The organism is Streptomyces sp. NPDC111520, from assembly GCF_055635295.1.
Genome location: NZ_JBVKBW010000002.1, coordinates 635,551 through 718,608, shown reverse-complemented (window position 1 = coordinate 718,608; position 83,058 = coordinate 635,551). Strand labels below are relative to the sequence as shown.

General features: G+C 73.3%; 73 protein-coding genes and 1 tRNA gene. 23 read left to right on the top strand and 51 right to left on the bottom strand.

Annotation, left to right across the window (positions count from 1 at the left end; translation table 11 throughout):
• Positions 1 to 130 precede the first annotated feature (130 nt).
• Positions 131 to 685 carry a GtrA family protein gene (locus ACZ7MY_RS07395; protein ID WP_499600252.1) on the bottom strand — a complete coding sequence of 185 codons (555 nt, stop codon included), beginning with the start codon at positions 683 to 685 and terminating at the stop codon, positions 131 to 133.
• Positions 686 to 791: 106 nt separating this feature from the next.
• On the opposite strand from ACZ7MY_RS07395, the gene ACZ7MY_RS07390 reads away from it, so the two are divergent.
• From ACZ7MY_RS07390 to ACZ7MY_RS07380, 3 genes are read left to right on the top strand one after another with little or no spacing between them, the layout of a single operon-like run.
• Positions 792 to 1,931 carry a 5-(carboxyamino)imidazole ribonucleotide synthase gene (locus ACZ7MY_RS07390; protein WP_499600251.1) on the top strand — a complete coding sequence of 380 codons (1,140 nt, stop codon included), beginning with the start codon at positions 792 to 794 and terminating at the stop codon, positions 1,929 to 1,931.
• 32 nt (positions 1,932 to 1,963) lie between these two features.
• The gene (gene purE / locus ACZ7MY_RS07385; protein WP_499600295.1) at positions 1,964 to 2,467 is read left to right on the top strand and encodes a 5-(carboxyamino)imidazole ribonucleotide mutase; all 504 of its coding nucleotides are present in this window, start codon (positions 1,964 to 1,966) and stop codon (positions 2,465 to 2,467) included.
• 3 nt (positions 2,468 to 2,470) lie between these two features.
• Positions 2,471 to 3,655 carry a dipeptidase gene (locus ACZ7MY_RS07380; protein ID WP_499600250.1) on the top strand — a complete coding sequence of 395 codons (1,185 nt, stop codon included), beginning with the start codon at positions 2,471 to 2,473 and terminating at the stop codon, positions 3,653 to 3,655.
• 44 nt (positions 3,656 to 3,699) lie between these two features.
• Here the strand turns inward: ACZ7MY_RS07380 and ACZ7MY_RS07375 are convergent, their stop codons facing one another.
• From ACZ7MY_RS07375 to ACZ7MY_RS07345, 7 genes are all read right to left on the bottom strand, one after another.
• Complete coding sequence (locus tag ACZ7MY_RS07375; protein ID WP_499600294.1) at positions 3,700 to 4,971, bottom strand: hypothetical protein; 1,272 nt, start codon at positions 4,969 to 4,971, stop codon at positions 3,700 to 3,702.
• A gap of 44 nt (positions 4,972 to 5,015) precedes the next feature.
• Positions 5,016 to 6,011: a hypothetical protein gene (locus ACZ7MY_RS07370; protein WP_499600249.1), complete on the bottom strand. Its 996-nt coding sequence runs from the start codon at positions 6,009 to 6,011 to the stop codon at positions 5,016 to 5,018.
• 5 nt (positions 6,012 to 6,016) lie between these two features.
• The gene (locus ACZ7MY_RS07365; protein ID WP_499600248.1) at positions 6,017 to 7,171 is read right to left on the bottom strand and encodes a DUF916 domain-containing protein; all 1,155 of its coding nucleotides are present in this window, start codon (positions 7,169 to 7,171) and stop codon (positions 6,017 to 6,019) included.
• 69 nt (positions 7,172 to 7,240) lie between these two features.
• Complete coding sequence (locus ACZ7MY_RS07360; protein WP_499600247.1) at positions 7,241 to 8,566, bottom strand: WxL domain-containing protein; 1,326 nt, start codon at positions 8,564 to 8,566, stop codon at positions 7,241 to 7,243.
• Between the two features lie 116 nt (positions 8,567 to 8,682).
• On the bottom strand, positions 8,683 to 9,387 hold the full coding sequence (locus tag ACZ7MY_RS07355) for an LPXTG cell wall anchor domain-containing protein (RefSeq protein WP_499600246.1): 705 nt from the start codon (positions 9,385 to 9,387) through the stop codon (positions 8,683 to 8,685).
• Between the two features lie 91 nt (positions 9,388 to 9,478).
• The gene (locus tag ACZ7MY_RS07350; RefSeq protein WP_499600245.1) at positions 9,479 to 9,979 is read right to left on the bottom strand and encodes an ATP-binding protein; all 501 of its coding nucleotides are present in this window, start codon (positions 9,977 to 9,979) and stop codon (positions 9,479 to 9,481) included.
• A gap of 141 nt (positions 9,980 to 10,120) precedes the next feature.
• Positions 10,121 to 10,489, bottom strand: a complete 369-nt coding sequence (locus ACZ7MY_RS07345) for an STAS domain-containing protein (protein ID WP_499600244.1) — start codon at positions 10,487 to 10,489, stop codon at positions 10,121 to 10,123.
• Between the two features lie 195 nt (positions 10,490 to 10,684).
• On the opposite strand from ACZ7MY_RS07345, the gene ACZ7MY_RS07340 reads away from it, so the two are divergent.
• The gene (locus ACZ7MY_RS07340) at positions 10,685 to 11,569 is read left to right on the top strand and encodes an RNA polymerase sigma factor SigF (RefSeq protein ID WP_499600243.1); all 885 of its coding nucleotides are present in this window, start codon (positions 10,685 to 10,687) and stop codon (positions 11,567 to 11,569) included.
• A 49-nt stretch (positions 11,570 to 11,618) separates the two neighbouring features.
• Here ACZ7MY_RS07340 and ACZ7MY_RS07335 read toward each other — a convergent pair whose 3' ends face one another.
• The 5 genes from ACZ7MY_RS07335 to hutU form a co-directional block, all read right to left on the bottom strand.
• Complete coding sequence (locus tag ACZ7MY_RS07335; RefSeq protein WP_499600242.1) at positions 11,619 to 11,858, bottom strand: hypothetical protein; 240 nt, start codon at positions 11,856 to 11,858, stop codon at positions 11,619 to 11,621.
• Between the two features lie 66 nt (positions 11,859 to 11,924).
• The gene (gene hutI, locus ACZ7MY_RS07330) at positions 11,925 to 13,097 is read right to left on the bottom strand and encodes an imidazolonepropionase (RefSeq protein ID WP_499600241.1); all 1,173 of its coding nucleotides are present in this window, start codon (positions 13,095 to 13,097) and stop codon (positions 11,925 to 11,927) included.
• Positions 13,094 to 14,452, bottom strand: coding sequence for a formimidoylglutamate deiminase (locus tag ACZ7MY_RS07325; RefSeq protein ID WP_499600293.1), 1,359 nt, complete (start codon positions 14,450 to 14,452; stop codon positions 13,094 to 13,096). Before ACZ7MY_RS07325 ends, hutI begins: the two co-directional genes overlap by 4 nt.
• Entirely contained in the window at positions 14,449 to 15,657 is a 1,209-nt protein-coding gene (locus ACZ7MY_RS07320) for an allantoate amidohydrolase (protein WP_499600240.1), read from the bottom strand. Before ACZ7MY_RS07320 ends, ACZ7MY_RS07325 begins: the two co-directional genes overlap by 4 nt.
• Positions 15,654 to 17,348, bottom strand: coding sequence for a urocanate hydratase (hutU, locus tag ACZ7MY_RS07315; protein WP_499600239.1), 1,695 nt, complete (start codon positions 17,346 to 17,348; stop codon positions 15,654 to 15,656). Before hutU ends, ACZ7MY_RS07320 begins: the two co-directional genes overlap by 4 nt.
• 496 nt (positions 17,349 to 17,844) lie before the next feature.
• Here hutU and ACZ7MY_RS07310 point away from each other — a divergent pair, with 496 nt between their 5' ends.
• Positions 17,845 to 19,134: a type III PLP-dependent enzyme domain-containing protein gene (locus tag ACZ7MY_RS07310; protein WP_499600238.1), complete on the top strand. Its 1,290-nt coding sequence runs from the start codon at positions 17,845 to 17,847 to the stop codon at positions 19,132 to 19,134.
• A 51-nt stretch (positions 19,135 to 19,185) separates the two neighbouring features.
• On the opposite strand, the gene ACZ7MY_RS07305 is transcribed toward ACZ7MY_RS07310, so the two are convergent.
• Positions 19,186 to 19,764: a hypothetical protein gene (locus ACZ7MY_RS07305; RefSeq protein ID WP_499600237.1), complete on the bottom strand. Its 579-nt coding sequence runs from the start codon at positions 19,762 to 19,764 to the stop codon at positions 19,186 to 19,188.
• Between the two features lie 160 nt (positions 19,765 to 19,924).
• Between ACZ7MY_RS07305 and ACZ7MY_RS07300 the strand changes: the two genes are divergently transcribed.
• The 3 genes from ACZ7MY_RS07300 (at position 19,925) to ACZ7MY_RS07290 (ending at position 22,782) form a co-directional block, all read left to right on the top strand.
• Positions 19,925 to 20,134, top strand: coding sequence for a ferredoxin (locus tag ACZ7MY_RS07300; RefSeq protein ID WP_089222253.1), 210 nt, complete (start codon positions 19,925 to 19,927; stop codon positions 20,132 to 20,134).
• Positions 20,124 to 21,488, top strand: a complete 1,365-nt coding sequence (locus tag ACZ7MY_RS07295) for an NAD(P)/FAD-dependent oxidoreductase (RefSeq protein WP_499600235.1) — start codon at positions 20,124 to 20,126, stop codon at positions 21,486 to 21,488. The genes ACZ7MY_RS07300 and ACZ7MY_RS07295 overlap by 11 nt, the downstream gene beginning before the upstream one ends.
• 73 nt (positions 21,489 to 21,561) lie before the next feature.
• Positions 21,562 to 22,782 (top strand): cytochrome P450, encoded by a 1,221-nt coding sequence (locus ACZ7MY_RS07290; RefSeq protein WP_499600234.1) that lies wholly within the window; start codon positions 21,562 to 21,564, stop codon positions 22,780 to 22,782.
• A 63-nt stretch (positions 22,783 to 22,845) separates the two neighbouring features.
• On the opposite strand, the gene ACZ7MY_RS07285 is transcribed toward ACZ7MY_RS07290, so the two are convergent.
• Both ACZ7MY_RS07285 and ACZ7MY_RS07280 read right to left on the bottom strand, forming a co-directional pair.
• Positions 22,846 to 23,721, bottom strand: coding sequence for a MurR/RpiR family transcriptional regulator (locus tag ACZ7MY_RS07285; protein ID WP_499600232.1), 876 nt, complete (start codon positions 23,719 to 23,721; stop codon positions 22,846 to 22,848).
• A 75-nt stretch (positions 23,722 to 23,796) separates the two neighbouring features.
• Positions 23,797 to 25,149: an acyl-CoA synthetase gene (locus ACZ7MY_RS07280; protein WP_499600231.1), complete on the bottom strand. Its 1,353-nt coding sequence runs from the start codon at positions 25,147 to 25,149 to the stop codon at positions 23,797 to 23,799.
• An 85-nt stretch (positions 25,150 to 25,234) separates the two neighbouring features.
• Here ACZ7MY_RS07280 and ACZ7MY_RS07275 point away from each other — a divergent pair, with 85 nt between their 5' ends.
• On the top strand, positions 25,235 to 25,681 hold the full coding sequence (locus ACZ7MY_RS07275) for a hypothetical protein (protein ID WP_499600230.1): 447 nt from the start codon (positions 25,235 to 25,237) through the stop codon (positions 25,679 to 25,681).
• A 401-nt stretch (positions 25,682 to 26,082) separates the two neighbouring features.
• Here ACZ7MY_RS07275 and ACZ7MY_RS07270 read toward each other — a convergent pair whose 3' ends face one another.
• Entirely contained in the window at positions 26,083 to 26,904 is an 822-nt protein-coding gene (locus ACZ7MY_RS07270) for an inositol monophosphatase family protein (RefSeq protein WP_499600229.1), read from the bottom strand.
• A gap of 388 nt (positions 26,905 to 27,292) precedes the next feature.
• On the bottom strand, positions 27,293 to 28,678 hold the full coding sequence (locus ACZ7MY_RS07265; RefSeq protein WP_499600292.1) for a cystathionine beta-synthase: 1,386 nt from the start codon (positions 28,676 to 28,678) through the stop codon (positions 27,293 to 27,295).
• A 201-nt stretch (positions 28,679 to 28,879) separates the two neighbouring features.
• Between ACZ7MY_RS07265 and ACZ7MY_RS07260 the strand changes: the two genes are divergently transcribed.
• Together ACZ7MY_RS07260 and ACZ7MY_RS07255 are read left to right on the top strand one after the other, a co-directional pair.
• Positions 28,880 to 29,716 carry a helix-turn-helix transcriptional regulator gene (locus ACZ7MY_RS07260; RefSeq protein ID WP_499600228.1) on the top strand — a complete coding sequence of 279 codons (837 nt, stop codon included), beginning with the start codon at positions 28,880 to 28,882 and terminating at the stop codon, positions 29,714 to 29,716.
• A gap of 116 nt (positions 29,717 to 29,832) precedes the next feature.
• Positions 29,833 to 30,855, top strand: a complete 1,023-nt coding sequence (locus ACZ7MY_RS07255) for an SGNH/GDSL hydrolase family protein (RefSeq protein WP_499600291.1) — start codon at positions 29,833 to 29,835, stop codon at positions 30,853 to 30,855.
• Positions 30,856 to 31,509: 654 nt separating this feature from the next.
• Here the strand turns inward: ACZ7MY_RS07255 and ACZ7MY_RS07250 are convergent.
• Together ACZ7MY_RS07250 and ACZ7MY_RS07245 are read right to left on the bottom strand one after the other, a co-directional pair.
• Positions 31,510 to 31,926, bottom strand: a complete 417-nt coding sequence (locus ACZ7MY_RS07250) for a VOC family protein (RefSeq protein WP_499600227.1) — start codon at positions 31,924 to 31,926, stop codon at positions 31,510 to 31,512.
• 10 nt (positions 31,927 to 31,936) lie between these two features.
• Complete coding sequence (locus tag ACZ7MY_RS07245) at positions 31,937 to 32,356, bottom strand: helix-turn-helix transcriptional regulator (RefSeq protein WP_499600226.1); 420 nt, start codon at positions 32,354 to 32,356, stop codon at positions 31,937 to 31,939.
• Positions 32,357 to 32,531: 175 nt separating this feature from the next.
• Here ACZ7MY_RS07245 and ACZ7MY_RS07240 point away from each other — a divergent pair, with 175 nt between their 5' ends.
• Positions 32,532 to 33,752 (top strand): acetyl-CoA C-acetyltransferase, encoded by a 1,221-nt coding sequence (locus tag ACZ7MY_RS07240; RefSeq protein ID WP_499600225.1) that lies wholly within the window; start codon positions 32,532 to 32,534, stop codon positions 33,750 to 33,752.
• A 253-nt stretch (positions 33,753 to 34,005) separates the two neighbouring features.
• Positions 34,006 to 34,818, top strand: coding sequence for a hypothetical protein (locus tag ACZ7MY_RS07235; protein ID WP_499600224.1), 813 nt, complete (start codon positions 34,006 to 34,008; stop codon positions 34,816 to 34,818).
• 8 nt (positions 34,819 to 34,826) lie between these two features.
• Here the strand turns inward: ACZ7MY_RS07235 and ACZ7MY_RS07230 are convergent, their stop codons facing one another.
• Positions 34,827 to 35,150, bottom strand: coding sequence for a hypothetical protein (locus tag ACZ7MY_RS07230; protein ID WP_499600223.1), 324 nt, complete (start codon positions 35,148 to 35,150; stop codon positions 34,827 to 34,829).
• A gap of 106 nt (positions 35,151 to 35,256) precedes the next feature.
• Between ACZ7MY_RS07230 and ACZ7MY_RS07225 the strand changes: the two genes are divergently transcribed.
• Entirely contained in the window at positions 35,257 to 35,487 is a 231-nt protein-coding gene (locus ACZ7MY_RS07225) for a DUF4287 domain-containing protein (protein WP_499600222.1), read from the top strand.
• Positions 35,488 to 35,572: 85 nt separating this feature from the next.
• On the opposite strand, the gene ACZ7MY_RS07220 is transcribed toward ACZ7MY_RS07225, so the two are convergent.
• The 6 genes from ACZ7MY_RS07220 to ACZ7MY_RS07195 form a co-directional block, all read right to left on the bottom strand.
• The gene (locus ACZ7MY_RS07220) at positions 35,573 to 36,433 is read right to left on the bottom strand and encodes a Bax inhibitor-1/YccA family protein (RefSeq protein WP_499600221.1); all 861 of its coding nucleotides are present in this window, start codon (positions 36,431 to 36,433) and stop codon (positions 35,573 to 35,575) included.
• Positions 36,434 to 36,653: 220 nt separating this feature from the next.
• On the bottom strand, positions 36,654 to 37,949 hold the full coding sequence (locus ACZ7MY_RS07215; RefSeq protein WP_499600220.1) for an alkaline phosphatase: 1,296 nt from the start codon (positions 37,947 to 37,949) through the stop codon (positions 36,654 to 36,656).
• A 286-nt stretch (positions 37,950 to 38,235) separates the two neighbouring features.
• Entirely contained in the window at positions 38,236 to 39,747 is a 1,512-nt protein-coding gene (locus tag ACZ7MY_RS07210; protein WP_499600219.1) for a metallophosphoesterase family protein, read from the bottom strand.
• Between the two features lie 54 nt (positions 39,748 to 39,801).
• A complete protein-coding gene (locus tag ACZ7MY_RS07205) occupies positions 39,802 to 40,197 on the bottom strand; it encodes a VOC family protein (RefSeq protein WP_499600218.1) in 396 nt (131 codons plus the stop codon).
• Positions 40,198 to 40,250: 53 nt separating this feature from the next.
• A complete protein-coding gene (locus ACZ7MY_RS07200; protein ID WP_499600217.1) occupies positions 40,251 to 40,829 on the bottom strand; it encodes a DUF6461 domain-containing protein in 579 nt (192 codons plus the stop codon).
• A 122-nt stretch (positions 40,830 to 40,951) separates the two neighbouring features.
• A tRNA-Leu gene (locus ACZ7MY_RS07195) sits at positions 40,952 to 41,037 on the bottom strand.
• A gap of 363 nt (positions 41,038 to 41,400) precedes the next feature.
• Here ACZ7MY_RS07195 and ACZ7MY_RS07190 point away from each other — a divergent pair.
• Both ACZ7MY_RS07190 and ACZ7MY_RS07185 read left to right on the top strand, forming a co-directional pair.
• Complete coding sequence (locus tag ACZ7MY_RS07190) at positions 41,401 to 42,171, top strand: ABC transporter ATP-binding protein (protein WP_499600216.1); 771 nt, start codon at positions 41,401 to 41,403, stop codon at positions 42,169 to 42,171.
• Positions 42,172 to 42,216: 45 nt separating this feature from the next.
• Positions 42,217 to 44,718 (top strand): ABC transporter permease, encoded by a 2,502-nt coding sequence (locus tag ACZ7MY_RS07185; RefSeq protein ID WP_499600215.1) that lies wholly within the window; start codon positions 42,217 to 42,219, stop codon positions 44,716 to 44,718.
• 58 nt (positions 44,719 to 44,776) lie between these two features.
• Here the strand turns inward: ACZ7MY_RS07185 and ACZ7MY_RS07180 are convergent, their stop codons facing one another.
• From ACZ7MY_RS07180 to ACZ7MY_RS07110, 15 genes are all read right to left on the bottom strand, one after another.
• On the bottom strand, positions 44,777 to 46,102 hold the full coding sequence (locus ACZ7MY_RS07180; RefSeq protein ID WP_499600214.1) for a class I SAM-dependent methyltransferase: 1,326 nt from the start codon (positions 46,100 to 46,102) through the stop codon (positions 44,777 to 44,779).
• A gap of 197 nt (positions 46,103 to 46,299) precedes the next feature.
• Positions 46,300 to 47,667, bottom strand: a complete 1,368-nt coding sequence (locus tag ACZ7MY_RS07175; protein ID WP_499600213.1) for an NAD(P)/FAD-dependent oxidoreductase — start codon at positions 47,665 to 47,667, stop codon at positions 46,300 to 46,302.
• Between the two features lie 364 nt (positions 47,668 to 48,031).
• Complete coding sequence (locus ACZ7MY_RS07170) at positions 48,032 to 48,973, bottom strand: Ppx/GppA phosphatase family protein (protein ID WP_499600212.1); 942 nt, start codon at positions 48,971 to 48,973, stop codon at positions 48,032 to 48,034.
• Positions 48,970 to 49,518 (bottom strand): DUF501 domain-containing protein, encoded by a 549-nt coding sequence (locus tag ACZ7MY_RS07165; RefSeq protein ID WP_499600211.1) that lies wholly within the window; start codon positions 49,516 to 49,518, stop codon positions 48,970 to 48,972. Before ACZ7MY_RS07165 ends, ACZ7MY_RS07170 begins: the two co-directional genes overlap by 4 nt.
• Positions 49,519 to 49,547: 29 nt before the next feature.
• A complete protein-coding gene (locus ACZ7MY_RS07160) occupies positions 49,548 to 50,045 on the bottom strand; it encodes an FtsB family cell division protein (RefSeq protein ID WP_499600210.1) in 498 nt (165 codons plus the stop codon).
• An 82-nt stretch (positions 50,046 to 50,127) separates the two neighbouring features.
• Positions 50,128 to 51,408: a phosphopyruvate hydratase gene (gene eno / locus ACZ7MY_RS07155; protein WP_499600209.1), complete on the bottom strand. Its 1,281-nt coding sequence runs from the start codon at positions 51,406 to 51,408 to the stop codon at positions 50,128 to 50,130.
• Between the two features lie 180 nt (positions 51,409 to 51,588).
• Entirely contained in the window at positions 51,589 to 52,584 is a 996-nt protein-coding gene (locus ACZ7MY_RS07150; protein ID WP_499600208.1) for a transglycosylase family protein, read from the bottom strand.
• A gap of 116 nt (positions 52,585 to 52,700) precedes the next feature.
• Positions 52,701 to 53,966: a cytochrome P450 family protein gene (locus ACZ7MY_RS07145; RefSeq protein WP_499600207.1), complete on the bottom strand. Its 1,266-nt coding sequence runs from the start codon at positions 53,964 to 53,966 to the stop codon at positions 52,701 to 52,703.
• Complete coding sequence (locus ACZ7MY_RS07140; RefSeq protein WP_499600206.1) at positions 53,959 to 54,660, bottom strand: endonuclease V; 702 nt, start codon at positions 54,658 to 54,660, stop codon at positions 53,959 to 53,961. Before ACZ7MY_RS07140 ends, ACZ7MY_RS07145 begins: the two co-directional genes overlap by 8 nt.
• A 162-nt stretch (positions 54,661 to 54,822) precedes the next feature.
• Positions 54,823 to 55,395 (bottom strand): DUF6479 family protein, encoded by a 573-nt coding sequence (locus ACZ7MY_RS07135; protein WP_499600205.1) that lies wholly within the window; start codon positions 55,393 to 55,395, stop codon positions 54,823 to 54,825.
• A gap of 79 nt (positions 55,396 to 55,474) precedes the next feature.
• On the bottom strand, positions 55,475 to 56,455 hold the full coding sequence (locus tag ACZ7MY_RS07130) for a nucleoside triphosphate pyrophosphohydrolase (RefSeq protein ID WP_499600204.1): 981 nt from the start codon (positions 56,453 to 56,455) through the stop codon (positions 55,475 to 55,477).
• 89 nt (positions 56,456 to 56,544) lie between these two features.
• Complete coding sequence (locus ACZ7MY_RS07125; RefSeq protein WP_499600203.1) at positions 56,545 to 57,186, bottom strand: SurA N-terminal domain-containing protein; 642 nt, start codon at positions 57,184 to 57,186, stop codon at positions 56,545 to 56,547.
• 130 nt (positions 57,187 to 57,316) lie between these two features.
• Positions 57,317 to 58,231: a GmrSD restriction endonuclease domain-containing protein gene (locus tag ACZ7MY_RS07120; RefSeq protein WP_499600202.1), complete on the bottom strand. Its 915-nt coding sequence runs from the start codon at positions 58,229 to 58,231 to the stop codon at positions 57,317 to 57,319.
• A 59-nt stretch (positions 58,232 to 58,290) separates the two neighbouring features.
• Entirely contained in the window at positions 58,291 to 59,022 is a 732-nt protein-coding gene (locus ACZ7MY_RS07115) for a DUF6585 family protein (RefSeq protein ID WP_499600201.1), read from the bottom strand.
• Positions 59,023 to 59,145: 123 nt separating this feature from the next.
• Positions 59,146 to 59,886, bottom strand: coding sequence for a hypothetical protein (locus ACZ7MY_RS07110; protein WP_499600200.1), 741 nt, complete (start codon positions 59,884 to 59,886; stop codon positions 59,146 to 59,148).
• Between the two features lie 220 nt (positions 59,887 to 60,106).
• Between ACZ7MY_RS07110 and ACZ7MY_RS07105 the strand changes: the two genes are divergently transcribed.
• The 3 genes from ACZ7MY_RS07105 to ACZ7MY_RS07095 all read left to right on the top strand — a co-directional run bounded on the left by ACZ7MY_RS07105 (position 60,107) and on the right by ACZ7MY_RS07095 (position 64,346).
• Positions 60,107 to 62,152, top strand: coding sequence for an N-6 DNA methylase (locus tag ACZ7MY_RS07105; RefSeq protein ID WP_499600199.1), 2,046 nt, complete (start codon positions 60,107 to 60,109; stop codon positions 62,150 to 62,152).
• A gap of 98 nt (positions 62,153 to 62,250) precedes the next feature.
• Complete coding sequence (locus ACZ7MY_RS07100; protein ID WP_499600198.1) at positions 62,251 to 62,820, top strand: hypothetical protein; 570 nt, start codon at positions 62,251 to 62,253, stop codon at positions 62,818 to 62,820.
• Complete coding sequence (locus ACZ7MY_RS07095) at positions 62,817 to 64,346, top strand: protein kinase domain-containing protein (RefSeq protein WP_499600197.1); 1,530 nt, start codon at positions 62,817 to 62,819, stop codon at positions 64,344 to 64,346. The genes ACZ7MY_RS07100 and ACZ7MY_RS07095 overlap by 4 nt, the downstream gene beginning before the upstream one ends.
• A 67-nt stretch (positions 64,347 to 64,413) precedes the next feature.
• Here ACZ7MY_RS07095 and ACZ7MY_RS07090 read toward each other — a convergent pair whose 3' ends face one another.
• The gene (locus tag ACZ7MY_RS07090) at positions 64,414 to 65,805 is read right to left on the bottom strand and encodes a polysialyltransferase family glycosyltransferase (protein WP_499600290.1); all 1,392 of its coding nucleotides are present in this window, start codon (positions 65,803 to 65,805) and stop codon (positions 64,414 to 64,416) included.
• A 2-nt stretch (positions 65,806 to 65,807) separates the two neighbouring features.
• Positions 65,808 to 66,776 (bottom strand): glycosyltransferase family 2 protein, encoded by a 969-nt coding sequence (locus ACZ7MY_RS07085; protein ID WP_499600196.1) that lies wholly within the window; start codon positions 66,774 to 66,776, stop codon positions 65,808 to 65,810.
• A gap of 383 nt (positions 66,777 to 67,159) precedes the next feature.
• On the opposite strand from ACZ7MY_RS07085, the gene ACZ7MY_RS07080 reads away from it, so the two are divergent.
• Together ACZ7MY_RS07080 and ACZ7MY_RS07075 are read left to right on the top strand one after the other, a co-directional pair.
• Positions 67,160 to 68,629, top strand: a complete 1,470-nt coding sequence (locus tag ACZ7MY_RS07080) for a glycosyltransferase family 29 protein (protein ID WP_499600195.1) — start codon at positions 67,160 to 67,162, stop codon at positions 68,627 to 68,629.
• The gene (locus ACZ7MY_RS07075; protein WP_499600194.1) at positions 68,626 to 70,944 is read left to right on the top strand and encodes a glycosyltransferase; all 2,319 of its coding nucleotides are present in this window, start codon (positions 68,626 to 68,628) and stop codon (positions 70,942 to 70,944) included. Before ACZ7MY_RS07080 ends, ACZ7MY_RS07075 begins: the two co-directional genes overlap by 4 nt.
• A gap of 122 nt (positions 70,945 to 71,066) precedes the next feature.
• On the opposite strand, the gene ACZ7MY_RS07070 is transcribed toward ACZ7MY_RS07075, so the two are convergent.
• From ACZ7MY_RS07070 to ACZ7MY_RS07050, 5 genes are all read right to left on the bottom strand, one after another.
• The gene (locus ACZ7MY_RS07070) at positions 71,067 to 72,182 is read right to left on the bottom strand and encodes an acyltransferase (RefSeq protein WP_499600289.1); all 1,116 of its coding nucleotides are present in this window, start codon (positions 72,180 to 72,182) and stop codon (positions 71,067 to 71,069) included.
• Between the two features lie 6 nt (positions 72,183 to 72,188).
• On the bottom strand, positions 72,189 to 72,638 hold the full coding sequence (locus ACZ7MY_RS07065) for a hypothetical protein (protein WP_499600193.1): 450 nt from the start codon (positions 72,636 to 72,638) through the stop codon (positions 72,189 to 72,191).
• A gap of 136 nt (positions 72,639 to 72,774) precedes the next feature.
• A complete protein-coding gene (locus tag ACZ7MY_RS07060; RefSeq protein WP_499600192.1) occupies positions 72,775 to 73,668 on the bottom strand; it encodes a hypothetical protein in 894 nt (297 codons plus the stop codon).
• Positions 73,665 to 74,474 carry a VTC domain-containing protein gene (locus ACZ7MY_RS07055; RefSeq protein WP_499600191.1) on the bottom strand — a complete coding sequence of 270 codons (810 nt, stop codon included), beginning with the start codon at positions 74,472 to 74,474 and terminating at the stop codon, positions 73,665 to 73,667. The genes ACZ7MY_RS07060 and ACZ7MY_RS07055 overlap by 4 nt, the downstream gene beginning before the upstream one ends.
• Positions 74,471 to 75,118 (bottom strand): DUF4956 domain-containing protein, encoded by a 648-nt coding sequence (locus ACZ7MY_RS07050; RefSeq protein WP_499600190.1) that lies wholly within the window; start codon positions 75,116 to 75,118, stop codon positions 74,471 to 74,473. The genes ACZ7MY_RS07055 and ACZ7MY_RS07050 overlap by 4 nt, the downstream gene beginning before the upstream one ends.
• 593 nt (positions 75,119 to 75,711) lie before the next feature.
• Here ACZ7MY_RS07050 and ACZ7MY_RS07045 point away from each other — a divergent pair.
• Positions 75,712 to 76,797: an acyltransferase gene (locus tag ACZ7MY_RS07045; protein ID WP_499600189.1), complete on the top strand. Its 1,086-nt coding sequence runs from the start codon at positions 75,712 to 75,714 to the stop codon at positions 76,795 to 76,797.
• A gap of 94 nt (positions 76,798 to 76,891) precedes the next feature.
• On the opposite strand, the gene mfd is transcribed toward ACZ7MY_RS07045, so the two are convergent.
• Positions 76,892 to 80,431, bottom strand: a complete 3,540-nt coding sequence (gene mfd / locus ACZ7MY_RS07040) for a transcription-repair coupling factor (protein ID WP_499600188.1) — start codon at positions 80,429 to 80,431, stop codon at positions 76,892 to 76,894.
• 481 nt (positions 80,432 to 80,912) lie between these two features.
• Here mfd and ACZ7MY_RS07035 point away from each other — a divergent pair, with 481 nt between their 5' ends.
• Complete coding sequence (locus tag ACZ7MY_RS07035) at positions 80,913 to 81,593, top strand: maleylpyruvate isomerase N-terminal domain-containing protein (RefSeq protein ID WP_499600187.1); 681 nt, start codon at positions 80,913 to 80,915, stop codon at positions 81,591 to 81,593.
• Positions 81,594 to 81,918: 325 nt separating this feature from the next.
• On the opposite strand, the gene ACZ7MY_RS07030 is transcribed toward ACZ7MY_RS07035, so the two are convergent.
• Positions 81,919 to 82,737 carry a hypothetical protein gene (locus ACZ7MY_RS07030; RefSeq protein ID WP_499600186.1) on the bottom strand — a complete coding sequence of 273 codons (819 nt, stop codon included), beginning with the start codon at positions 82,735 to 82,737 and terminating at the stop codon, positions 81,919 to 81,921.
• Positions 82,738 to 83,058: the final 321 nt, after the last annotated feature.

The window sequence follows — 83,058 nt, the reverse complement described above, 5'->3', positions numbered from 1 at the left end:
CCTCCACACCTACAACCACCACCGCTGCCACACCGCACTCGGAGGCAAGCCCCCGATCAGCCGCGTCAACAACGCTGCGGGTCAATACAGCTAGGGCGTGCAGCGGACCGCGCGGGGTCCCGGTGGGGCCTCAGCGGGCGGAAGAGCGCGCGCCGGGGGCGCCGGTCCGGGCGCCGGGGGTCTCGTTCCCCTTCGCGACCAGGAACGATTCTGCTTGGTGCACCGTCTCGCGGACGGGCAGCGCCTTGAACACCCAGCTGCGGTACGACCAGAAACGGAACAGCGTCGCCACGCCGATGCCGATGAACTTGAAGACGTTGCTCTGCAGCGGGCTGTCCCAGCCGAAGGCGTAGGTCGCCGTGTAGAGCACGCCGTTCTCGATCACCAGGCCCACCGCGCTGAACACCAGGAACAGGGTCAGCTCGCGGGTGCGGCCGGACTTGTCGCGGTCACGGTAGGTGAAGTAGCGGAAGCCCACGTAGTTGAAGGCGATCGCGACGACGGTCGCGATGATGCTGGCCCGCACCACCTGGAGGTCCGTGGTGTGCCGGACGAGGTTGAAGACCCCGATGTTGACCAGGACCCCCGCCCCGCCGACCGCGCCGAACTTGGCGATCTCGCGGGACATCACCGTCAGCCGGTCCCGCAGTCCTGTGCGGGTGGCGGACCCGGTCGCACCGTCCATGTGATCGTTCGGCCCCGTCTGTGTCTGGTCAGTGACCCTCATGCTAACCGGGGCCCCCGGGGGACGGCGGTCGGTGCGCCATTCGTACCCCGATATCCTGGTGACTGTGACATTCCCCGTAGTCGGCATGATCGGCGGCGGCCAGCTCGCCCGTATGACCCACGAGGCGGGCATTCCGCTCGGCATCAGGTTCAAGCTCCTCAGCGACACGCCCGTGGACTCCGCGGCCCTCGTCGCCGGTGAGGTCGTGGTGGGCGACTACCGCGACCTCGACACGTTGCGCGCGTTCGCCGCCGGCTGCGACGTGATCACCTTCGACCACGAGCACGTGCCCACCGAGCACCTGCGGGCGCTGGAGGCCGACGGCATCGCCGTCCGCCCCGGGCCCGACGCGCTGGTGCACGCCCAGGACAAGGGCGTGATGCGCGCGCGGCTCGACTCCATCGGCGTGCCCTGCCCGCGGCACCGCATCGTCGCCGACCCGGCGGACGTGACGCGCTTCGCCGAGGAGGGCGGGGGGTACCCCGTCGTGCTCAAGACGGTGCGCGGCGGCTACGACGGCAAGGGCGTGTGGGTCGTCCGCGACGAGGCCGGCGCCGCCGAGCCGTTCCGGGCGGGCGTTCCGGTGCTGGCCGAGGAGAAGGTCGACTTCGTACGGGAACTGGCGGCGAACGTCGTGCGCTCCCCGCACGGCCAGGCGGTCGCCTACCCGGTGGTGGAGTCCATCCAGGTCGACGGCGTGTGCGACACGGTCATCGCCCCGGCGCCCGAGCTGCCGGAGGCCCGCTCCTCCGAGGCCCAGCGGCTCGCCCTGACCATCGCCAAGGAGCTGGGCGTGGTGGGCCACCTCGCGGTGGAGCTCTTCGAGACCCGCGACGGCCGGATCCTCGTCAACGAGCTGGCCATGCGCCCGCACAACAGCGGCCACTGGACCCAGGACGGCGCCATAACCTCGCAGTTCGCCAACCACCTGCGCGCGGTCCTGGACCTGCCGCTGGGCGATCCGCGCCCGCGCCAGCCGTGGACGGTGATGGCGAACGTCCTCGGCGGCGACTACCCCGACATGTACGCGGCGTACCTGCACTGCATGGCGCGGGACCCGCAGCTGAAGATCCACATGTACGGCAAGGACGTGAAGCCCGGCCGCAAGGTGGGCCATGTCAACACCTACGGCGACGACCTGGCCGAGGTGCGCGAGCGCGCCCGGCACGCCGCCGACTACCTGCGAGGGACGATCCAAGAGTGAGCAATCCCGCTGGGCCGCTGGTCGGCATCGTGATGGGTTCCGACTCCGACTGGCCGGTCATGGAGGCCGCAGCCCAGGCGCTGGACGAGTTCGAGGTGCCGTACGAGGTCGACGTCGTCTCCGCGCACCGCATGCCGCGCGAGATGGTCGCGTACGGCGAGCAGGCCGCGGAGCGCGGCCTGAAGGCGGTCATCGCGGGTGCCGGCGGCGCCGCGCACCTGCCCGGGATGCTGGCGTCGGTGACGCCGCTGCCGGTGATCGGGGTGCCCGTGCCGCTGAAGTACCTGGACGGCATGGACTCGCTGCTCTCCATCGTGCAGATGCCCGCAGGCGTCCCGGTCGCCACCGTCTCGGTGGCCGGCGCGCGCAACGCGGGCCTGCTGGCGGTGCGCATGCTCGCCGCGCACGACGCCGAACTGCTGGAGCGCATGCGGCACTTCCAGGACGAGCTGAACCAGCAGGCCACCGAGAAGGGCAAGCGCCTGCGTGCCAAGGTGGAGGGGTCGGCCGGCTTCGGTTTCGGAGGGAAGAAGTAGTCCATGGACCTGCTCGCGCGCGCACAGGAGCTGCTCACCGCCCACCCCGTGGTGGACGGCCACAACGACCTCCCGTGGCGGTTGCGCGAGCAGGTCCGCTACGACCTCGACCGGCGTGACATCGCCGGCGACCAGTCCGCCCACCTGCACACCGACATCCCGCGGCTGCGGGCCGGCGGCGTCGGGGCGCAGTTCTGGTCGGTGTACGTCCGCAGCGACCTCGCCGGGGGCGACGCGGTCGTCGCCGTCCTGGAGCAGATCGACTGCGTGCTGCGCCTGGTCGACCGTCACCCCGACGCCCTGCGGCTCGCGGTGACGGCGGACGACATGGAGGCCGCCCGCGCCGAGGGGCGCATCGCCTCCCTCATGGGCGCCGAGGGCGGCCACAGCATCGCCAACTCCCTCGGTGTGCTGCGGATGCTGTACACGCTGGGCGTGCGCTACATGACGCTCACCCACAACGACACCATCGACTGGGCGGACTCGGCCACGGACGAGGCGCGGCACGGCGGACTGACCGCCTTCGGCGAGGAGGTCGTCCGCGAGATGAACCGCCTCGGCATGCTGGTCGACCTCTCCCACGTCTCCCCCGGCACGATGCGGGCGGCGCTGCGGGTCAGCGAGGCCCCGGTGCTGTTCTCGCACTCCTCCTCGCGCGCCGTCTGCGACCACGTCCGCAACGTCCCGGACGACGTCCTCGAGCAGTTGCCCCGCAACGGGGGCGTCGCGATGGCGACCTTCGTGCCGCAGTTCGTCCTGCCGGCCGCCGCCGGGTGGATCGTCGGCGCGAACGAGAACATGGAGGCCCACGGCCTGCACCCGCTCGACCAGTCCCCGGAGGCCCTGGCCGTCCAGGAGGCCTACGCGGCCGAGCACCCCCGGCCGCTCGCGGACATCGGCACCGTGGCGGACCACCTGGACCACATGCGCGAGGTCGCCGGCGTCGACCACCTCGGCCTCGGCGGCGACTACGACGGGGTCGCCCACCTCCCCGAGGGGCTGGGCGACGTCTCGGGCTACCCGCGGCTGTTCGCCGAACTCCTGCGCCGCGGCTGGTCCGAGGACGACCTCGGCAAGCTCGCGTGGCGCAACGCGGTCCGGGTGCTGCGCGACGCCGGGTCGGTGGCGGCGGGGCTCGCCGGCAAGCGCGGCCCCTCCACCGCCTCCATCGAGGACCTGGACGGCTGAGCGTCCGGTGACCGCCCCCGGCCCGGCGTACGCGCGCCGCCGGGTCAGCGGCGCAGGCGGCTCCACGGGGTGAAGGTGAAGACCGCACCGCCGAGGAGGAGCACCGTCTCGGCGACGAGGGCGAGGGCGTGCAGGACGGCCCGGTCGGACGAACCGGTGGCTGCGAGGCCGCCGGAGGTGGTGCCCGTGCCGCCGGACGTGCCCGACGTGCCCGACGACCCGCCGGAGCCGCCGGTGATGCCGCCCTCCTGGCCGGTGACGTCCAGGGTCAGTGAGACCCCGGGGTCCTCGGTGGGGGTGCAGGTCGTGGTGGTGCCCAGGGCCTCTACGGTCAGCACGCCCGGGGTGAGGGTGGCCCGCCCGTCGTGGGCGGGTGTGTAGGTGCCGGTGAGGTCGGGGATCTCGATGGGGTCGCCGGCCTTGATGGGGTCCTTGTTGGTGGGGCCCTCGACGGCGACCTCGCCCTGGTCGGCGCCGCCGACCACGACCTTCATGGAGGGCTTGACGGAGTCGGCGGGTATGTCGGCCGGGCTGTCCATCACGGACTTCCCGAAGTGGACGACGAGGTCGTAGGCGCCGCCCTTCTCCTCGGCGTCGATCCGCACCGGCGAGACCGCGCTCTTGTCGCCGATCGGGGTCTTGCAGGCGTAGGAGACGTCGACCTCCTCGCCGGTGTGGGAGGTTCCGCCGGTGGAGGTGCCGCTGGGCGTGGTGGTCGGGGTCGTGGTGGGCGTCGTGGTGGGGGTCGTGGTGGGCGTCGTGGTGGGGGTGCCGCTCGGGGTGGTCGTGGGGGTGGTCGTCGGGGTGCCGGAGCCGCCGCCGTCCGCGGTCACCTTGATCGTCACGGCGACGGGGACGTCCTCGGTGGGCACGCAGGTGGTGTCCGTGGAGAAGGCGTTGATCGCGTAGCCGCCGGGGGTGAGCGTCACGTCGCCGGGTGCGGTGAGCTTGAGCGTGCCCTTCATGTCGGAGAGCTTCATCTCGCTGTTCTTGGGGATCGACGGGTTCTCGCGCGGTCCCTCGACGGCGAGCGTGCCGTTCTGGGCGCCGGCGACGGTGACCTCGCCGGAGGGCTTGACGCTGTTCGCGGGGAGGTCGATCAGGTCCGGGTTCTTGGAGGCGGCCTGGGTGAACTTCCAGACCACCTCGACCTCGTCGCCCACCGCGGCGGTGGCGGGCGCGGTGACGTCGGCCTTGGTGGTGCCGTCGACCTTGGGCAGGCCGGACGCCGCGGGCGGGGTGCACTCGGTGGCGTACGCGACCTCGGCGGCCGCCGCCGGGAGGGCCGCGGCGAGGACGCCCGCACCGCTGAGCATCAGGGCGAGGCCGACGGCGGTGGCGGCCCGGGATCGTCGGTTGGTCACGAGGGGTTCCTTTCGTGGCGGTGGGCGGTGCCGTCCGCCCTGGGGCGGCCCTCAGCGGTGCGGTGCTGCGGCTGGTGGTCGTGGGTGAACCACGGCAGGACGGGTGCGTAGCCGGGCGGCGGGCCCGCCGGGCCGGGGGCACGCGGGCGGACCCGGTCGACGACGGCCATGCCGAGCCGGAAGAGCGCGGCGGGCACGACGAGGCAGAGCAGGAGCCAGAAGAGGGTCACGCCCCAGGGGCGCGGGACGTCCCAGCCCTCGCTGACCAGGACCCTTCCCCCGTGCTCCAGGGTCACGGTGTAGTCGCCGTGGGCCCCGGCCGCCAGCTCCACGGGCAGTTCGACCCGGGCCTTCGCGCCGGGCCGTACGGTGCCGCGCCAGGTGCGCTCCTCCCACTGCGGGCCGAAGAGCCCGTGCGAGGTGCCGACCCGGAAGACGGGGTCCTCCACCGGGCCCGAGCCCAGGTTGCCGACGGTGAGCACCAGGCGCCGGCCGGGCGGCGCGCCGAACCAGGTGAGCAGGCCGCTCGAACCGTCGAGCCGGGCGGTGAGCACGGCGAGCCGGCCGGTGCCGGTCCGCTCGGGCAGCGGGGCGGTGGGGTGGCCGGCGACCACGAAGGGCGCGTCCACCACGGTGTGCGCGCCGGTGACGGTGGCGACGTGGACGACGCAGGGACAGGGCTCGGGCGGCTCCGCCACGGGCATCGCCCGGCGGAAGGCACCACGGGCGTCGGTGGTGACGGCCCGGCCGTACGCGTTGGCGCAGGAGTTGGTGCCGCCGATCGCGTTCTGGCCGCAGATCAGCAGCGTCAGAAGGGTGCCGGGCCGCCAGCCGGTCCCCCGTACGGTGATGTCGCCTCCGACGCCTGCCTCCCCGGGGGCGACGGTCACCGCCGGGCCGGGGGCCGCCGCAGCGGGGACGGGGACGTTCACGAGGAGCAGCGCGAGCAGGCAGAGGGCTGCCGCCGGGATGCGGTGGGTGGGCCGTCGCATGGGCCTCACGCCGTCCTGCCGCCGACGGTCGCGCCCGTCGCGCCGGGGTCGTCGGGTCCGCCGCCCGCGCGGGCAGCGAGGTCGGTGCCGCCGGGCGGATACGGGTGCTCCCGCGCCGCCGGGTCCGGCTTCCCCGCACGGCGCCGCCTGCGGATCCGCACCAGCAGGAGGACCAGGCCCCCGAGGAGGGCCAGGGCGAGGCCCACCGCCGCCCAGGGCACGGCCAGGAACGAGGCGTGGCCGGTCTCGTCGACGTCGCCGCGTACGGCGGTGACGCGCAGCCGCACGCCGACCCGGTCGAACCCGGGGGCGTCCGCCCAGGGCTCGGTGAGTTCGACGCGCTGGCCGGGCAGCAGTTCCAGGGGCAGGGTGCGCGCCGGGCGGTCCAGCAGGGTGCGGCCGAACAGGCCGCGCGCGGTGACGGCGAGCCGGGGGGTGAGCGAGACGTTTCCCCGGTTCACGAGGGTGTAGCGGATCGTGGCGCGGCTGTCGCCGGTGCCGGGGAGGAGCGGGCCGCGGTGGTCGACGCCGACGTCCTCCACGGACAGGGCGGCGAGGCCGGGTCCCGCGACGCGCAGGTAGACGCGGGCCCCGACGGCCCTGCGGACACCGACCCGCACGTCGCCCGGGGCGGTGCCGACGCGGGTGTCGAGGGCGACGACCGCGCCGGGGTGGTCGCCGGGCGAGGCGTCGGCGGGGACGGTGACGGTGAAGGGGACGTCGGCGCGGGTGCGGGCCGGGACGGTGATGCTGCCGCGGGCCAGCCGTATCCAGGAGCCGACGTCGGTGTTCCTCTCGTCGGCGCCGCGCACGGCGAAGCCGCCGTCGCGCGGGGTGTTGTAGGCGTCGGCGCCGTAGAGCCGGAAGGTCATGGGCTCGCCGGAGAGGTTGGAGACGGAGACCTTGTCCCGGAGCGTGGTGCCGGGGTCGGCCTCCAGGGTGAAGAAGGGCCGTTCCTGGGCGGTGGGGCTGCGGTCCTCCGCCCCGGCGGCCGGGGCCGGGAAGACCGACCAGCGGCCGTTGTCCGCGGCCAGGGCGGCGGGGGCGGACACCGTGCCGAGGCCGAGGAGGACGGACAGCACGCCGAGCACGGACAGGACGGCCGGGAGCGCGCCGGACACCGTGGCTGCGGCCCCGGCTGCGGCCCTGGCTCTGGTCATGGCGGCGCTCCCTCGCGGTCCGGTGGTGGGCCGGCCGGGACCGGCCCACCCGAGCTATCTGACTGTGCGTCAGGTGAGCGTGAGGGTCAAGACTCCGGAGTAGCTTCCCGTGGCGGAGTACGCGGGCACGTCCAGCGACAGCCCCGCGTCCACGGCGAACTCACCGCCGGTGAGGGGCGCGTCGGGCGCCGAGGCCAGCGTCGCTCCCGCGCCGCCCACGGTGCCGGCGGAGCCCGCCGCACAGGTGCTGGGGCTGCCGGACGCCGCGACGCACACGGGCTGCCAGCTGAGCCGGTCGGCGCCGATGAGCGCACCCCCGGGCCCCTTGAAGTCGGTGACCTTGCCGGTGAGCGACCAGCCGGTGTTCCCGCCGCGGAAGTCCTTGACGGTCACGGTCCGCAGCGCACCGGTGGAGGGGCCGCCCTCGCCGAAGTCGACGGGGGTCATCTCGACGGTGTCCCCGGCCTGGGTCATCGACAGCGTCCCCGCCTTCACCGAGGTGGTGAGCTTCTGGCTGCCGGGTGGCGGCGGGGTGGTGTCGATGACGGTGTACGCCACCGGCCCGGCGGCGGTCGCCGGGTCGTACCCGCCGCCCTCGAAGGCGACGATGCCGGTGGTGTCGAGGTCGCTGACGGTCAGCGCCGCGCTGAAGGCGCCGGAGCCGTCGGCGGTGATGGAGGTGAACTCGCCGGTGGCGGCCGCGCCTTGGACGCCGGCGACGGTCACGGTGGCGTCGGCGGTGAAGCCGGTGCCCGTGACCGCGACCTCGGCCCCGATCGGCCCGGAGGCGGAACCGAGCGCGATGTGGCGGCCGTTGGGCACGCTCACGGTGAGGGTCTCGGCGACGGGGGCGGGCGGGTCGAGCACGGTGCAGGGGGTGTCGGCCGAGATGCCGTAGTCGGAGTGCACGTTGTAGTCGCCCGGGGTCAGGGTGATCTGACCGGGCGCGGTGACCGTGAAGGTGCCGGTGATGGTGAAGTCCGGGAACTGGGCACCGGCCGGGATGACCGGGTTCTCCTTGGGGCCGACGAGGGTGAGCTCCTGCGTCTGCGCACCGCCGAGCCTCACCTTGACGGTCGGGGTGATCTGGTCCTCGGGGATGGGGAGGTTGAAGGAGCTGGTGTTGGCCATCGGGCCGTCCAGCACGTAGGTGACGGTGACCGTGTCGCCGACCTGCGGTGTCGTGTCGCTGACCGAGATGCCGGCGACGGTCGGCCCGTCGAACGGCGGGATGCCGGAGATGCCGGGCGGTACGCAGTGCACCTGGAAGGTGGAGGTCGCCGCGGCGACGGGCCCCGAAAGGAGGGTCCCGCCGCCCAGCACGAGGGCGAGCGCCCCGAGGACGGCGGCAGACCTCCGTCTCCATAAGGCGCCTTTTCGAGGAATGGCGATCATTTTGCACCTCTTGATCACTTTTCTGGCACAGAGTCCCTTTCTGCACCGACGACGGACATTGACGTCCGGCGATCAAGAGAAGTCAATGCGAAAGCCTGACCGAATTTGACGGATCGTCAGATTCTGTGCCCCGGACGGCGGGTCAGCCACAGCACCCCTGCCGCACCCACGAGCAGGACGGTTCCGCCGAGGGTGCCGAGGGCGACCGCGCCGTCCTCGGGTCCGGTCTGCGGCAGGGACTCGCCGCCGGAACTCCCGGACCCGCCCGAGCCCCCCGACGCGGAGCCGCCCTTGGAGCCGCCCGCCGCCGTGACGTCGAGGGTCAGCGAGGGCCCCGGGGCGTTCCCCGGGGTGCAGGTCGTCGTCGTGCCGAGGGCCTTGATGGTGAGCACCCCCGCGGTGAAGGTGACCTTGCCGCTCCCGCGCGGGACATAGGTGCCCGACAGGTCGTTGATCTTGATCGGGGTGTTGGCGGGCACGGTCTCGGCGTTCGCCGGGCCCGAGACCTTGAGCGACCCGCGGTCGGCCCCGCCCACGGTGATCAGGGCGCTCGGGTTCATGGCGCCCTTCCCCAGGTCGACGGGGCTGGAGGACACGCCCTTGCGGAAGGACATCACGATCCGGTAGCCGGACCCCGACCTGGCGGCGGTGATGTCGATGGGCGAGACGGCGCTCTTGTCGCCGATCGGGGTCTTGCAGTCGTACGTGACGTCCACGACCTTCGCGTACGCGGCCGGGGCGGCGCCGAGGACGACCGCCGCCGCGACGGCGACGACGGCCGGCACCGCGGCCGCCGCCGCTTTGCGCTTGGGGAGCGACACCGGATGTCTCCCTTCCCCCAGAAGTTACTGACGATCCATCAGATGTGGCGCGACAGTACGCCCGTGGGGGAAAGAGGGGAAGGGATGCGGCTCAGGCGGGGGCCGCGACCTCGGCCCAGACCGTCTTGCCCGGCCGGCCGTCGGCGTGGCGCACGACCCCCCAGTCCAGGCAGAGCCGCTGCACTATGAACATCCCGTGCCCGCCGGGCCGTCCGGCCCGGTGCGGGGTGCGCGGGGAGGGGCTGCCGGAGCCGCCGTCGGCGACCTCCAGCCGCAGCGCCTTCGCGTGCCGGAACAGCCGGAGCTCCTCCGGGCCGCCCGCGTGCAGGCAGGCGTTGGTCACCAGCTCGGACACCACCAGCAGGACGTCCTCGGCAGCCGCGCGGCGGTCCGCGGTGTCAGCCGGCAGCCAGCCCCAGTCGTGGAGGGCCTGGCGCGTGAAGTCACGGGCGCTGGGCACCACGCCGGCCACGTCGGTGAGCGACAGCCGACGTGCCTCGCCATCCTGTCGGGCCTGACCGCGCGTCGGCTCTGCCGCACCGCCCGGGTCCGGGCCGCGGTCGTCGGCCGCAGGGGGCCGGGTGGTGCTCATCAGCGCCTCCACTCACCGATGTCCGCCAGTGTCCGAAGTGATCCCCAGGTCTCTCCTGCCCGGGCCGCTCCCGTGAACACCTCCGGACGTGGACGAAACAGGGCGTGCCGCGGCACCCCCCGTGGGGGCCGCCGCGGAGGGTCACTCCTCGAGTGCGTCGTCCAGGGTGTCGTGGACGATGAACACGGCCTCGGCGCCGGTGATGGCGAAGACCTTGGCCACGGCCGGCTTCATGCCGGCCAGATGGACCGCACCGCCCGCCGCCTCGGCCTTCAGCCGGGTGCCGAGCAGGACGTTGAGGCCCGTGGAGTCGCAGAACTCCAGATGCGTGCAGTCGACCACGAGGGTGCCGAAGCCGTCCTCGATCAGGGTGTCGAGCGGTTCGCGCAGCAGGTCGGCGGTGTGGTGGTCGAGCTCACCCGCCGGCGCCACGACCGCCTTCGTGCCGTAGCGCTGCACGGAAACGTGCAGCCGGTCACGCCCGGCCGTGTCGACCATCTCGCGGTCCATGCACACTCCTCCCGGACGACTCGGCGATCCGCACCTCGCACCCTACGCGCTTCCTGACCTGGGTGGTAGTCGCTCCGGCGGTCCGGAGATCGATGTCCGCCGGGTTGCAATATCCCCGCCGGACGGGGTAGGCGTTGAGTGTGGGCTGAATTTCACGCTCCGCTTGCCCTGCCGCCGCACCCGAGGGAGGAGAGCATGGCATCCCGGCTCGACGCGCACGACGCGTCGGCGACCACCGAGGCCGGCGTCCACGAGGAACACGGAACACCGGAGGGCCTGGAGGACCTCCCGGAGATCCCGCCCTTCGACGAAGTGGGCCCGGTGGACGCACGGGCCCTGTCCAAGACGCTCTTCCAGCGACTGGAGACGCTGGAGGAGGGCACCCATGAGTACAGCTACGTGCGGAACACCCTGGTCGAGCTCAACCTGGCCCTGGTGAAGTTCGCCGCCTCCCGGTTCCGCTCCCGCAGCGAGCCGGTCGAGGACATCATCCAGGTGGGCACGATCGGCCTGATCAAGGCCATCGACCGCTTCGAGCTGAGCCGCGGGGTCGAGTTCCCCACCTTCGCCATGCCGACCATCATCGGCGAGATCAAGCGCTTCTTCCGCGACACCTCCTGGTCCGTGCGGGTCCCGCGGCGGCTGCAGGAGCTGCGGCTGGACCTGGCCAAGGCGGGTGACGAGCTCGCGCAGCAGCTGGACCGCGCGCCGACCGTCGGCGAGCTGGCCGACCGGCTGCAGATCAGCGAGGCCGAGGTCGTGGAGGGCATGAGCGCGAGCAACGCCTACACCGCGAGCTCGCTGGACGCCCAGCCCGAGGAGGACGACTCCGAGGGCGCGCTCGCCGACCGCATCGGGTACGAGGACCACGGTCTGGAGGGGATCGAGTACGTGGAGTCCCTCAAGCCGCTGATCGCCGAGCTCTCGGCGCGCGACCGGCAGATCCTCTCGTTGCGCTTCGTGGGCAACATGACGCAGTCCGAGATCGGCGCCGAGCTGGGCATCTCCCAGATGCACGTGTCGCGGCTGCTCAGCCGTACCCTCGGGCGTCTGCGGCGGGGCCTGCTCGTGGAGGAGTGACCCGCCTCCCTCCCCCCGGAACGGCGCGACGGGCCCGGTGAGAGTTCTCTCACCGGGCCCGTCGCGTGCTCAGGACGAGCAGGCGGGGGAAGGCTGTGTACGCGATGTCGGCGCCGCCGGTGATCGTCTCGGACGCCGTCCCGCCCGGCGCGACCGAGGACGGCGCCGGCACGACCCGACCGAGCGGCCGGGCCCCGTCACCGGCGCCGGAGGCCGGTGCCGCCGTGACGCACGGGGCCGTGCCGAAGGGGGCCGTGGCTGCCAGGGACAGCAGGGCCCCGGTCAGCACCCGTCGACGTCTCCATCCCGAACGTCCACCACCGGTGCGGCCGCGTCCGCCCGCGCCTGGCCGGGGTCAGAGCGATGCACGCACCCCGCGCCGCCATACGGCGGACACCAGCGGCACACCGGGCCGGTAGGCGAGGTGGACGTGCGACGGGGCGTCCAGCACGACCGCGTCGGCCCGCGCGCCGGGGGCGAGCCGTCCGACGTCGTCCCGGCGCAGCGCCTGCGCGCCGCCCAGGGTCGCGGCCCGCACGGCCTCGTCGGGGGTCATCCCCATGTCCCGCACGGCGACGGCCACGCAGAAGGGCATCGAGCTGGTGAAGGAGGAGCCGGGGTTGCAGTCCGTGGACAGCGCGACCGTCGCGCCCGCGTCGATCAGCCGCCGCGCGTCGGGGTAGACGGCGCGGGTGGAGAACTCGGCGCCGGGCAGCAGCGTGGCCACCGTGCGGCTGTTCGCGAGCGCGTCCACGTCGGCGTCCGTGAGGTGGGTGCAGTGGTCGGCGGAGGCCGCGTCCAGCTCCACGGCGAGCTGCACGCCCGGGCCGTGGCCGAGCTGGTTGGCGTGCACCCGTGGGACCAGGCCGCGGGCGGCGCCGGCGGTGAGGACGGCACGCGCCTGGTCGCCGTCGAAGGCACCGCGCTCGCAGAAGACGTCGACCCAACGGGCGTACGGGGCGCAGGCGTCGAGCATGGGGCCGGTCACCAGGTCGACGTAGCCGGCCGGGTCGTCGGCGTACTCGGGGGCCACGATGTGCGCGCCGAGGAAGGTCACCTCGTCGGCGTGGTCGCCCGCGATGCGCAGGGCGCGGGCCTCGTCGTGCGGGGTGAGGCCGTAGCCGGACTTGGTCTCGATGGTGGTCGTGCCCTGGCGCAGGGCCTCGGCGACGTAGCGGGCGACGTTGGCGTGCAGTTCCTCGTCGCTCGCCGCGCGGGTGGCGGCGACGGTGGTGCGGATGCCGCCCGCCGTGTACGCCCGGCCGGACATGCGGGCGTTGAACTCCTGGGTGCGGTCCCCGGCGAAGACCAGGTGCGAGTGGGAGTCGACGAAGCCGGGGACGACCGCCCGTCCGGCCGCGTCGTACGACTCGTCCGCGGCGGGCGCCGCCGTACGGGGGCCGACCCAGGCCACGTGCTCGCCGTCGATGACGACGGCGGCGTCCTCCAGCAGCCCGAGCGGGCCCTCCCCGAGCGCCGGGTCGTTGGTGACCAGGCTGCCGATGTTGGTGATGACGCTGCTGCTCATGACGGGTTTCCTTCGGCGGCAGGGACGGCGGAGATCGCGGCGGTCAGTGCGGCCCCGACGTCATGGACGAGCTGGTGCACGCCGTCGCGGACGACGTGACGGCCGCCGACCACCGTGTGGCGGACGTCGGCCCCGGTGGCCGCGAAGACGGCGGTCTCGGCGCCGAGCCGGGCGGGGGGTCCGGCGGTGCGCGGGCTGTCCAGCGCGATCGTGGTGAAGTCGGCGAGCGCGCCCGCCTCCAGCCGCCCGGCGTCGTCCCAGCCGAGTGAGGCGTGGCCGTCGGCGGTGGCGGCACGCAGCAGCTGGGCGGCGGTCCAGTGGCCGCGGGTGCGGCTGCGCAGCCGCTCGTCCAGCTCCATGGCCCGCGCCTCCTCGAACAGGTCGATCACGGCGTGGCTGTCGCTGCCGAGGCTGAGCGGGCTGCCCGCCCGCTGCACCCGGCCGGCCGGGCCGATGCCGTCGGCGAGGTCCCGTTCGGTGGTGGGGCACATGCACACCGTGGTGCCGGAGCCGCCGAGCAGCGCGACGTCCTCGTCGGTGAGGTGGGTGGCGTGCACGGCCGAGGTGCGCGGGCCGAGCACGCCGTGGTCGGCGAGCAGCCGGGTGGGGGTGACGCCGTACGCCGCCTGGCAGGCCTCGTTCTCGGCGGGCTGCTCGGACAGGTGGACGTGCAGCGGCGCCTGGCGCTCCTCGCCCCAGCGCACGACGGTCGCCAGCTGGTCCGCCGGGACCGCGCGCACCGAGTGGACGGCCGCACCGATCCGCGCGTGCGGCCGGTCGGTGAGGGCGGAGGCACGCTCGGCCCAGGCCTCGGCGTCGCCGTCGCTGAAGCGCAGCTGGTGCGGTTCGGGGGCGGCGCCGAAGCCGGAGGAGAGGTAGACGGTGTCGAGCAGGGTGATCCGGATGCCCGCCTCGGCGGCGGCGGCGATCAGCGCCTCGCCCATGGCGTTGGGCTCCTCGTAGGGGCCGCCGCCGGGCCGGTGGTGGACGTAGTGGAACTCGCCGACGCAGGTGATGCCGGCCAGCGCCATCTCCGCGTACGTGGCGCGGGCGAGGTCGAAGTAGGTCTGCGGGGTCAGCGCGGCCGCCACCCGGTACATGACCTCGCGCCACGTCCAGAAGGTGCCGCTGCCCTGCTGCACGGTGCCGCGCAGCGCCCGGTGGAAGGCGTGGCTGTGGGCGTTGGCCAGGCCCGGCAGGGTGAGCCCGCGCAGCGTCACCGCCCCGACGGGCGGCGCGGCGGCCCCGGTGCGCACGGCGGCGATCCGGCCGTCGGCGGCGGTGTCGAGGACCACGCCCCGCTCGACGCGGCCGCCCGTCCACGCGTACTCGGCCCAGTAGCTCTGCGGCGTCAGCGACACGCCAGGCCCTCCAGTACGTCGGCGAGTGCGGTCACCCCGGCCAGGCAGTCGTCCTCGGTGGCCGTCTCGGCCGGGGAGTGCGAGACCCCGGTGGGGTTCCGTACGAACAGCATGGCGGTCGGGACGGCCTCGGAGAGGATGCCGGCGTCGTGTCCCGCCCCGGTCGGCAGCACGGGCGCGTTCCCGAGCAGCTTGACCAGCTCGTCGCGCAGGCCGTGCGCGAACTCCACGACCGGGGTGAACGACTCCCGTGTGACCTGCACCCGGACGCCGTCGCGCGCGCCCCGCTCGACCGCGGCGCGCTCGATCTCGCCCACCACCTCGGCCAGGGTGGCCTCGTCGGCGGCGCGCGAGTCCAGCCAGCCGCGTACGAGGGAGGCGATGGCGTTGACGCCGTTGGGCTCCACGCCGACCTTGCCGAAGGTGGCCAGCGCCCCGGCGAGCCGGGCCTTCTTACGGGCGGCCAGCACGGTGTTGGCGTAGGTCAGCATCGGGTCGCGGCGGTCCTCCAGGCGGGTGGTGCCCGCGTGGTTGGCCTCGCCGTGGAAGTCGAACCGCCAGCGGCCGTGCGGCCAGATGGCGGAGGCGACGCCGACCGCGTGCGGGGTGTCGGCGAGGAAACGGCCCTGCTCGACGTGGAGCTCGACGAACGCGCCGATGCGGGCGAGCCGTTCGGGGTCCGGGCCGATCGACTCGGGGTCGTGGCCGGCGCGTTCCATGGCCTGGGCGAGGGTGACGCCGTCGCCGTCGCGCAGGGTGTGGGCCTTGTCGGGGGTGAGCTGTCCGGCGGTCAGCCGGGAGCCGACGCAGGCCAGCCCGAAGCGGGCGCCCTCCTCGTCGCCGAAGTTGACGACCGCCAGGGGCCTTGCGGGGGCGGCACCACGGGCGCGCAGCTCGTCCAGCGCCGCGAAGGACGACACGACGCCCAGCGGCCCGTCGAAGGCGCCGCCGTCCGGCACCGAGTCCAGGTGCGAACCGGTGACGACGGCGTCCCCCGCGGCGGGGTCGCCCAGCCAGGCCCACTGGTTGCCGTTGCGGTCCAGCTCGTAGGCCAGGCCCCGGCTCTCGGCCTGCGCCCGGAACCAGGCGCGGCAGTCGGAGTCCGCGCCGGTCCAGGCGTAGCGGCGGTAGCCGCCGGAGCCGGAGTCGCGGCCGATCGGCCGCAACTCCGTCCACATCTCGTGGAACGAGGAGGTCACGCCTCCCCGCCTTCCGCGCCCTCGCCGCCCTCGCGCATGGGCACGCGCACGCCGCGCTCGGCGGCGACCTCCTCGGCGCGCTCGTACCCGGCGTCGACGTGCCGGATGACGCCCATGCCGGGGTCGTTGGTGAGCACGCGGCGGATCTTCTCGCCCGCCAGCTTGGTGCCGTCGGCGACGGTGACCTGGCCGGCGTGGATCGAGCGGCCGATGCCGACGCCGCCGCCGTGGTGGATGGAGACCCAGGAGGCGCCGGAGGCGACGTTGACCATGGCGTTGAGCAGCGGCCAGTCGGCGATGGCGTCGGAGCCGTCGAGCATGGCCTCGGTCTCGCGGTACGGGGAGGCCACCGAGCCCGCGTCGAGGTGGTCGCGGCCGATGACCACCGGGGCGGCCAGGGTGCCGTCGGCGACCATCTCGTTGAAGCGCTCACCGGCCTTGTCGCGCTCGCCGTAGCCGAGCCAGCAGATGCGGGCGGGCAGGCCCTGGAAGTGGACGCGCTCGCCGGCCATCTTGATCCAGCGGGCCAGCGACTCGTTCTCCGGGAAGAGCTCCAGGATCGCCTTGTCGGTCTTGGCGATGTCGGCCGGGTCGCCGGACAGCGCCGCCCAGCGGAAGGGGCCCTTGCCCTCGCAGAACAGCGGGCGGATGTAGGCCGGGACGAAGCCGGGGAAGGCGAACGCGCGCTCGTAGCCCGCGAGCTGGGCCTCGCCGCGGATGGAGTTGCCGTAGTCGAAGACCTCGGCGCCGGCGTCCATGAAGCCGACCATGGCCTCGACGTGCTTGGCCATCGCCTCGCGCGCCCGCTGGGTGAACTCGGCGGGCTTCTCGGCCGCGTAGGAGGTCATGTCCGCGAAGTCGACGCCGATCGGCAGGTACGCCAGCGGGTCGTGGGCGGAGGTCTGGTCGGTGACGATGTCGATGGGCGCGTCCATCGCCAGCAGCTGCGGCACCAGTTCGGCGGCGTTGCCCAGCACGCCGATGCTGAGCGGCTTGCGCTGGTCGCGGGCCTCGGTGGCCAGGGCGAGGGCGTGCTCCAGGGAGTCGGCCTTCACGTCCAGGTAGCGGTGCTCGATGCGGCGCTCGATGGCGCGGGGGTCGACGTCGATGCAGATCGCGACGCCGCCGTTCATGGTGACGGCGAGCGGCTGGGCGCCGCCCATGCCGCCGAGACCGGCGGTGAGGGTGATGGTGCCGGCCAGGCTGCCGCCGAACTTCTTCTCGGCGACGGCGGCGAAGGTCTCGTAGGTGCCCTGGAGGATGCCCTGGGTGCCGATGTAGATCCACGAACCGGCCGTCATCTGGCCGTACATGGTCAGGCCCAGCGCCTCCAGGCGGCGGAACTCCTCCCAGGTGGCCCAGTCGCCGACGAGGTTGGAGTTGGCGATGAGCACGCGCGGCGCCCACTCGTGGGTCTGCATCACGCCGACCGGGCGGCCGGACTGGACGAGCATCGTCTCGTCCTGCTTGAGGCCCTGGAGGGTGCGCACCATCGCGTCGAACGACCGCCAGTCACGGGCGGCCTTGCCGGTGCCGCCGTAGACGACGAGCTTCTCGGGGTGCTCGGCGACCTCGGGGTCGAGGTTGTTCTGCAGCATCCGCAGCGCGGCTTCCTGCTGCCACCCCTGGGCGGTGAGCGCGCTGCCGCGCGGTGCGCGTACGGTCCTCGGTCCGGCACCGGTTCCGGTCATGCCCCTGCCTCCTCGTGACTGGATTGAGTCATTCACATCCTGGTCTGCTGAATAGCACTAGTCAACCGGGCCGTCGTACCTCCGCGACGCCCCGCCGCCCTCGCCGCCCCGATGTGCCGCTGGACGCGTCCCCCTTCCCGGCCCGCTCGTACCCGCCGGCCCCGCACGACGGCACCCAGCGGCCACGGGACGCGCGGGCGGCGCCCAGCACGGCCCGGAGCCCGCCGCCACCGGGGCGAGCAGCGCGAGGCCGCCCGGCCGCAGGCAATGCCCTGAACGGTGTTCGGGCCTGCTGGGACCCAGGCCGGGCCAGCCGGCCACCCCGCGGGCGGCCTCCGGCACCCGCGGCACGCGCAGGCCGGTACCGGACCGACCTGGACGGATCCGGCGCCCGCGAGGGACGCCGCGCACGGCTCGTAGGCCGCGACCGGCACCACCGTCGCGGGCGGACGCGGGGAGCCTGCCCGTCGCGGTCCCGGGCTGACACGATGGCGGTATGACCGAGGAACCGGCGGCACGACGGGGACGGGCACTGCGCGCGGCGGTCGAACAGGGGCTGGTCGGCCCGGACAGACCCGTGGTCGGACTGCTCGACCTGGACGGGGTCCGGGCGGCCGCCGCCGAACTGCGGGCGGCCTTCGCGACGCCCGGGGTGGAGGTCACGCACACCTTCGCGGTCAAGGCGGCCTCCCTGGTGCCGGTGCTGCGGCTGCTGTCCGAGGAGGGCATCGGCGCGGAGGTCGCCAGCCCCGGCGAGCTGGCCCTGGCCCGGGCCGCGGGCGTACCCGCCGGGAGGATCGTGCTGGACTCCCCCGCCAAGACGCCGGACGAGCTGCGGGAGGCGCTCGCCCTCGGCATCGCCCTCAACGCCGACAACCCGCAGGAACTGGCCCGCCTGGACCGGCTCGTACCCCCCGGCACCACCGGCGCCCCGCTGGGCCTGCGGGTCAACCCCCAGGTCGGCGCGGGCAGCATCGGGGCGATGAGCACGGCCACCGCCACGTCGAAGTTCGGCGTCGCCCTGCGCGACGAGGGCGCCGCGGACTGGGTGGTCCGCGCCTACCTCGACCGGCCCTGGCTCACCCGGCTGCACACCCACACCGGGTCGCAGGGAGTGCCCCTGGAGCTGATGGCGGCCGGTGTGCGCGCCGCGTACGAGCTCGCGGAGCGGATCAACACGGCGGCCGGGCGCCGGCAGGTGACCACCCTCGACATCGGCGGCGGTCTGCCGGTCAACTTCGCCTCCGACGAGGTCCGGCCCGGTTTCCGCGCCTACGCCGACGCGCTCCGCGCCGCCGTGCCCGGGCTCTTCGACGGGCGGTACGCGCTGGTCACGGAGTTCGGGCGGTCACTGGTGGCCAAGCAGGGCACGATCCTGGCGCGCGTGGAGTACACCAAGTCCGCCGGGGGCCGCGCGATCGCCGTGACGCACGCCGGCGCCCAGGTCGCCACGCGCACCGTCTTCGCGCCCGGCGCCTGGCCGCTGCGGGTGCTGGCCCTCGATCCGCGGGGCCGCCCCAAGGACGGCGCCCCGGTCGTCCAGGACGTGGCCGGGCCGTGCTGCTTCGCGGGCGACCTCGTCGCGACGGCGCGCGAACTGCCGCTGCTCGCGGAGGGCGACCTCGTGGCGCTGCCCGACACGGGGGCGTACTACTTCTCGACGCACTTCGCGTACAACTCGCTGCCCCGCCCCGCCGTCCACGGCTACTCCGGGCCCGACCCGGACTTCCGCACCCTGCGCCGCGCCCAGACCATCGAGGACCTCGTACGGGAGAGCGGCGGCTGAACCGGCCGGGCCCCGGCACGACCGGCCCGCCCCGGCCGTCACCCGGACGGCTCAGTGGGCCGCCGCGGCCCGGCGGCGCGACGATCCGCCCGGACCGGCGTCGCCCGCGACCGGCCCGGTGGCCTCGTACCGCGGGACGGACGGGGCGGCGGGACCGCGTCCCGCGTGCTCGGGCCGGACCCACAGCAGCGTCTCGTGCGCCCGCTCCCAGCGTCCGAGCCATACGGCCTTGGCCCACAGCCCCGCCCCGGCACCGGCCAGCAGCATCCCCGCCGCCGCGGGCGCGGCGACGCCAGAGGCGACGGCCACCGCGAACGCCCCGAGCAGCCACCAGCGCCGGGCCCGGGCCCAGGCGCGCGCGGTGACCCGGCGGTCCTGCAGGAAGGCGCCCCGGGGCGCGCGCTCGGCCGCCTCCGCGAGGGCCGTGTACCGTCGCCGCCGCACCAGGAAGGCCACCACCGCGGCGACCACGAAGAGCGCGGCCCCGCCCAGCACCCCGATCCGGCGGCCGGTCAGTCCGGGCACGAACACCCCGACGCCCGCCGCCACGAGGCCCAGCCACCACAGCCGGCGCGCCGGTACCCGCACCAGGACCGCCACCCGCGCCAGCGCATACGCTCCCCGCACCATCGCTGCCTCCTCCACGGCTCGTTCCGAGTGTGCTGGGGAGGGAGGTTACTCACGGAACATCAAGATTCCGTGAGAAAGGACCCGGGACGGCACCGCATGCGGCCCCCGGGGCGCGGTGCTACCACTGAGAGCAGGGGCCAGAGGGGCTGGAGTGGTGCGTATGAACATCGTGGTTGACCTCAATCGCTGCCAGGCCTACGCGCAGTGCGCGTTCCTCGCTCCCGAGGTCTTCGAACTGCACGGCGAGGAGGCGCTGCTGTACGTCCCGGCCGTCCCGGAGGACCAGCAGGAGCGCGTCCACCGGGCCGCGGTGGCGTGCCCGGTGCAGGCCATCCTCGTGGGCGGGGCGGCTGGTGCCGATGTCCGATGAGCTGCGCGACGGGCGCATCGTCGTCGTCGGCGCGTCCCTGGCCGGTCTGCGGGCCGCCGAGACGCTGCGCGACGAGGGGTTCGAGGGCTCGCTGACCCTGGTGGGCGACGAACCCCACCCGCCGTACGACCGGCCGCCGCTGTCCAAGCAGGTGCTGCTCGGCCGGGTGCCGGCGACGGGGACCGGGCTCCCCGCGCGCCGCCCGGTGGACGCGCGGTGGAAACTGGGCGTCGCCGCGACGGGCGTGGACGGGGCCGGCAAGCGGGTCTTCCTCGCGAACGGCGAGGAACTGCCGTACGACCGCCTGCTGATCGCCACCGGCACCCGTGCCCGTCCCTGGCCGAACCCCGCCGAGGCCGCGCTGGACGGGGTGTTCGCGCTGCGGACCAGCGACGACGCGGCCGGGCTCGCGGAACGGCTGGACGCGGGGCCCCGGCGCGTGCTGGTGATCGGCGCCGGGTTCACCGGATCGGAGATCGCCTCCGCCTGCCGGGAGCGGGACATCCCGGTGACCGTGGTGGAGCGCGGTCCCGCGCCCCTGGTGGGCGCGCTCGGCGGGACGCTCGGCGCGGTCGCCGCGGAGATGCACCACAGGCACGGGGTGGACCTCCGCTGCGGGGTGCAGGTCACCTCTCTGGAGGGTGATGGCCGGCTGACCGGCGCCCGGCTCTCCGACGGGAGCACCGTCGAGGCGGACGTGGCGGTGGTGGCCCTCGGCGCCGTGCGCAACACCGAGTGGCTGGCCGATTCGGGCCTGGCCGCGGGCCCGCGCGGCGTGACCTGCGACGCCGGCTGCCGCGCCTTCAACATGTACGGCATCGTCACCGACGACGTGTTCGTCGCCGGCGACGTGGCCCGTTTCCCGCACCCGCTCTTCGGCTACCAGTTGATCGCCCTGGAGCACTGGGGCAACGCGGTCGCGCAGGCCGAGGTCGCGGCCCACAACATGGTCAGCGCGGGGCCGTTCCGGCGGCCGCACCTGGCGGTGCCGACCTTCTGGTCCAGCCAGTTCGGCCACAACATCAAGTCGGTGGGCGTGCCCACCTACTCCGACCAGGTCGTCGTCGCCCAGGGCTCGCTGCGCGAGGCGCGGCTGGTCGTCGTCTACGGCTACAAGGGCCGCATCACCGCCGCGGTGTCGGTGAACCGGGCCAAGTGGCTGGACTACTACCAGAACCTGATCGAGACGGCCGCGCCGTTCCCGCCCGAGCCCGGGGCCGCCGACCGGACCGCCCCGATGATCCCCCTGCCGTCCGACGTGCCCGACCCCGCGGTGCTCTCGCACGGCCCGACGGTCGCCCTCACCGGTCATTTGCCGGACCGGCGCCTGACCCTGGTGCGGCCCGCCGGCTGAGGCCGCCGCCCACCGCCTGGCCGACGGGCCGTGGCAGGACGCCGCGGCCCACGACGACGAGGAGCCCCCGCGCATGGCTGCGGACACGCTGTTCCGGAGGATCACCGACTACGCCAGCCGGCCCGATCCGTACCCGCTCTACGCCGAACTCCGCGAGAGCAAGGTGGCGCCGCAGGACGACGGCAGTTACCTCGTCGGTACGTACCACGAGATCACGGCCCTGCTCCACGACCCGCGGATCAGCTCCGACCGGCGCCACCGCAGCGATCCGGAGGAGGTCCGGCTGGCCGGCGAGCTGGCGCCGTCCTTCATCGGCCTCGACGACCCCGAGCACGACCGGCTCCGCCGCACCACGATGCGGCCCTTCGGCCCGCCGCACACCCCCGGCCGGGTCGACGCCATGCACGGTGAGATCGTCCGCATCGCCGACGGACTCGTCGCCGGGCTCCGCGGCAAGGAGCGCATCGACGTCGTCGACGACTTCGCCTACCCGCTCCCCGTCACCGTGATCTGCCGCCTGCTGGGGGTGCCCCGGGAGGACGAGCCGAAGTTCCGCGGCTGGTCCGACGCTATCGTCGGCGGGCTGGACCTCAACCCCGACGAGGACCCCACCGAGCGCACGCAGGCGGCCACCGAGGCCCGCCGGGCGATGGGGGTCTACCTGGGCGGGCTGGCCGAGGAGCGGCGCGGCAAGCCCTCCGACGACCTGCTGTCGGCCTTCGTCAACGACCAGGACCCGGCCGGCGGGCTGAACCGGATCGAGCTGATGGTGACCTCGGTGCTGCTGCTCGTCGCCGGGCACGAGACCACCGTCAACCTCATCACCAACGGCATGCTCACCCTGCTGCGCCGGCCCGACCAGCTGGAGCTGCTGCGCGGCGAACCGGCCCTGATGCCGCGGGCGGTGGAGGAACTGCTGCGCTTCGAACCGCCCGTGCAGATGCTGCCCCAGCGCACCCCGCTGGTCGACGTCGAGATCGCCGGGGTCACCGTGCCCAAGGGGGCGCCCCTGGTCCTGGTGCTCGCCTCCGGCAGCCGCGATCCGCGGCGGTTCCACGACCCCGACCGGTTCGACCCGCGGCGCACGGACAACCAGCACCTGGGCTTCGGCAGCGGCGTGCACAGCTGCTTCGGGGCGCCGCTCGCCCGGCTGGAGGCGCAGATCGCCCTCACGGCCCTGCTGCGCGACCTGGACGGCCTGCGGCTGGTGGACGACCCGCCGCCCTACCGGCGCAGCCCGGTGCTGCGCGGTCCCCGCCACCTCCTCGTCGAGCACGACGGGACGGGCGCCTGACCGCAGTCCGTCACCGGGGCCGGGGACGGGCCGGGGGCGGGCCGGGGGCGGGCCGGGGACGGGTCACTCCACGAACAGGCCCTGCGCCGCGGCCTTGGTGTCGAACTCCTCCAGCCGCGCCTGCGCGTCCGGCAGCCCGTCGCACATGGCCTCCAGCAGGACCCGCCCGAGCAGCATCGGCGCGCACGCCGTGTCGAAGGCGAGCCCCGTGCCGACGGCCGCCGGGAGGAGGACGTCGGAGTGGGCGGCGACCGGCGCGAAGGCGCTGTCGGCGACGGTGACGACGGTGAGCCCGGCGGAGCGGGCGTACTCCAGGGCCTCGACCACCTCGCGCGGGTGCCGGGGCAGCGCGAAGCACAGCAGGGCGCTCGCCCCGGCCCGCACGGCCGCGTCGACGCGGTCGGCGAGCATGCTGCCGCCCTCGTCGAGGAGCCGGACGTCGGGGTGCACCTTGGCCGCGAAGTAGCCGAAGCCCCTGGCCTGGGCGGCCGCGGCGCGCAGGCCCAGCACGGGCAGCGGCCGGGACGCGGCGAGCAGGGCGCCCGCGCGGGCGACGGGCGCCGGGTCGGCGAGCAGCGCGGCCAGGTGCCGCAGGTTCTCGATCTCGGCCTGCACGGCTTCCTGGTACTCGTTGTACGTGTCGCCGGCCGGCCGGCCCGGGGGCACCGCGGCGGGGGCGACCTCGCGCAGGTGGCGGCGGAGCGCGGGGTAGCCGTCGAAGCCGAGCGCGACCGCGAAGCGGGTCACGGAGGGCTGGCTGACCCCGGCCAGTTCGGCGACCTCGACGCTGGACAGGAACGGCGCGTCGGCGGCCCGCCGCACGAGGCAGTGGGCGATGCGGCGCTGGGTGGGCGTGAGCCGGTGCGCTTCGAACAGCTTCACCAGGCGCGCCGACGCGCTGTCGGTCCCGTCGGCCGCGGTGGCGTTGTCGGTGGCCATGACGCCCTCTCCGCTCGGCTATTCATGTGCCGATGACTCTGCATGATTCTATGCAGGACGGCAAGGCGGCCCCGCTCACGCGGGCGGCAGCAGCTTCTTCTGCGGTTTGCCCATCGCGTTGCGCGGCAGTTCGGTCAGGAAGCGGACCTTGCGGGGGCGCTTGTGCACCGACAGGTGCCCGGCCACGAAGTCGATCAGCTCGCGCTCGCCGACCCCGTCCGCCACCACGTAGGCCACGATCTCCTGGCCGAGGTCGGCGTGCGGGGCGCCCACGACGGCCGCCTCGCGCACCGCGGGGTGGTCCAGCAGGGCGTTCTCCACCTCGCCCGCGCCGATGCGGTAGCCGCCGGACTTGATCAGGTCGGTGGAGGCCCGCCCGACGATCCGGTGCATGCCGTCGGGCTCGATCGCCGCGATGTCACCGGTGCGGAACCAGCCGTCCTCGGTGTACGAGGCGGCGGTCGCCTCCGGCCGCCCCAGGTAGCCGTCGAAGAGCGTGGGCCCGGTGAGTTGCAGCTCGCCGATCTCCGCGCCGGGCTCCGCCGCGATCCGGGTGCGGATCCCCGGCAGCGGCAGCCCGACCGAGCCGGGGCGCCGCTCACCGTCCGCCCGGGTGCTCACCGTGATCAGGGTCTCCGTCATGCCGTAGCGCTCGACCGGCCGCTGCCCGGTCAGCGCCGCCAGGTCCCGGAAGACCGGCGCGGGCAGCGGCGCGCTGCCGGAGACCAGCAGCCGGGCGCCGCTCAGCGCCCTGGCGGAGTCCGGGTCCGCCGCGACCCGGCCCCAGACGGTCGGCACGCCGAAGTACAGGCTGCCGCCGGCCGCCGCGTACGCCTGCGGGGTGGGCCGGCCGGTGTGGACCAGACGGCTCCCGGTGCGCAGCGCGCCGAGCACGCCGAGCACCAGACCGTGCACGTGGAACAGCGGGAGCCCGTGGACGAGGGTGTCCTCCGCGGTCCACCCCCAGGCCCCGGCGAGGGCGTCGAGGTCGGCGGCGACCGCCCGGCGCGACACGAGCACGCCCTTGGGCGCCCCGGTGGTGCCCGAGGTGTACAGGACGAGGGCCGTGGTGTCCGGGTCCGGCTCCGGGCCGTCCCAGGACCCGCGCTCGGTGAGGACGGCCTGGGGTGCCTGCACGGCCCCGGAGTCGCGCAGGATGTGGTCGCGCTCGGCCGGGCCCGCGTCGGGCGGCACGGGGACGACGGGCACGCCCGCGAGGAGGCCCCCGACGACCGCCGCGACCGTCTCCAGGGACGGCGTCGCGTGCACCGCGACCGCCGGGGCGCCCGCGACACGTGTTGCGAAGGCACCCGCGGCGCCGAGCAGTTCCTCGCGTGAGCAGGGGCGTCCGTCGACGGTGACCGCGTCGGGGCGGTCGGACGGGGCGTGGTGGAGGGCGGTCAGCAGGCGCGGCGCGTGTCCGGTCACGGGACGACCCTACTGGGGCGATCCCCGGGAAGGTTCGGGGGTTTCCCCCAGTGCCACGGGGCCGCCCGGTCCGTACGGTGGCGTCATGGACGCCCGTGACCCTGAGCTCAAGAAGGAATTCGCCGCCACCCTCCAGGCGCGCAAGGACCTGGGGGAGGAGTACGAATCCGCCCTCATCGACTCCTTCCTGGAGAAGATGGACCGGCGCATCGACTCCCAGGTCGAGCGGCGGGTGCGCCGTGAACTGGCCGAGAATCAGACGGCGTTCGCCCGTTCCGGACGCCGGGTCGGCCCGGAGGCGCGCGGTCACGCCGGCGGCCGTTTCGGCGCCCGCTACGGTTTCGGCGCGTTCTCCCTGATCATGGCCATCCCGCTGTCCGCCATCGCGGCCGACAAGGCCGACCTGCCCGGGCTGCTCGTCGCGTGGGTCGGCATCGTCGCCGTCAACGCGGCCCACTCGCTGGGGTGGCTCCTCCACGAGCGGGGCACTTCCCCGCGCCGCAACAGGGACCAGGACGCCTGGGAGGACTGACGGCCTGACGGCGGCGAGCGCTCCCCGCACGCGTCGAGGGCGCACGGCCCGAGGCACGGGTGGCCGCCCTCGCGCCCGGCTCCCCCGCCGCTCGGGGCGTGGGGGAGAACGTTCGAAGAGCGCGGCGGCCCGTTCCAGGAGCGTGGCAGGCGCGGTCGCGGCCGCGCTCGCGGCTGCCGTGGCTGCCGCGAAAGCCGCGACAACCACGGATACGGACGGGTGCCTGTGACGGCGAAGAGTTGCGGTGGTCGATCCCATGCCAAGGACGGTAGGCGGAACGCCACCCACAAGATGATCTTGCTCAAATCCTGTGGACGACCCGCGGGTTGTGGACAACCCCGTCACCCGAAAGACGTCACAGCGGGTGGGACGACCGCCCCGACAACCCGGCCGGCCCGCCGCTACGCCGTGAGCAGCGCGACGACGCGGCGGGCCGCGCTCTCGTCGCGGGCCGCGGCGAAGGGCAACGGCCCCGCGGCCATGCGGAACGGCAGCCCGTCCGCGCCGAGCACCGTACCGCCCGCCTCGGCGACCAGCAGGATCCCCGGGGAGTGGTCCCAGGGGTTGTCGTAGGCGTAGGTGGCCGCGTCGAGCCGCCCGAGGGCGACGTCGAGGTAGTCGCAGCCGGCGGAGCCGCTCGCCCAGGGCTTGACGCCGTGTGCCGCCCCCGTCTCGTACAGCCGCCGGTGCTGGTCGGCCGTGAGGTGCGCGGGCCGTGCGCCGGCCACCAGCAGCACCTCGTCCGCGTCCCGCGAGCCGCCCGCGGCCAGGCGCAGCGGCCGGCCCCCCGCGTACGCGCCCTCGCCGCGCCGGGCGGTGGCGAGGACCCCGTCGACCGGCCGGTACGTCCAGGAGGCGAGCAGCTCACCCCGGGCGGCGAGGGCGACCTGGGTGACGAACGAGGAGTCGCCGCGGACGAAGTTGGAGGTGCCGTCGACCGGGTCGACGATCCAGACCGGATCGTCGCCCAGCAGCGCCCCGAGCAGCTCGGGGTCGGCGTGCACGGCCTCCTCGCCGATGACGGCCGAGCCCGGCAGCAGGCGGGTGAACGTACGGGTGAGGCGTTCCTCGATGCGGCGGTCGGCGACCGTGACGAGGTCCAGGGGGCCCTTCTTCTCGTCGACGTCGCCCTCGGCGAGACGGCCGAAGCGGGCGAGCGCCTCCTCGTCGGCCGCGGTGCGTATGGACTCCTCGACGGCTGCGAACGTCTGCGCGCTGATCACGGCGGCCACTCAACCAGAAGAGCGGTCCGCGCGGGGGCGCGGACCGCTCTTCCACAGATAGCGCGGGAACCGCCGCACCCCCGGTCACCCGGGGGGCGGGACGACGGCGGTCCCCGCGAGGGACGCGGGCCGGATCAGGGCCGGGCCACGCGTCCTTGGGGTCACCATGGAGGTCCGGGAGCCGCTCCGGAGGTCCTTGGCGCCACATCCGTGGTGTCGGCCGGGCGACCGGTGTGCCGTCCGCCGACATCCACCAATGTGCCGGAGCCGTGTTAAATGCGTGCTGCGGACACGTGACGCCGGTGTACCACTTCCGCGAACCCGCGGCGGACCCTCCCGGGATCGCCCGGGATCGCCCGGGATCGCCCGGGATCGCCCGGGGGTGCCGTTACCTGGCCTCTTCGGCGAGGAAGGCGAGCAGGTCCTGGCGGCTGACCACGCCCGTCGGCTTGCCCTCGACCAGCACGATCGCCGCGTCGGCCGAGCCCAGCACGGCCATCAGGTCGCCGACCGGCTCGCCGGAGCCCACCTGCGGCAACGGCGCGCTCATGTGCCGCTCCAGCGGGTCGTCGAGGGTGGCGCGCTTGGTGAACAGCGCGTCGAGCAGCTCCCGCTCCACGACGGAGCCGATGACCTCGGCGGCCATGACGTCGGGGTGGCCGGCGCCCGGCTTGACGATCGGCATCTGCGAGACGCCGTACTCGCGCAGCACCTCGATGGCCTGGCCCACGGTCTCCTCGGGGTGCATGTGCACCAGGTGCGGCAGGCCGCCGTCCTTGCGGTCCAGGACGTCGGCGACACGGGCCTGGCCGGTGCCCTCCTCCAGGAAGCCGTAGTCGGCCATCCACTCGTCGTTGAAGATCTTCGACAGGTAGCCGCGGCCGGAGTCCGGCAGCAGCACGACCACCACGTCGTCCGGGCCGAGCCGCTCGGCCACGCGGAGCGCCGCGACGACCGCCATGCCGCAGGAGCCGCCGACGAGCAGGCCCTCCTCCTTGGCGAGGCGCCGGGTCATCTGGAAGGAGTCCTTGTCGGAGACCGCGACGATCTCGTCCGCGACGGTGCGGTCGTAGGCGGTGGGCCAGAAGTCCTCACCGACGCCCTCGACGAGGTACGGCCGGCCGGAGCCGCCGCTGTAGACGGAGCCCTCCGGGTCGGCGCCGATGACCTTCACCCCGCCGTCCGAGGCGTCCTTCAGGTAGCGGCCGGTGCCGGAGATGGTGCCGCCGGTGCCGACGCCCGCCACGAAGTGCGTGATCTTCCCCTCGGTCTGCTCCCACAGCTCCGGGCCGGTGGAGTGGTAGTGCGAGGCCGGGTTGTTGGGGTTGCTGTACTGGTCCGGCTTCCAGGCGTTCGGGGTCTCGCGCACCAGCCGGTCGGAGACGTTGTAGTACGAGTCCGGGTGCTCGGGGTCCACGGCGGTGGGGCAGACCACGACCTCGGCGCCGTAGGCCCGCATGACGTTGATCTTGTCCGCGGAGACCTTGTCCGGGCAGACGAAGATGCAGTGGTAGCCCTTCTGCTGGGCCACGATCGCCAGGCCCACACCCGTGTTGCCCGAGGTGGGCTCCACGATCGTGCCGCCGGGCTTGAGTTCGCCGCTCTTCTCCGCGGCCTCGATCATCCGCAGCGCGATGCGGTCCTTGACCGAACCACCGGGGTTGAAGTACTCGACCTTGGCCAGGACGGTCGCCTGGATCCCTGCCGTCACGCTGTTGAGCCTCACCAGCGGGGTGTTGCCGACGAGACTGATCATCGAGTCGTGGAACTGCACCATTGTCTCCGGGTTCTCCGTGATTGTGAGGCCAGGGTAAGCGGTTTTGCGGCGGGGGGCGGCCCCCGCGGGGACCGGGCGTCGCACCCTTCACATTGGTGTTACGTACGCCCCGGAAGGTCCGGTTGTAGAGTCGCACCGTGGCGCGATCACGACACGTCGCACTTACGACACCGGGCTTGTACAACCGGGGGGTGGGCCATGCCTGACGAGAAGCACCCGGACACCGCCGGCGCGGGCCCGGGCAACGCCGACTACCTCGCCGCCCTCAGCGGTCTGGCGGCCGTGGAGTCCGGCCTCGCCGCGGTGCGGGAACGGCTGACGGCGCTGGCCGCCGTGCGCCCGGCGCGGCCGGCCGAGCCGGTGATGCCGGGCGGGATCGCCGAGGTGATCCACGGCGAGGCGGAGCAGCAGCACATGATCGAGCAGCTGCAGCGCGAGGCCCGCAAGGAGGTGCTGACCTTCGTCCGGCCGCCGTACGTGGCCGCGGCGGGCAACGTGGTGCAGAAGGAGCGGCTGACCGCGGGGGTGGAGTACCGCTCGCTGTACGAGACCACCGCCCTGGTCTACCCGGGGGCGGCGGACATGCCGGGCTTCGTCGAGCCGGGAGAGCTGGCCCGGGCGGCGCCCAGCGTGCCGATGAAGCTGATGATCGTCGACGCCGAGCGGGCGCTGCTGCCGCTGTCCGGCGGCCGCGACCGGTCCGTGGTCTCCTCCGCCGGACTGCTGCTGCTCCACCCCTCGGTGCTGGTGGACGCGCTGCTGGAGCTCTTCGAGGACCGCTGGCTGCGCGGCACGCCGTTGCGGATGCCCTCGCCCGGCGAGACCGAGGAGGACCCGGAGTTCCCCGGCTCCCCCGAACTGGACGAGCAATTGCTCTCGCTGCTGATGTCCGGGCTGCCCGACAAGGCGATCGCCTCCCAGCTCGGGATATCCCTGCGCACGCTGCAGCGCAGGATCCGGTCCCTGATGGAGTCCACCGGAACCGCCAACCGCACCCAGCTCGCCTGGTTCGTCGCCCAGCAGCGGCTGACCTGAGTCCGGGCCGCCCAGCGGTTGCGGCGGGCTTCGGACGGGGCAACAAATCGTTGTACGGGTCGGGCCACGGGGGCCCGCACACCCGGCGCGGGAGGTGGACGTTGTCCAGGGCAAGGGTGGCGCGGCGGATCGCTACGGCCGCCGCGTACGGAGGAGGCGGCATCGGGCTGCTGGGCGGCGCCGCGGTCGGCCTGCTGCTGACCGAGGGCGCGCTCGCCCGCCGGGCCGTGGGCGGCTCCGACGCCGTCCCGCCCCGCGCGGACGGGGTGTACGGCGCCGCCTTCGCGCTGAGCACCGACGAGCGGCCGATCGTGCTGGCCCTCGCGGGTGACTCCACGGCGGCGGGCCAGGGGGTGCACCGGGCGAGCCAGACCCCCGGTGCGCTGCTGGCGTCCGGGGTGGCGGCGGTGGCGGAACGGCCGGTGCGGATGGTCAACGTGGCCAATCCCGGCGCACAGTCCGACGACCTGGCCCGCCAGGTCGATCTTCTGCTGGGGTCCGGCCCCGGTACGGCGCCCGATCTGTGCGTGATCATGATCGGGGCGAACGACGTGACCCGGCGGATGCCGCTGGCCGTCTCGGTGCGGCTGCTGTCCGACGCGGTACGGCGGCTGCGCGAGGCGGGCTGCGAGGTGATCGTCGGGACCTGCCCCGACCTGGGCACGATCGAGCCGGTCTACCAGCCGCTGCGCTGGATCGCCCGCCGGCTGAGCCGGCAGCTCGCGGCGGCGCAGACCATCGCGGTGGTCGGCATCGGCGGCCGCACCGTCTCCCTGGGCGACCTGCTCGGGCCCGAGTTCGAGTCCCGCCCCCGCGAGATGTTCGGCCCGGACAACTACCACCCCTCGGCCGAGGGGTACGCGACGGCGGCCATGGCGATGCTGCCGACCCTCTGCTCCGCCGTCGGGCTGTGGCCCGAGGAGGACGAGCGCCCCGACGCCCGGCGCGGCGAGGGCTTCCTCCCGGTGGCCCAGGCCGCCGCGGAAGCCGCGGGCGAGGCCGGTACGGAGGTCACCGCGGCCGCCGGCACGGTCTCCGGCCCCCGCGGCCGCTGGGCCCTGCTCAAGCGGCGCCGCCGGCGCCGTCTCCCCGACGCGACCGAACCGGCCGCCACGGCGGCGGCCGAGGCCGCCCAGTAGCGCCTCCGGCGGGCGGGCCCGCGCGCGGGCCCGCCCTGTTGGTCGTGGTTGCGGCCTGTTGTCGTGTGCGCGTTGTTCGCGCCTGCGGCGTCGCCCATCCTTCGGCCGGGGGCCCCCATCCGGCGCGGTTGGCGCGGGCCTGCGCAAGTGCGTCCGGGGTCGGGGCCGCGGCGGCGCACTCCCCCAGCCTTCGGCCCGGGGAGCAGCCCGCCACACCCCACCTGTATGGGCGCTGACGGCCAGTGGGGGTGAGAGAGGCACCCGGGGTGACCCGGACCGCTTCTCGGCCCCTACAGCCCCGCGTCTTTCCGGTGAGGGGTCAGAGAGGCAGCCGCGGTGCCCCCGGACCGCCTCGCACCCCCGACCGGCCCGTGCGTCGCAGAACCGGCGGAGAGGGTGCCCCGGCGGTTCCGGGACCACGCTTCCGTTGTGGGCCGCGCCGGCGGATGGATGCCCCTGCGAGTGGGAGACGGCCCGCCCCGCGCCCCGGACCTTCAAGCCACGGCCGGGCCGCCGGGGCGGCACTGCGCCACTGCGGACGCCGCCCACGCCCCCGGGGCGGCAGCGATTGCCCGGGGCCGCCTCGGCACGGCACCGCGCGGGGTCCTGGCGGCCCCCGCCGCCGTCCGCGGGCCGCGGGCTTGCCGCCCGGCGTCAGCCGGCCTTGCGCTGGTTGAAGCGGAGCAGGTTGCCGGAGGGGTCGCGGAAGGCGCAGTCGCGGACGCCGTAGGGCTGGTCCATGGGCTCCTGGAGGACCTCTCCGCCCGCGTCGCGGATGCGTTCGAAGGTGGCGTCGACGTCACTGGTGGCGAAGATGACCCCGCGCAGCATGCCCTTGGCCAGCAGTTCGCTCATGGCCCGCTTGTCCGCGTCGGAGGCGCTGGGGTCCGCCAGGGGCGGTTCGAGGACGATCTCCACGCCCGGCTGGTCGGGAGAGCCGACCGTCACCCAGCGCATGCCCTCGAACCCCACGTCGTTGCGGACCTCCAGGCCGAGGACGTCGCGGTAGAAGGGAAGCGCCTTGTCGTGGTCGTCGACGGCGATGAAGCACTGCGACAGCGTGATGTCCATGCGGACCACGCTAGGCCCGCGCGGCCGGCTTCGCTTCCTTGTTCCTGACCGGCCTCGTGTACCGCTTCGCGACGCACGCCGGGATCGGCGCGCCCGGCCCGTGGTCGCGGGCGCGGTAGGCGCTCGGGGTCTCCCCCACGAGCTCGGTGAAGCGCGAGCTGAAGGAGCCGAGCGAGGTGCAGCCCACCGCGAAGCAGACCTCCGTGACCGTGAGGTCGCCGCGCCGGAGCAGGGCCTTGGCGCGCTCGATCCGGCGCGTCATGAGGTAGCTGTACGGGCTCTCGCCGTACGCGGCACGGAAGCTGCGCGAGAAGTGGCCGGGGGACATCAGTGCCGTGCGGGCCAGCGCGGTGACGTCGAGGGGGTCCGCGTAGTCGCGGTCCATCGCGTCGCGGGCGCGCCGCAGCCGTACCAGGTCGTCCGGATTCACCGGCCCAGCATCGCACGGGGGGCGCGTTCGCCACGAGGATGCGCCATCATGGACTAAGCAAGCGCTCAGAAAGAGGTCCGCGTCACAGCGCTCAAGCCGTGACTCGCTCCGCTACGTACAGGTAACTTCCCAGAGAGTCCCAGCCGTACCCCCGCCGCCTCGTCGAGGAGTCGCGATGCCCGAAGCCGTGATCGTCTCTGCCGCCCGTTCGCCCATCGGCCGGGCCGTCAAGGGGTCCCTGAAGGACCTGCGTCCCGACGACCTGACCGCCACGATCATCCAGGCGGCCCTCGCCAAGGTGCCGCAGCTGGACCCGCGCGAGATCGACGACCTGATGCTGGGCTGCGGCCTGCCCGGCGGCGAGCAGGGCCACAACCTGGGCCGGATCGTGGCCGTGCAGATGGGCATGGACCACCTCCCGGGCTGCACGGTCACGCGCTACTGCTCCTCCTCGCTGCAGACGACCCGGATGGCGCTGCACGCCATCAAGGCGGGCGAGGGCGACGTCTTCGTCTCGGCCGGCGTCGAGACCGTGTCCCGGTTCGTCAACGGCAGCTCCGACGGCATGCCCGGCACCCACAACCCGCTCTTCGCGGAGGCCGAGGCCCGCACCGCGGCCCGCGCCGCGCAGGGCGGCGGCGAGTGGCACGACCCGCGCGAGGACGGCCTGGTCCCGGACGCGTACATCGCGATGGGCCAGACCGCGGAGAACCTGGCCGCCCTCAAGGGCGTCACCCGGGCCGACCAGGACGAGTTCGGCGTCCGCTCGCAGAACCTGGCCGAGGAGGCCATCGAGAAGGGCTTCTGGGAGCGCGAGATCACCCCGGTGACCCTGCCCGACGGCACGGTCGTCGCGAAGGACGACGGCCCGCGCGCCGGCGTCACCCTGGAGGCCGTGCAGGGCCTGAAGCCGGTCTTCCGCCCCGACGGCACCGTGACCGCCGGCAACTGCTGCCCGCTGAACGACGGCGCCGCGGCGCTGGTCGTCATGAGCGACACCAAGGCGCGCGAGCTCGGCATCACGCCGCTCGCCCGGGTCGTCTCCACCGGCGTCTCCGGCCTGTCCCCGGAGATCATGGGCCTCGGCCCGGTCGAGGCCTCCCGCCAGGCGCTGCGGCGGGCCGGGCTGACCATCGGCGACATCGACCTGGTCGAGATCAACGAGGCCTTCGCGGCGCAGGTCATCCCCTCCTACCGGGAGCTGGGCGTCGACCTCGACAAGCTCAACGTCAACGGCGGCGCGATCGCGGTCGGCCACCCCTTCGGCATGACGGGTGCCCGCATCACCACCACGCTCATCAACTCCCTTCAGTGGCACGACAAGCAGTTCGGCCTGGAGACCATGTGCGTCGGCGGTGGCCAGGGCATGGCCATGGTCATCGAGCGCCTGTCGTAGCGGACCCCCTACGGCCCCCTGCGGGGCCCTCGGACGTACGTTCGAGGCACAAGTCGCAATCGAAACGCCCCCGGGATGTGACCTAATCCCGGGGGCGGTCGTTTATGCAGGTCAGGGGTGTGCCACCCCTGCGGTCCGAGACTTTCGACCCTCCCATTTCGTGACGTTCCGCACTGCAGAGGCCATGGATTCCGGTGCAGAGTGGTGGTGTACAGGGGGCCAGGCTCGGGAAAGCACAGTCGGGAGTACGCCAGTGAGCGCCATGTTCCTCGTCCTGCTGACGGGTGCGGCAACCGCCGTGACCGCCGGCGCCGCCGCGCTGCTCGCCACACGCGGCGTACGTCGTGACGTCGCGGCTCTGCGCGCGGACCTGGCCGAGGCCCGTACCGCACGGGCGACCGCCGTGCCCGCGGCGCGCAGCACTCCGGACGCCGAGGCCATCCGCACGGCCGTCGCCGACGCGCTCGCCGACGAGCGGGAGCGCGAGCTGGCCGAGGCGCGCGCCTTCTGGGCCGCGCAGGAGGCCCCCCTGGGCTACGGGGCGGGCGAGGCCGGCGAGGCCCTCGTCGACCCGCAGTTCGACGCCCAGCTCTTCGGCGGCCAGGGCGCAGGTCCCGTGCCCGGCACCGCGGGGACCGACTACGAGGTGCTCCCGTACGGCCCGTTCCTGCCCCGGCAGGCCGACCTCGCGGGCCTGGAGCCCGGCGGCCCGGTGCCCCTGCGGCACCCCTCCGACCCCGACTTCGACGTCCCCGCGCCGGTCGTGGCCAACCAGGAGCAGACCGCCGAGCGCCTCTCCGAACTCGCCGACCTGCGGATGCCGCTCGCCGACGTCCGGCCCGGCCCGCTCGGCACGCTCGACGTGTACGTCTTCGCCGACGGCACCACGCTCTGCATGACCCCGGGCGACCGGGACACCGCCGACCGCCTCTGCGAGGCCCTCGACCGCGGCGAGTCCCCGGTCCTGCTGGGCGGCTCCGCCGTCGCCGGCGGCTACGCGCTGACCTTCACCTACGGCGAGGAGTCCGTCTACGTGCTCGCCGACCGGGTGGTCGCCTCGCTGTAGCCGGCCCCCTAGAGACCGCAGCGCGCGGCCGTGTCCCGGATCCGGGACACGGCCGCGTCGCGTACGTCCGCCAGTTCGGGGTGGGGCTCCAACGCGGCGGCCAGGTCGTGGGCGGCCACCGAGATCTGGTCGCCGATCGCGAAGACCCCCTCGTCCGGCATCGTCAGCGGTTCCCGCCCGGGGGACTCGATCCGCTGTGCGCGGACGGCCAGTTCACGGGCGAGCTCCAGGCCCTCGCGGGCCACCTCGCCGCGGAGCCGGCTCTGCGGCAGGGAACGGTAACGGGACGCCAGGAGACCGGCGGCGTTGCGGAGCGTCGTACAGTCGAGCACCCGGCGAGCCTACCGGTGCGTACACACAACCGAGCGCGTCGCACTGTTGCCAACGGTCGACGGCTCAGGCACGGTGGGGTGACCGGAACGCATACCGGAGGCGCCGATGTCACAGACCTTCTCGGAAGAGACCCACCGGAACCTGCTCTCCCACATCCCGCACTGCACCGGCCGCGAGATCGGCGAATGGCTTCGCACGGTCGACGACGGGCCCGCATTCCTCCGCTTCGATGAGAAAGTCAGCTGGCTCCGCAGCGAGCACGACCTGTCCTACGGACACGCCAAGGCGATCGTCCACGAATACGACCTGAGGCGGGCCGCGCGGAGGTTCGGCTGACGCGCCTCCCCCACCGCGCATGCGAACGGGCCCCGAAAGGCACTGCCTCCGGGGCCCGTTGACTGTCCCTCGCGGGTCAGCGCACTCAGTCGTCGCCCCGCAGGATCGCGATCAGCCGCAGCATCTCCAGGTAGATCCAGACCAGGGAGAGCGTCAGGCCGAAGGCCGCCAGCCAGGACTCCTGGCGCGGAGCGCCGTACTGGATGCCGTCCTCGATCTGCTTGAAGTCCAGCGACAGGAAGAACGCGCCCAGCGCGATCCCGATGACGCCGACCACGATGCCCAGCGCACCGCTGCGCAGGCCCAGGCCGTCACCGCCGCCGATCATGGCGGCGATCAGGTTGACGAACATCAGGATGACGAAGCCGATGGCGATCGCCATGCCGATGCGGGTGTAGCGCGCGGTGACCCGGATGAGGCGCGTGCGGTACGCCACCAGCATGCCGACGAAGACCGCCATGGTCCCCAGCACGGCCTGCAGCGGGATGCCCGGCCACATGAAGTTGAGGATCTTGCTCCAGATCCCGAGGAAGACGCCCTCGAAGACCGCGTAGCCGAGGATCAGCGCGGGCGAGGCCTCACGCTTGAACGACTGGATCAGGCCCAGGACCAGGGCGACGAGCGAGGCGCCGATCGCCAGGCCGTAGCTCTTCTCCGAGACCGGCAGCACGAACCATGCCACGAGCGCGCCGAGCACCACGGTGCCCAGGGTCATGGCGGTGCGCATGACGACGTCGTCCATCGTCATCCGGCCGGTCTGCGCGGGGGCGGCCGGCGGGGCCTGGTACGTGGTGTCGTAGGGGTTTCCCGCGTACGGGTTCGTGCCCGCGTAGGGGTTCGCGCCCGTGCCGGGCCCGCCCTGCGCCTGCGGCTGACCGCCGAAGCCCGCGTAGCCCTCCCCGCGGGAGAACCCACGCCGCGAGAAGACCGGGTTGCTGCTCCTCATCTGTCACTCCTCCATGGCCGCGCGATACGGCTTCGCACCAAGAGTAATGGTATGGCAAAGCGGGTCGCCTACGCCTCAAGGAGGATCTTTTGCGCCACCCGCCATGCCTGCCACCACGCCTTTTCCCCGTCTCCGCGGCGCCACACCGACCGGGGACGGACGGCGGGTGCCGGGGAGGGGGAGCCCCCTCCCCGGCACCCGCCGGACGTCGGATCCTCGATCAGCGACGCGTCGCCAGGATCTCGCTCAGCACGTCGTGCACGTAGGTGTTGGCGTGCTTGCCGGTGAAGCGGTCCGCCAGCGGGCCGGCCGCGGTGACCGGGACGTCCACGCCGGTGTGGCCCGAGGTGGTCCAGTCCATGTAGAAGGTCTTGTCGCTGCCGCGGATGCTGAACGGACCGTCCTCGGCGGAGATGCCGTCGCCGGACTCGTCGGCCGCGTCGGCCTCCTCGACGGCCAGGCCGCCGGTCTCGTGGTCACCCGTGACGACCAGCAGGGTGTCGGGGTGGGTGGCGACGTAGGCGCGGGCCACGGCCACGGCCTTCTCCAGCTCCTGCATGGACTGCAGGGTGCGGGTGCCGTTGTTGGAGTGCGCGAACTCGTCGGTGCCCTCCTCCTCGACCATGAGGAAGAAGCCCTTCTTGTTCTTGTCCAGCGTGCTCAGGGCCTTGCTGGTCATGGTGGACAGGCCGACCACCGGGTTGTAGACGTCGCCCTGGCCCTCGGGGCGCTGCTGGAACATCTCCTCGTTGGCGAAGAGGCCGAGGAGCTTGCCGCCCTTGGCGCGGTTCAGCTGGTCCGCGCTGTGGACGTAGGAGTAACCGGCCTTCTGGGCCTTCTTGATCAGGTCGCCCTTGGTGCCCTTGCTCGCCTCGGACGTGTCCTCGGCGGGCTTGTCCTGGAAGGCGCCGGCGTCGCCCGCGGGCAGCCACCAGTCCTCGCCACCGCCCAGGATGACGTCGGGCTTGCTGACCTCGATGTACTGGCGCGCGATCTCGTCCTGCGCCGACCGGTTGGCGGTGCTGGAGAAGAAGGCGGCCGGGGACGCGTCGGTGACCTGCGCGGTCGTGACGAGACCGGTGGCCTTGCCGGCGGCCTTGGCCTGCTGGCCCAGGGTGGCCAGCGGGTTGCCGTCCACGTCGACGCTGATCGCGCCGTTGTAGGTCTTCTCACCGGTGGCCCACGCGGTCGCGGCCGCGGCGGAGTCGGTGATGACGGCCTTCGGGTCGTCGGGCTCGGTGGTCAGCTGGCCCGAGTAGGGGAGCTTGTCCATCGCGAGCTGACCGTTCAGGCCGGTCAGGTGCAGGCGCGCGGCCTGCCGGGCGGCGGCACCCATGCCGTCGCCGTTGATGAAGATGACGTTCTTCGCGGCCGGGGCCTTGCCCTTGCCTGCGGTCTGGGGAGCCGTGGCCGACGCACCCAGCGTCGGGTTGATCACCATGGTCACCACCGCGGCAGCGGCGGCGGCCGCCACCGGCGCGGCGAACCGTCGGGCCCTGCGAACACCCTCGGACACAACGACCTCCGTTGCTCACTGCTTGCCATTGCTTGGTCGTGAACTTAGGAGCCTTAGGGGGAAGGTTGACTAAGCGCAGATGTCCAGAACGCAACGGAAGCTTCAGGTGACGGTAAAAGCGTAGGCCCGGACTTGTCCGTACAGGTAGCCCGGGCGCCACGCCGCGCAGGGCCCCGCGCAGGGCCGCACACCCCCCTGTTTCCGGCCCGTTCGCGCAGATCACCTCGGTCGCGCGGGCCCGCGATGCGCGCAGTCCGGAGGGGTCCTGGACGGCCCTGCGGCCCGCTCACACCGCTTTCGCGCCCGGCAGGGCGATGGTGAAGTCGTCCTCGACCGGCGGGTCCAGCTCGTGCGCGAGCAGGCCCGTGGCCGCGAAGCAGCGCACGCGCACGGCGGAAGGGCTGACGTCCAGCCGCAGGAAGCTCTTGAAGAACGGCGGGCTGTACGTCGCCGAGCCCGGGGAGAGCAGCCGGGTGAGCATCCGGCGGACGGGCAGGCGCAGCCGGCGCCTGCGGTCCGGGCGGGGCGGGGCGCCCAGGACGCTCGCGACGAAACGGGTCCGCAGGGTCACCCGGGCGCCGGTGGCCCGGGTGGCCGGGACGCCGAGCCGCCGGGCGAGGACCGCTGACGCCTCGTCGGGGGTCAGGTCGAACAGCCGGCGCAGGTGGAGGCGGCGGCCGTAGAGCCGGCTGTAGAAGGCGAGGGAGTCGCCGCGCATCGGATAGCAGCGGAAGCGGTCCTCGGTGACCCCGCCGACCTCCACCCGGGGGATCGTGTGGGTGGCGTGCATGAAGGCGCCCCCGCCGCCGGAGACGACGTACTCGATCCTGCGGCCGTCCACGTCGACCGGGTAGCGCTGGTAGTTGTGGATGTCGCCGCCGATCACGGCGACGAAGTTGCGCTCCGGGTCGCGGACGACCTCGTCCACCGTGCCGCCGCCCTCGACGGCGCAGGGGTGGTGCTCGCCGTCCACGTAGATCGGGGAACCGGTGACGAGGATCTTGGGGCGGGGGCCGAGCGAGACCCGGCGCAGCCACTCGCCCTGCTCCCGGTCGATGTCGCCGAGCAGGCCGGTGTCGATGCCTATGATCCGTATCGGCCCCGAGTCGATCGCCCAGTACGGGCCGGGCTGGGAGGCCGTCTGGGAGGGCGCCGAGCGCATCAGGCGGGCCGCGTCGAGCCGGGCGTCGTCCGGCACGTCGGGATTCGCCCACAGCAGGGTGCGCCACCAGGCCCGGGACAGCGGACGGGGGCGCGGCACGGGCGGCAGGGCGGGGGCGCGGCAGAACACCCGCATGAAGCCGGTCAGTCCGTCGTACCAGTCGTGGTTCCCGGGGATCGCGTACACGGGGGCGTCGTAGTCCCGGTAGGGCCGGAAGAACTTGGTGTCGTACTCGTCGGCGCTGCCGACCGGGTAGAGGACGTCGCTGCAGATCACGGCGTAGCGGGTGCCGGCGCCCGCCTTGAGCATCCCGGGGACGACGGCGTACTGCGGGTCGTCGCCCTCGCCGGTGTCGCCGAGGAGGAGGAAGGAGAACGCGTCGGGGTCGTCGCGCTCGATCACCAGGTCCGCGCCGGCCGCCCCCCGCTGCCGCTGGCCGTCCACCCAGCGCTGCCGGTCCCGGCCGGTCGGGTCGCCGAACAGGGAGGCGAGCGGCCCGTTGCGGGCCTTCCACAGGGTCGCCGGGTCCAGCCACGAGAGGTTGACCACCCGGGCCGGCATCAACTCACGGTAGGCGCCGGGCTGCTGACTCTCCCAGCCGGCGCCGGCCAGGGATTCACGCGAGGAGTCGGACACGGGCGCACTGTAGCAACCGGCCCGGACGCCGCCCCCCGGCGCCCGCGACTCCCCTCAGTCCTGGGCGTCCTGCGGGTACCAGCGCAGTTCCACCGTGTTGCCGTCCGGGTCCGAGACGTACGTCGACAGCGCCTCGCCGCGCGCGCCGAACCGCCGCACGCCGGCCTCCAGGACCGTGAACACCCCCGAGGCGACGACCTCTTCCCAGTCCAGCGGCTCCACGGTGAGGCAGATGTGGTCGACGTTGGACTCGCCGCGGGGGCCCGCGACCAGGTCGATGATGGTCTCCGGGGTGATCCGCACCGACGGGAACGGGGCCTTCCCGGCGCGCCATTCCTCCACGCGCACCGGCTCCAGGCCGAGCGGCCCGGTGTAGAAGGCCAGGGACCGCTCGACGTCGGCGACGTTGAGGACCAGGTGGTCGAAGGCCTTCACACGCAGCACGGTCATGTCTCCTCCAGTTGTGGTGTGCCGGGCGTCCCTCACGGGCCGGGGCAGGGTGGTCAGAAGGGCGCGAAGCAGACCGCGGCCAGGGTGCCGTGTTCCACGGTGTCGCGCGGCAGGGTGAGGCCGAAGTGGCGTTCGCCCATCTCCAGGATCTCGTCCTCCCCGTCGGCGTCGGGTGCGGAGGTCCCGTCGGGGAGGAGCAGGCCCACCTGCTGCATGGCCGGCACCAGCCGGCCCGGGTCCTCGCCGCCGAGCTGGGCGGCCTCGACACCGGGCTCGAAGTCGGCCACGACCCGGCCGTCCCGGGCGTACAGGAACCACCGGGGCGGGGTGCCGCTGTTGAGGTACACGACTGCCTCAGTCCCCCGGGAGACCGCGCGGAGGGTCCCGAGGTCCATGCCCTCGTCACTCCAGTGCTCCAGGGCGAAGGCCCATCCGCCGCAGGTGCCGAGCCGGGCCACGGGCCCCTTCTCGAAGGCCCAGTGCATCGCGGCGTCGGCGGAGAGGCCTTCGCGGATCGCACCGGGGTCGCCGTCCATCCGGCGGACCAGTTCGGCGACCTCCAGACCGCGGGCGAAGGTCAGGCAGTAGGTGTCGAAGGCCCCGGCGATCCACCGGATCCCGTCGTCCGTCACAAGAACTCCCCCCGCACGATGCATGGCTTCGCCGTACGCCGGGAGGATGACGCGCTCCTCCCCGCGGCCGGTCAGCCGACACACTACGCACCGGGGCGGCCCCGCGGCGTCGGCGGGAGAGGTGGTGCCCGGAACCGGATTTGAACCGGTACGCCCGCAAGGGGCAGCGAGGTTTAAGCTCGCCGTGTCTGCATTCCACCATCCGGGCAGGGCGACGCCGGAGCGCAGTACGAGCCTATCCGGCGGGGCGGGTGGAACAGGGCCCCGGAATCGTCATGTTGTCTGATTTTAAGGCTGCCTGACGAACCATCAGATCCGACCGGTCCGGAGGAAAGCACAGGCCCGGGGCGGTCCGGGCGGCGGACCCGGCTCCCCGCAGATGACGCGAAATCGCTTCCACCCGGAGGCGGGATCTCGGGGTCCCCGTCATACCCAAGTAGTACGCGGGGGTCCGCGCGTACCTCTCGGGACTGCCTGCAGAACCACGATGTGGACGGATCCCGACGACGTCTCCCGTCGGGACGATGGACGGGTCCGATCGACTCCCCCGTCCCGACAGGAGCAGCGTGCCGTGACCACCACCACCGCACACCCCACCGCCACGGCCACGGCCGCCCGCGCCACCGACCTGAGCAAGGTCTACGGGGAGGGCGAGACCCGGGTCGTCGCGCTCGACGCGGTGACGGTCGAGTTCCGCGCCGGCGAGTACACCGCGATCATGGGGCCCTCGGGCTCCGGCAAGTCCACGCTGATGCACTGCATGGCAGGGCTGGACACCGTCTCGTCCGGCTCGGCGCGGATCGGCGACACCGAGCTGTCCGCGCTGAAGGACAAGCAGCTCACCCAGCTCCGCCGGGACAAGATCGGCTTCGTCTTCCAGGCGTTCAACCTGCTGCCGACGCTCACCGCCGCGGAGAACATCACGCTCCCGATGGACATCGCCGGCCGCAAGGCCGACAAGCAGTGGCTGGACCGCGTCGTGGAGACCGTCGGGCTGTCCGAGCGGCTGTCGCACCGGCCGTCCCAGCTCTCCGGCGGTCAGCAGCAGCGCGTCGCGGTCGCCAGGGCGCTGGCGAGCCGGCCCGAGATCATCTTCGCCGACGAGCCGACCGGCAACCTCGACTCCCGTTCCGGCGCGGAGATCCTCGGCTTCCTCCGCAACTCCGTGAAGGAGCTCGGCCAGACCGTCGTCATGGTCACCCACGACCCGGTCGCCGCCTCCTACGCGGACCGCGTGGTCTTCCTCGCCGACGGCCGGATCGTCGACGAGCTGCACGGCCCAACCGCGGACACGGTGCTGGAGCGCATGAAGCGCTTCGACGCCAAGGGCCGCACCAGCTGATCCCCGCCGCCGACCACGAGCCACGACCGAGAGACAAGCCCTGACATGTTCCGTACCGCCCTGCGCAACGTCCTCGCGCACAAGGCCAGACTGCTGATGACCGTGCTCGCCGTGATGCTCGGCGTCTCCTTCGTCTCCGGCACCCTGGTGTTCACCGACACCATCGGCAACGCCCTCCGCAAGGCCTCCGCCCGGAGCTACTCCGACGTCTCGGTCGCCGTCACCTACGGCGACGTCGACCACCCGCTCCCCCAGCGGCTGGTGGACGAGATCGGCCGGCTGCCCGGCGCCGAGTCCACCACCGCGACCGTGACGGGCTTCACCGCCATCGCCGACAAGAAGGGCCGGCTGGTCGGCGACGGCTGGTCCACCCGCGGCGGCAACTACGCCGGTGCGGGCCGTTACCCGATGAGCGAGGGACGCGCCCCGCGGACCTCCGCCGAGATCGTGCTGGACTCCAAGACCGCCGAGCGGACGGGCTACGGCGTCGGCGACACCGTCCGGATGTCCATCGACGGCCCGGTGATGCGGCAGAAGGTCACCGGCGTCTTCCGCACGGACGACGGCAACGTCGCCGCGGGCGGCAGTCTGGTGCTCTTCGACACCGCCACGGCCCAGAAGCTCTTCGGCAAGCCGGGCACGTACGAGGAGATCGACGTCAAGGCGGCCCCGGGCACCGCGCAGGCCACGCTGAAGGCGGGGATCGAGAAGCTCCTGCCGCGCTACGCCAAGGACGCCACCGCGACCACCGGACAGCGACTGGCGGACGACGAGGCACGGCAGATCGCCTCCGACCTCAGCCAGTTCAACACCACCCTGCTCAGCTTCGCCGGCATCGCGCTCTTCGTGGGCATCTTCATCATCGCCAACACCTTCACGATGCTGGTCGCCCAGCGCACCAAGGAGCTGGCGCTGCTGCGCGCGGTCGGCGCCAGCCGCCGGCAGGTGACGCGTTCGGTGCTGGGCGAGGCCCTCGTCGTGGGCACGGTGGCCGGCGTGACCGGCTTCCTGCTGGGCATCGGCATCGCGGCCGTCATGCGGGCGGTGCTCGGCTCGGCGGGCGCGGAACTGCCCGACGGCGCCCTGGCCGTGCAGCCCGGCACGGCGGGCGTGGCGCTCGCGGTCGGTGTGGGCGTCACCGTGCTCGCCGCGTGGCTGCCGGCCCGCCGGGCCGCGAAGATCCCGCCGGTCGCGGCGATGAGCAGTGTGCACGCCCCGGCCACCGTCAAGGGCCTGCTGCTGCGCAACACGCTCGGCGCGCTGCTGTCGGCGGCCGGCATCGTCCTGGTGGTGGCCGGCTCGGGGATGAAGGACGGCGGCAACATGGTCCTCGGCGGCGGCGCCGGGCTGCTGCTGATCGGCGTCTTCGTCCTCACCCCGCTGCTGTCCCGGCCGGTGGTCGCCGCGGCCGCGCCGCTGCTGCGGCCCTTCGGGGTCACGGGCAAGCTCGCCCGGCAGAACTCGGTGCGCAACCCGCGCCGCACCGCCGCCACGGCCTCCGCCCTGATGATCGGCCTCACCCTGATCACCGCCCTCACGGTGGTGGCCATCTCGGTGAAGACCACCGTGGACGAGCTGGCGGCCGCCCATCTGAGGGCCGACTACCAGATCACCATGGCCACCGGCCAGAACCTCTCGCCCGAGGTGGCGAAGCAGGTCGCCGGCACCGACGGCGTCAGCGACTCCAGCGCCGTGCGCGACGCGCACACCGAGCTGGACGGCGAGGACGAGTGGGTCACCGGCGTCGACGCGCCGCAGATCGAACGGCTGCTGGCCCTGGACTTCACCCACGGCTCCCTGGCCGCGGCGCGCGGCGACTCCGTGGTCGTGGACTCCGACACCGCGAAGCGGCGCGGCTGGCACCTCGGGGAGAGCCTGCCGGTGCGCTACGACGACGGCACCAAGGGGCGGTTGAGGATCGGCGGCGTCTTCGTGGGCGGCGACCTCATCAACGGCGTGATCATGGACAACGCCACGGTGACCCCGCACACCCCGAAGGCCGGGGACATGCGGGTGCTGGTGAAGATGGCCGGCGGCCCCTCCGAGGCCCACCAGGACGCGCTGGTGAAGGCGCTCGGCGAGAACCCGGTCGTCAAGGTGCAGGACAAGGCGGACATCTCCCGCGAGCTCAGCTCCACGATCGACCTGATGCTGAACATCCTCTACGGGCTGCTAGCGATGGCCGTGCTGGTGGCGGTGCTGGGCGTGATCAACACGCTGGCGATGTCGGTCTTCGAACGGCAGCACGAGATCGGCATGCTGCGGGCGATCGGACTGGACCGTGCCGCGGTCAAGCGGATGATCCGGCTGGAGTCCCTGGTGATCTCGCTCTTCGGCGCGGTGCTCGGCCTGGGCCTCGGGGTGTTCCTCGCCTGGGCGGTCGGCGGGCTGATCCGGCCCGAGCTGCCGAGCTACGCGATGGTGCTGCCCTGGGACCGGATCGCGGTCTTCGTGGCGATCGCCGCTGTGGTGGGTGTCCTGGCCGCGCTGTGGCCGGCCCGGCGGGCGGCCCGGCTGAACATGCTGGAGGCCATCAAGGCCGAGTAGCGGTGCGGCGTCAGACGCCGGGGGCGGGGGCCGTGTGCGGCCCCCGCCCCCGGCGCGTTCAGGCCTGCCGGCCCGTGCCCAGCCAGTCGGCCCGGGTGCGGGGCATCCCCGAGCCGCCGTCCTTCGTCGGGCGGACGGCGAGGACCTGGTTGACGCCGATGCGGTTCTGCTCGAAGGAGAGCGCGGACGCCGCCATGTAGAGCCGCCAGACGCGGGCGCGGCCGGCCCCGGCGAGCCGGACGGCCTCCGGCCAGTGGGCCTCCAGGTTGGCCACCCACTGCCGCAGGGTCAGGGCGTAGTGCTCGCGGATCGCCTCCACGTCCCGTACCTCGAGCCCGGCCTCCTCCAGCCGGGCGACGGTGGAGCCGACCGGGGCCAGCTCGCCGTCGGGGAAGACGTACCGGTCGATGAACTCGTCGACGTGGTACGCCTCCTCGTCCGCCCAGGGGCGGCGGCCGATCTGGTGGTTGAGCAGCCGCCCGCCGGGCCGCAGCAGCCCGTACAGCACCCCGGCGTACTGCCGGTAGCGCTCGCGGCCCACGTGCTCGGCCATGCCGATCGAGGAGACGGCGTCGTACGGCCCGTCGTCGACCGCCCGGTAGTCCTGCACGCGGATCTCGATCCGGTCGGCGAGGCCGGCGTCGGCGACCCGCTTGCGGGCGTAGGACGCCTGCTCGGTGGAGAGCGTGACGCCGGTGGCGCGGACGCCGTAGTGCTCCGCGGCGTGCATCACCATCGAGCCCCAGCCGCAGCCGACGTCCAGCAGCCGCTGCCCGGGCTGCAGTTGCAGCTTGCGGCAGATCAGGTCCAGCTTGGCGCGCTGGGCGTCCTCCAGGGTCGCCTCGGGCCCCTCCCAGTAGGCGCACGAGTAGACCATGGACGGGCCGAGAACCCGCTCGTAGAAGTCGTTGCCGACGTTGTAGTGGTGGCTGATCGCCTGCCGGTCGCGGACCGGGCTGTGCAGCACGCCGGAACGCCGGCGGACCTCCTCCGGCGGCGGGGGCGGCGGCAGACCGGGACCGGCGAGGGCGAGGGCCTCGCGGGCCAGCCGGTAGGTCCCGGGGTCGCTCGCGATGCCGAGCAGCCGGCGCGGCGAGGTCCCGGCGTCCTCGGTGGGGCGGTCCCAGACCAGCCCGGAGAGCCGGTCCAGGGCCTCGTACAGATCGCCCTCGACGTCGAGTTCACCGGCCACCCAGGCGCGGACCAGGCCGAGTTCGCCGGGCTTGAACAGCAGCCGACGCAACGCCCGGCGGTGCCGTACGACCAGGACCGGGGCGTCGGGGGGTCCGGTCTCGCTGCCGTCCCACGCGCGGATGCGCAGCGGGATGGGAACGCCGAGCGCCTGCTCGGCGAGGGCGGTCAGTCGTCCGGCCGCATCGGCCATGGCGCGTACCTCCGTGCCTCCATGAAGACGGGTCCACTGGGCTGGGAAACGGATGCGGGATACACCGACATTCCCGCGCTACCGCTTCTTTACCTCTACCCATCTCATGTCCTGTGCCCCGGAGCCAGGGACACGGGCACGACGAAGGGCGCCCGCCCCACGGATGGCGGACGCCCTTCGGCCGTACTGCTACCTGCTCAGGCCTTGGCCTTCGCAGCCTCGGCGGGGACCGCCGCGGCCGGGACCGGCCTGGCGGCCTCGTAGAACTCCTCGCGCGGGTTCTCGATGGCGCCGAGCGAGACGACCTCGCGCTTGAGGAACATCGCCAGCGTCCAGTCGGCGAGCACCCGGATCTTGCGGTTGAAGGTCGGGACCGCCATGCCGTGGTAGCCACGGTGCATGTACCAGGCCAGGCGGCCCTTGAACTTCAGCTTCATCTTGCCGAAGCGGACCAGGGCGACGCCCTTGTGCAGGCCGAGGCCGGCCACGGCGCCCTTGTTGGCGTGCTTGTAGTCCTTCTGCGGGAAGCCGCGCATGCCGGACACCACGTTGTCGCCGAGCACCTTGGCCTGGCGCAGCGCGTGCTGGGCGTTCGGCGGGCACCAGGCGCCGGGGCCGGAGGCCAGGTCGGGGACCTGGGCGTTGTCGCCGGCCGACCAGATGTAGTCGGTGCCCTGGACCTGGAGCGTCGCGGCGGTGTCCACGTGGCCGCGCGGGCCGAGCGGGAGGCCGTACTTGGCGAGCACCGGGTTGGGCTTGACGCCGGCCGTCCACACGATGGTGGAGGCGTCGACCTCAAGGCCGTTGGCGAGCACCACGTGCTTGTCGACGCAGGAGGTCATGGAGGTGCTGAGGTAGACCTCGATGCCGCGCTCGCGCAGGTGCTCCAGACCCCAGGCGCCCAGCTCGGGACCGACCTCGGGGAGGATCTTGTCGGCGGCGTCGACGAGGATGAACCGCATGTCCTCGCGCTTGACGTTGGTGTAGTACTTGGCCGCGTCGCGGGCCATGTCCTCGACCTCGCCGATGGTCTCGGCGCCGGCGAAGCCGCCGCCGACGAAGACGAAGGTGAGCGCCTTGCGGCGGACGTCCTCGTCGGTGGTGGAGTCGGCCTTGTCGAGCTGCTCCAGCACGTGGTTGCGCAGCCCGATGGCCTCCTCGACGCCCTTCATGCCGATGCCGTGCTCCGCGAGGCCCGGGATCGGGAAGGTGCGGGAGACCGCGCCCAGCGCGACCACCAGGTAGTCGAAGGGCAGCTCGTAGGTCTCGCCCACGAGCGGCTCGACGACCGCGACCTTGCGGTCCTGGTCGATGGTGGTGACCCGGCCGGTGAGGACCTCCGCCGTGGGGAGCACGCGGCGCAGCGGCACCACGACGTGGCGGGGGGAGATGCTGCCGGCGGCGGCCTCCGGCAGGAAGGGCTGGTACGTCATGTACGAGCGCGGGTCGACGACGGTGACCGTCGCTTCCGCGTAACGCATCTTCTTGAGGATGCGCCGCGCCGCGTACAGGCCGACGTACCCTCCGCCTACTACGAGGATCCTGGGACGCTCCGTGGTGCTCATGCTTCGAGTATTCACCACGCCCCAGGGGGTACCTCGTGAGCCCCTTCACAAGGTTTCCGGTGCCCTCTGCTACACTGCGCCGCTTCGTGATCAGGACCACAGCGCCCGGGGGGAACCCGGCGGGCCGCGTGGGCGTTGAGCGCCCCCTCCGACCAGCGGCGATCGGCATCCGGGGGCACCTCTTCACGGTCCCTCAACACAGCCGAAACGCGTGGGCAGCAAGGGTTCTTGGGGCTCCTGGGGGACCCGGCCGCGGGGAGTTGGGCCGTCCGGCGGGAACTTTCATGTGAAGAAATTCACGAACTTCGCGGGGCGGGCGTGTCACGCCCGCACCCGGACCCCGCTCAGATGGAAAAGGCCCTGCTCAGGCGATGCTCCAGGCGATGCCGTCGAGGATGTCGTGCTCGGAGACCACGACCTCCCGGGCACCCGTCCGCTCCATGATCCGCAGCAGTACCAGGGCCCCGGCGCCGATCACGTCGACCCGGCCCGGGTGCATCACCGGGATCGCGGCGCGCTCGGCGTGCGTGGCCGCCAGCAGGCGGGCGCTGATCTCGCGCACCGTCCCGACCGGGATGCGGGAGTGGTGGATGGCGGCCCAGTCGTACTCGGGCAGGCCCAGCGCGATCGCGGCGACCGTGGTGACGGAGCCCGCCAGCCCGACGAGGGTACGGGCCTCGCGCAGCGGGACGGTCCGCTCGGCGAGGTCGAGGGCGGCGTCGATGTCCCGCGTCATGGCGGCGATCAGATCAGCGGTGGGCGGGTCGACGGCCACGCCGTCGCGGACCAGGTGGCGCTCGGTCATCCGCACACAGCCGACGTCGACCGACCGTGCGGCCGTGACGCGGTCGTCGCCGACGACGAACTCGGTGGAGCCGCCGCCGATGTCCACGACCAGGAAGGGGCGTTCGAGGTCCGCCCGCCCGGCGAGCTCCTTGGTGGCGCCGGTGAAGGAGAACTCCGCCTCCTGGTCGCCGGTGATCACCTCGGGCTCGACGCCGAGGATGTCCACCACCCCGCGCACGAAGTCGTCCCGGTTGGCGGCGTCCCGCGAGGCGGAGGTGGCCACGAACCGGAGCCGCTGCGCCCCCAGCTCCCCGATCACGCCCGCGTACTCGCGGCAGGCCGCGAAGGTGCGCTCCAGGGCCTCGGGGGCCAGCCGGCCGGTGCGGTCCACGTCCTGTCCGAGCCGGACGATGGTCATCCGGCGGTCCAGGTCCTTGATCTCGCCGGTCGCGGGGTCCGCGTCCGCGACGAGCAGGCGGATGGAGTTGGTGCCGCAGTCCACGGCGGCGACGCGGGTCACGAGTCCTCGCCCTCCTCCCGGCCGGCGCCGCCGCAGGGGCTCACGCACGGGCCCTTGCGCCACCACTCGGGCAGCATCGCGATCGTCTCGTCGCCCAGCGGGTTCACCCCGGGGCCGGCCGCCAGGGAGTGGCCGACCAGGACGTGCAGGCACTTGACCCGGTCCGGCATGCCGCCGGCGCTGGGGAAGCCCTCCAGGACCTCGACGGCGTCCCGGCGGGCGATGTAGTCCTCGTGCGCGGCGCGGTAGGCGGCGGCGAGCTCCTCGTCCTCGGCGAGCCGGGCCGTCATCTCCTTCATGACGCCCTCGGCCTCGAGGGTGCCGATCGCCGAGGCGGCGCGCGGGCAGGTCAGGTAGTACAGCGTCGGGAACGGCGTCCCGTCCTCCAGGCGCGGCGCGGTCTCCACCACGTCGGGGTTGCCGCAGGGGCAGCGGTGCGCGATGGCCCGCAGGCCGCGCGGCGGGCGGCCGAGCTGCTCCTTGAAGGCGGCGATGTCCGCCTCGGTGGGCGGGGCGTGCTCGGTCTGCGACGGGGGCTTTTCCATGCCTGGGCGTGTCTCTTTCGGGCGTTGCGTCAACGGTGTGCTGCGGCGGCGTCCGCGTGGTCCACGCCGTCCCACAGGTTGGAGTACCAGGGGCGGCGGGCGGCGCTGTCGCTGTGGCGGGCGCCGGACCCGTCGGGGGCCGCGGCTCCGCTGGGCTCCACCACCGTATACGCCGTCTCGCCCGGCAGTACGTAGTGCAGCCGGGCCCGGGCCTGCGCCTTGACGTACTCCGGGTCCTGCCAGCGGGCCTTCTCCTCGCGCAGCTCGTCGACCCGCTTGCGCGCCTGCTCGGCCTGCTTGCGCTGGTCGGCGATCTGCGAGCGCTGCGCGACGTACTGGCGCATCGGGTAGGCCAGGGCGACCACCAGGGCGCAGACCACCAGCGCCAGCAGCGCGGCCCGGCCGGTCAGCCGGCTGCGGCCGCGGGGCAGCGAGGGCCGCGGGCGGCCGGCCGCGCGGTAGACGCGGGCCTGCGCCTGTGCCCCGAGGGCACGGATGCGCGTCGCGGTGGAGAAGCGATCCGGCACGTGCACCTCCGGTGGGGTTCGGATGGCCCTTGCTGCGCACGGTGCCGCCCGCCGCGGGCGCGGCGGGCGGCACCGGACGACGTCAGCCCTTGAAGCGCGGGAACGCGGAGCGGCCGGCGTACACCGCGGCGTCGTCGAGGATCTCCTCGATGCGCAGCAGCTGGTTGTACTTGGCGACGCGCTCGCTGCGCGCGGGGGCGCCGGTCTTGATCTGGCCGCAGTTGGTGGCGACGGCGAGGTCGGCGATGGTGACGTCCTCGGTCTCGCCGGAGCGGTGCGACATCATGCACTTGTAGCCGTTGCGCTGGGCCAGCTCGACCGCGTCCAGGGTCTCGGTCAGCGAGCCGATCTGGTTGACCTTGACCAGGAGCGCGTTCGCCGTGTTGCTGTCGATGCCGCGCTGCAGGCGCTCGGGGTTGGTGACGAACAGGTCGTCGCCGACCAGCTGGACCTTGTCACCGAGCTGGTCGGTGATCGTCTTCCAGCCGTCCCAGTCCTCCTCGTTCAGCGGGTCCTCGATGGAGACCAGCGGGTACGCGTCGACCAGCTCGGCGTAGTACGCGGTCATCTCGGCCGCCGACAGGGACTTGCCCTCGAAGGAGTAGCTGCCGTCCTTGTAGAACTCGGAGGCGGCGACGTCGAGCGCGAGCGCGATGTCCTGGCCGGGCTGGTAGCCGGCCTTCTTGATGGCCTCGACGATCAGGTCGAGGGCGTCGCGGTTGCTCGGCAGGTTCGGGGCGAAGCCGCCCTCGTCGCCGAGGCCGGTGGACAGGCCGCGCTCCTTCAGGACCGCCTTGAGGGTGTGGTAGACCTCGGCGCCCCAGCGCAGGGCCTCGGAGAAGGACTCCGCGCCCACGGGCGCGATCATGAACTCCTGGATGTCCACGTTGGAGTCGGCGTGCGAGCCGCCGTTCAGGATGTTCATCATCGGGACCGGCAGCACGTGGGCGTTCGGGCCGCCCAGGTAGCGGAAGAGCGGCAGGTCGGAGGCCTCGGAGGCGGCGTGCGCCACGGCCAGCGAGACGCCGAGGATGGCGTTGGCGCCGAGCGAGGACTTGTCCGGGGTGGCGTCCAGGTCGAACATCGCCTGGTCGATCAGGCGCTGCTCGGTCGCGTCGTAGCCGACCAGCTCGGGGCCGATCTGCTCGATGACCGCCAGCACGGCCTTCTCCACGCCCTTGCCCAGGTAACGGCTCTTGTCGCCGTCGCGGAGCTCGAGGGCCTCGAACGCACCGGTGGACGCACCGGAGGGGACGGCTGCACGGCCCGTGCTGCCGTCGTCGAGGCCGACCTCGACCTCGACGGTGGGGTTGCCTCGCGAGTCGAGGATTTCCCGGGCTACGACGACGTCGATGGACGGCACGTGAGTCTCCTTCTGGATGTCTCTTCGTTTCGGCATGAGCCTAACCGACCCGAAAAGCCGCGGCCGGGCACGCTCGGGGGATGGACATGCGCGCGCTCGGAACGGAGGAGAAAGTTCAGCCCGATGTCAGCAGGCGTCCGCCGGGCGGGGGTGGACCCCCGGCCCGGCGGCGTGCGGGGGTCAGCGTCCGAGGTTCAGGTACGAGCCGGCGCTGATCGCGTTCGGGTCGTCGCCGATGACGTCGCGGTTCGCGTCGTACAGGCCGCGCCAGCCGCCCGTCACGTGCTGTTCCATCGCGATCTCGCAGAGCGAGTCGCCCTCCTGCACCAGGTAGCGGCCGCCGGTGGTGGTCTTGGCGCTCGCGTCGTTGGCCCGGCCGGTGTCGGCCTTCTTGGTCTCGGTGCGCGTGTCGGGCGTGAGCGGGATGACGCCCCAGGCGGCCTCGCCCTCGACGAAGTGGGCCGGCAGGCCGCTGGGGCCGTGCTCCTGGGCCCCGGTGGAAGCCGTGCCGTTCCCGGCGGCGGGTGCGTCGGTGGCGGTGCCCGCGTCCGGCTTGCGGTGCTTGCCGGCGCCCTTGCCCTTGTCGCCGGCGGAGGGGGTCGCGGCGGCGTCGGCGCCCTCGGTCGGGTCGGCGTCCGGCACGGCGGTGGTGTCGTCGCCGGTGCCCGGTGCGGTGGTGCCGGTGCTGTCGTCGCCGGAGGTGGCGCCGTCACCGTCGGTGTCCTGGTCGCCCGAGCCGGTGGAGTCGCCCCCCTGGCCGTCGTCGTCGTGGCCGCCGTGCAGCAGGCCGTCGAGGGCGTCGGTGAGCCCTGAGGAGTCGGCGCAGCCGGACCAGGCGTCGGGGCCGAGTTCCGCGAGGATCTTCTCGGCCACGGATATCTGCTCGTTGCGGCTGGCGAGGTCGGGGCGCTCGGCGTACTGGTCGCCGCCGTACTGCTGCCAGGTCTCCTCGGTGATCTGCAGACCGCCGAAGAAGCCGTTGCCCGTGTTGGAGCTCCACAGGCCGCCGCTCTCGCACATGGCGACCGCGTTCCAGGTGCTGTTGGCGTCGGCGGCGCTGGCGCCGCTCGCTGCGAAGAGGGGGAGCGTGAGGCCCGCCCCGGTCGCCGCGACCGCGACCATGGCGGTCGGGGCCTGACGCGGCTTGCGGTGTCGGCCGTTCCCGGACTTCAGCATGCGCCATCGCCTTTCACGTTCGAACATTGCGATGGCGCCAGACCGTAGCCGCCTTGGCCCATGCATCACAAGTCGATGTCTCACGGATCACGCCAAGATCACGTTCTGACGCTACGTCAGTCACTTTGCGGTGTGAACGCGACCGGCAGGGTCCGCAGACCGCGCATGATCAGGCCGCCACGCCACCTCAGATCGGCCGGATCCGCGGCCAGTCGGAGGTCCGGAAGCCGGGTCAGCAGGGTCGCCAGCGCGGCCTGCGCCTCCAGCCGGGCGAGCGGGGCGCCGAGGCAGTAGTGGATGCCGTGGCCGTAGCCGAGGTGCTGGTTGTCGCGGCGCGTCAGGTCCAGGGCGTCGGGGTCGGCGAAGCGGGCCGGATCGCGGTCGGCGGCCGCCAGGACGACGAGCACCGGGTCGCCGGCGGCGATGGACTGCCCGCCCACGGTGAGCGGTTCGGTGGCGAAGCGCCAGGTCGCCAACTCCACCGGGCCGTCGTAGCGCAGCAGTTCCTCCACGGCGGTACCGAGCGGTTCTCGCTCGCCGCGGGCGAGGGAGTCCTGCAGCCACCGCCGCTGCTCCGGGTGGCGCAGCAGCGTGTAGGTGCCGTTGCCGATGAGGTTGACGGTCGTCTCGAAGCCCGCGAAGAGCAGGATGAAGGCCATCGCGGCGGCCTCGTTCTCGGTGAGGTGCTCCCCGTGGTCGCTCGCCCGGATCAGCCCGGAGATCAGGTCGTCGCCGAGGCCCGAGCGCTTGCGGTGGATCAGTTCCAGCAGGTAGGCGCGCATCTTCTTCACCGAGCGCGCCACTCCCCCGCGCGGACCGCCACCGTGCCGGATCATCATGCCCGCCCAGTCGCGGAAGTCGTCCTGGTCCTCGGAGGGGACGCCCAGCAGGTCGCAGATGGCGTAGATCGGCAACGGGAACGCGAACTCATGGATGAGATCCGCCTCGCCCTTGGCGGCGAAACCGTCGATCAGGCGGTCGGTGAGCTCCTGCACCCGCGGCGCGAACTCCGCCACCCGGCGCGGGGTGAAGGCCTTCGAGACCAGTCGCCGCAGCCGGGTGTGGTCCGGTGGGTCGATGTTGAGCAGGTGCGTCATCAGGTCCGCGCTGCGCTCACCCGGGATGCCCACCTTGCCCTTGGCGTGGGCGCGTTCGGAGTGGTGGACGGGGTTCTTGCTGAGCCGGGCGTCGGCCAGCGCCTGCTTGGCGTCCGCGTACCGGGTGACCAGCCACGCCTCCACCCCGCTGGGCAGGGTCGTGCGGTGCACCGGCGCGTGCTCGCGCAGCCACGCGTACGCGGGGTAGGGATCGGTCGCGAACTGCCGGCCGAACAGCTCGGGGGCGGGCGGGATGCCGGGGTCGGGGGTCACGCTGTCATGCACCCCATGACGTTAGCCGGTCGCGGCTGAGCCGGTCGGCCAGCCTGGTCGTCTCCGGCAGGCGGTAGGAGGGGGCGAGGGCCAGCACATGGCGGCAGGCGGTGTCCAGGTCGACGCCGTGGCCGGTCGAGACGTAGACCGGCTTCACGCCCCGCTGGGTGCGCAGCACCCGGCCCACCGTCTCCCCCGCGTCCACCAGCGGCGCGGTCGATCCCCGGGCGTCACCGAGCGCCGCCGGGTCCCAGGTGCCGACGAACGGCGTCTTGGCCACCCCCGCGGTGGGCAGCCCTGTGAGCACCCCCAGATGGCAGGCGAGGCCGAAGCGGCGCGGGTGCGCCAGCCCCTGGCCGTCGCAGAGCAGCAGATCGGGGGTGACGGAGAGCTTCTCCAGCGCGTCGATCAGCACCGGCAGCTCACGGAAGGCGAAGAGCCCCGGCACGTACGGGAAACCGGCCAGGGCGGTCGCCGTGACCTGCTCGACCGGGGCCAGCGTCCCGGTGTCGAGCACGACGACGGCGGCGGCCACGGCGTCGCCCTCGGCACCGTGGCCGCCGCCGTAGGCGACGTCCAGTCCGGCCACGTACCGCGGATGCCGCGGACCGGGTCCCCGGTGGTCCGCCAGCGGGCGGAGCCGGTCCTGCAGGGCCAGTGCCTCGGCCTCGTCACGCGGCCACGCGTGCGGTACGTCGATGCGCATGGCGGTGAGCCTAGGCGCGCCCCATCGGCAGGCGCACGATCCTCCGCGCAGCCGGCTGCTCGGACGGTTCGACGGCGCACGGCGCCCACCCCCGCCCGAGGGCGGGGGTGGGCGTCTCGTGACACGACCCCGGCAGCCGGGCCCGGGCCCGGCTGCCGGGACTCAGTGCTCTTCCTTGCCGCTCTCCTCCTGGCCAGGGCCTGAACGCGTCGGCGCGCCCCTGGGGGCGCCGCCCGGGGCACCGCCCGCGGCGCCCGCGGGTGTGCGGCGCTCCGCGGCGCTCCGGGTGTCCCCGGGGGTTCCGGTGTCACCGGTGCCGCGGACGTCCCCGGGACTTCGGGCGCCGGCGGCGGGGCTGCGGGTGCCGCCCTCCGGGCCGCTCACTCCGTGGGAGCCCCAGTTGCCGAAGCCCTTGAGGGAGTGCGGCAGGTGCCGGATGCCGTCCTGCGGCCACTCGTCCGGTTCCCGCCATTCGGTGAGCGTGTGCCGCTCGCCGTCCTGGTGGCCGGGGCCGTGGTCGGCCGACGTCTCCCGCCCGTGCTCCTGGCGGGTGTGCCACGCCCCGCCGCGGGGCTGCGGTTTCTGTTCCGGTGGGGGCTCCTTGCTCCGTGCCCACACACCGATGGAGACGGCGCCGACGAGGATGCCGACGAGGAAGATGCCCACCACCAGCGGCGCGATGCCGACGAGATAGTCGTGCGGCACGGCCAGCTGGATCTGTTCCAGTGCTCGCATACGTCCCATTTACCCGCTGCGCCCCGGACTGACCCACATCGGCGGAAGGAGATCTTCCGCAACCGGCCCGCGCGGCAGCTCAGCCGGTCTTCTCGGCCTCCAGGATCGCGTCCCGGTAGCGGCGCGCGGCGGCCCGCAGGGCGGACTCCGGGTCGATGCCGGCCGCCTGGGCGGCGAGCGCCAGCGCCAGCAGGCGGTCACCGGTGTCGGCGGCGTCCTGGTCCGGGACGGCCACGGACAGGCCCGCCTGGCGGGCCCGGGAGCCGAGCTTGGCGGCGAGGGCGAGCGCGGGCTGGCCGAGGGGGATGCCCTCGGTGACCGAGCCGCGCCGCTTCTCCTCCGCCTTGGTGCGCAGCCAGTGCTCGCGGACGTCCTCCGGGGTCTCGGCGACGGCGTCCCCGAAGACGTGCGGATGCCGGTGGATCAGCTTGTCCACGATGGTGGCGGCGACGTCGTCGATCGAGAACGGCTCCTCCGGGTCGTCCTGCGCGATCCGCGCGTGGAAGACGACCTGCAGCAGCACGTCGCCGAGCTCCTCGCGCAGGGCGTCCCGGTCGCCTTCCTCTGCGGCCTCGGCGAGCTCGTAGACCTCCTCGATGCCGTACTTCACCAGTTCCTCGGTGGTACGGACGCTGCTCCAGGGGCACTCACGGCGGATCCGGTCCATCACCTGCACCAGGTCGAGCAGCCGCGCGCCCGGCAGGTCGTAGGAGGCGGGCAGCAGCTCCAGGTCCGGCATGTGGACCCGGCCGGAGCCGCCGAGGCGGGCCAGCTCGTCGGTGACGGCGCGGTCGCCCTCGCCGCCCGCCAGGTAGACCACGGTGCGGCCGTCCCCGGTGAGGTCGACCAGCTCCCGCCCGGTGGGCGCGGACGGCTCGACACGGACCCCGGCCTCGCGCAGGTACGGCAGCTGCGGGTTCCCCGGGTCGGGGCAGACGACCAGGTCGGCGGCGCGCAGCAGCTCCCAGGCGGGCCAGGAGAGCAGGCCGGGCGCGACCCGGTGGGTGGTGGTCAGCAGTACCAGGCGGCCCGGGCGGGCGGAGTCATCGGAGTGGTCCACCCGACGAAACTACCTCGCCGCCGGACGGCACCGGGGCCGGGCCCGAGGGTCGGACCCGGCCCCGGCTGCGGCCCCGGTCGCGCGGCGCCCTACGCCTGGGCGGCGCGCCGGCTGACCTCGCTCAGCCACGGGTCCTTGGTGGCGTCCAGGTCGAGCTTGTCCGAGTTCCACGTGCCGAAGCGCGGGTTGACGTCGATCTCCAGCTTCTTCGACGTGTCGCGCAGCACCTTGATCAGCGCCGTCTGACCCTCGGGGGTCTGCACGTCGGCGCCGTAGTGGGCGGCGACCTTCTGCATCAGCAGGTCGGTGCGGATGCTCTCGTCGATGTCGGCGGGCACCATCGCGTAGGTCTGCAGCAGCTGGGCCTCCAGGGCCTCCTTGCCGCCGGCCTGCAGCTCGCTGTCCGTCCGGGCCTTCTGCAGCTCGCGCCGGGTGACGGAGGCGCCGATGTCGTCGGCCGCCCGCTCGATGACCTCGTTCTGCACCAGCCGGTGCACCACGTTGCGCTGGAGATCGCTGCTGGCCTCGATGAGCTGGGCGGCCTGCGGGGTCCTCTCCTGCGCGGCACGGACCGCGGCGACCTTCGACTGGACCGACTCCACGGTGATCTGCTCGCCGCCCACGACGGCCGCGGCGCCCGCGTGCGGTGTGCCGCAGGAGGTCAGCAGTGGCGCCGCGAGCAGCACGGCTGCGGCGGCGGTGGCGGCGAGAGCAGTCCTGCGGCGGAGCATTTTTGCCTCCCGGCAAGGGATCGAGCGACGGTGCACGACCTGGCAGTGATGCAGTGATCGAGGATATTGAGCGGGGCGCCGGGATATCCAGCACTCTGCACAACACACTGCGCAAACGATCCGCCGGACCTCAGGTGTCGCAGGCGACGCCGTCGCCGTCCCGGTCCAGCGAGCGCGAGTAGCCGGGGTCCCCGCGGTGCAGCGGGGCGGCGCCCGCCTCGCGGGCCGCGGCGCAGTTCGCGTACGTGGCGTCCGGCGAGGGGGCGGTGCCCTGCTTGCCGTCCCCGTCCCCGTTCCCGCCGCCGGACCCGCCGTCCCCGCCGGACGCCACCGGCTTGCCGTCGTCCGGCAGGGGTTCGCCGGGGCAGGTGTCCAGCACCTTCACCATGGCGGCCTTCTCGGCCTCGGTGACCCACAACCCGTACTTCTTCTTCACCGCGACCTGGCGGGCCACGTACGGGCAGCGGAAGCCCTTGTCCGGCGGCAGCCAGGTCGCCGCGTCGCCGTCGCCCTTGCCGCGGTTGGTCGGGCCGTCGACGGCGAGGAGGTTCAGCGGGTCGTTGGCGATCTGCGTGCGCTTGTCGCGGGACCAGTACTTGGCCCCCTTCTGCCAGGCGTCGCTGAGGGCCACGACGTGGTCGATGTCGACCGTGCTGCGGCCGCGCGTGAAGTCGATCCGCCTGCCGGTGTAGGGGTCGGCGAGGGTGCCCGAGGCGACGACGCAGTCCCCGCCCCGGTCGGCGCGGTAGGAGGTGCCGGTGAGGTCCCGGCGGAGTATGTCGTCGCGGGTGTCGCAGCCGTTGTGGTCGGTGTCCACCCAGGCCGCGCCGAACTCGTCCCGCGCGTAACCCGTCTTGGGCGCCCGGCCCTTCACCGCCAGGTCGCCGACCGCCTTGAGCGCGCTGCCCTTCGGCGCCCCGTCGCTCCCGGCGCCGCTGCCCGTGCCGCCGCCGAGGCCCTCGCCGGTGCAGCCGGCCAGACCCGCGCCGAGCAGCACGGCGGCGGCCGCCGCTGCCGCTGCCGTTCCCGCCCTGGTTGTACGCACCTTGGCACTCTAGGGGGTGGGGGGTGCGGCCCGGCAGGGGGCGTCCGGCGGCCGAACGGTCACCGCACGGGGGCGGTTCGGCGCAGCTCGTCCACAAGGGAGAGGAAGAGGAGGAAGTTCGGGATGTCCTTGACTTTCTTGGAGGACCAGGACAGGGACTTGCCGGCCTTCTTCAGCACGAGCACGCCGTCGGAGACCCGCACGCCCTCGATCTCCTGCCAGGTGACGGCCCCGCGCCTGGGCGTCGCGACGCCGGTGCGGTTGACCGCGATGTCCCCGAAGGTCAGCGTCCCTCCCTCCGCCAGCATGCGCAGCATTCCCGGCAGCTGGAACCCGGCGACCTCCTGCTGGATGAACGGCCCCCAGCGCTCGGGCTCCGCGTAGAAGTTGAGGATCTTCCGGACCGTGCCGTCGCCCTTGTGGAGGGTGTAGCGGTAACCGGTGGCGACGTGGATGCCGTTGACGTAGGACTCGGTGATCTCCTGCAGCACCGTCATCGAGTCCCAGCGGAAGGCGGCGGGGACGCCGGCGTGGTCGATCTCGACCAGCCCGAACTCGTAGAAGTGCAGCCGCCGGGCGGCGGCCTTGCGGGAGAAGTTCGGGGTCCGCAGGGCGTGGTGGAGGAACCACAGGCCGGGCAGGACGAAGCAGGCCAGCCCCACGAGGATCATGAACACGAAGTTGCACGTCATCAGGAAGCCGTGCCGCTTCGGCAGGATCGTGAGGCGGTGCCGGCCGAGGCCCTCGGCCGCGGCGGCGGCCGCGACGTCGTCGGGTATCCGGTCTTCCATGGTGCGTTCCGCCGTTCTCGGGGAGGGGACGGGAGAGGACGGCCCTGGCGCGGCGTGCGCCAGGGCCCGGGGATCGTAGCCGGTGGCCGTCAACCGGTGACCGGTGGCCGGTGGCCGCTGGTCTCAGCCGGCGAGCTTGTCGATGTCGACGGTGTCCTTGGCCGCCGGGGCGCTGAGCGCCACCTGCTCGTCGAAGTCGGAGAAGAGCATGGTGCCGGGCTCCTTGCCGCCCTTGACGACCACCTTCAGCACGTACGGCTTGCCCTCGGTGGCCACGTAGGCGGTGGTGGTCTCGGCGCCGTCCTTACTGACGACGGGCAGGGCGGGCGTGCCGGCGAGGGTGGCGGGCTTCCCCTTCTTCCCGCCCAGGTCGCCGTCGGCGTCCTTCTCCAGTTCGGCGAGGAACTTGTTCAGGTCGCAGGCCTCGATGAAGTCCTTGTTGTCCGGGGCGTCCGCCTTGGTCTTCATCCAGCGGTCGCCTATGAAGTCCTGCGCGGCCGCGCCGTCCGAGCCCTGGGACTTCCAGAAGGCGTCGTCACCCTTCATGTAGAGCGCCTTCCCCACCTTGACCAGCCGCACGTTGCCGCCCTCGACGGTGACGTCGCCCTTGCAGTCGCCGGTCCTGCTCATGGTCATGTGGAACTTCATCGGCTCGCCCTCGGAGACGCCGTCGAGGTCGACGGTCATCGACGAGGCCGACTTCATGGCGGCCACGGACTTCTTGCCGATGGCGGCGACCGGCTGGTCGGCCAGGGCGGTGGAGGCGGGCTCCGCCTTGTCGCCGCCGAGCGGGCCGCAGGCGGCCATGGTGAGGGCGGCGGTGAGGCAGCCGAGGGCCGTGAGCGCGGCGCGAGTGGTGGTCATGAGAGTCGTCCCCCTTGGTGGACAGCGTGTGGATGACGGTTGCGGGCCGGCGGAACGCCCCTGGGACTCCGTGAACCGGTGGGTCAATCACAGCATGAGCTGTGAACCGAGTCAACACGAGTATTCGGTTCACATGAATTCACGACGTGAATGCTCGGATTTCACGTTCACCGCTATGCTCGTGACCACAGCCGCACCCCGCGGGAAGGGAGCCAGCCAGGTGCCGGAGAACGCAAGCGAGGTGACCGCCGCCGGGATCGCGCGGCTGGCCGGGGTGGGGCGGGCGGCCGTCAGCAACTGGCGCCGCAGGCACGCCGACTTCCCCAAGCCGGTCGGGGGCACCGACACCAGCCCGGCCTTCGCGCTGCGGGAGGTCGAGGGCTGGCTCCGCGCCCAGGGCAAACTCGCCGAGGTCCCGCTGCGCGAACGGGTCTGGCAGCGGGCCGAGTCCCACCCCGCGGGCACCGCCACCGCGCTCCGGCAGGCCGGCGCCGTCTGCCTGCTGGTCCGTGAACGCCGCGGCCACGGCCCCCGGACGGCGGTCCCGGAGACCGGGGACGCCGTGGCCGCCGGGGACACCAGGGACGCCGTGGACGCCGTACGGGACGTCCTCGAACGGCACTTCGGCGGGCGGTTCGGCCCCGGCGCCCCTGTCGACGCCGAACTGCTGGGCGGTGCCGCCGAACTCGCCGCGGGAATGGGACCGCGTCAGGCCTACGAGTTCCTGCTGGGGCGCTACCTCGACGCCAACCCCCGGCAGTACACGCTGACCCCGCCCGCGCCGGCCGAGCTGATGGCCGCGCTGGCCGGCCCGGCCCGTACCGTGCTGGACCCCGCCTGCGGCACCGGCACGCTGCTGCGTGCCGCCGAGGCCCCGCACGAGGTGTACGGCCAGGAGGCCGACCCGGACCTGGCCGCGCTCGCGGCGCTGCGGCTGGCGCTGCACTCCGACCCGGCCTCGGTGGTGCGGGTGGCCGGCGGCGACACTCTGGGCGCCGACGCCTTCCCCGGGCTCGCCGCCGACGCGGTGCTCTGCCACCCGCCGTTCAACGAGCGCAACTGGGGCCACGAGGACCTCGCCTACGACCCCCGCTGGGAGTACGGCTTCCCGGCCCGCACCGAGTCCGAACTCGCCTGGGTGCAGCACTGCCTGGCCCGGGTCCGGGAGGGCGGGACGGTCGTGCTGCTGATGCCGCCCGCCGCCGCCTCGCGCCGCTCCGGCCGCCGGATCCGGGCCGACCTGCTGCGGCGCGGTGCCCTGCGCGCCGTGGTCGCGCTCCCGGCCGGCGCCGCGCCCCCGTACGGCATCCCGCTCCACCTGTGGGTGCTGCGCAGGCCGGGCGCCGGCACTCCGGCCTCCCCGCACCTGCTGCTGGTCGACACCGCCGGATCTCAGGACGCCGCCCCCGGGGGCGAGAAGGTGCCCTGGCAGACGGTGCGCGCCACCGTGCTGGACGCATGGCAGTCCTTCGACCGGCACGGCACCACGGAGGAGCGGCCAGGCGTGAGCCGCGCCCTGAAGGTCATCGACCTGCTCGACGACGACGTGGACCTGACCCCCGCCCGGCACCTGCCGCCGCCCGCCGCGGGTGGCGGGGCGGCCGAACTCGCCGGGGTGCGCGACCGGCTGGCCGCCACCCTGCTGCGCAGCGCCGAACTCGCCCCCGCGCCCGCCGGGGCGGCCGAGCCCGCCCGCTGGCCGCTCACCACCGTCGGGGAACTGGCCCGCGCCGGGGCGCTGGTGCTGCGCGCGGGCGGCAACGGGAGCGCCGGCCCCGATGGCGGCCCCGCGGTGCTCACCGAGCACGACGTCCTCGGCGGCGGCCCGCCGAGCGGCACCCTGCCCGAGGGACCGCCCGAGGAGGAGCCGGTCCTGACGCGGGAGGGCGACGTGGTCGTCCCCGTGCTCGGCCGGGGTTCGGCCGCCCGTGTCGTCGACGCCGCCACCGCCGGGGCGGCCCTGGGACGCAACCTGCACCTGCTGCGGCCCGATCCGGCCGCCCTGGACCCCTGGTTCCTCGCCGGCTTCCTGCGCGGCACCGCCAACAACCGTCAGGCCAGCAGCTACGCCTCCACCGCGACCCGGCTGGACGTCCGGCGGCTCCAGGTGCCGCGGCTGCCGCCGGCCGACCAACGCCGGTACGGGGAGCGCTTCCGCACCCTGGCCGCCTTCGAGGACGCCATGCGACTGGCGGGGCAGTTGGGCGAGCGGTTGGTGCAGGGGCTCTACGACGGACTGACCGACGGCACGGTGCGTCCCGAATAGTTACGGGATCCGGTGACAGGCCGTCGGCGGCGGCGGATACTCTCGCGATACCACCGCAGCTGTCCCCCGCACTGATGTCCAGGGAGTCCGAGAGAGTGATGAACGGCCCCGGCCCGGTCCCGCCGTACCCACCCGCTCAGTCCAAGGCCACGGCGACCACACTCCGTGCCGTCTTCCTCACGATCACCGCGATCAGCTGCGGCTTCCTGTCCTGCCTCCCGCTCCTCCACCTGGCCGTCCGGCGGCGCCGGACCATGGACTGGGTGTTCTTCTGGACCGGGACCGCGGTCAGCATCGCCGCCTTCGCGACGATCGGCGTCCTGCCGGAGTCGAGCCACTGGACCGACGCCGCGCTGCTCACCGTCATCGCCCTGGTCCCGCTGGTCGGCGTCCACTACCTGGTGGCCGACCTCGCGCTGCAGCGGGCGGGGGGCGGGGTCCCCGGCTACCCGCCGTACGCCACGACCGTGCCGTACCCGCCGCCGCACCAGCCGGGGCCGCCGCAGCCGCCGGCGGACTACAACCCGTACCGCACGCCCCCGCCCCCCGCGCCGCAGGCCCCGCCGCCGCAGTCGCCCGTGCCCCCGCACCAGCCGCGGATCAACCAGGTGCGGGCCGAACTCGACGAGCTGAGCGACCTGCTGCGCAAGCAGGAGGGCGGTCAGTGAACGGACGGATCGTCGCCGGCCGATACGAGCTGGCCACGGTCCTCGGCCAGGGCGGCATGGGCCAGGTGTGGACCGCGTACGACCGGCGGCTGGACCGGCGGGTGGCGGTGAAGCTGCTGCGCCCGGACAAGGTGGCCGGCGGCGCCGACGCCGACGAGCTGCGCCGGCGTTTCGTACGGGAGTGCCGGGTGACCGCGCAGGTCGACCATCCGGGACTGGTCACCGTCCACGACGCGGGCAGCGACGCCGACGAGCTGTACTTCGTCATGCAGTACGTCGAGGGCGCCGACCTCGCCGACCACCTCGCCGAGCACGACCCCTACCCCTGGCCGTGGGCGGTCGCCGTCGCCGCGCAGCTGTGCGCCGTGCTGGCGGCGGTGCACGCGGTGCCGATCGTCCACCGCGACCTCAAGCCCCGCAACGTGATGGTGCGTCCGGACGGCGCCGTGGTCGTGCTGGACCTCGGGGTCGCCTCCGTGCTGGACACCGACACGACCCGGCTCACCCACACCGGCACCCCCATCGGGACGCCCGCGTACATGGCGCCGGAGCAGGCGATGAGCGGCGCGGTCGGGCCCCGTACGGACCTGTACGCGCTCGGGGTGCTGCTGCACGAACTGGTCAGCGGCACCGTCCCGTTCGCGGGCGCCACGGCGCTCGGCGTGCTCCACCGGCACCTGTACGAGCAGCCCGTGCCGCTGCGGCAGGTGCGCCCGGAGGTGCCGGAGCCGCTGGAGGCGCTGGTGCTGCAACTGCTGGCGAAGGACCCGCAGCACCGCCCGGCCGACGCCCAGGAGGCCTACCGCCGGCTCGCGCCGCTGCTGCCGTTGCCCGGCGCCGTCCACCGCCCCCTCGGGCCGATGGACCCCACCCGGCCCTTCCTGCGCCCGCTCGCCCCCTGGCCGGACCGGCCGGCCGCCCCGCCGCAGCACACCCCCTCCCCGGCCGCGACCGCGTCCCCGGCGGGCCACGGCATCGCGGAGGCCGTCGACGAGGTGAAGCGGCTGCTCGACGCGGGCCGCATCACGCAGGCCGTCGACATCCTGGGCGGCGTGCTGCCGGCCGCCGCGGAGAAGCACGGCGAACAGTCACCGGTCGTGCGGATGCTGCGCAAGCAGTACGCGGCCACGCTGATGGAGGACGGCCAGTACCGCCGCGCGCTGCCGGAGTTGCGCCGGCTCGCGGACGAACTGGCCGCCGAGTCGGGGCCGTCGGGACGCCAGTCGCTGCAGTACCGCTACGAGGCCGCCCAGTGCCTGGAGCAGCTGGGCGAGGCCCCGGCGGCGCTCGCCGAGTACCGGGCGCTGCTGCCCTCCTTCGAGCAGTACCGCGCCACCGACCCGGACCTGCCGCTGGAGGTACGGCGCCGCATCGGCCACCTGCTGCTGTCGGTGGGCGACCGCATGGCCGCGCACGACGTGCTGTCACGTCTGCTCTACGACTCCGACCGGGTGCACGGCCCGCACCACCCCTTCTCCCTGGAGGTCCGGCGGACGCTGACCTGGCTGGGGCAGGTGGGCCGCTAGGCCCGGTCGTCCCATGGGCTCCCCCGCATGTGAGCCGGGGGAGCCGGCGCGCGACAGGGCCCGGGGCCTACCGTCCGGCGCGGGAGCGGAGGCGGCGCGCCACGCGCACCATGCGGCGCACGGTGGTGTTGCCGCGCAGCCGCTGGCCGGCGCTGAGCGGCCCGCCGCCGGGCAGCCCGAGCGCGGTGAGGCGACGGCGCCGGAAGTAGTGGTCGGTGTCCGGGCCCAGGTTCTCCCGCAGCCACTCCGTGGCCTCCTCGCGCAGCCCCGGGTGCATCTTGGGCTGCATGCAGAAGCCCACGGCCCGGACGAGCGCGGGGAGTTGCCCGGGGGCGCCGCCCTGGGCGTCCGGGACGGAGACGTCGGGCACGAGGTGGTCGACGATGGTCAGCGGGACGCGGTTGCTGTTCTGGTAGGGCGTGAGCCGGTCCAGCACCAGACGGGTCCCGGCCCGTGCGATCTCGACGTCGTAGTAGGCGCTCGCGGTGAGCATCGCGGTGGAGAAGCAGCCGACGACCAGTCGCGGCCGGCAGACCTCGTACAGCGTCTCGGCCAGCAGCGGGCCGTCGAGGACGCGCAGCCGCGCGCCGCCCGCCGCCGCGGCCTCCTCCATCGCCCTGGAGTAGCCGGCCGGCGCCGTGGGGTGGGGCTTGAAGAGGATCGAGCGGTGCCCCGCGGCGATCGCGCCGCGCACCATCGTGACGTGCAACTCCTCTTCCTCCTGCGGGGTGAGGATGCGCAGGGCGGCGAGGTACTGGCCGAGCAGCACCGCGGTCGGCGGGTCCTCGGCGAGCCCGGTGAGCCGGGGGTCGTCGGCCGCCTCGACGGCGATCTCCTTGAGCACGGCCCGGAAGGCGTCGTCGGGGACGAGTTCGGGCTCCGCCCCGGTCTCCGCCAGCAACAGCGGGCGCAGTCCGGGCACCAGGTCGAGGTGGAGGACCCGCTGGACGCGGTTGCCGAGGGGGCCGGGCAGCTTCTCGCGGGTGGGCCCGTAGCTCATCAGGCCGTCCGCGTACACGTGGACGGCGCTCTCGGCGAAGATCGTGGCGAGCGCGCGTGCCGGGTTGACCTGGATCGACTCCACCACGAGCTCGACGGGCACGTCACCGAGGCCCCAGGACTGCCGGAACAGCCGCTGCCAGATGGAGCTCTCCTCCTCCACCGGCTCCCACTTCGAGGGGCGGTGCGGGTGGATCACCTCGTTCCACGAGACGACCTCGTCGAAGCGGGTGACGATCCGCTGGTACCCGTGCATGTCGGAGAGCTGGACGACCGTCTCGGGGATCGGGGCGTTGTTGCTCACCAGCAGGACGCGCCGGGTGCCGGTACGGGGCCCGAAGGCGCCGGCGTCCAGGGCGGCGGCGAGCGTCGCGGCGCCGTAGAGGGTCGAGACCTCGAAGATCTGGGCCCGGTCGTGGTTCATGCTCTCCTCGGCCCGTTCGGCCATGGGCAGGGTCATCGTCACGCCGCCTTCCGCGCGTCGGCGCGCAGCCGCATGAGCACGCCGGCGCGCTCGATGTCCATCTCGGCGAGGGTCCGGTCCAGCACGTCCTGCGGCATGCGGGCCAGGGCCGCGGCGGACTGCCGTTTGAGCTGCCGGCCGGTCTCGGGGTCGTAGCGCCGCGCGTTGGACATGTGGAAGGCGATCAGCGCGCAGTAGGTGCGGACGATCTTGGGCAGGAAGCGGTCGGCCTCGCGGTCGGCGAGGACGTCCTCGAGTATCGCGTCGTGGGCGGGTATGAAGTCCAACTGCCGGCCGTCGCTGATCTGGGTGAGCGAGTCGCTGACCCCGCGCCGGTAGAAGACCCCGAGCGGGCGGATCACGGCGAAGGACTCGGCCGTCAGGTGCAGCCGCCAGACCCACTCGCGGTCCTCCGCGGTCCGCAGGGCGGTGCTGTAGCGCATGCCGCCGTCCTCGAAGAGCCGGCGGTGGTAGATCCCGGCCCACACGAAGGGGTAGTCGACCATGGTCGACACGTGCGCGGGCGTGATCGCGTCGCGCGGGTCGAGCACGGCGTCCCAGCGCCTGGCCGGCGGGCGGTGCACGACCCGTTCGGTGCCGGTGGCCTTGACGTGCCCGGTGCGCACGAAGTCGCAGCCCAGCCGCTCGATGCCGGCGACGAGCTCGTCGAGGTAGCCGCGGGAGTACCAGTCGTCGCCGTCCAGGAAGGTCACGTACTGCCCGCGGGCCGCGTCCAGTCCGGTGTTGCGCGACTGGGCGACACCCTTGTTCACCTCGTGCCGGATCACCCTCAGCCCCGGCAGCCGGCCCTCCCAGTGCTCCAGGACCTCCGGGGTGCCGTCCGTCGACTGGTCGTCGACGAGGATGAACTCGGTTTCCGGTCCCGCGTTGTTCGCAAGCCCGCACAACATGTCGGGTGCGTATGCCTGAATATTGCGGAAGGGAACGATTACCGAAAGTTTGGGCACCTGGGAATCCAGACGATCTCGATGCGGGCCACGGACTCCGGCCCCCCGGACGGCGCCGGGGGACAAGCGTATCGGACTAGATCCAGACCGGGCGTCGGAAATGCTTCCGCAAGGTGAACGCAGGGAATACGGAATGCGAACTCCCGCTTTTCCGCACGTCGCCCGCAGTGCCCCCCACGTGCTCCCCGCCCGCTGCCGGTGCCGTTCGCATCGGATTGGGCCCTCGTTCACCCGGGCGTCACATCCGCTCCCTATCGTGATCGCCTCCGCCCCATGTGCCGTGCGCGTGTCCATGTGCGTCGAGGCGCCCGGGCGGAGTCTGTTGATCCGCGCGGGAAACCCATGCAGTTCTCCCCAGCGGCCGTGTCATTGTTGGGAGCAGCATGGTCAAGTTCCGGGCTGGATGGCTCGAGAAAAGATTGGACAACGCCGCGGCGGCGGATATTCCGATCGCTTCGGTTTCCGTTGCCGAGTGCGTCCGGTCCTGCGCGGTCCACGGCGGCAAGCTCGTCAAGAACCTGGACCCGAAGAAGGGCCAGCTCGCCGAGGCGATCCGGGAACTGCTGGCCCAGTACGCGGCCGCGATGACCGATCCCGGTGACGCCGCGGCGATCACCGGCGGCAAGAGCACCTGGCCGAAGTCGAACCCCGAGGTCTTCGACGCCCTGCTCGAGGTGGGCAACAAGGCCGTGGACGTGCGCGGCGCCGACGAGCTGCGGCTCGCGACGCGCATCACCGAGGCGGTCCTCGGTGTCCGCAAGCAGTCCCGGGCCGGCTGGCGGCTGCGGGCGCGCCTGATGGACGCGCTCGGCGACGACGCCGCCACCATCGCGGCGTACGAGCGCTTCCTGGCGCTCACCCCCAAGGACGACCTCAACATCGCGGGCCGCATCACCAAGCTCCAGGAGAGCGGTGAGCGCCTGGCGGAGACGCTGGACCTGCTCCAGCGGGAGACCCCCGGCGCCGGCGAGTTCACGGGCGTCCCGGACACCGACCTGTGGGCGGAGGGCCTGGCCCTCAAGGACGCGGGTGACTGGGAGCGCGCCGAGCCCCGGCTCGTGGCCGCGCTGGTCGCGATGGCCGAGCAGGAGCGCCCCGCGCCCTCCGTGCGCGCGGCGCTGACGGACTACGTGAGCCTGCGTCTGGAGCGGGACCGCGGCCGGCTGGCCGGTTCGACCCAGCTGCTCAAGCTGTACGCAGACGACCGCCGGCTGCGCGACCTGGACCCGATCGCGGACCCCGGGCTGACCGGTTCGGAGATGGTCGGCCTCAGCGACTTCCGCAACCTGATCGCCGGGAAGACGATCTGCCTGGTCGCCAACTCCCAGCGCGTGGCCAACGGCACGATGGGGCAGGAGATCGACGCCTACGACCTCGTCGTCCGCTTCAACTCCTACCGGATCGAGGCGCCGGCCACCGGCGCCAGGACCGACATCCACGCGACGATCCACATGCACAACTTCAACTGGGACAAGAAGGTCGAGACGCGGCTGGTCTTCGGTGGCATCCACCACCAGTGGCGCAACTCGCTCCGCCGCCGCCTCGTCCCCGGCGCCCAGCGCTACGTGGGCGACCGGACGCTGCGCTGGCCGGTGCGCGAGATCGGCAGGATCGACGAGGACGCGATGCCGTCCATCCCCACCAGCGGCTTCAACATGCTGTGGCTGCTGGACTTCCTGGACGTCAACCCGAAGATCGACCTCATCGGGTTCGACTTCTACGACACCGGTGCCTACCGCCTCCAGGAAGCGATGAAGCTCCCGATCGCCAGCGCGCACGGCTACTCGGACGAGAAGGACTGGGTCATGGCCCGCGCCCAGGACGTCACTGAAATGAGGATATCGCTCCGATGACCGCCTCTGTCCCGGTTCCGGCGCCCCGGAGCGAGACGCTGACCGGCAAGCGCCGCGTCGCCTTCGCGTCGTACGTCGACGAGAACTACCTGCCCGGCTTCCTCACCCTGCTGCGCAGCCTGGCACTGACCAACCCCGGTCTCTGCGAGGACTTCATCGTCCTCTACGACGACCTGCAGCCGTCCTCGATCACCGAGATCCGCAAGCTGCACCCGCGCGTCGTCATGCGCCGCGTGGTCCCCGAGCGCTACGACGACTTCGTCAAGGGCGACCCGGAGAACTACCTGGTCCGCAAGGCGTACTTCATCCTCGACGTCTTCCGGATCCGCGACTACGACACGATCGTCACCCTCGACACCGACATGGTCGTCCTCGGTGACATCAGCGAACTGCTGCGGATGCGGCACGGCGTCGGCGCGGTGGCGCAGTTCTTCATGGACCGGTCCAAGCTCAACAGCGGCCTGCTGGTGATCCAGAAGGAGTACCTCACCGACGAGTTCTGCGCGCAGATCGACGCGGTCGGGACCGCCGGCACGTACGAGCTGGACAAGCACGACCAGGGCATCCTCAACGCCCTGCTCGTGGGCAAGTTCGTCAAGATCGACCCGCGCTACAACTTCGTGAAGCGACGGCTGTCCGGGGACCGCTCCCCCAGCGACGAGGACGTCGTCATCCTCCACTTCACCGGCCGTCACAAGCCGTGGAACGGCGGCGAGCAGGGCTACTCGGGCGCCGAGGCGGCGTGGCAGGAGTACGAGCTCTCGCACGCGGAGTTCGTCGAGCGCTTCCTGGCCCTGCCCGACGAGAAGCACCCGGACCTGCTGATCCACTTCGGCCGCCACCTCGTCGCGAGCGAGGGCCTGCACGATGGCGTCCGCCAGGTCGCCGAGGCCTACCTGTCCAAGGGCCGGTACGAGGACGCGGTGGAGATCCTCAGCCGCTCCCCCATCCCCGCCGACGCGAGCCGCTCCCACGAGCTGCTCGGCCAGGCCCTGATGGCCACCTCCCGCTACGAGGAGGCCACGGCCCACCTGCTGCTCTCCACGTCCCACGCCCCCGCCGCCGCCCGCCCCTTCGGCCGGCTGGCGAACATGGCGTGGATCCTGGGCGACAACGCTGCCTCCCGCGAGTACGCCCTGGCCGGCCTCAACGCGGACGTCAGCGACCGCGCCTGCCGGATCTCGTACGAGCGCGCGGAGGCGATCGCCGCCCGCCCGGCCGAGCCCGGCACGCCCTCCGAGCAGCTGGCGCACGTGGCGTTCTACATGGAGCGGCAGGGCAACGCGGGCGACAAGATCCTGCCCGAGACCGTCCGGCTGTGCTTCGGACCGGACACCGGCGACCGCAGCTGGCACTCCATCCACGCGCACAAGCTCTTCGACGAGGCGGCCCTGGAGCGGGTGAACTCCCGCCGCGGCCTGGTCATCGGCGGTGGCGGCCTGTTCATCCCGGACACCTCGCCGAACGGCAACAGCGCCTGGCAGTGGAACGTGCCGGACCGGCTGCTGGAGAAGATCGACGTCCCGCTGGCGGTCTTCGCGGTCGGCTACAACGCCTTCGACGGCCAGTCGTACACCCGCCGCCGCTTCGAGGAGAGCCTGCGGCTGCTGGTCTCCAAGTCGGCGTTCTTCGGTCTGCGCAACCACGGCTCGGTGGAGAAGGTCCGCGCGCTGCTGCCCGCGGAGCTGCAGGACCGGGTGCTCTTCCAGCCCTGCCCGACCACCGTCTCCCGCCAGCTGGTGCCCGGCTGGCAGGACCCGGTGCGGCGCGACGACACGGTGCTGATCAACTGCGCCTACGACCGCGCCGGGCTGCGCTTCGGCCACGACTACGACCACTTCCTGCGGGAGATGGCCACCGCGGTCCGCGCCATCGGCAAGCACGCCGAGGTCCGCTACGCCGCCCACGCCCTGGACGACGAGCGCTTCGTCTTCGACCTGCGGCGTGAGTACGGCATCTCGATGCCGGTCGAGCCGATGTACGACTTCGACACCGACCAGCTGCGCACCGCCTTCGCGCGCACCAAGCTGGTGATCGGCATGCGCGGCCACGCGGGCATGATCCCGTTCGGCTGCGGCACGCCCATCATCAGCCTGATCTCGCACCCGAAGATGGCGTACTTCCTGTCCGACATCGAGCGCCCCGAGTGGGGCGTCTCGGTCCACGACCGGGACCTCGGCGCGGTCCTCGCGGAGCGCTCCATCGGCATCCTGGACAACCTGTCGGCCGCGGTCGCCGACGTCCACGGGCGCCAGGAGGCGCTGTGGAAGGTGACGCAGGACAACGTGGCGAAGCTGAAGACCCTCCTCGGCTGAACCTCCGCCGGAACCCGGTCCTTCGGTGAGGGGCGCCGTGTCACCGACACGGCGCCCCTTCGTTCGCGCCCGCCGGCCCCTCGGAGGGAGCCGGCGGCCCGGGGCGGCACGCCGTACGGGGGTCAGCCCAGCCAGCGGGTGAGCCGCAGGCGTGCCCACAGCAGGCTGGCGGCGAAGGAGAGCACCACGGTCCCGGTCACCAGCAGCGTGATCATGACGACGGCGCCCGGCCAGCCGGCGTCGGCGGAGACCAGGTGCGGGGCGAGCGCCCGCAGGAACATCAGGTGCACCAGGTAGGCGCCGAAGGCCGCGCCGCCGAGCCGGGACACCAGCGGACGGAAGCGCTCGGGGATGCTGATCCGGTTGAGGGCCATCACCAGGGCGCCCGCCAGGAACGGCACGGCCAGGCCCGCGTAGGACGAGGGGTAGTGCACCCAGTGCTCGTACGCGACGACCGCGGCCCACGCGCAGATCCCGCACGCCAGCCACTTCAGGCGCCGACGGCGCCCGGTGGTGGCCGCGAGCGGCAGCGCGAGCAGCGCGGAGCCGGCGGCGGCGTAGGCGACCTGGTACGGGGAGAGGTTCCACTCGAAGTCGGGCAGGCCCACGTGGAGGAGCTTGCCGACGTCGCCCAGGAAGGTCGGCGCGATGGCCAGCACCACGAGCAGGCCGCCCAGGGCCCAGGGCCGCTTCCCCGCCTTGATCAGCGCGGCGAGCGAGAGCAGCAGGATCACCGGCACGTACGCGTACAGGTACCAGAGGTGGTAGGCGGGCTGGATCGAGCCGAACAGCGATTCGAAGGCCAGCCGATGCGTGGGCCGGGAGTTGGTGTCCCGGATCCAGTCCCAGACGAGGTACGCGGCCGTCCACACGCCCATCGGCACCACGATGCGGGTCAGCCGTCTGCGGACCTGCGTACCGTCCCGGGGGGTCGCGCCGACCAGGACGACCCAGCCGGCGATCGCGAAGAACAGCGGCACGGCGCACCGGGTCAGCCCGTCCGCGACGAGCCCGGTCCAGTAGACGGGCCGGCCGCCGGATGGCTCCCGGCCCACGGCGTTGAGCAGCTGGCCGGCGGCGTGGCAGACGATGACACCGATGGAGCACAGGACGCGCAGCAGGTCGATGTCGTGTCTGTGCTCACGCGGCCGGGACGCGGGCGCGGTGGACGCCTCGCTCGTCCCGGTCGCGGGACCGGTGGTGAGGACGGGGGCGGCGGTGGTCGTCTGGGCGGAGATCGGCGGTCACTCCCGGGTGCGCTCGCGGAGTTCGGCCGGGGTCCGGCCGGGCTCGGGGGTCGGATGGTGGTGCGGTGCGCGGGCACCGCGGGCAGGTGTGTCCGCGGTCCGGTCCGTCGTCGCGGGCACGGAGGGCCGCGGACCGGCGGGCCGGGCGGCCGGACGGTCCGTGCCCGCCGGCCTCGACGCGAGGTTCATCAGCTCTCCGAACCGGGTGGTGCCGAACAGTTCCTGGACCTCCGTGTACCCCGTTTCCGCGATTTCGCCGCGGGGGATCTCGTGGGCGCCGGCCTCGCCGTGGAGGAGCGCTGCCCCTGGGGTGTCCGCCCGGCGGCCCGCGTCGTGCTCGTCGCGGGGGTCGGCGCCGCGCAGCGCGGTGGCGGGGCCCGCGGCCTCCGGCGCCTCGGCGAAGACGGCGATGTGCATGGATCCGTTCCGGTCGCTGTCCGATTTCACCTGCCCCGGCAGACTATGGGACACCATGGGGGGCGGGGGGTGCGAACCTGGTGAAGACCGGCTGCCGGCGGGTGGCGTCCAGGTGAATCCGGCGTGGAGACGCGTTCCCGCCGCAGGTCACGGGGGGTGCCGTCGGTCAGGCGCGACTCCTCCCCGCGCTGTCCGCCGCCCGGATGTAGTCGCCGGTCAGTGAGCCGAGCAGGGCACCGGCGAGGAGGTCGGCCTGGAGGTGGTCGGCGGTGTAGAGCCGGCCGTGCGCCACCTGGGCCTGCATCCAGCGGTACTCGGCGGCGCGCCGCGGGGCGAGGGCGGTGAGCACGGCGACGGCCGCGGCGGAGAGCGCGGCGGGCGCCGCCGGGTAGGCGCAGGCACAGCCGGCGGCCGGGGCGGCCGTCCGGTCCGGGCGCAGGGCCGGGTCGAGGACGGTGGGGCGCTCCCGTCGGTAGTGCCCGGCGAGCCGGTCGTTGATCGTCCCCGCCAGCCGCAACGCGGCGTCGAGCCGGGCCCGGGCGGCCTCGCCCTCGGCGCGGGGCATCAGTGCGCGCTGGTCCTCCAGGTACAGGAGCCAGATGTCGCGCTCCCCGTGGGCGGCGAGCCAGCCGGCCGCCTTCCGTCCGGCGGCGGTCCGCGTACGGGCGAGGCCGCGGACCTGCCCGAGCCCGGCGGCGCGTACGGCCTCCGGGGACGGCCCGGGCACCCGGCTCGCCGCCCACCGGACGAAGGCCGGGTCGTCGCGGGCGGTGCCGTGTTCCGCCCGCCACCGGGCGTAGAGCGCGTCGGCGGCCTTCCGCTGCCCGTCCAGCCGTGCGGTCCAGCCGCGCAGCTCGGCGTCGGAGAACAGCGGGGGCGGCGGGTCCTGCCCGATCCGCCGCACCGCGCCGGCCGCCCCGGGGGCCGCCGGCGCGGTGGCGTGGGTGCCGATCAGGCCGAGGACGACGGCCGCCGCCGCGGCGACGGTGACGGCCGGGTAGCGCCGGCCCGTACGGGAGGCCCGTGGGCGGGCCGGGGCCCTGCGGCGGGCCGTGCTCACCGGGCGGGCCCGGCCGGTTCGGGGCGCGCGGGTGCGTGGAAGCAGTGCCGCACCAGGCGGCGCACGTCGTTGCCGGGGAGGCCGGGGACGAGCAGGACCTGTCCCACGACGTACTTGCTGAGCGGCAGCGGCCGGACCCCCAGGCCCATCAGCAACCGGTCGGCGGTGCCCGGCCGGGGACCGCCCTTGGTCTCGACGAGGACGAAGCCGTGGTCGAGGGCGGCCGTCGCCCGGCCGCGGTGGCAGGTCAGCCGGCCGTCGAGGGTGACCCGGCTGCCGGCCGTCAGGTCGGCGAGGGCCGCGCGGACGTAGCGGATCTCCCCCGCGGGGGAGAGCAGCCCGGACCGGACCGGGACCCCGGCGCCGCCGAGCACGTCGTCCACGAAGGCGGCGGCGCCGGCGCCGATCAGCCCGTACTCCCGGGCGGCGAGGGTGCGGGCGTGCTTGACCGTGGCACCGCGGCCGTCCTTGGTCTTGACCTCGACGCGGCACAGCCCGTCCTCGACGTAGAGCCGGGTGCGGACCTTCCAGCGGCGCCTGCGCCCCTGCACATGGGCGTGCCAGGCGCCGAGCCCCGCGGTGTCGAAGTAGGTGCTGCGGTAGCCGGTGGTGCGCCGGCCGCCGAGGTCGAGCACGTGGTGCGTCGGCGCCAGGGCGGCGACCAGGCAGCGCGCCGACAGGACCGGCAGCAGGTACTTGCGGTCGACCCGGTGCTGCAGGGCCGCGGCGGCGTCGACCTCGGCGAGGCCCGCTCCGCGCAGCCGGGCCAGCCCGAGCTCCTCGGCGAAGGGCCCCGGGCCGGTCACACGAGCCTGCTCTCGAGCAGGCCGTCCTGGCCGCTCCGCCCGGCGGACGGCACCGTCCCGTCGTCCGGCAGGCCCCAGCCCAGGGGCGAGTCGCCGCGGTAGCGGACCGACACCCGGGTCGTCTCGCGCACGAAGTCGACCTCGTCCACCAGCACCGCCAGCGGTTCCTGGCCGAACCGCAGCACGACCTCCCGGTGGATCGCCCCGGGGTCGGCGTACAGGCGGTCCAGGGTCAGGCGCACCACCCGGGTCGGCCGGTGGGCGTGCGGGTCGTCGACGACCAGGACGGCCGCGAGCACCAGCACGTCCAGCACCACGACCAGCCAGATCTCCCGCTGCGGCAGGCCCCCGCACAGGGCGATCACCAGCGCCGTGAAGGTGTAGGCGACGTCCCGGGCGGTGAAGGCGGTGCTGCGCAGCCGGACCAGGGAGAGCATCCCGAACAGCCCGAAGCCCACGCCGGCCGGGAACGCGCCCGCGCCCATCGCGCTCATCGCCGCGAACAGCCCGACGTTGAGGGACGTCAGCACCAGCGGCATCTGCGGGGCCGGGCAGCCGCGCCGGTAGAGCGGGCCGACCAGCGCCAGCAGGGCCAGGACGTCCAGTCCCCCGCGGGCGAGCAGGTCCCAGGGTCCGTGCGTCATGCGCGGCACCGGGCGGGCGGGTGGGGTCCTGGCACGTCTTCCTCCGGGGCTCGGTCGTGGGCCCGGGTCCCGGGGATCCGTCCTCGGAAAGGGGGATGGGGCGGCGGATCCCCGGGCCCGGAGTCATCGGCGCGCGGGACGGACCACCCCGGCGCGGCGCGGCGCGGCGCCGGCGAACCCGGCACCGTCCATTCACACCGGACGATCCGTCCAGCGATGCCGGACGCTAGCCCGGCGCCCCGCGCCGGGCAAACCGGCCGGGGACGCCCCCGAACACCCCGCCGGGACGGAAACCCCAGGCGGCCAAGGGGACCCGGCGCCGCAGGCACCTCCCGGCCGCCGGGCAACGGCACTCGAAGGAGTGAGGGACGGGCCGTCGGGGTGACCCGGGACCAACCGCCCGTCACGTCCGGGCGAACCGGCGGTGAACGGGCCTGCCGGCGGGCCGGGCGCCACCGGCACCCGGACAACCGCGGACAGGTGGGGACAACCGTCCCCGCCGACCCGGACCGAGACCCATCCGATACCGCCGGGACCCGGAGAGTTGGGCATCCGTTGGGCTCCGCGACACCCGCGTGCCCGATCATCACGCGGTGTCGAATGAAACAGCCGTGCGCCTGCCGTTGCAGCGCAGTTCCGCTTCCTCCGGACACTCCGCCGACGCGCGGGAACACCGCTACGACATCGACCTGATGCGGCTGCTGTGCTCCGCGACCGTCATGCTGGGCCACGTGGGCTCCCAGTTCATCCGCTCGACCGGGAACGACGCGTCCCACGGGGCCGGCTCCTACTGGGCCGGACACGTGGCCGAGGCGATCAACCCCTTCGCGGTGCCCATGTACTTCGCCATCGCCGGCTGGGCGGTGCTGGTCGGCGCGCCGCCGCGGGACAGCGCCCGGATGTGGAAGCGCATCGTCCGCAACACCGTGCCGCTGTTCGCGTGGACGGCGATCTACCTGGTGTGGGCGTGGCTCCGGGACCGCAACGAGCGGCCCATGACCGAGCTCGCGAGGGACTCCCTCATCGGCTCCGTGCAGCCCGCCTACCACCTGTGGTTCATGTACAACTACATCCCCATCATCGTGCTGCTCGCCTTCGCGATGCTGATCAAGGACGGCAAGCGGCCCTGGGGGCTGGGGGCGGCGCTGCTGGGCATCGCGGTCCTGCCGAGCGTCCTCTCCCTGGTCGGGGACCTGACCCACACCGACCTGCCCCCCGTGGCCTGGGGCTTCGGCACCTACTCCCTGGTGTACGCGGTGGGCGGCGCCATGCTCTTCGCCCTGCCGGCCGGCGCCGTCCCGTGGCGCCGGTGGCTGATCGTGCTGCTGCCGCTCACCATGGCCGCGTGCCTCTGGTACAACACGCGGGTCCACTACGTGATCCCCAACGCCCACGCGTTCGTGGCCGCGATGAGCGTCTGCGTGCTGCTGCTGGTCAGCCGGGTCAACATCCCGGAGCGGTTCCGGCCGCGCCTGAAGCAGCTGGCCGGCGCGGCGCTGGGCGCGTACATGGTGCACGTGCTCTTCGTCGAGGAGCTGGTGCACCGCGTGGTCTCGCCCGACCTGAGCGGGCCGGTGGCCGGTGTGATGCTGGTCGGACTCGTCCTGGCGGTGATGGTGCTGTCGTTCGCCACCAGCCTGCTGTGGGGCCGGCTGAACCTCCGGCGCCTGCTGGGCTGAACCCCGCGGCGCCCCCGGAACGACAGGGCCCCGTCCGCGCACCTCGACCTCGCGCGGACGGGGCCCTGTCGCGTCCCCGGGGGCGGCGGCCGCCTCAGCCGTCCAGCACCGCGGTCAGCAACTCCGCCGTCCACGCCAGCAGTTCCCGGCCGACCACGGGCTTGCCGCCGATCCGCGCCGTGGTGGGGCGCGGCACCAGGATCTGCCTGGCCGCCTGCTTCACCACCGTGCGCGGGTAGAGGCGGTTGAGCCGCAGCTCCTGCGACTCGCGCAACTCCACCGGCGAGAAGCGGACGTTGTTGCCCTGCAGGGTGATGTCGCCGACCCCGAGACGGCGGGCCAGCAGCCGCAGCCCGGCCACCAGCAGCAGGTTCTCCACCGGCTCGGGGAGCTTGCCGTAGCGGTCGGTGAGTTCCTCGCGGACGGCCTTGATGTCCTCCTCGGAGTTGACCGAGGCGATCGCGCGGTAGGCCTGCAGGCGCAGCCGCTCGCCGGGCGCGTAGTCGTGCGGGACGTGCGCGTCGACCGGCAGCTCGATCTTGACCTCCAGCGGGGCCTCCTCGGCCTCGCCGCCGCCCGCCTCCAGGGCCGACCGGTAGTCGGCGACGGCCTCGCCCACCATGCGGATGTACAGGTCGAAGCCCACGCCCGCGATGTGGCCGGACTGCTCGCCGCCGAGCAGGTTGCCCGCGCCGCGGATCTCCAGGTCCTTCATCGCGACGTACATGCCGGCGCCCATCTCGGTGTGCTGGGCGATCGTCGCCAGCCGCTCGTGCGCGGTCTCGGTGAGCGGCTTCTCCGGCGGGTACAGGAAGTACGCGTAACCCCGCTCACGGCTGCGGCCGACCCGGCCGCGCAGCTGGTGCAGCTGGGAGAGGCCGAAGGTGTCGCCGCGCTCCACGATCAGGGTGTTGGCGTTGGAGATGTCGATGCCGGACTCGACGATCGTCGTGGAGACCAGCACGTCGAACTTCTTCTCCCAGAAGTCGACGACGACCTGCTCCAGCTGCGACTCGCCCATCTGCCCGTGCGCGGTGGCGATCCGCGCCTCCGGCACCAGGTCACGCAGCCGCGCCGCCGCCTTGTCGATGCTCTCCACCCGGTTGTGGATGTAGAAGGCCTGGCCCTCGCGCAGCAGTTCACGGCGGACCGCGGCGGCGATCTGCTTCTCCTCGTACGGGCCGACGAAGGTCAGCACCGGGTGCCGCTCCTCCGGCGGGGTGGTGATCGTCGACATCTCGCGGATGCCGGTGACCGCCATCTCCAGGGTGCGCGGGATCGGTGTCGCGGACATCGTCAGCACGTCGACGTTGGCACGGAGCTTCTTCAGCTGCTCCTTGTGCTCCACGCCGAAGCGCTGCTCCTCGTCGACGATGACCAGGCCCAGGTCCTTGAACTTCGTCTCCGAGGAGAACAGCCGGTGGGTGCCGATGACGACGTCCACCGAGCCCTCGCGCAGGCCCTCCAGGACGGCCTTGGCCTCGGAGTCGGTCTGGAAGCGGGAGAGCGCCTTCACCACCACGGGGAACTGCGAGTAGCGCTCGGAGAAGGTGCCGAAGTGCTGCTGCACCAGCAGGGTGGTGGGCACCAGGACGGCGACCTGCTTGCCGTCCTGCACCGCCTTGAAGGCCGCCCGCACCGCGATCTCGGTCTTGCCGTAGCCGACGTCGCCGCAGATCAGCCGGTCCATCGGGACCGACTTCTCCATGTCCTCCTTGACCTCGGCGATCGTGGTGAGCTGGTCCGGGGTCTCCGCGTACGGGAACGCGTCCTCCAGCTCCCGCTGCCAGGGGGTGTCCGGCGCGAAGGTGTGGCCGGGGGCCGCCATGCGGGCGGAGTACAGCCGGATCAGGTCCGCGGCGATCTCCTTGACCGCCTTCTTGGCCCGCGCCTTGGTCTTCGTCCAGTCCGCGCCGCCGAGGCGGTGCAGCGAGGGCGCCTCGCCGCCGACGTACTTGGTGATCTGCTCCAGCTGGTCGGTGGGCACGAAGAGCCGGTCGCCGGGCTGGCCCTTCTTCGCCGGGGCGTACTCGACCACCAGGTACTCGCGGGTGGCGCCCTGCACGGTGCGCTGCACCATCTCCACGTAGCGTCCGACGCCGTGCTGCTCGTGCACGATGAAGTCGCCCGCCTGCAGCGTCAGCGGGTCGATGGTCTTGCGGCGCCGGGACGGCATGCGGCCCATGTCCTTGGTGGAGGACTTCTGGCCGGACAGGTCGGTCTCGGTGAGGACCGCGATCCGCAGGGCCGGGTCGACGAAGCCGCTCTCCAGCGAACCGCACGCCACGTGGACCACGGACGGCTCGACCGGGCCCTCCAGGCCCGTGTCGAGGCGGGCGGCGATCCCCTCGTTGCCCAGCACCTCCACGATGCGGGCGGCCGGGCCGTGGCCCTCGGTGACGAAGACCGCGCGCCAGCCCTCGGCCAGCCAGCCCTTGGTGTCCGCGAGCGCCCGGGCGGTGTCGCCCCGGTAGAGCTCGGGGGCGTGCATGCCCAGCTTGAGGGTGTCGGCGTCCAGCTCGTCGTCGGCCGCGAACGGGCTCACCGACCACCACGGCACGCCCAGCTCACGGGCCCGGTCGCGCACGTCCGCGATGCTCCACAGCGAGGCCGCGCCCAGGTCGATCGGCGCCTCGCCGCCCCCGGCCGACGCGGCCCACGAGGCCTCCAGGAACTCCCTGCTCGTCGCCACGAGGTCGGCGGCCCGGGTACGCACCCGCTCCGGGTCGCAGACCACGGTCAGCGACCCGGCCGGCAGCACGTCCAGCAGCAGCTCCATGTCGTCCACCAGCACCGGGGCGAGCGACTCCATGCCCTCCACCGCGATGCCCTGGGCGATCTTGTCCAGCAGCTCGCGCAGCTGCGGGTGCTCCTCCGCCAGCTCCGCCGCACGGGCCCGTACCTCGTCGGTGAGCAGCAGCTCCCGGCAGGGCGGCGCCCACAGGCCGTGCTCGGCGACCTCCAGCGAGCGCTGGTCGGCCACCTTGAAGTAGCGGATCTCCTCGACGTCGTCACCCCAGAACTCGATCCGGAGCGGGTGCTCCTCGGTCGGCGGGAAGACGTCCAGGATGCCGCCGCGCACGGCGAACTCGCCGCGCTTCTCCACCAGCTCCACCCGGGCGTACGCGGCCGCCGCGAGGCCGTCCACGACCGCGTTCAGATCGGCGGTCTGCCCGGTCCGCAGTGCCACCGGGACCAGCTCGCCCAGGCCCTTGACCTGCGGCTGGAGGACCGAGCGGATCGGGGCGACCACGACCCGCACGGGGCCGGCGGTCGGGTCGTCCGCGCTGGGGTGCGCCAGCCGGCGCAGCACGGCCAGGCGACGGCCGACGGTGTCCGAGCGCGGGGACAGCCGCTCGTGCGGCAGTGTCTCCCAGGCCGGGTACTCCACGACGGAGTCCTCGGGCAGCAGTGACCGCAGGGCCGCGACCAGGTCCTCGGCCTCGCGGCCGGTGGCCGTCACCGCCAGCACGGTGCGGCCCGTGCGGGCCGCGAGCGCGGCCAGGGCCAGCGGGCGGGCGGCGGGCGGACCCACCAGGTCGACGTGCGGGCGGTTGCCGTCCGCTGCGCCGCGGACCGCCTCCGCGAGCGCGGGGTCGTCCACGACGACGTCGAGCAGACCGTTGAGGCTCATGTGGCTTTCCGTCCCAGAGGCAGACAGGCGGGGCAACGCGAACAGCCCGACGCGTGGAACGGGCCGGGGTGTCCCAGCGTACGACGCTCCGCGGGCACCCGGTGCCGCATCCTTCCCGGGGTCGTGTTCCGTGCTGCCCCGCCCTGCCTCCCGCGTGGGCCCCGCCTTGCGGGGCCCGGATCCCCTGTGCGGGTTGTTCGTGGCCGGGGTCGTGTCCTCTCCCCCACCCTCCCGCCCTCCCCCAGCCTTCGGCCGGGGGACGACCCTCATGGGCCACCCCGCCACAGCCCCTCCCAGGACGCAACCCAGCCGGGGCCTCGCCGGCGCCGATGTCGTACAAGCCGATGCGGCAACGTGGGGCGCTGGTTTTCTCCAGCTGTCAGGTGTTCGGCCTGATGACTCCCGACCGCCAGGACGGCGGGAGCGCGTCTGACAAGATCAGCGTGGACAGCCCGGGCAAGAGGCGTGCCGGAGGATCTGAATGGTCGAACAAGTGGCGCTGACGGCCCTGAGCGAGGAGAGCCGGGCGCTTTCTGCGGTGTTGCGGGAGCTCGGCACCGAAGACTGGGGTCGGCCGACCAACTGCCCTCCGTGGGACCTGCAGGAGCTGGTCGTGCACATCGGGGCGAGTCTCGGACTGGACGGTCCGCTCCCCACGGCTGAGGCTGTTGGAGGCCTCATGAGCGCGTCCGACTACTATCGCCGGCCAGAGCGGGCCACCTCGGACTACCGCCAGCGGAATGTGGAACAGACTCAGCAGTTCGCGGCGAGGGTACTGACCGCGGCTTCTGCGGTGTCATGGTTCGAAGAGGTGACGCTGGACACGATCACCACTTTGGGCGGGGACGACCTGAACCGTGTGGTGTCGATCTCCGGCAAAGGGGCGATGCGCCTGGAGGAATGGGTGCTGACCCGGGTCATCTCAGTCGCGGCTCACGGCCTGGACATCGCATTGACGCTGGGACGGCCCGCATGGACGGTGCCGTCTGCGTCGCAGGTCATGCGGCCTGTCTTCGAATCACTCCTTCAGCAACGACTTCCAGCACCTTTGGACTGGGACGACCTGACGTTCCTGGCGGTGGCGACGGGACGACGAGGGCTGAGCGAGAGCGAGCGCAGGGTGCTCGGCCGTTCTGCGGCGCGGTTTCCGCTTCTGTCCTGATGCAGGTCAGCCCTCCGAAGGCGGGTCGTCTTCCTTGATCATCCGGCGAAGCCTGCTGCGGCCGGCGACGCAAGCACCGGTCGGCGGTGGTGCACCTAGTGCTGCTCTGTGGAGGCCGGTGTCCTATGTCCGCCGGTCGGTCAGGTCGCGGCATCGGCCAGCCTGCACAAACGCTGGAGGTTAGGGTCCGCCCGTGTCCGCGTCGGCCTCCGATCCTCGGCTGCAGCCTCTGATCAACCGGCTCCAGTCGATCCGGCAAGGACCGCGCCGGGCAGCGTGGCCGACTTCGGCAGGACGGCGGTGACGTGCCCCGGTGCCAGGCGAATCAGGAGTCGTTCAGAACCACCCCGGCGAGCCGCGGCATCTCCCGCAGGAAGTCCGGGACACCCGTGAACGCGTCCACACGGCTCTCGTACGCGGTGATCCTGAGCGCGTAGTCCGCTGCCAGGGCGTCGACCCGCTCCCCGATGTCGGTGGGCGAGGCCACCATGATGGAGTCGTACTGCCCGACGTCCGAGCCGATCGTGAGGTCCACGAACACCTCACCTTCCTGGAGGAGCCCCGCAAGAGTGGGCGGGGGGTCCCGGCGCAGGGCCTGCGTCAGCTGGCCGAGCCGTTCGGCACCTGGCGCGACAGCGAAGACCGTGATCTCCGACGAGGCGTCGAAGACGACCGCATGGAGCAGGGAGACCAGGTCCCGTGGCGCCGCCACGGGGAACAGCCCGGCGCACGCGCTGTCGCAGCGGCCGTCGCGGCCGGGCACCGGCCGTGGAGTCACCGCCGAGCGTGCCCTGACGAAACCCTTGTCGCGCGCGGCCGGGGTGAGACCCTCCGCGTCGATCTCGTACTCCCAGTCGACGAGCAGGGGCGTTTGCCCCAGGGCGCGCTCGGCATCCTCCCGGTAGTAGGCCGGGATGGCGAAGCGCCGGAGACCAGCCGTGAGGCGCCAGACGAGGCCCAGGTAGACCGCGACCTCTTCCATGTTGTTGTTGTTCACGGCCCATTCGGTGAAGGGCGTTTGCTCCTCGGGCCACTCCCCGAACAGCCCGGGCCAGTTGCGTGTTACGGGCGTTTCGAGGGCGGGGAGGTAGTGGAAGACATGAACGCCGTCACCTTTGGTGGCGTCGAAGCGGATCGGATGCACCGCGTCAACCTAGTGCCGCCGTTCCGGGATCGCTGCTGGTTTTCGCCGCGGGCACCCGGTGCCGCATCCTTCCCGGGGACGTGTTCCGTGCTGCCCCGCCCTGCCTCCCGCGTGGGCCCCGCCTTGCGGGGCCCGAGTCTCATGTGGGGGTCCGTTGCGCCTGCGGCGGGCTGTCTCCCACCCTCCCTCCCGATTGCCCGGCGCGATTGGTGCGGGTCTCGCACCTCGTTGTGGGGTCGGCGCCGCGCCGGCGCACTCCCCCCACCCTCGGCCGGGGGGGGGTGGCGGCGCACCCCCCCCCCCCCTCGCCCAGGGGAACCC

Coding starts and splice junctions, on each gene's coding strand:
- ACZ7MY_RS07370 (WP_499600249.1), bottom strand. CDS start 6,011: ATGCGACGGCCCACCCACCGCATCCCGGCGGCAGCCCTCTGCCTGCTC.
- ACZ7MY_RS07275 (WP_499600230.1), top strand. CDS start 25,235: ATGGACGCCCGTGACCCTGAGCTCAAGAAGGAATTCGCCGCCACCCTC.
- ACZ7MY_RS07075 (WP_499600194.1), top strand. CDS start 68,626: ATGACCGCCTCTGTCCCGGTTCCGGCGCCCCGGAGCGAGACGCTGACC.
- ACZ7MY_RS07140 (WP_499600206.1), bottom strand. CDS start 54,660: ATGCGCATCGACGTACCGCACGCGTGGCCGCGTGACGAGGCCGAGGCA.
- ACZ7MY_RS07305 (WP_499600237.1), bottom strand. CDS start 19,764: ATGGTGCGGGGAGCGTATGCGCTGGCGCGGGTGGCGGTCCTGGTGCGG.
- purE (WP_499600295.1), top strand. CDS start 1,964: ATGGGTTCCGACTCCGACTGGCCGGTCATGGAGGCCGCAGCCCAGGCG.
- ACZ7MY_RS07260 (WP_499600228.1), top strand. CDS start 28,880: ATGCCTGACGAGAAGCACCCGGACACCGCCGGCGCGGGCCCGGGCAAC.
- ACZ7MY_RS07375 (WP_499600294.1), bottom strand. CDS start 4,971: ATGCTCAGCGGTGCGGGCGTCCTCGCCGCGGCCCTCCCGGCGGCGGCC.
- ACZ7MY_RS07185 (WP_499600215.1), top strand. CDS start 42,217: ATGTTCCGTACCGCCCTGCGCAACGTCCTCGCGCACAAGGCCAGACTG.
- ACZ7MY_RS07360 (WP_499600247.1), bottom strand. CDS start 8,566: ATGATCGCCATTCCTCGAAAAGGCGCCTTATGGAGACGGAGGTCTGCC.
- ACZ7MY_RS07350 (WP_499600245.1), bottom strand. CDS start 9,979: ATGAGCACCACCCGGCCCCCTGCGGCCGACGACCGCGGCCCGGACCCG.
- ACZ7MY_RS07240 (WP_499600225.1), top strand. CDS start 32,532: ATGCCCGAAGCCGTGATCGTCTCTGCCGCCCGTTCGCCCATCGGCCGG.
- ACZ7MY_RS07365 (WP_499600248.1), bottom strand. CDS start 7,171: ATGACCAGAGCCAGGGCCGCAGCCGGGGCCGCAGCCACGGTGTCCGGC.
- ACZ7MY_RS07080 (WP_499600195.1), top strand. CDS start 67,160: ATGGTCAAGTTCCGGGCTGGATGGCTCGAGAAAAGATTGGACAACGCC.
- ACZ7MY_RS07110 (WP_499600200.1), bottom strand. CDS start 59,886: ATGACCACCACTCGCGCCGCGCTCACGGCCCTCGGCTGCCTCACCGCC.
- ACZ7MY_RS07090 (WP_499600290.1), bottom strand. CDS start 65,805: ATGACCCTGCCCATGGCCGAACGGGCCGAGGAGAGCATGAACCACGAC.
- ACZ7MY_RS07180 (WP_499600214.1), bottom strand. CDS start 46,102: ATGGCCGATGCGGCCGGACGACTGACCGCCCTCGCCGAGCAGGCGCTC.
- ACZ7MY_RS07300 (WP_089222253.1), top strand. CDS start 19,925: ATGAACATCGTGGTTGACCTCAATCGCTGCCAGGCCTACGCGCAGTGC.
- ACZ7MY_RS07345 (WP_499600244.1), bottom strand. CDS start 10,489: ATGGACCGCGAGATGGTCGACACGGCCGGGCGTGACCGGCTGCACGTT.
- ACZ7MY_RS07115 (WP_499600201.1), bottom strand. CDS start 59,022: ATGGAAGACCGGATACCCGACGACGTCGCGGCCGCCGCCGCGGCCGAG.
- ACZ7MY_RS07380 (WP_499600250.1), top strand. CDS start 2,471: ATGGACCTGCTCGCGCGCGCACAGGAGCTGCTCACCGCCCACCCCGTG.
- ACZ7MY_RS07150 (WP_499600208.1), bottom strand. CDS start 52,584: ATGCTGAAGTCCGGGAACGGCCGACACCGCAAGCCGCGTCAGGCCCCG.
- ACZ7MY_RS07135 (WP_499600205.1), bottom strand. CDS start 55,395: ATGCGAGCACTGGAACAGATCCAGCTGGCCGTGCCGCACGACTATCTC.
- ACZ7MY_RS07250 (WP_499600227.1), bottom strand. CDS start 31,926: ATGGACATCACGCTGTCGCAGTGCTTCATCGCCGTCGACGACCACGAC.
- ACZ7MY_RS07285 (WP_499600232.1), bottom strand. CDS start 23,721: ATGGCCACCGACAACGCCACCGCGGCCGACGGGACCGACAGCGCGTCG.
- ACZ7MY_RS07100 (WP_499600198.1), top strand. CDS start 62,251: ATGAACGGCCCCGGCCCGGTCCCGCCGTACCCACCCGCTCAGTCCAAG.
- ACZ7MY_RS07165 (WP_499600211.1), bottom strand. CDS start 49,518: ATGGAAAAGCCCCCGTCGCAGACCGAGCACGCCCCGCCCACCGAGGCG.
- ACZ7MY_RS07225 (WP_499600222.1), top strand. CDS start 35,257: ATGTCACAGACCTTCTCGGAAGAGACCCACCGGAACCTGCTCTCCCAC.
- ACZ7MY_RS07395 (WP_499600252.1), bottom strand. CDS start 685: ATGGACGGTGCGACCGGGTCCGCCACCCGCACAGGACTGCGGGACCGG.
- ACZ7MY_RS07125 (WP_499600203.1), bottom strand. CDS start 57,186: ATGCTCCGCCGCAGGACTGCTCTCGCCGCCACCGCCGCCGCAGCCGTG.
- ACZ7MY_RS07205 (WP_499600218.1), bottom strand. CDS start 40,197: ATGACCGTGCTGCGTGTGAAGGCCTTCGACCACCTGGTCCTCAACGTC.
- mfd (WP_499600188.1), bottom strand. CDS start 80,431: ATGAGCCTCAACGGTCTGCTCGACGTCGTCGTGGACGACCCCGCGCTC.
- ACZ7MY_RS07035 (WP_499600187.1), top strand. CDS start 80,913: ATGGTCGAACAAGTGGCGCTGACGGCCCTGAGCGAGGAGAGCCGGGCG.
- ACZ7MY_RS07050 (WP_499600190.1), bottom strand. CDS start 75,118: ATGACGCACGGACCCTGGGACCTGCTCGCCCGCGGGGGACTGGACGTC.
- ACZ7MY_RS07340 (WP_499600243.1), top strand. CDS start 10,685: ATGGCATCCCGGCTCGACGCGCACGACGCGTCGGCGACCACCGAGGCC.
- ACZ7MY_RS07175 (WP_499600213.1), bottom strand. CDS start 47,667: ATGAGCACCACGGAGCGTCCCAGGATCCTCGTAGTAGGCGGAGGGTAC.
- hutU (WP_499600239.1), bottom strand. CDS start 17,348: ATGACCGGAACCGGTGCCGGACCGAGGACCGTACGCGCACCGCGCGGC.
- ACZ7MY_RS07310 (WP_499600238.1), top strand. CDS start 17,845: ATGACCGAGGAACCGGCGGCACGACGGGGACGGGCACTGCGCGCGGCG.
- hutI (WP_499600241.1), bottom strand. CDS start 13,097: ATGAGCAGCAGCGTCATCACCAACATCGGCAGCCTGGTCACCAACGAC.
- ACZ7MY_RS07295 (WP_499600235.1), top strand. CDS start 20,124: ATGTCCGATGAGCTGCGCGACGGGCGCATCGTCGTCGTCGGCGCGTCC.
- ACZ7MY_RS07220 (WP_499600221.1), bottom strand. CDS start 36,433: ATGAGGAGCAGCAACCCGGTCTTCTCGCGGCGTGGGTTCTCCCGCGGG.
- ACZ7MY_RS07290 (WP_499600234.1), top strand. CDS start 21,562: ATGGCTGCGGACACGCTGTTCCGGAGGATCACCGACTACGCCAGCCGG.